A 106,412-nucleotide genomic window follows, 5' to 3' on the forward strand; every position below is an offset into this window, starting at 1 on the left:
AAAGGGCTTGCACAACATTGGCTTGCGGAAAGATATCGCGAACAATACCCCGCTTCTGATATTACGACTATTGCGCTAGGCGATAGTAATAATGATGTTGCCATGCTTGAAACGGCAGATATTGCCGTACAAATTCGATCACCTAAACATGGTTTTCCTGTTTTAGAACGACAGTCTAAAGCGATTCAAAGCGACGAATATGGCCCGAAAGGTTGGGCTGAAACATTAACGCATTTACTTCCTTTTATTCATCATCACGAGGTGCAACATGGCTGATTTTTATCAAAATGGTACGGTAACAACGTTACATAACTTAGGGCAACGTGATCAAGAAAGCCTAGAACAAGAGCTATTGGCGTTTTCAAAGAAAAGACCATTAGGGTTGATTTTACCGTCACTTTATTCTGAACTTGAAGGTAAAGCATTGCCTGAAATTATTGATAATATTGCACAAGTTCCTTATCTATCTGAAATTGTGATTGGTTTAGATCGCGCTGACGAAACGCAATATCGCTCTGCGTTGAAATTTTTTGGTGAGCTACCACAACATCATAAGGTGTTGTGGAATGATGGGCCAAGGCTTCGTGCCCTTGATGCCAAGCTTGAAGCTCTTGGCTTAGCGCCTAAAGAAATGGGTAAAGGGCGCAATGTCTGGTACTGCATGGGTTACGTATTGGCGTCGGGCAAGTCTGAATCTGTTGCTTTGCACGATTGTGATATTTTAACTTACGATCGTCAATTATTAGCTCGACTACTCTACCCTGTGGCCAATCCACTCTTTAATTATGAATTTTGTAAAGGTTTCTATGCGCGGGTAGCAGACGGCAAAGTTAACGGACGTGTTTCACGACTATTAGTGACTCCACTTCTTAAAGCATTAAAGAAAACTGTTGGTCATAACGAATATTTAGAATACATGGATAGCTTCTTATACCCACTAGCAGGTGAGTTTTCCTTTAGGCGCGATGTGTTAAACGACTTACGCATTCCAAGTGATTGGGGTTTAGAAATAGGGGTATTATCTGAAATGCACCGTAATTTTTCGTCTAACCGATTATGCCAAGTTGATATTGCGCAAACATACGACCATAAGCATCAAGATTTATCGTTAGATAATGCCAATGCCGGGTTATCTAAAATGTCAGTTGATATCAGTAAAGCGTTAATACGCAAACTGGCAACACAAGGTGAAACCTTTACTGCCGAAACTATTCGTACCCTTAAAGCAACGTATTACCGTATAGCATTAGATTATGTGGAAACTTATCGCAATGACGCAGTAATGAATGGCTTAACGCTAGATATTCACACAGAAGAAAAGGCGGTTGAAATGTTTGCGATGAATATTATGACCGCAGGACAAACGTTTTTAGAAAACCCAATGGATACACCGTTTATTCCTTCATGGAATCGTGTGGTTAGTGCAATGCCAGATGTGTTAGAGCAATTAAAAACCGCGGTTGAATTAGATAACGAAGAATTTTCTCAGGGGTCTATACATGGTAAATGCGCTTGATACGCTAACACAAAAGGTATGCCAGCAACTGGCGTTTATTTACCGCGATGTAGAAGGTGTTGATGATTACCAGGCGTTAGCGGATCAACTAATGGCTGAAATGCGTTTTCCAGCAGAGATGCATGCAGTGGAGCCTTATCAGAACTTATGGTCAGAGCAAGATGTGGTTATGATCACCTATGGCGATAGTATTATCGACACAGATGAAAAGCCACTGAAAACCTTGCAGGATTTTATTACTGACTATATTGGTAACACAATAAATGGTGTGCATATTTTACCGTTTTTTCCATTTAGTTCTGATGATGGTTTTTCGGTTATTGATTACTCGTCAGTCAATGAAGCACTTGGTGATTGGCAAGATATTTTAGCGATTGCAGCGAATAAACGTTTAATGTCTGATCTAGTGATTAATCATTGTTCAAGTAGAAGCTTATGGTTTGAAAATTTCATCAATGGTAAAGGAGTTGGCCATGATTTCTTTTTTACCGCGTCACCCGATGATGATTTATCTGCAGTCGTCAGACCAAGAACATCACCGCTGTTAAAAGAAGTTGAAACGGCAAACGGCAAACAATTTTCGTGGTGCACTTTTAGTCATGACCAAGTGGACTTTGATTTTAGAAATCCCGCGGTATTAAGGGTATTTGTCTCGATTATTCGCCAGTATCTTGATATGGGCGTTGAAATTTTTCGTTTAGATGCGGTGGCTTTTTTATGGAAAATTGTCGGTAGTAAATCTATTAATTTACCGCAAACCCATGAAGTTGTTAGGTTGTTACGCACTCTTATTGAACACGCAAAGCCCAACGCCATTGTGATCACCGAAACTAATATTCCTAATACACAAAATTTAACCTATTTTGGAAATGCTAATGAAGCCCATGCCATTTATAACTTTTCATTACCGCCTTTATTGTTAAATACGTTAATTACTGGCGATTGTTTATATTTAAAGCGATGGTTAATGAGTATGCCCCCCGCTCAAAATGGCACAACATATTTTAATTTTATAGCCTCGCATGATGGAATAGGTTTACGACCAGCTGAAGGTCTATTAACCGATCAAGAGCTAAATGTACTAATAAACACTATGAAACAGTTTGGCGGCAGAATATCTTGGCGAACCAGCGATGAAGGACAACAAAAGGCCTATGAAATAAATATTGCGCTTTATGATGCGCTGCAAGGCACTAGTGCAGGTCCAGATAAATGGGGAAATGCACGCTTTATCTGTGCACATGCCATTATGCTTGCCCTAGAAGGTATTCCAGGCATCTATATTCATAGTTTGTTAGCCACGAGAAATGATGAAGAACGGTTAGCGCATACTCATCACAATCGTTCGATTAATCGACATCGTTGGCAGTATGAACAGTTAAAGCAGCGTTTGAGTGATAAACAAAGCCATCACCAGCAAATATTTTCTGCGATGACAGAATTAATTCACGTACGTACACAGCAGCCGGCATTTCATCCCAATGCAGTACAATTTACGCTGCATCTTGGACTACAATTATTCGGTTTTTGGCGTCAAAGTGTTGATCGCAAACAGAGCATTTTTTGTATTAGTAATATCACCAGTGAACCACAGCCTTTAATGCTGAGTGAATTGAATTTGGTGATCACAGAGTCTTGGTTTGACTTGATCGCAAAGCAAGAAATACGTGATACGTTGGAACGTATTATATTGCAACCATATCAGACCGTATGGCTCAGCAACCAAGCGAATGTATAGCGCGTGTTAGTTTGACTAAATGTTACCGTTCATTGCTTAGTCTAGTGTTGTTATTGAAACAGACCATTGCTGATAAACACCATCACTGGTAATTGAGGCGATAGTATTTGGGTTGATCATTTCAATGGCTAATACTGACGAGCGAAAGCGCTGTTCATGTTTATATGCCTGCCATTGCGCAATTAACTCACCGTCTGATACTCGCCAAAGTTGAATCACCTGTTTAGGTGAAGCGGATAAGAGCCATTTGTTATGATTAATTATTTGACTATCATTGAATTCAATAAACTTAACATGGCTACCTAATTCTGCTTGCGGCTGTGTGTTACCGGTACGCCAAAAATAGCGATCTTTTATCGCATCTAAGGTAAAGGCAATTTTGCCTGTAGGTGATAACGCCACATGATTGACGCGCGATTGATGATGATAAGATTCAAGTAACTCTCCGGTTTGAATACTCCATAAATTAGCGCGTTTATCGCTTGAACCGGTCAATGCTTTCGTACCGTCATCAGAGGCAGCTACCGTATTAATATCGAGACGGTGCAGTTTAAAGGTGTTAATGACATCGCTATGCACAGACACAACACTTGCTTGCCCGCTACGAAAAGCAAAGATGAGTGTGTTTTCATTGTTGGTCATGGCAATGTCATTGATAATATTATCACCAGCTGACCAAACTCTTATAAGTCGACCTGTTGCGAGGTTATATAAATGCACATTAACGCGATTTGATGTATAAAAATATCGTTTAGTATGCGAGATGCCAACTAACTCAATTAATTTGGCATCAAGCCCTTGTAGGCAATAGTTTTGTTGATTCTTTATATTATCCCAAATACAAACTTGTTCATTATCACTGAGGATGCTTAACGTACCGTCACTGCTGATATCGGCAGCTTTTAAAACCGCCTCACTATAATGTTGTGTAACCATCGCTGCAGATGTGTAGACGGGCTGATCTGTACAAGCATTAAGCGTAAGACAAAACAATAAGATTAAAAATTTACGCATGACCAAGGACATTAAATCCAACGTCTAACTTGCTGGCAATAATCAAGGTAAGGCTGGCCAAATAGTTGCTCTAATGCTCGTTCTTCTGGCGTAATTTGAAACTGTTCTAAATATAAAACAAAAAGCACAACAAAGCCTATCAGTATTGGGTTAGCCGTATAAAAGCATAAAGCCATCAACCAACAACTGAATCCTAAGTACATCGGGTTACGTGTAACGCGATAAATACCAGAATCGACAAGTGTCGCACTTGATTGGGGTTTTGTTGGGTCAACAGTGGTGTTTGCTTTTTTGAAAGCGACAACTCCAGCCACGATAACAAAAAGTCCTGCGAACAAAAAGACGAGGGTCATAATGATGGTTAACTGAGAAGACAATATTATCGGTGTTGAAATATCTTTACTGAGCCACATAATTACGGCAAAAAAACACATAAGTAACAGGGGAGGAATTTTTAATTCGAGAAACTTCATGGAAGTAATAGCCTTAACGCTTTGTATTTTATGATTAACAGTCATAAGGCTAAGCATACTTAATTTTTAGTATAAAGTTTAGTAATTGTAAGGTTAAACTTTGTTTAGCGATATTGGCAGACCATAAGGCATAAAACATATGTTTTCAATCTTCAAGATGTCCAGCACGAACACCGAGTGGTGGTGCTCACTAAACTACTTGGTTTTGTTTTATTCATCGTTGCCTTTAATTTGTTGTATTCTGCGGTAATAGATTACTAATTAAAGTAAATAAATATTTTTACCTCGCTTTACAATGTAATTATTTAAGAGCTTCGCATCAACTAAGTCTGGTATGATTCGCCAAACGACCATGTAATAAAGAGCATCATTTCTTGGCAATTGAAGATTATAAGCATCCGCTAAAATAAACAGGGCTAACGCTAACTGCTTTTTGTTTATTATTGCTAGTTGATTATCGGCAATTGTTGATAACAGATAGGTTTGTAATATAGATTTTAGTGCGACGTAACCATATTGTTTTTTTGCAAGATCTTTTATCGCTGCAGTATAAAACGCTTTTTCGTTTATCGTCCGCTCGAATTGTGTGTCTGTAGAAAATTGAAGATCTAGAATCTTATACGCGGTTTTGATTAGTGTGCCAGTGATAGCGGCTAAGTTTTCGGCTTGTTCACTGCTAATGCTACTTTCGCGTTTGTCGATTGTTTTAATATCAACATCATTATTATGCCTTACTTTAGCAGGAATAATTGATAGTAGTTGGTTACGTAATTGAAAATATTGATGGAAAGTAGAACTATTACATTGGGGAGAAATTGTTTGTAGTTTTCGGTCAATTGCTATTTTTACTGGGTGTTTGTTGTCGATTGTTACCGCACCACGTAAATAATGCAGCAATGTAATAGACATAGGATTATTACATATTTCTTGCTCTGTAAACGCAGTTACGTGTGAGTTTGCAATTTCAAGTAAAGATGGACTTTGATGTATGGGGTACAGCTTTGCTATACGATAAACATTTGAATAATGATCTTTGTTGGATTCTACTATTAATTTAGGTATATGCGAATTGTTTGTATATTCAAAAGACGTAAATATATTATTTGCATAACAGGGAGTTGTTAATGCTACTAGATACAATGTTACTGATAATAGTTCTTTAATCATAAGCGTTCCCTGCTGTTATTTTTTGATTACTTTTTCACTATATATTGTTTGAAAAGTGATTTCTACGAAAAAAATAGTAGGTTTATTAAAAACGTTAACGTTGAGGGTATTTGTACGTGATTGAGACTATTGTTCGCTATTATTGAATGGTGGTTAGATTCTAAGGAAATATAGAGAATAGAGTATGTAGAAAAAGTGGAATGGCATATGGGAGTTGAACGCGCGGGAACTATAATAACGGAATCACCCTGTGATGACGTACCTACAGGCAAAGGAATATTGAGGAATAAGAGAAAAAAGTGGGGTGGCATATGGGAGTTGAACGCGCGGGAATTATAATAACGGAATCACTCTGTGATGACGTACCTACAGGCAAAGGAATATTGAGGAATGAGAGAAAAAGTGGGGTGGCATATGGGACTTGAACCCACGACAACTGGAATCACAATCCAGGGCTCTACCAACTGAGCTAATGCCACCACAGAACTTGATAACCACAAAGGATTTGCGTTTATCGAAGTGCGCGAATTCTATAGCACCTCGTAAACGCTGACAAGCCCAAATAAGAAAATATTCAAAAATTTGTTAGAATCTAAACAAAGTTGAGTAAAAAAAGTCACGATGATATGTCATTAGAAAAACTTGTCGAACAATTGAAGCAGCAAGAAAAAGGCTATCCGCCTGTCGAATCTTGGGATCCCGTATACTGTGGAGAAATGGATCTGATCATAAAAGCGAATGGTGATTGGTATTATGGTGGCACCATTTTTAAACGTATGTCGTTGGTGAAACTGTTAGCTTCAGTATTAAAAAAAGAAACCAATGAATACTTTCTGGTGACGCCAGTAGAAAAAATAAAGATCCAAGTTGAAAAACATCCATTAATCATAACCCAATGGCGATGGCTTGATGAACAACGTACCACAATGCAGTTAACCACAAATGTTGACGATGAATTTATTTTAGATGCTGAGCATCCGGTAAGTTTGGAAGCCGACGGTGGCTTATCTGTCATTGTAAGACGTAATCTAACTGCCGTCATCCATCGTAATGTTTACTACCAATGGGTTGAACTAGCTAAAGAAACTGAGGTTAACGGGAAAACAGCAATGACGTTTAATAGTACTGATCAATGCATTAACCTCGGTTTTATCACAGAATAAACTCTTTGTTATGCTTATGCTTTTACCTTTGAATTAGCGGTTAATTGCAAAACACGGGGCTTTTTTCTGCCATTAAGAACCCTGCCAATAATGGTTGAACGTACAAAAAGTTCATATAGGGTTAACGACAACACCACGGTTATTGTACAAATACCGAATAACTTGAACGACCAATGAGAATCAATTTCTGCAAAAGCAATTTGTAGCCAAATCACGATAGGTAAATGGATTAGATAAAGCCAATAAGAAGCGTCAGCAAGATAACGTATTACATGATTTAAACGGTTGAAGGAGCGAAAACATAATCCGATAAATAGTGATACTAGTGTCCACATCATTAACGCATAATTCAAAACAAATACAATTTTAAGCAAATGATAATGAGGGTGGCCTAGTTGCGACTGAAAACTTGTTAATATCACGGTTAACACTGTAGCCGACAAGCATATGATTATTTTGCTCCAGGTAATTTTTGCGAAATATTGTATTTGTTGCTTTTGACGATTCATTAACCAACCAAAACTAAAAAAGCCTGTATAAACAAAAAGCACAGGTAGATTGGGTATTAAACTTTTATCAGGTGTGTCCATTCCCCAGTGTGACATAAACCATAAGCAACTTCCGATTGGCAACACAACCAAAAATGGTGCAAAAGAGGATCGGCAAAGCCAAGTTACTAAGCAATCCATACTTGCTGATAATGTATGTTTCACCTTGTCATTTAACGACACCATACTGCAAACAAAAAGTGTAAGGGCGGGTATGAGTAACAGGTAATATAAGAACCATAAATGTGTTCCTACCAGAAAACCGCCTGGGAGATCTTTTAAACTAGCCAACCCCTGTGTTAATGCGTTAGCAATATCTGTATCACCACGCATGCTTTCTGCTCCCATAATCCAACCTGACACTAGCATTGGCCGTAAGATAAACCAGCCGATAAGCAATGGCAGACCTATTCTCATAATTCTTGTTGATATAAAAGTTCTTATTCCTTTTTTTTGTAATGTCATGTGGCTAAAAAAGCCGGCAATTAGAAAGAAAAGTTCCATGCGAAAAGAATGACTTATCATCACAAATATCGCGACGATATTGCTTGTAGAAATATCCATTACTGCCCACCCTATAAACATGGGCATAAATGAAAGGCTTGCATGAAACACAATACCGAGTAGTAAAGCTAATGCTCGCGCTGCGTCTAGGTAGTCGAGTCTATTCGACGTTTGTGATGAACTGGCCATCGTCGTTACCCTTTTCGTATGTTGTGGTGAGGTATTAATAAAAACTGACTTCGCGAATTTGATAATCGAAAGAAGATTTTTGCATGGCATAAGCGACAATACTTAAGCTATTAATTGTTTTAGTATTCAACGGAGTTTGTTCTGACCAAGCTCTTTTCATGGTGCTAAAAGGTAACTTCACTTCGTGAAATTTTTCATCAGCGATTAACATTACGGGTGCCGCATGATAATCAAAATTGGTAACTTCTGTACTATTTGCAGAGACCGATAAGTTACCTTTTCGGACTTTTATTAATAACGTTATACCTTCATATTGGCTCAAGTCTTTTGGCAAACCTTGCGCATCGAGTAATAATACTGAACTTGCCCAGCCAGGCTGGCCCCTAGGAGGTATGATTTCACCTGATTGATGCATACTGCCGTTAGAAATCGTTAAGGTTGTATTTGTTTTACCACCTGCGGTAGTGTCGTTAATAAATTGTCTAGGTAACCCTAGACTGTTATTGGTTTGATGACTGAAGTCATCGACAAGCTTTCCTAAAGTACTACTATTTGCTACGCCTGAATACAGCATCATTGTGCTAAACATAGATGAGGTAATTATCACGCCTAATATTTGAGTAAATTTTTTCATCATTTTTCCTATATATTGTAAAATTAACTGTGGAGGTCATGAGTAGTGTTCGCTTCATCACCTTCTTGTGGAATAAGTACCAAGTGTCGAGAAAAGGTGACAAAGAAATCGTATTTATTGTAGAAGCAGTAAAAAAATGATTTTTTTGTCACTTTTATTATTTCTAAGGCACTTACTTGGTATTAAAACGGGAAGTACAGATGATGAAACTGTTTAAAAAACGAATACCTATTATTAATGCCACTGACGCACACCTAGTGATGCATTCGTTAGGAGGAGATCGATACGCTTTTTGTGAGATTGTATCTCGTTATCAAAATTTACTTTGCTCTGTTGCATATTCAGCAATCGGTGATGTAAAGCAAAGTGAAGATCTTGCTCAAGAAGCCTTCATTGAAGCATGGAAGAAACTTGATACCCTTCGAGACCCTGAAAAGCTCAAATCGTGGTTGTGTGGTATTTTACGATTTAAAGTTAGCCATTTTCGTCGAAAAGAAGAAAATCAGCCGATCAAACATGCCAGCGAACTCGATGAATACAGTGATCAAACGAAAATAAATACTGAACTAGATAATTCCATGATAGACGAGCAAGAGCAGGCATTGCTTTGGAGAACGCTTAATACCATGGACGAAACTTATCGTGAACCATTGGTGTTATTTTATCGTGAACAACAATCCATTGAACGTGTTGCGCGTGAACTCGACTTATCTGAAAGCACCGTTAAGCAGCGACTTTCTAGAGGGCGCAAGTTGTTAAAAACTGCCATGAGTACTTTTGTTGAAGACGCACTCGAGAAAAGTAAACCAGGGGTTGCTTTTACTTCGACTATTTTTACGATTATTAGTGGGTTAGCACCACCAGCGAAAACTGCCGCTTTTAGTGCAAGTGCCTTTAAAACGGGAAGCTTTTTTAAGCTTTCTTCAGTATTAACTTTTTTAGCAGTTTTTTCAGGTTTTATTAGTTCATATTTTGGGGTTCGAGCAGGGCTTGATCAATCTCGAACTGTGAATGAACGTCGTTTAGTGATCAAATCTGTTGTGCTCTTTTTTACCGTTGCTTTTTTGTTTGTCGTGGCGATGTTAGGGCTAAAACATTATGTTTATGCAAATCAAGAAAGTGCTAAAATGATGGCTATCCTCGCACAGCTTGTGGTTCTTGCATTTGTTGCATGCTATTTGTATCTCGCTATAGCGATGGTTGTAGCACAGAAAACCCTACGTCAACATGAGCGGTTATTTCATCCTGAGGCTTTTCTACATGAAAGTGACCAAACATCATCGAAGCAGCGTGAATATATCAGTAAGTTATCACTATTTGGCATACCTTTGGTGCATATTCAATTTAGTATTCCAGAGCAAAATGATAAAGCGGCGTTTGGTTGGATAGCCGGTGGAAGTTATGCAAGAGGGTTATTATTTGCATGGGGAGGGGTTGCCATAGCGCCAATTAGCGTCGGTATTATTTCTGTTGGTGTTTTGAGCATAGGGGCTATTGGGGTGGGTTTGTTTAGCATGGGTACTGTAGCAATAGGATTCATTGCTTTTGGTGCATCTGCAATTGGATTCAAAGCCTATTCATCATTGTCTTCTTTAGGTTGGGAAAGCGCATTAAGTGGCGGTTTTTCAATTGCTAAAGAAGGTGCTATAGGGGCAATAGCCTTTGCTGAGCAGGCAAATACAGAATTTGCTGCAGATATTGTTAAACTGCAATTATTTGAAGAACATTTTCATTGGGCATTAGCGATATTAGCTTTTATGGTCATAGTACCTGCAATGTATTATGCTCAGCAGGTGAGAAAACGTATGAAAGCGACTAAACACGATTAACTATATGATCTATAATAAGGTGTTAACTCCCTAACTATACCAACTAAATGTAGCTTAGTGGCTATGTTCGTATCTGCTAAGTCATGGGGAAATATGTAATATACGAGTATTTAATAAACCTATGCTATTTTGTTAAGCGCAGTACTGAGAGCAAATTTTTATGGATAAAGTCGTTAATTCGGCGGTGAAAATCGCCTTTATTTACGCAATATTTGCAGGACTTTGGATATTGTTCTCAGATTTAGCCGTTGAAACCTTTATAGACAGCTCAAACCTACGCGCACTCGCGCAAACGTATAAAGGATTAGTTTTCGTTTTTATTACAGCAATGATGTTGCTTGTTTTGGTATATCGTAACAATCGTGCCCTTGAAAAAACCAATGATTTAGACAGCCTGACAGGGCTGCATAGCATCAATATGTTTATTCGTTCGTTGGATAAAGCGATTGGTTCACTTCATTCTCATGAAAAAATTATTCTTGGTTACCTAGATATCGATGACTTTAAAGCGTTAAATGAAACGATAGGTTTTGACCGCGCGGATATGTTCTTACGTGATTTGGCAAGCGATATTACCAAAGCGACCTTAGCGCGTTCAGTGACCTCTCGATTACATGCTGATCAATTTGCTAGTTTTGCGTTCATAAATACCAATGAAGCATTTGATATGGATGCTCATGTACTAAGTTTTCAACGGCTGTTTGCTAAACGCGCTAAGCAAAATGGTATTAATGTTACTTGTTGTATTGGCGTTGCACTTTATCCAACAGATGGTGAAAATGCGAAAGAATTAATGGTGTCAGCAACAGAAGCATTGGAAATAGCGAAAAAGCAACAAAATGCCATTCAATATCATGACAAAGCATTAACTGAAATCGCCATGCAACGACGCCAATTGGTATTAGATTTACGACAGGCGATTAAAGATGAGGCACTAACAGTTGTTTATCAACCTAAATATAACTTAAACACCTTAACCATTAGCGGTGTTGAAGTATTGGTTCGTTGGATTGATGAAAGACATGGTTTTGTTTCACCTGCTGACTTCATTCCGTTGGCAGAAGACAATCACCTCACTAATGCTATTTCAAAACTTGTTGTCGGAAAAGCAGCCAAAGAGTTAGCCGAAGCAGGTTTACTTAATGGAGTTTTGCAACACATCGCAGTTAACGTGTCTGCTACAGAGTTTAATAACCAAGACGAAATGCGTGTTTTAACGCAATTCATTAAAAGTCTTGAGCATTTCGCGCCATTTGTGCGCCTCGAAATAACTGAAACAGCAACATTAACCGATATGAAAAAGAGTGTTGATATTATCGCTGATTTACAACAACAAGGTATAACACTTTCAATTGATGATTTTGGTACAGGTTATACATCTTTAACCATGCTAAAAGATTTAACGGTGGATGAAATTAAAATCGATCGCAGCTTTATTTCTGAAATAGAACATGACGAACGTTCAAAAACGATCGTCAACGCTATTATCGTTATGGCAAAAAGCTTTGGGGTAAATATTGTTGCCGAAGGCATCGAAACAGATAATCAATTGAAATTATTACAAGATATGGGTTGCATAGAAGCACAAGGATTTCTATTGGCAAAACCAATGCCGATTAACGAATTAGTTACCCACTTACAAGAGAAGAGAAAGATACACTAGCGCAGTGTGGTGATGAATCCCCTCAATAATATTGTTAAGGGGATTGTGATTAGCGAGACACTTACCAAACACGTAATGGCAATTTTATTTCACTATCGTTAAACCACTTAAGGGTTAATGGTTTGCCAGCATCTTCAATAGTTTCTTTACCAACATCTTTACCTGAGCCCATGTTTACTTGGGCATTACGATTTTTATTCACATTGAGTACAAGAGCTAGTCGACTTCCTCGGTCGAATAATTTAGCTGTCATTCGGGCATTTACAATGGGGATGGTCGTTTTTTCATTAGGGGTTAATAAGTTGCGCTTACTCATATCGGCCGCATAACTCGCTCTACTTATATACGTTTGTAGGTGCATGCTCTTACCTGCACTATCGATAGCAAATAAACTGTAACCAATATCAACATCTTTCTTATTAACGGCGATTGAAAATGTGCCAGTAATTTGCCCTGACAACTCCATGGGTTGTTCAAATGGTTCGGTCATCAATACTATGCCATTATCGACCTCAAAAGTGTCTGACACAATTGGCCATGGAGAAACGTTATGCTCTGTTGTTCGATCGGCCATATCGACCGTTTGCTTTATATAGCTTAGGTTTCGTTCTTTGGCTGTTGTAAATGTAAAGTGGCCGTGTTCACTGGCTTTAGTGCTAAAATAAAAAGACTGAGCATCTTGATTCATCTTGTTTAATGAAGCTTTATGTACCCATTGATTGCTTCCCATCAATTGATAGTTAACTTTATCTTGTAGCAGTTTCGGTTTTGGTTTGTTCTTCAACAAATAGTCAAACCATTGAAACACGACTTCTTCAGTGTCTTTTTCTAATGCAACCTCATCTAGCTTATAGTTACTATGGTGTGACCTGACTTTATTTTGTGCGGTGTAATGATTATATGGACCAATCAGTAAGGTGTGGTCTGCATCTGGGTTATAAGTGTAATGACGTGTTAAATAATCAATGGCTGAGATCTGACCGCCATCGAAATAACCTGTAACGGTTAATACTGGAATATTAATGTCTTTATATTCTTGCTTTACAGGTATCATCGCTTGGTAATACTCATCAAAACTAGGATGCTCAATCCATTTTTGAAACCAGGGGTTGCTTTTACCATCTAAGCTATCAATAGCAGAAATTTCTTTACCACTTTTAAATAGGTTATTGACTAACGCTGTTCGTTTTTGCCAGTTGGCGTAAACACTCTCATCAACTGTTTTGTTATTGGTAACATAAAATGCCCATTCATAATTTGCCGTTAACATAATATTGTTTTCGTATGGCAACCCTGTAATTATACTTGCGGCAGTATAGGGGGCGATTGCTTTGAGCGCATTTGGCATATATTTTGTGGCTGCCCATTGTGTAAAGCCGTTATAGCTTCCGCCATACATGACAACATCTCCATTACTCCAAGGTTGTTTACTAATCCAATTGATAATTGCGGCAGCGTCTTTGCCATCGTTTTCAAAAGGGGTGATTTCATTATTACTTGAACGTTTTCCTCTTGAATTGGCGACGACGCCTATATAGCCATGTGCAGCAGCATGCATGGCTGTTTTGATATGGCTAGCTTCATCGGCATAAATGGTAAATTGCATTGCCGTTGGCATTTTTACTGGTCTATCTTTTGGCATTACAATGGTTGTTGCGATTTCGATGCCGTCGTCTGTTGTGATCAGTAATTCTGGTTGAATGTCGAATCGTTTCTTCTGTTCTGCATTAAGCAAGGGTTGAACGACAGGAATCACGTCTGTTAATACTTGGTATAGGTGCGTATTGGTTATTAAATTAACCGCTTGGCTAATTGAAAGCGATTTGTTTTGTTGTAGTTCTTTAAAAATATTGTGGGCATAATTTTGCGCATTATCGATTGACCACCCAAGTGCTAAACTAAGGTTGACTAATTTTTCATCATCTACCGTGTTAAGCTGATCTGCAAATGCCTTGTTGATTTCGCGAGTTAGATTTAATGATGCGTGATTTGAAGATGCTAAGACACTACTGCGTAATAGGTAGTGTGTATAGTTGATGCCATTTGGATGTGACTTGATTAGGTCAATCGCTTGTTTGTGGTGGCCAAGAATTGATAATAGTGCAATTTTGTTGAACATACCCTGTTCATCTACGGCGGTTTCTGGTATTAGCTTTGCTAATGAAAGTAATTGCTGATGAAAGGTATTATTTGTTAACAATTGAAAGGCGTCTTCGCGTGACTGTAACGACGCTTTATGAAGTAAGCTAGGTGTATGTAGCGTTGTTACATCTGCTGCCTTTACTTGCGTGTTGATGATCATGGAAAGCACAAGCGCATGCATTAAGAGCCAGTATATAGAGCTCTGTGTTGATTGAAATTTGGCTGAAATAGTAGACATCTCTTTTCCTTGTAAACGTAATATATGGTGTACTTGTTACTTCTGATTTTTAACAAGTGAATTTTTGAGAGTAAGTTAGTGGTTATGTACAAAAAAGTCGTGACGTGTAGCTGACTTTGCAGGATTTTTTGCTGACTTTTGATGACTTTTCGTGACCAAATTAGTGAATTGTGATAGTTTACAAATACTTAAAAAGGCGTAGATAAAAAGATGCGTTGGCAAATAGCACATTTCATTTTTTGTGATCAGCAACAGTCACTTACAGATAATAAGCATACGCAACAGTTAGAGCCTATGACGGTTGAATTGTTACGTTACTTTTGTCAGCACCCCGATGTGATTATTAGTAAAGATGAATTAATCACCAATGTGTGGCTTGGAAGAATCGTCAGTGATAATGCTGTCAGTAAGTTAATCACAAAACTTAGAAAAGCTTTTGTTGATGATGTGAGACGACCACAGTTCATCGCAACGTTTCCCAAAAAAGGGTACAAGTTTATTGCTTCGGTCAAACTGCTTGATGAACAAAACAAAGACTACGAAGCATGCACCGAACATCTACAACCCACCTCGAATGACACTGAACCGAGTGTTACTCCTGAGATAACGGCCTTCATCAAGCAATTAGCTCATGAACAAAATGAAACGACAGTTGCTACGATTGGTAACCACAGGGTTAAATCGACACGAAAGATAATTATTGGTATCTGTATGCTGATATTTATTATGGTGGCCTTTAGTTGGCAACAAACCAAGAATCAACAAATTACGACTTCTGCAAAAGCGTTAACAACAGATGCTGGCGATGAGTTTTTTGCTGAATATTCGCCAGACGGTACACGCGTAGCATATTTATCTAAAATTCGAGGTAATGTCTATTTAAGAATTAAACGAATTGCTGATGAAACCGTGATCACGATTGATGATCATGGAGGCATGGGGGTGGGTCCTGCAAGTTGGAATGATGAGGGTACAAAGCTAGCGTATTTAGTTGGAAATAGCAGCCAGTGTCAATATTTCATCCGAGAGATTGATGGCTTGACCTTAGGAAAATCAACGTTAATTCATAACTGTACAGCAGGCAGTTTCGGGAAAATTTTATTTACGCATGATGATAATCTTCTTGTTTATGCTGAAAATAATGGTGCTGGTACACCATATACTTTATTTTCAATTGATTTAAAAACGGGTAAACAAAAGCGCTTGGCACAACCAGATATTTATTTAGGCGGTAACTATCAATTTGATTTACACCCGTCAAAAAATACGTTATTGATTTCCTCACCAGACCAACAGCAGTGGGAAGGCTTTTATCAGTTAGATCTTGATACAGATAAACTAACCTTGCTTTTTAAGCTTAATGCTTATGTATGTTGTGCAATATGGAGTCATGATGGAGAGCACGTCGTTATGATGGGGGAACATCCTGCGAATGATCTTCTCCGTTATGATGTAAAGGGTAAAAAAGTGGCTGTTATCTATGCGGGTACAAGAGTTATTCGAGCACCTAAAAGACACAGTAACGGACGAGACTACCTGTTTTCTGCCGGTGATAGAAATACAGATTTAGCACGATTGTCACTGAATACTCAACGACAATCGGTGATTGCTAATAGCTCGGTAAATGAGCGCTTTGCTCGCGTTGCTAATACATCTGACACTATCGCCTATATTTCGTTAGCAACAGGCCATGAAGAAGTTTGGTTGACCTCATTGGATAATCAGTCTCGCTCAAAATTAACCCAGTTTGATGACGATAGGCATTATGTAGACTTAAGGTGGTCACCTAATGATGAATATTTAATGGCATTAACATTAAATGAGATCCATCTTATTTCTGTAAAAGATGGGCGCTATAAACGTCTTAAAATAACGCAAAATGAGATTAAAGGCGTGTCATTTAAAAGCGAGAATATCATTGCCTACAGTGTCAAGGTTGCTGAACGTTGGCAAGTGCATTTTTATAATTTACAGACTAATTCGGTATCTAAAGCCGAATCAAAATGGCAATTTGTTCACTTCCGTGCCAATGAGAAAGATACACTTTGGCTTGATCAACAACAACAATTGTTTGTTGGTAAAACGGAGCAACAACAGGTGACTCACCTCAAGCTTTCGTCGTATTTTTTGGATGGTCGTCAGTTCAATTTACGCAAACAAGGTGAACAATGGTATTGGTTTGATTATCAAATGCGAAAAATTTTATCCTTTACCGATGGGCAGAAAGAAAGTGACGCTAAACCGCTCGTTAGCTCGCGTGTAAGCGATTTTGACATTACGACCAGCCACTTGCTCTACGGACAAGTAAAACAAGAGAACCTAGATATTTATCAAACGTCTCCCGTGACTAAATAACACGTGAAAATCGTTGTTGATTTACGTGTTGTTTCATATAAGCATCAAAACTCATGGCAATGATACGAATAAGTAATCGCGCACGTTGATCAACAGTGATGTATTGGCTAGACATTGTTAGCAAACCGTCGTTGATAAAACAGGTGAGGGTTGCTAATTCATCAGCAAAATATTGATCAAAACAGATAGAAAATTGGTTTTCGATGGCTGCTTTGTCAATATGCATATTGCACATTAACGACTTTATCACTTGGCCACGAATTATATCGTCTTGTGTTAATGTTAACCCCTTAGTAATTGCTTGCCCTTGTACATCTATAGCACGGTAATATTGTTTCAACTCTTTTTCGTTTTGACTATAGCATTCACCAATAGCACTAATTGAAGAAACGCCTAGTCCGAGCAAATCACTGTTACCTTGAGTGGTGTAACCTTGGAAGTTACGGTGTAAGGTACCTTTACGTTGTGCTATGGCAAGTTCATCATCAGGCTTTGCAAAGTGATCCATACCAATAAACTCATAGCCATATTGACATAGTCGTTCAATAGCTAATTTCATCAAGGCAAATTTTTCTTGTGCGTTTGGTAGCCATTCATCACGTAATTTACGTTGTGCTGCGAAGCGGCTTGGCAGGTGGGCATAACTGAATAATGAAATGCGGTCTACGTTCATTTCGTAGACTTTATCGATAGTTTTACTGAACGTTTCTGTTGATTGATGTGGTAAACCATAAATTAAATCAACATTCACTGAGCGAAAGCCTAATTGTTTTGCTCTAGTAATAATACTGGCAATGAAGTCAGTTGATTGCGTGCGATTAATGGCTTCTTGTACTTTACCGTCAACGTCTTGTACGCCAATACTTAAACGATTAAAGCCCAATTCGTATAAATGATCTATCAAGTCAAGATCAATTTCACGGGGATCAATTTCAATGCTCATCTCAATGTCAGTTAAAAACGAAAATGCTTTTTTTAGATGATAAACAAGAAAACTCAATTGATTTTTAGTTAAAAAGCTTGGCGTACCACCTCCCAAATGAAGTTGTTTAACGTGATATTTTTTGAATAACGATGCCTTTGCTTTTAGTTCTTTGACTAAATAATCAAGATAGATATCTGCTTTATCACGTTGACGCGTCACGACTTTATTGCACCCACAGTAATAGCATAATGAGTGACAAAATGGGATGTGAACATAAAGCGATAACGAATTGTTTTTTGAATTTTCTATCGCGGAGGCTAAATCAATTGCTGTAAATTGATCATGAAACTCAAGCGCGGTTGGGTATGAAGTATAACGCGGTCCACTGGTGTTATATTTTCCCAGTAGTGTTGGATCAAAATACAGTTCAGTTTGCATTAGGTTAGCCTTTACGATGTATGATAGCCGAGTGTTCAATAAGAAATGAACACTCGTATTTTATCAACGTAGGAAATAAGACTTTTTGATCAAGCGCAAGCTTTAGCGATTAATTTGGCTAACTGTTATGCAGCGGTACTAATATGTTCGTTAAGGGTTGAAATACGCTCATTGGCGTACTGGTGTAAACGTTTAATATCTTGATGTATGTTTGGCTGTAATCGACTTTCTGCTTTCATTCTGACTAAGTCGAGTTTCATGCGTTCACGTTTTTCAAGCTTTTTGCGTTCTTCAAGAATTGGCATGTGCTTAATCGCATTGTACAATTCAAAAATGCTAGGAAACTCACTAGCAAGTTCGCTCGATGTTTTTAATGAATCGAGTAATACGCTTAATCGCCAACAACCTTCTGATAACTCACATTGTTCTTCTTTCATTGCACGAACAATGATCACAACACTATCGAGAATCTTTTTATCATGCTCACGCAACTTTTCTTGTTGCAGTTTTTGAGCACTTAGTTGTGCTTTTTTTTGCTGGTGTACTTGCTTTAATAACATGCCAGCATAAAAAGCAAGCGATGCTATTATCAGGCCGCCAATAACGAATAATTCGAGCCAATATTGTTCAAACATAGTATTCCTGTGTTATTGATAATCTGAAAAATCTTGTTTATCGAGCTTGTCCCATAAAGCGTCATCATCTTTTGGTGACTGATGGCTCGTTTCTTCTTCATCAGTTAAGCTAAGTTGCTCGCTGATCGCTTGATGTCTATCCATTAACTGATTGAAATAATCAATTTCTTGCTCAGTTAACGCGATGTCCTGTTCTTGTTTACCGAGTATAATCTGTAAAGCTTCGTCTTGTTCGATATTGCTTAACTCTTCGTTAAGTTCAGCGGTGTTATCAACACCAGCTACTTCGCGAATTGGTGCAATCCGAGGAGCCGATTCTGACTTAGATTTCGGCTTAGCCACTGAGGGTTCCTTTTCAGTTGTGCCTAACGTAATTGGTTTTTTACTGCCAATACGTGGGTCTTTATTATGCTGCGCTTGTTGCGGAGTATTTTTACTATCTCGAGCTTCTTGTTGTCGATTTCCGGGCTTTTTGCCTTTTTGTTTTTTCGGTTTTTTATCTTTTAGCTCTGCAAGTTGTTGTTTTTCTTGCTTAGACAACCTTACTGGCGCGGCTGAAGGTTTTCTAGATTTCTTTTTACGTGTCATAAGGCTTACGTTAACGATGAATAATATCCACTATTTTACTGTAGATTTACGCTAGAGGGTAATTATTCTGATGATAGAAAGAAAAAACGATGGCTATGCCATCGCTTTAGGAGAATTATTGTCATATAAACTCGACAAAATGCATGTTCCAATTTAGTGTGATCCGTTACTTTGGTAACAATCCCTGTATGTCTCTAACAGTGTTCCCGTTTATTATTACTAGCTTCCCTTGGTGTTTCTACTTATCGGTCGTCCTGACTCTTTCTTAGGCTTTCCTTATTATCCTCCTGGACTGAATTGTCATCAATCCTGATGAAGATTAAACCATCCTTATTTTCAATAAAGTAATACTACTAAGAGTATTTTTTAGCTTCCTAATTGCGTGTTCAGTTCCATTTTGTATTTGGCTACCAACCAGTAGCTTCAATTACTTTACCGAATTAAATCTGTTAAGCAAGTGTTAAATTGGTTAAAAATACATCATTTTAATGAAAATTCGTTAACTTAATGTTTTGCAAGAATATTAAAAATTGGAAAGCCATTAGCAAAAAATATTAATGGCAAATGTCTTACAAAGAAAGAAGGAACAAGCGTACAGAGATACAATAATGGTGTTGGTAAATAAAAAAAGCGAGTAATGTTCATTACTCGCTTTTCTTATCATATCAGTTGGTATGTAACCTAATCGTGTTCATGCAACCAAGCGGCATGGTTAGGCGCACGTTTAGTTTCAGCCCATTCATCAATCATCGCATGCGCCACGTCATTTAGTTGTTTATATTGTTCAGGTGTACCGATATCAGCAGCAAGTTCTAATCGGTGGCCACTTGGATCAAAAAAGTAAATCGATTTAAATACACCGTGGTGAACAGGGCCCAACACATCAACCCCTTTACTTTGTAAGCTTTCTTTTGCGGCGACTAAAGCATCAACATCGGCAACTTTAAGTGCTAAATGCTGCACCCAGGCCGGTGTATTTTCGTCTCTGCCCATATCATCATTGTTAGGCAATTCAAAAAATGCCAATACATTGCCCATACCGGCATCTAAAAATATATGCATATAGGGATCAGGGGCTTTGGTAGAAGGTACTTCATTTTCTGCAATGGCTAAGACTAGGTCCATATTAAGCTTTTCTTTGTACCATTCAACGGTTTCTTTAGCATCTTTACAGCGATACGCAACATGATGTACTTTTTCAATTTTGATCATAGCGACTTTCTCTTTTACTCGAATAGCATGATGATAAACTAAAAGTAACAAATGTTACTAATTGCGTTGATATAATGTCTTTATAAGGGTGTCTTTTTTTATTTACACCCTATGTCAATTAACGGTTTATTGCTCGCCATTGCTGACTTAATGCTTCATCTTTTACCGTTAAACATACCCCTGTATCAGGTGAGTCAATAAAGCGAATAGCGTTTGTTATTAATTGGTCGTCTCTGAAAAAATGACAGTCAACGCGTTGATTCGCGGGTAAGTAATTTGCTAGCTGTTGAATACTCTTGTCGGTGATTTTTAAATGATCAATAGCCACTAATACATCATTAACCGCGATACCTGCATTAGCTGCGGGCGAGTTTTCAATCACTTGAGTGATCTGCACACCAAGAGGAAGTGCTTTATAGTGTGCTCCTATATATGGCGCATAGTTATGGTCTTCAGTGGTGTCGACACTATTAAGCTTGGAAAACTTACTTTTTGTGAAACTAATACCAACGTTGGCTAATAACGGAGCTATATCTACCGGAGATTTTGCTGTTAACAATTGGGTGAACACTTCGCTGATATCTTCACCACAAAGAATATTGGTGATGTTGATAAAATCTTCTTGCTCAGTGCCAATGCCTGGTCGGCCGAAATGTATCCATAACTCACGCATTAGTTGATCGAGTGAATACCGCTGGTTAGATTTTTCTCTGATCGTTAAATCGAGCCACAAGGCGATAATTGCCCCCTTTGTGTAATAGCTGACAATATTATTAACAGCGTCAGGCCCTTGTTTATAAAACTTTGTCCAAGTATAAAAACTTGACTCTGTAACACTCTGTTTGAATTGACCATTGCCACGGTTGACGCGTGTAATCGCTTTGCTCAGTATTTTTAAGTAATCGTCAAAAGAGATAATACCGGCCCGATAAAGTGAAAAATCATCGTAATAAGAGGTAATACCTTCGTAAGCCCAAAGCTGATCGGTATAGCTTTCTTGATCTAATTGATAGGGTACAAAGGCTTTCGGTTTAATTCGGCAAACATTCCATGCGTGGAAATACTCATGGGAACATAAGGATAGAAAGGTTTTATAGTCATCACTGAGCTCGCCCTTTTGCTGAGGATTGGGTAAATCAAAACGACTTGCTTGCAAAATGGTTGAATTTTTATGTTCTAAACCGCCAAAGCCATTTTCTAACAAATGGGTGATAAACCAGTATTCTTTGAAAGGGGCTTCACCAAATAAATCGATATGATGCTGACAAAGTTTTGCAACATCGTCTGCCATACGTTCTGTGTCACCATAATGCTTGCTGGTAAATACCATATGGTGGGTAACACCTTCTACGTCAAACTCAACACTTTCAAATGCGCCAATTGCAACCGGGCAATCGATTAATTCGGCGTAATTATCAGCAATGTATTCACCAAAATGGTATTTTTCTGTGTTTTTAGCTCTTTGCATACCAGTGGCAACACGCCAATTGGGTTGGTTGGTGGGGGCTTCAATCATTAACTGACATTGCTCATCTTTTAAGTTTTCAACGGCAAGAAACGTTGAACTACCGTTAAAAAAGCCTCGTTGATTGTCTAAATAGGCTGTTCTGACCGATAAGTCGAATGCGAAGACTTGATAACTAATCGTTATGTTGCCGCCACAGCGAGCAAGTTGCCAACGCTGCTTATCAAGTGCTGTCAGTTCAATTGATTGGTTTTGTGCATTAGTAGCTGAAATTGCAATGATATTTTTAGCAAAGTCTCTGATCATGTAACTGCCAGGAAGCCATGCAGGCAATGACAAAAAGTAATCTTGATTTTGTTCAGCAGTAAAGGTTAGCGAAACATCGAATAAATGATGATTAACGTGGTTAGCGGCAATACGATATTTTATAGTCATGAGATAAATTGCAAAAAGGTTTTAGCACCGTTATACCTAAAACCTTTAAAAGATCAATAAAACCGCGATTAAATTAGAATAACGGTTTTATCTTTGTTCAAACAAACGCGTTGTTCAGCATGCATTTTTACTGCATGACTAAGAGCGGTAGCTTCTAAATCATGACCCGCATGTACCATTTGTTCTATGGTGTATGTATGGTTAATGGGCTTTACTTCTTGCACGATTATAGGGCCTTCGTCTAGATCAGCGGTAACATAATGCGCTGTTGCACCAATCACTTTTACGCCACGGGTATGCGCCTGATGATATGGCCGTGCACCTTTAAAACTGGGTAAAAAGGAATGATGAATATTAATCGCTTTGCCACGAAGTTTCGTACACATATCATCTGACAATATTTGCATATAGCGGGCTAAAATGAGTAAATCGCCGTGATATTGTTCGAAAATAGCCATCATTGCTGCTTCTTGTTCATGCTTTTTACCTGGCGTCATTGGCAGGTAGTGGTAATCAATACCGTGCCAATCAACCAATGATTTGCACTCTATATGGTTAGAAACAACCGCTACAATATTTACGGGTAATGCGCCTGCTTTCCATTTCGTCAGCAAAGACACTAAGCAGTGGTCATCTTTTGACACAGCAATGACAACGTTGGGTACATTGTTTTTTTCACGCAAGCGGTACTGTAAATTTAGTGGTGCAGCTAACTTTTCAATACCTTGAGCGAATTCTTCACTGCCAACCGTCATATGACGATCATCAAAGGCAATGCGTGAGAAAAAAGTTTCAGTATAAGGATCACTGTATTGAGACGTTTCAGTGATAAACGCGCCATGTTCAAATAAATTTTGTGCGACTTGCGCAAGTACGCCTGTCGTATCAGGACATTGCCAGGTCAGTATGTAATGGTTAGCGCTGCTCATATTACCTCCGTGCTGCATGAATAATTAGTGTGCCAGTTTTTGTTTAGCTTGTATCAGAACTTTTTGTTGTTTGACTAGAAATACTCGGCATAAGAAGCTATGAACCTTTATTCATTAAGTTAGGCTAAGGATGGATTATTTAGTTTACAGATAAGGTTTTATATTTATTTTTCAGTTAGATAGCTTTCTATAGATGAAATTTTTTACATTGGACATTTTATCAAGCAATGGTAAGGTACTATGGTTGCTTAATAATAATAACAAGAGAATTAATTGTGTTTCCTTTAAAATTTGCCCATAAAATTATTGCTGTCACGGTATTTTTATTAATTTTAGCGTTAGCAGTATCAACCTCGATCAATTACTTTTCACTTAAACAAGATACAGAAGATAACTTAAATCGAGCCATCGATGAGATAGGTCATTCAGTTTCTGGCAATATCGCCAATTGGCTTAACGGTCGTCTACAAATTATTGAGGCGATAGCCGAAAACGCAACGTCAGATGACGACACCGACACTATGTTAACTGCAGTACAACAAGCAGTTAAGGCTGGAGATTTAAAAAATACTTATATAGGTGTCGAGGAAACAGGGCAATTTATTCTTGATGATTTAACTATCGAACTCCCTGCTGGTTTTGACGCTCGTCAACGTCCATGGTATTTATTAGCAAAATCACAAAGTACGCCTTCATTTACTGAAACATATTTAGATGCCACGATAAACCAACAAGTGATTTCTGCGGTAGCGCCAATTTTTGAAAATGGCGCTTTTATTGGTGCTGCAGGTGGGGATATTTTTCTCAGCGATATTGCTGAAATACTTAATATGATCGACTTCTTAGATTTAGGTTATGCGTATTTAACTACCGCAGACGGCAAGATATTAAGCCACCCTAACAGCCAAATGATTAACAAATCAGTTAAAGATTTACTTAAATTACCTTCACTTCCAGCCTTTGATACTAAACTTAATGAATTTGGCGATAATATTGTCTCGTTCATCCCTATCGAAGGTGTAGCGTCTGTTAAATGGTATGTAGGTGTGGTGTTGGATCGTGAAAAGGCCTATAAGCCATTAATTTCATCACGTAATTCAGCCATTATTGTCGGTATTGCTAGTTTGATTATTTCAGTGTTGTTATTGCATTTCTTATTTAATCATTTAATGAAACCTATCTATCGTTTAAATGATGCAATCAAAGATATTTCGGAAGGTGATGGTGATTTAACACAGCGACTTTCTGTTGATAGCCAAGATGAAATTGGTCAACTATCAGCAAACTTTAATAATTTCATTGCAACTGTACATGAAACTATGCAACGAGTGCATAGCTCTGCTGGCAGTCTTGAGCAACATATTGAACAAGTTAGAAGCAGTGCACATTTCGGTATTGATATGGCGCAACAGCAACTTAGCAGAGGGACGAATGTATCGAGTGCGATGACAGAGTTGAACAGTTCTTCTGGAGAAATTTCTATTAATGCGGGTAATGCATCTGATCTAGCCTCAGCAATGCGCCAACAATCTCAACAAGGAATGGAAGCGCTCAATGAAAATATTCGTTCTATTGAGGCATTATCCAATACGATGGAAAGTTCTAGCGGTGATGTTGAAAAACTTCGTGCAGAAGCAAAAAATATTGCCAGTATTTTAGATGTGATTATGGGTGTAAGTTCACAAACAAATTTATTAGCACTGAATGCAGCAATAGAAGCAGCGCGTGCAGGAGAAGCAGGCCGAGGTTTTGCTGTCGTTGCCGATGAAGTACGTCAGTTAGCCCAGCGAACACAAGAGGCGGCGACTGAAATTGAAAATATGATAGAAACCTTACAGCAAGGCACTGTATCTGTAGTGAGTTCGATGGAGCAAAGCCAACAAAATAGTAGTTCCAGTGTCGAAAAAGCGAACATTGCAGATGAACGTATGCAAGCAATCGTTAATTCATTACAAAATGTTGATAATGAGAATCATGCTGTTGCCGAGGCAACCAAACAACAAAGTGATGTTATTAAGTCGATTGATGAGGACATTTTGCAGTTAATGGAATTAAATAAGCAAGGTGAAGAATATCTTCAACAGACTCATCAAGCATGTGATAGTTTGCAAGCTGAGTTTAGCAGTTTAAATGCACTTGTTGGTAAGTTTAAAGTTTAATAGATTGGCTGTTAACCCAAAACCAACCCTTTTAGTCTCTATTGTTTAAAGTGAGTGAACTTTGGATTTTTTGATTGCAGTTAATAGCCCTTTTGCTTTTCTATCTTCATCGCCTGTAGGGCACGATACGCATGGTTCATTTTATTGGTGATTTCTTCTTGTGGGCAAGGTTTTGCCATATAATCATTAAAGCCTGCATTTAAACACTTCTCTGCCGCACCACTTAGTGCATCAGCAGTCACAGCGATCAACCAAATAGGATGATTGTTTTGTTGATTAATCGCTTTAACTAATTCAAAGCCATCCATATTTGGCATATGACAATCAGAAATAATAATGTCGTAGGGTGATTTTTTATGCTTTTCGAGCGCTTGAACTCCATCGTAGGCGATGTCAGCTTCTATACCTAAACGAGAAAGTTGTGCGCAAAGTACCTTAACATTCACTAAATTATCTTCTGCAACGAGTACTTTGAAATCACTAAACCTATTATCTGTAGGTTCATTGACTACACGGCTATTCTTACGTCTGTCTTTGGTTTCACGTTTAAATTTTGCTTGTTTTAAATATAAGGTAAAATAAAACTCACTTCCTTCTCCAAGTGTAGACTGTACTGCTATTTCACCGTTCATAGAGTCGATAATTTCTTTGCAGATACTTAGCCCTAAACCAGTACCACCAAACTTTCGAGTGATATCAGTGTCTGCCTGAGTAAAAGGAGAAAATAACAAGCGCTGGTTTTGCTCAGAAATACCAATGCCTGTATCTTTAACTGAGATGCGTATCTGGTCATAAATGTCTGTTTCTTGAATGTCTTGACCGATTTGTTCAACGGTGACGGTGATGCAGCCTTTGTCAGTGAATTTTATCGCGTTACTGATCAAATTGTTTAGCACTTGATTTAATCGAGTTGGGTCAGTGAAGTAACTGTGAGTAATGTTTTCATCAATGTTAAGCTTCAAACGTAAATTTCTTTCAGTTTTAATATGATGGAAGCTTTTTAATAAGTTTTTTGTCAATAAATGTAGATTAACAGGTACTGATTCTAAGGTTAACTTACCAGCGTCCATTTTAGAAAAGTCAAGTACGTCGTTTAATAGTGCTAATAAATGCCGTGCTGAGCCTTCTAAGGTATCAAGTAACTCGCTTTGTTCTTTATTTAACGCAGTAAAAGATAGCGCTTCTGCCATACCCAGTACGCCATTCATTGGTGTACGTATTTCATGACTCATTCTCGCGAGAAAGTTAATTTTTGCTTGAGCAGAACGTTCTGCTTCAGCTCTTGCTGCTTCTGCAATGGCTAGTGCATGTTCAATTTTCTTTTGTGCAATTTTACGCACTTGTAGTTGTCGGAAATAGACCCAAAATATAATCAACGCGATTAATAAAATGGCAAAAAAAACATAACTTGCCTGACGGTAAGCATCAGCCACTTTACCTTGCACATCAGCCACGGGAAAAGCGGTTTGGCTCCACTTATTGTAAAGCGCATCTAATTCATCGGCAGATATTTCATTTAATGATTTGTTGATTAAAGAGATCAGCATATGGTTTTGCGGCGTAGTCGCAAATGCAATTTGGGCATCTGGGCGAAAATCTGACAACGGGATAGAGGTTAAATTAGCATGCCCATGTTGCTTTATGGTTGCAGCCGCCAATAGTGAGCGGCCGATGAATAAACTTGTTTCACCTTTGGCAACTGATGCAATAGCATCATCGATGGTTCTATAAGTGATAAATTTTGCTTTAGGAAAGTGTGCTTTAATGTCTTGCGATATGGCGAACATTTCAACCAAGGCAATGGTATGGTTATTTGCATCAGTCAGTTGAGTAAACTCTGAAATATCTGGGTTATAAATACCGCTATAGTGTGCATCAAGAAATGGCTGGCTGAAAATGTAGCGCTTTGATAATTCTTCATCAATCTCAAAAAAAGGAAATAATTGCGTTGTATTACTATTAACGCTTTTAAATACACCCAAATAATTTTCATACCTGACGGGCGTAAATACAATACCTAACTTCTTGGAAATCATATTAAGTAAATCTATTGAATAACCACGATCGGTAATATTGGCGTGATTACGCGTAATAATAAAAGGAGAAATCCCAGTTTTAGGCACCGGTATGTGTATGGTGTTATGGTTAATAATAAAGTGTTTTTCAGTTTCGCTCAGCGGTGTGACATAACTGCCCAACAATAATGAAAAGTTACTCTGTTCGGTTAATAGGTATTTTTCACTCCAGATGTCAGCTTGGGCAAGGCTTATTTGACGAATACTATCGTTGATAATATACATGAGTTCGCGGTCTGCTTTGCGGGTTGCGAAATGCAACGTCATCTCAGGTACTTCATTTTGATTCACATAAAACATTTCATTAATGTTGCGTTCTGCTAAGGCCTTCTCTAACAACCAAGGATGAATAGAGTAAAGTACATCAAATTTCTGATATTGCTTCACTAATGCATCAACGTTATCAAAATAGGTAATGTTAATATGCTCAGGTAAATAGTTAAGGGCAGCATGGCTAGGATCATGAATGGCAACTTGCGTGTTTTTCTTTAACTTTTTATATTGATTGCGAAACACGCGTTGTTTAAATTTCGCGTAGGGAATGCTGTATAAAAATTCTGATAACTTGGGTTCAAGGATATTAATCGCAATAATATCTATTGTGTTGTTGTTGAGTTGTTCAATTGCTTCTTTGCCAGAAAGCATGGAAAACTGAACCTGTTTTTGGTGATCTAAAGCCCATATTTGCCAGAACTCTTTGAGAAAAGATATCAACGCTTGCATGCGTTCTTGTGATGCTGAGTCAATACTTTTTTGGTCAGGTAATGCGATACGAATAGTATTTCGTTGTGATAATGGTTGTGCTTCTTGTACGTATGTAGCACCTACTTTTATTGGTAACATCATCGTTGTCAGTAATAATAATATTACGTTAAGGCGTAGCGTTGTGCACCAATGACATTTGTCCTTAAATTTGAACACATATATCCTTAAATTTTCACGAAATGATAAATACAATAGAGGCAGTACGTTAACCATATGGGATCAGCTAAATTCTAGCAAATATTATTTGTGGTAAAATGTTAAAGCAACGTTATAGCGGCACGTGTAATAACGACTGCGGTTAGACATTAGTCGTAATTTCACGGGTTTCCAGCGATTTTGTCATAAATGTTTTCACCAAACGGCTACAATACGCAATATATTCTATTTTTTGAGAGATGTTATGTTTATTAGTCGCGCATTAGCAATATTCTTCTTGGTATTTACCCTTTCAGCTTGTCAGCAAGAGCAACGTGACGAAAACCTTAGTTTACCGGTTGAAACGTTGAAAAATGTTCGATGGCAGCTTGAATCAGCACAAGGTTTTTCACTGCCAAATAAAACAGAACTTATACCGTTTATAGAGTTTATCGAAACAGGAAAGGTATCAGGTTTTACAGGTTGTAACCGTTTTCAAGGCGGCGTGAACATAGATGATTCAACGATACAATTTGCACCACTTGCTATGAGCAAGCGGTATTGCATGGAAACGGCTGAGATTGAGTCGTTATTTGTACAAGCGCTTGAACAAGTAGCCCAAGGTCATATTACCGAGAACACACTCACGTTTTATGATCAAAACGATAAGGCAGTATTAACGTTTGTTGGTCAGTCACGATAAAGTACGTAAAATTAACCTATTAATATCATTGGAATTAACTCATATTAAAAAGCCAGCAATCAATGCTGGCTTTGTGAAAACAGTGATTTAAGCTGGCAGCTAAATTCCGTATTGACTACGGTACGCTTTAATCGCGTTTAAGCTTTCTTCTTGCCCTGTTTGTTCTTCCAAGTATTGAATCAAATCACCTAAGGTTACAATTGAGATAACTTGAGTTGAAAAATCACGCTCAACTTCCTGAATGGCTGACAGGTCCCCGTTCCCCTTTTCTTGGCGATCTAAGGCAATTAATACACCTGATAATTCAGCGCCATGTGTTTTGATAATTTCCATCGATTCACGAATTGCAGTACCGGCGGTAATAACATCATCAACAAGCATAATTTTACCTTGAAGCGGTGAGCCCACTAAACTGCCACCTTCACCATGTGTTTTTGCTTCTTTTCGGTTAAAGCAATAGGGTACGTCTTGCCCGTGATGATCAGCCAACGCTACAGCAGTTGTTGTGGCAATGGGAATGCCTTTATATGCAGGACCAAATAATAAATCATATTCAATATTTGCATCTGCAAGTGCCGAGGCATAGAAACGGCCTAAACGGGCTAAATCTCCGCCAGTGTTAAACAGGCCTGCATTAAAAAAATAAGGGCTTGTTCGACCAGACTTTAAGGTAAATTCGCCAAAACGTAATACCTGTTTTTCTAAGGCAAACGCAATAAATTCACGTTGGTAATCTTTCATCAACGTTTCTCCTTAACTTAATGCCGCTTTTTGAGCATCAAATAGCTCACTTGTTGCGTGCTTAGCTAACGTCATCATTTGTTGCATTTCATCGAAAGAAAACGGTTCTTCTTCGGCTGTGCCCTGTACTTCGATTAACTTGCCGGTATCAGACATAACAACATTCATGTCTGTATCTGCAGCTGAATCTTCTGGGTAATCTAAATCTGCAACTGGCTCACCTTGATAAATACCCACTGATATAGCAGCAATCATGTGTTTTAAAGGGTTAGTGCTAATAATGTCTTTAGCGCGCATATAATTAAGCGCATCAACTAATGCAACGCAAGCACCTGTGATCGATGCTGTACGAGTACCGCCATCTGCTTGAATAACGTCACAATCAATAGTGATGGTGTTTTCGCCAAGTGCTTGCAAATCAACTGCTGCACGTAACGAACGAGCAATTAATCGAGAAATTTCTAATGTTCTACCGCTTTGCTTACCGCTAGCTGCTTCACGGCGCATACGTGTATGAGTTGAGCGCGGCAACATGCCATATTCAGCAGTTACCCAGCCTTTGCCTTGACCTTTAAGGAAACGAGGAACGCCTTCATCGACAGAAGCGGTACAAATTACTTTGGTATCGCCAAATTCAATAAGAATCGAGCCTTCAGCATGAGCGGTAAATTGGCGTGTAATCGTGACCGGTCGAATTTGGCCGGGAGTTCTTCCACTAGGACGCATAGATTATTTCCTGTTTGATCAAATGACGCGGCAATTATAAGTGTTAGTGACACATTTTGACACCGCAATTGGTGAGTAATTATAACAAATTTAGCAATAGGGTTACGTAATTGCGAAAGCAGGCTGAACACGCTAGCATCAAATAATGAAAGAAAGCTAAGCAAGCTTGGGTCTTAATGATTATTGATGATAGAAGATTTGAAAGAATATGCTAAAGATGTTGCAAGTAATACTGATCACCCTTGGCAGTAGTTTAGCCATCCATCCAGTGCTTGCGCAGGAAAAAATTAATCTACCTGCTTATAGCCAAGCGTATGATGAATCAAGAAACCCTTTTGATGATGCCCGCGCCGCTATTGTGTTAGCAAGTAAAACCCAACGTAACATCTTAATTGAGATTGGTGGAAACTGGTGTGTGTGGTGCCAGAAAATGGAGGTGTTCTTAACAAAAAATCCAGACGTTAATAACGCATTACACCAAGCATTTGTTCTATTAAAAATTAATGTTAGTGAACATAATGATAACCATGATTTTCTAAAGTCCCTTCCGCCAGTGGTTGGTTATCCGCATATTTTTGTGTCGACTAATACAGGGAAAGTAATGCTGTCAAAAGAAACCGGGGAGTTTATTGATGAAAATGGCGAACATTCGCGTAACGCTTGGCTCATGTTTATTGAAAAGTGGCAGATGAGCCAAAATTCAGAAAACTTAACAAGGATATCTGCAGAGTGAGTGAATCTTTTGAACAGCGCTATCAACAAACGCCATCTTGGCTGTCAAAGAAGCTTAATCGGCGTAAATTACTAAAATCAGCCGCTGGTGCAAGTGCCTTAGTATCTACTCTTAGTTTGTCAGCGGTGAGTGAAGACTTACTTCATAAGTATCAGCAAGATAAAAAACAGGGTGATTGGCAAACGTTAGATGCGGTACAAAAACACCTTTTACCGAGTTCGACTTCTGGGCCCAGCGCTAAAGAGATTAATGCATGTTTGTATTTATATTTATTAGTGTATGAACAGCCAACCGATAAAGAAGAAGTTGCTTTCATTTTTCAAGGGGTTCAATGGCTAAATGGCTATACGAACAAACGATATAATCAACTATTCATTGCGTTAACGGATGATGAAAAACAGCAGGTTCTGACAGGAATTAGTCGCTCAACAGCAGGGAAAAGCTGGTTGAATATGATGATTTTAAATATCTATGAAGCCATGCTTTCACCGCCTGTCTATGGTGGAAATCCGAAAGGTATTGGCTGGCAATGGTTAGCACATCAGATGGGCTTTCCCTTACCTGAAAAAGGAAAGCGATATTATGAGCTGCCTGCAAGAAGCACTGTTGCAAAAGCGGCTGAAATTCCGATTAAAAATGTTACCGAGAACATTGTTAAACGCCCACCTTATCAAAGGTCTGATAAAGCATGAAATATGATATTTGTATTGTTGGTAGTGGCGCTGGCGCATCACCTGTAGCTTATACGTTAGCAAAAGCTGGCGCTAAAGTGATTGTATTAGAAAAAGGCCCTTGGTTGACTGAGCAAGAATTTTATAAGGATGAACTAGCCGCCAATGTACGTGATAGCTACAACCCTGCGCTTACCGATGAACAACATGTGATTGAAGAAAGTCATGTTGAAGATGGTGAAACTCATTGGCATAAAGAAGCGACCAGTGAATCAGGTTGGACATTTTGGAATGGTAATGTGGTGGGCGGTTCTTCTAATTTTATGAGTGGGTACTTTCATCGCTTAAAGCCGGTTGATTTTGCTTTACACTCATCATTTGGTGACATAGCAGGTGCTAATATTGTTGATTGGCCGATTAGCTATCAAGAACTTGAGCCTTTTTACCGCCAAGTTGATCGTGAAATTGGTGTGTCAGGCAAGGTGGTTGAGCACCCACACTTAGAACCTCATGTAGAGGATTATCCATATCCACCATTAATCGATCATCCTGTCGCAAAATGGATTGATAAAGCCGCAGATTTACTGGGATACCATGCATTCCCCATTCCCCGTGCGATATTATCGCAACCAGCAATGGGAAGGCAAAGCTGTGAATATTCTGGTTACTGTAGCCGCTATGGTTGTTCTACTGGCGCTAAAGGGAGTGGTAGAGCTGCTTTACTTAATCATGCGGTCGCTACGGGTAATTTAACAATTGTGCCTAACGCAAAAGCGTTCTATTTAGCAAGTGATGACAAAAGCCAAGTGAGTGCTGTTCATTACTATGATGCCAAAGGCCATAAAAAACAAATCATTGCAAACACTTACGTGGTTGCTTGTCAGGCTATTGAAACCAGCCGACTGTTGCTAAGCTCAAAAAGTAAGTATTTTCCACATGGATTGGCAAACAATCATGGACAAGTAGGTAAAAATTTAATCTTCAGCGGGGGCGGCGGAGGTCGCGGCGACTTTTACTTTGATGACTTAACGCCGGAGCAAGCGAGAGAATTAAAAACCGAAGGCCCTTTCATTAACCGAGCATTACAAGATTGGTACCAGATAAATGACGCAAGCTTTGGTGGTATAAATCAAAACGGGAAAGCCAAAGGCGGCACACTCGACTTTCTGTTTTATCATAACCCGATTGCTCGTGCTTATGACACAGAATACGATGATGAAGGCGATCTGATATGGGGAGAACAGCTCAAAGAAAAGCTATACAATAAATTTACTTCACATAAAACCCTTCGCTTTGAAGCCTTTACGGATTGGCTACCAAATAATGACTGTTTTGTTGCTTTAGATGAAAATGTGACTGACCAATGGGGAGATCCTGTAGCGAAAGTACGTATAGGCGCCCACCCTCAAGATATTAAGGTAGCAGAATATTTGGTGCAAAAAGGCGCTAAATTACTTGAAAAACTTGGTGCTAAAAATATAACAACATCGATAAGTAGCGCGCCACCAACGAATTTAATGGCTGGGGGGTGCCGATTTGGTGATGACCCTAATACTTCTGTACTTGATAAGAACTGCCGCTCACATGAAGTGGCAAACCTTTATGTGACAGACGGATCGTTTATGCCTACAGGCGGCAGTGTACCCTATACTTATACGATATACGCGAATGCCTTTAGAGTTGCTGAACATATTAAGCAACAATGGTTGAAAGGAAAAGTGTCTTAATAACAGTCATAGGAATTGTCAAAAAATGTGATTTTTCGGGATTGTTTTCATGTTAAATGAGACGGACGTTGAGGGTTTTAGTGATAGCATTTGGTTTACCGTTTAAAAAGTTTAGGAAGTTTTCTTTTGAAAGCCATTCAAGCACTATTATTTATTACATTGTTTATTATCGTAAACAGTGTGCATGCTGAAAATGTTCAGCAAGAGTTCTCTATTAATGGGCATAAGTTCCAGATTCAATCTCTTAAAAGTGATTTTTCATTTTCGACCAGCGATGTTCGAATGGAAAATGGCATCTATTATGCGACTATCCATCAATCTTTAAAAAATAAGCATGGAAAAGCAATACCAACAAAATTTTCTGTGAAGTGGCAAACGCCGTCTCACGATATTGCTGGTGTTTGGAACCCTATCTTTAATAATGATCATATCATTCCAGCAGACTGGAGTAGCAAAGCGCTAGATTCAATGCTAACGCGAAATGCCCCTGTTTATACATTATTTGGTCACGATGATGTGAATCGTTACACAGTAGCTGTTAGTGATGCCGTAAATTTAGTGCACCTCTCAGCGAAAGTGCGAGAAGAAGACTCAATGATTTATCATGAGCTTGAATTTTTATCTGAAAAACATAAAGCGGTTAATACCTATTCTGTAAAAATTCGAATCGATATGCGCAACATTCCGTTTTACCAATCATTGAGCGATGTCGCTAGTTGGTGGGCAAACATGCCTGAGTTTAAGCCGACACATGTGCCAAATGATGCTACTGATCCTATGTACTCTACTTGGTATAGTTACCATCAAGTTATTGACCATGATGAACTGCTTGCAGAGGCAAAAATAGCAGCTTCATTAGGTTATAAAGCCATCATTGTTGATGATGGTTGGCAAACAAATGATAGTAACAGAGGGTATGCATACACAGGTGATTGGGAGCCAGAGCGCTTAAAAAACATTGAAAAATTTGTCGATGAAATTCATCAACTTGGCATGAAAGCATTACTTTGGTATTCCATTCCTTTTGTTGGTGAAAAAGCGAAAGTTGCAGATACATTTAAAGGGAAGTACCTAAGTCATAGCGAATCATTAGAAACATATGTATTAGATCCTCGTTATCCTGAAGTAAGAAAGTACCTAATTGATCACTACGTTAACGCGATTAAACATTGGAAATGGGATGGCTTAAAGTTAGATTTTATTGATCAATTTAAAACGAACAAAGATACCGTACTTGAAAAGCGAGATGGTCGCGACTTTGCCTCAGTATATGAAGCCGTAGACAAGCTAATGTCAGATTTGATCATAGAGCTGACAGCGATTAATCCTGATGTCATGGTAGAATTTAGACAAAGATACATCGGGCCTGCTATGCGTAAGTATGGCAATATGTTTCGTGCCACCGACATACCAAATGGTGCGGTAACGAACCGAAGAAGAATCGTTGATTTAAGATTACTCAGTGGAGATACTGCGGTGCACTCTGATATGCTCATGTGGCATTATGAAGAGCCGGTAGAAATTGCCGCGTTACAATTATTGAATATTTTCCACTCTGTACCACAGTTATCAGTAAGGCTGGCCGAATTACCAAAAAGCCACCTAAATATGGTTACGCATTACACGCAATACTGGTCTGAAAATAAAGATGTTTTACTAAATGGCTCGTTTAAGCCGAAAGGTATTTTTGCCAATTATCCGCTTATTTCAAGTGAGAAAGGGCAAAAGCAAATCATTGCACTTTATGATGATGTAGTCGCTAATATCAGCGAAAGCAATATCAATCAAACTGATATCCTTAATGCTAAGAAAAGCACTTCTGTCATTGTTAAGTTTGAGAATGATTGGCAGAAAGTACAACTAATTGTTAAAGACTGTGAAGGTAACGTTGTGAGTAAAACCAATAAACGCTTGCAATCGTCTTTACTTGACGTTGAGGTACCGGCATCAGGAATGTTGTCTATTGAAAAAATGTAAACACATTTCAGGACAAGACACACATTGTAATCAAAAAAAGCCGCATAATAATGCGGCTTTTTTTATTGCCCAATATAGCAGGCAAACATGAAATCTTTATCGGTGTCCTGATAAAAAACTAAGTATTCCTAATAAGTAGTATTTGATAAGAGTTTTGTTGAAGCAAACTTACGCAAGTTATAACGTCTGAGGGTTTGTTAATTTGCGTAAAGGTTGTTCGTTGTGAAACTCGAAATGTTAGATGTAAGTGTGTTTATTGCGTATGTCATTGGTTTACTAATAATAGCGTTATGGATATCAAAAGAAGAAAAACAAGAAGGTAAAAATACCGAAGATTATTTTCTGGCAGGTAAGGCACTTCCTTGGTGGGCAATCGGCGCATCGCTTATTGCTTCAAATATTTCTGCAGAGCAAATAATTGGTATGTCAGGGTCTGGCTATGCTATTGGTTTAGCTATCGCATCTTATGAATGGATGGCGGCAATTACTCTCATCATTGTTGGTAAGTATCTACTGCCCATTTTTTTGAAAAACAAAATTTTCACCATGCCTCAGTATTTAGAGCAACGCTTTGATGCAAACGTAAAAACGACGTTAGCATTATTTTGGTTAGCTGTTTATATCTTTGTTAATTTGACCGCGGTGTTATGGTTAGGCGGGTTAGCTATCGAAACAGTTGCTGGCGTTGATTGGATGTTTGGCATGATATTCTTAGCTGTTTTTTCAATTGCCTATTCACTTTATGGTGGACTAAAAGCCGTTGCGTATACCGATATTTTACAAGTTGTGTTGTTGGTCTTTGGTGGGTTGTTATTAAGTTATCTCGCGTTAAATGCTGTGGCTGACGGTCAAGGTATTATTGCTGGCTTTTCGATTCTCACTGAACAAATGCCAAGTCATTTCGATATGATCCTTAGTGAAAACAATGAACATTATATGAGTTTGCCTGGTATTTCTGTGTTGGTAGGTGGTTTATGGATAATGAATTTCAGCTACTGGGGATTTAATCAATATATCATTCAGCGAGCATTAGCGGCAAAAGATATTAATGAAGCTCAGAAAGGTATTGCTTTTGCTGCTTTCTTAAAACTATTAATGCCAATTATTGTCGTATTGCCTGGTATTGCAGCGGTAGTTTTATATCCACAGCTTACTTCACCTGATTTAGCTTACCCATCAATGATGGCGTTAATGCCTGTTGGGTTGAAAGGCTTAGTTTTTGCTGCTTTAGTGGCGGCTATTGTTTCCTCTCTTGCTTCAATGACAAATAGCATTTCAACTATTTTTACAATGGATATCTACGCAAAATTGGCGCCGAAAAAATCTCAACGACACTATGTACAAATAGGCAGAATGTCAGCGTTAATTTCACTTGCCATTGCGCTTGTGGTTGCGCAACCACTTTTAGGAGAGTTTGATCAAGCGTTTCAATATATTCAAGAATTTACCGGATTCTTTACCCCAGGTATTGTTGTCATTTTTATGATGGGGATGTTTTGGCGTAAAGCCAATTCTAAAGGAGCGCTGGCGGCTGCAACAGGTTCAGCTGCTTTTTCATTGCTATTTAAAGTGTTCTGGCCTGAGCTTCCTTTTATGGATCGTGTTGGTTTGGTTTTTGTTTTATGTTTGATTAGTTGTGTTGTTGTTTCTCTACTTACCACTGAAAAGCAGAAGAATACCTGCGTGAACATTCAAGAAGTGTCGTTCGATACTAAGACAACGTTTAATATTTCAGCGGTGATGATAATCGTTATTTTAATTATATTGTATGCAACTTGGTGGTAATATTCGTGCTATGTGGCATAAATATGATGATCAAAAGCATTAGTTGAAGGGGATATTATGTTGAATTGGATTAATAGGATTATTCCTAGAGAGTCTGGACCTCTGGAAGTTCAAGGTGAAGATGCAAAATTTGGCTTTCAAAAACATACGCCTCAAATAATGGAGCATAGTCATTGGCATGGTCATATTGAAATTAATTATCTTTTTGGTTGCTCGGCAAGCTATTTGATCAATGGTAATCATATAGAAGTTCCAGAAGGTAAAATGATTTTATTTTGGGCATCAATACCTCACCAGATGACTGATTATCAAGGAGACGGGTATATGGTGAATTTATATTTACCTTTACAAGCATTTCTTTCTTGGAAACTTCCCCATAGATTTATTGAGCTTTTACTTTATGGGGAGGTGTTAGTGTCTGAAAGTTTATATGAGAGTGATCGTTTAGTGACTGATATTTGGGAAAACGATTTAAATAAAGATGATCCGCAATTGACTGTGCAAGTGATTAGTGAAATAAGAAGTCGTATTAACCGTATGGCTATTGAAAATTTTACAACATTCGATCTTGTTGAAAGTCATTGTAAAAGTAAAAAATCAAGCATTGTCAGTGGTATTAGCCATGTTCAAACCATGCTGTCTTATATTGCAGAAAACTACGATGAAAAAATAACGATAGAACATGTTACTGGTGCAACCGGTTTACATAAAAATTATGCGATGAAATTATTTAACCGTGTGATGAAAATTAGTATTAAACAATATGTTAATCAATTACGTTTACAGCATGCACAGGCCTTACTTGTTGATACGGAGGAGCCTGTGGTTAACGTTGCTAACATTGCTGGATTTGGTTCTGTAAGCCGCTTTTATGATATTTTTCAAAAAGAATTACATATGTCACCACTTGAGTTTAGGTCATCTATCATTAAGACAAATTAACAGTATAAAGGTTACTTTTTGGGAGGGATTGCTGAATAAACAGAAAGCCATTTCTATTTCAGCGTGTTTTAATTTGAATCAATAGTGTGTACACAGGCACATATCTCCCATTAGTTAGCAAGGATGCCGACTAACTTTAAAAAGTAAAGAAGGTAATGCAAATGCATAACAAGGTTTTATCAGTTATTTTTCTTTTGGCATTTTCGAGTTTAACGGTTGCTAAAGAATACTCTGTAACATCTCCAGATAAAAAAATTCTCGTCAATATTGATACCAGTGGTAAGCACCTACGTTACTCTATTTCTATTGAAAAAAACCTTGTTATAAACAATGCACAAGCTGATATTTCGCTAAGTCATGCAGAAAGCTTGTCTTCAGCGTCGGTCGTTAGCGTTGACAAAAAATATGTTGATTCAACCATCACTCCGTACATTAAGCAAAAAACAGCCACTATCACTGAACATTATCATCAATTGGCGTTACATTTTGATAATGGTACTACGATAGAGTATCGCGTCTTTGATGAAGGCGTCGCCTATCGATTTAGCACAAATAAATCCGGTAAATTTAGCGTAGAAAATGAAGTTGTTAAAGTGAATTTTGTTGACGACCATTTAGTTCAATATCCATTAGAGAAGAGCTTTTATTCACATAATGAAAGAACATATCAGCCATTTAAGTTGAAAGAAATCAACAATAAGCAGATGGCTAGCTTGCCTTTATTGGTCGATACACAACAATATAAACTTGTTTTCACTGAGAGTGGGCTTAGGAATTATCCCGGGCTTTGGGTTAGAGGAACTAGCCAAACAGCATTAGAAGGAATACACCCTAAACGTGTGCTTTCGTCTGCATTGAAGCCTGGCTCTGATCGCAATGAAGTGATCAATAAACGTGCGAACGATATTGCAACAATGAATACTGATTCACCAACTACGTTTCCATGGCGAATTTTTGCGATAAGTAAAAATGATGCGGATCTATTAACGAATCAATTGACTTACCTTTTAGCTGATGAGCTGGAAATTGATGATCCTAGCTGGATAAAACCGGGAAAAGTAGCGTGGGATTGGTGGAATGCAAACAATGTATATGGTGTAGATTTTAAAGCTGGTATTACTACCGATACTTACAAGTATTACATCGATTTTGCATCAAAGTACGGCATCGAATACATAATTTTAGATGAAGGTTGGTATGAACTCGGTGATGCGTTAAAAATCGTAGATTCGATTGATCTGCAAGAAATTATTAAATATGGCCACGAAAAAGGCGTTGATGTTATTTTATGGGTGATCTGGGAAACAATCGAAGAAGATTTAGACCATATCCTCGCTACCTATCAACAATGGGGTGCTAAAGGCATCAAAGTAGACTTTATGCAACGCGATGATCAACATATGGTGAATTATTACTGGCGTGTCGCGGAAGTTGCTGCAAAACATCAATTATTGGTTAATTTTCACGGTTCATATAAACCAGCAGGCCTTCGAAGAGCCTACCCTAATGTTATTACTCGCGAAGGTGTTAGAGGATTAGAACATAATAAGTGGGCTGAATACATCACTGCTGAGCATAACTTAACCTTGCCATTTATTAGAATGGTGGCAGGGCCTATGGATTACACGCCGGGTGCAATGGTAAATACTCAACCAGAAAACTTCCATGTATCATTTAATAGGCCGATGAGTAAAACGACTCGTGTGCATCAAATGGCATTATACGTTGTGTTTGAAAGTCCTTTGCAAATGTTGGCAGATAGCCCTTCAAACTATCTTAAAGAACATGAATCAACCGCATTTATTAGCCAAGTACCAACCGTTTGGGATGAAACAGTTATATTATCAGCAAAAATTGCAGACCATATTGTGATGGCAAGGCGTTCTGGTGAGGAATGGTTTGTGGCTGCGTTGGGTAATAGTAAAGCAGCAAATCATACGATTGACTTAGACTTCTTAAGTGAAGGAGAGTATCAAATGGAATTTTTCCAAGATGGTGTAAATGCTGATAAGTATGCAAGCGATTATAAGAAAAAGTATCAATCAGTTAATCAACATAGCTCTCTTTCTGTTCACTTAGCCCCAAGTGGTGGTTGGGTAGCACGTATTTCGAAAAAAGAGAGTAAACACTAATAATGAAAGCAGTTAATAGTAAGGGTCAGTTATCCGCTTCATTTTTTGCAGTGGCGGTTTTGCTATTAACTGTTGTTTACGGTTTGATTTATCGACCTATCGTTCTTGAGCAACCAGCACTTGCTTTAGAAATTGTCTTTTTAATTGCTTCGGCAATTGTTGTCAGCCAAGCCTTGTTGATGGGGCATAGTTGGCCTCAACTTATTAATGCTATTCTGATTAAATTAAACCGAGCATTTCCCATTATTTTACTTTTGTTTGCTATTGGTATTCTCATTGGTAGTTGGATGATATCTGGCACTATCCCGATGTTGATTTATCTTGGCTTAGACATGGTTTCTGTGCAGCATATCTATTTAACAGCGTTTGTTGTTCCGATTATTTTTTCGCTTTGCACAGGTTCATCTTGGAGCACAATAGCAACGTTAGGTTTAGTATTAATAACGGTTGGACAAGTGGTTAATGCTGATTTGGCGATGTTAACTGGTGCCATCGTTGGTGGTGCATATTTCGGAGATAAATTATCGCCTTTATCTGACACCACAAACATAGCAGCGATTGCCGTTGAAATTGAAGTGCAACAGCATATAAAAGCCATGTTAACGACCACGGTGCCAGCAGCATTTTTATCTGCATGTTTATATTTTGTCTTAGGCTATGTATATCCAACAACGATCACGTCAGATCAAATGGAAACTTTAGTATCAACGAAATTCTATTTAACGTCATTATTTGATTTTAATGTTTGGTTGTTATTACCTCCGGTGCTTATTTTATGGGGTTCTATTAAACGTTGGCACTCATTACCAACACTGATACTTTCCTCCATTGTTGCCAGTATTTTAGCGTTGTTGTTTCAACAGGTCTCTGTTACTGATCTATTCAATACCTTACATAAAGGCTTTAACGTAGATATGCTCTCGTCTGCCTCTAGTGACAAAATGACATTAGTGTATGGATTACTAAATCGTGGTGGAATATACGCACTTATTGAACCGATAGTGATCACTATCTTAGTGTTTATTTATGTTGGCACTATCGATCAAATGAGAGTGATACCCACCATTGTAAGTTCGTTGCTTCATAAAGTGAATAATCAAAAGACCCTTATCACAAGCACCTTATTCGCGTCTGGATTGACCAATGCGTTAACCTCTAGCCAGTATGCAAATAGCTTTATTGTTGGAGAAGCATTCTCACTTAAATATAAAGAGATGGGAGTACCAGCACCGATTTTATCTCGTTCAATAGAAGACACGGGTACGATGATTGAAAGTCTAGTACCTTGGAGTACGACCGCGGTATTTATTTATGCCTCATTGGGAGTTTCTGTTGGAGAATACTGGAGCTGGCAGTTTTTATCGTTAATCAATATGGCAATAGCGATTATTTTTGCGCAGCTTGGTGTGCAATATCTTTGGAAAAGAACTAAGAGAAATGATTCATGACACCTAAACGACATTTTGAAACAGAGTTAGTTTTTGATGGAGATGACAATTGTGATAAATATGGTGCGGTTGTCCCTCCTATTTATCAAAATTCGTTGTTTACTTTTCAAACTTGGGAAGAAATTGAGCATGCTTTTACAGATAAAGCAAACAGTGTCATATACTCAAGAGGAAACAACCCAACCGTTACGTTTGTTGAAAAAAAGCTTGCTCAATTAGCGAGAGGCGAAAAAGCAAAGTTGTTTGGATCAGGCATGGCCGCGGTATCAGCAGGGATTTTACATTTTATGTCTCAAGGTGATCATATGATCACCATTAAGAATACATATGGTCCTACGTTAAGTTTCATTAATAGCTTTATGAAACCTAAAATGGGCACAGAAGTGAGTTATGTATCAGGGGATAATGTTGAAGAGTTTCGTCAAGCAATACAGCCTAATACAAAGCTAATTTACTTAGAGAGTCCTTCGTCTGTTGTGTTCTCATTGCAAGACATTGAAGCGATTGTCGATTTGGCTAAAGCACATAATATTGCAACAATAGTTGATAACTCTTGGGCAACACCTATCTACCAAAAACCGCTAACTTTCGGGGTAGATCTCGAGGTGCATTCATGTTCAAAATACTTAGGAGGGCATAGTGATATTGTGGCAGGCGTACTCATAGGCAGTACCGAAATTCTTGAACAAATACACCTAAAAGAATATGAGCTATTAGGCGGTAAGCTAGCGTCTGTAGAGGCCAATTTATTATTACGTAGTTTAAGAACGTTGAGTTTAAGAATGCAACGTCATAGTGATAGTGCAGGAAAAATTGCGCGTTATTTACAGCAACATCCGAAAATTAAAACGGTTTTTTACCCTGGTCTCGATGATTTTAAACAAGCAACATTAGCTCGTAAACAAATGACGGGTTTCTCAGGTTTATTGAGCTTTCAATTAGCAACAGAAAATATTGCTGAAATTAAGCGATTTTTTAATGCATTAGCTTTATTCCAACGAGGTGTTAGTTGGGGCGGACATGAAAGTTTAATTTATGCGCCAGCAATTAGTTGTTATAAAGAGCAACCTATTGAGCAACTTAAGTTAATGGGTATTTCGCTTGGAGATATGAGAATATCTGTGGGATTAGAAGACCCTCAAGACCTCATTGACGATTTATCGAATGCTTTATCATCTGTGCAGTAAGGCTTACTGCACATAAAACATGTGTTATTTATTGCGTAACACTCCATAATTAACCTCTACTATAGATGTTCGCACGCCTGCGAGAGTTCTTCATTTGTTAGCGTTGTGTCTAATTTTTTAACGTGTTGATACTCCCGTGCCAATAAAATTCTTTATTTTTTCATCAAGAACATACGAATGTGATTATTTAAGAATCATTAGTGTTTTTCTGATAAGCAAAAAAACAGCAAAGTTGCTATCAATAGTATACCTAGCGACGAACATGAAAGTCTTAATGTTTTATTCCTGATATTTTTTAGGAAATATACATCACAGATGTCGCTTTGATAATAACAAGATAATTAAGGGTAAATGATGAAAAATAAAGCGACATATTTAAGTGCTGTACTAGCGAGCAGTTTTGCTCTTTCCCCATTGTCTATCGCAATCGGTCAAGAGCTTTCAGAAGCTGAAAAATCAGAAGTGGAAGTAATTGAAGTAACGGGTATCAAACGAAGCATGTTTTCAGCAAATGATGCTAAGCGAAGTTCTGATAGTATTACTGATGGTATATCTGCGGAAGACTTAGGGGTTTTTCCTGATGGTAATGTTGCTGAATCACTTCAGCGTATTACCGGTGTTTCGATTGACCGTTCTGGCGGTGAAGGCCGATTTATTACTGTTAGGGGGCTTGGGCCAGAGTTCAATACAGTGCTTGCTAATGGTCGTATGTTAGCAACAGAAAATGCAGGTCGAGAGTTTAGCTTAGATGTACTATCAGCCGATTTAATCAATGGTGCTCAGGTATACAAAAGTTCAAATGCTGCATTAACGGAAGGGGCGATTGGTGGAACGGTAGACATCACAACGTGGCGTCCTTTCCAGATTGAAGGCACGAAAATGATCGGCTCAATCTCTGGTACCTATGACACAAATGCGGAAGAAAATGATGTAAAAGCGTCCACGCTTTATAGTACAACCTCTGATGATGATACTATGGGTTTCTTGTTTTCTTTAGCTTATAGCCAACGCACGGCTAGGTTAGATAGCGTTTTTTCTGATGGCTATAGGTTTATGGACTTTGATGCGAGTCAAACTGCAAATGGTCAAGCTGTTACTGGCGCAACAACACTTGCAGCGCAACGCTTTCAACTATTTAATCAAGATCGTGAGCGTTTAGGTGGTACTGCGGTATTTCAATGGAAACCAGCAGACGACCATGAAATTATCATTGATGGTTTGTTTTCATTATTTGATGTTGATGATACAAGTTACCAAGCTGCATTCCCTTTAGATGCTGGTGGTTCACTTGGCTTTAGCGATGTTGTTGTTGATAGCAATAATTTTGTGACTTCAGCGACAAAAGATGGTCGAGTTGATGTGATCAAAGGGGCCAACCCACGCGATACGCAAACGTTCCAATTCGGTTACAATCATAAATGGACCATAAACGAAAACCTCAGCATGGTAGCGGATATCGCTTACTCTGAAGCGGAAAGTAACGGCTATGGTAAAGACAGATTTTTTATCGCTAGAGCAGATACTGATGTAACCTTTAATATGGTTGGAGATTTCCCGCAAATTACGACTGGGCAAGATCTTACTGACCCAAGTATTTGGGAGTCGCATGTTGTTGCTAAACAAGGTAATGACACGAACGATAGCGTGCTAGAAACGAAAGTCGACTTTGATTATGTGATTGAAGATATGGGTATGCTTTATGCCGCTAAATTTGGCCTTTATTACTCGGATCGTGAAAAAGACATCAAGGCATCATTACGCGGACCTTGTGCAACTTGCTATAATGGCGGAAAAATAAATTATACAGACACTTCATTTTTCAGCACATTCAAACCAAGTAATTATATGAGTGAAGCGAGCGGTAACTTCACGAATGCCTGGATAGACTTTAATTTTGATGACTTCCCTGCTTACTTAACCAGTGAAGCCGCATTAGGCCAATTATCGGCAGCAGATAGAGCAAGTATTGAAGCACGTATTGCAGAAGGTGGTTTTGAACCACAAGCTAACCCTGGTGGTAGCGGTAGTGTGACGGAAGAAAGCTTAGCGGCGTATTTTCAACTATCATTAATGGGTGAACGCTGGGATGCACTAATAGGTGCTCGTTATATTGAAACGGATCAGGTTTCAACGGGGCAATTCCAAGAAATTATCGAATTAGTTGATATCGTTGACCCTGATGGTTTTGTAGAAAATAGAATTGTGACCTTAAGTGATCCTACATCAACCTCTTTTAACAACGATTATTCAGAACTACTACCAAGTGCGAGTATTCGAATAGAACTTGATGAAGAAGGCGACCTACTTCTACGTGGTGCATTTTCTGAATCAATAACTCGACCAACGATTAATAGTTTATCAACAAGTATCAGTTATTCTACCAATGTTGGTGCAGAGCGAGTGAGTGCGTCAAACCCGAACTTAACGCCTTTCAAATCTACTAACTATGACATGTCAATAGAATGGTATTTCAATGACGTTGGTTCGTTAACATTTGCTGCTTTTAATAAGCAATTAGATTCATTTCTTACCGTTTCAACTGAGCCTGTTACTATTTTAGGTGTTGAGTTCGGTGATACGAGGCCACGTAACGGTGGTGAAGGTGAGATCACTGGTTATGAAATTGCTTACCAGCAAGTGTTTGATACCCTGCCGGCACCATTTGATGGTTTAGGTATCCAAGCCAACTATACAAATATTGATAGTAGTGCAGACTATAGTGATTTAGGCAATAGTGAAGAGCTAACGCTTGAAGGGCTTTCAGAACATAACGCAAACTTAATTTTATTTTATGAAAAAGAACAAGTAAAAGTAAGATTTGCGTACAATTATCGTTCAGATTTTATCAATGAAGCGGTAAGTTGGATTGGCGGTCCTAAATCGACAGATGATTTTGGTCAATTAGATTTTAGAGCAAGCTACGATATTAATGATAACTTCCAGGTATTTGTTGAAGGCATTAATATTACAAATGAAACGTTAAGCCAATTCTATGACTTAGATAAAAAGTTATTATCTGGATATGAAGACTTTGGCTCACGTTATGCATTAGGTGTAAGAGCGCAGTTCTAAATACTATAACGCAAGAAGTTCAACATAGCCCCTTTATTGGGGCTATGTTGTTGTTAAGGTAATTACATGAAAAATTTAAATTTACTGTTAATCGCTATTTTTATCATCTTCACTTGTCGTGTTGATGCCGCAACAACAGACACGAAGTCATCAACGACGAAAAAGCCACCTAATATATTATGGATATATGTTGAAGATATTTCTCCACATTTGGGAACCTACGGTGAAAAGCTGGTTAAAACTCCTACGTTAGATCAATTAGCACAGAAAGGGAGTAAGTTCACGAATGCTATTGCCCCTGCGCCAGTTTGTTCAGCGATGCGTTCAGCCATGATGACTGGTCAAATGCATACCAATTTAGGGATTCAAAATCATCATAGCTCTAGAACACCAGAGTCAATGATTCAACTCCCCGAACACGTAAAGACTTTGCCTGAAATTATGAAAAAGAAGGGATACTTTACGTTTAATAGCGGCAAAGATGATTATAACTTTGAGTACGATAGGTTTGATTTATACAGTGGCGATTACAAAGTGCACCCTTTGTATGGTAAATCTGGAGTGCCTATTGATTGGAATGCGAGAAAAAATAAAGATCAGCCTTTTTTTGGACAAATCCAACTTAAGGGTGGAAAGCATATCTTCAATCGGAACATGAAAGATAAGGTGCTTTATCCAATCGACCGTGAAAAAGTTGAATTACCCCCATATTATCCTTCTGATCCCGTTGTTGTTAATGAATGGGCTCGTTATTTAGAGTCATTGCAGATAACGGATAGGGAAGTTGCGAGTATTTTAAAACGATTAAAAGACGATGGTGAGCTTGAAAACACTGTGGTGTTTTTCTTTGCTGATCATGGCATGCGTTTTTTAAGGCATAAGCAGTTTTTATACGAAGGTGGACTTAAAGTGCCTTTTATTGCCTACTGGCAAGGTCACGAAAATATTGTACAGAAAACAGTTCGTGACGAACAAATTAGCTTACTTGATATTAGTGCAACTACATTAGCGCTTGCTGGTATTGAAAAACCTGATTATTTCGAAGGAAACAACTTATTTGCCCAAGATTATCAAGCGCCAAAATATGTGATTTCTGCCAGAGATAGATGTGACTTTACGATTGATAGAATACGTTCGGTTCGCTCTGAAAAATACAAATATATTAAAAATTTCTATCCCGAAAGGTCTGGAATGCAGCCAAGTTATCGAGATTATTGGCAACTTACTAAGGTAACAAAAGAATTATATAAACAAGGAAAGTTGAACGAAGTTCAAGCGCAACATTTTCAGCCTCAAAGGCCAGTTGAAGAATTGTATAACCTTGAAAAAGACCCTCATGAAATTGTTAATTTGGCAACAGATCCCGCTTATCACTCAGTACTCTTAGAACATCGGAAGGTATTGGAAGACTGGATCAAAACCAGTGGTGATCAAGGACAATTTCCTGAAGACGAAGCCGCATTGAAGTTGATGCTAGGTATTTGGGGGGATTTAGCGATAAACCCTGAATATGATGAGTTACGAAAAAAATATCCTAATCTTTCAGGCTCACAATTTCCGCTTAAAAATGCGAAATTTAAACGTGTTAATGATAAAAATCATAGCGATAACTAAGTATAAACAGCTTAATTATCATCTAAAAAAAGGGTAAAGCTTGCTTTACCCTTTACACCACTTAATACTTGTTTCTCTTCTATTAATAAGGTTTAAAGCGTTGTGCGTCTAGGTAAATAACCACATGTTGTTATTTTCGACATCAAAATTGTTTTTCTGAGAGGATACATGCAAAAACACATGTTAATAACTGGAGCCTCCTCTGGTATAGGTAGGGCTCTTGCTATTCTGGCTGAGGAGCATCACGTTAATTTGAGTTTATGTGGCCGAAATAAAAACAAATTAACTCAAACCCTAAAGGAACTTAAACAGTCTTCCAATACGGTGGCAGATTCTTTTTGTATTACTGAAAACTCTAGTTTTAAACGCTTCTTAAGTAAAGCGAATGCAAAACATGGTGACGTTGATGTGTTGGTGAACTGTGCAGGACTTAATAATGTTCGTAAACAAGCCCAAGATCTCAATATAGAAGAAATAACATCGTTAATGGAAGTGAACTTCTATGCACCCATACAATGTATCAATTCGGTTCTTCCTCAAATGTTACCCCGTAAAAGCGGTACGGTAATAAACATATTATCAACGGTTTGCTTGTATTCTAACCCTGGAATTGCGGCGTATACAGCTAGTAAAGCTGCGCTTGATAGTTACACAAAAGTAATGCGTAAAGAACTTAAAGACCATGAAATAAAAATGTTATCGGTTTATCCTGGTGGAGTAGACACGCAGTTTCGTGATGAAAGTCGCTCAGATTATTTATCTGCTACTGAAGTTGCGAAGGCCATCTTCCATCAAATAAACACCGATGATAAAACACACATTCATGAATTGGTTATTCGTCCAAGCTGTGAAGAAAACTTTTAATCCTATTATTGTAAATACCTAAATATTCGATTCTTAAGGTAATAAGTTTTCTAAATATTGATAACTTTTATCATCGTTTAATTTTTTAGCTAAGAAAAGACCTAACTCGATTAATTGTGGATCATTTCCGTAATTGGGTAATTCTTGCATTAGTAAGTCAAGTGCTGTTTGGGTATTGTTTAAATTATCTAGCGCTAACCAATATGTATACGCAAATAACATAGTATTTGGGGATGAATTTTTTGCTTTTTCCAAAAATTCAATCGCCTTTGAATGTTTGAGCGCTCGAATTAATGAAAGCGCGTAGCTATATTGTAGTTGACCAGACTTTGGATTAGCCTTAATGCCTTTTTGAAGGACGCTATGTTCTTTATCCATTTCATTTAGAGTGCGGTAAATATCAGCTAACGCAATATATGATGATTCTAAGTATGGCTCTATTTTTATTGCTTGTTTAAGCGATGTTATTGACGGTTGTACTTGATTAAGTTGTAGCTGTATAAAGCTTTCATTTAACCAGCCTTCGCCTCTCCACTTTGTTATGTCATTAGCTGTCATTAGTTCACCTAGTGCCAGTTTAAATTCAGCACTTGCTGTGTCAGCTAAATAAAGAAGATGCTGAGCTGCTTGAACTCTTACAGCTTTAAATTCATCAGAAAGTAACTTTATATATGTTTTGTTTCTGTCTTTAGGTGTTAATAAATAACCAATTTGTGCAGTAGCAAATCGAATCAACGGTAATGGGCTTTTAACCCAAGGCGCTATGATTTCATCACTTAAACGTTCCGTGGAATTAGGCAATAATAAAATTGCACTAGCTCTATGAATTTCAGTCAATGTATTGTCGTTAATAATGGCTTTGTGCTGCTCTAAGGGCAATCTTTGCTGTGCTTGAAGTTCTATGTAACGCTTCTCATTTTCTGATAGTTGATTTTTTCGAGGGTAATGTGCCGTTATTTGTTTGAGCGACCATTCTGGCGATTTATCTTGGTGGCAAGTATTACAAGCATTAGGTGTTTTATATTTAATAGTAAGTTCTGGACGTGGTATTTTTAAGCTATGATCTCTTCTATCATCTACAGTCATATAGCGTGTGTTAGGCATGTGACAGTCTACACATAGGCTGCCATCGGAACCCGTTTTATGTATAAGGTGTGCTGGCTGTTGATATACTTGTGAACTATGACATTGCAAACATAATCCATTACCTTTGACTTTAATTTTCATTGTATGCGCGTCATGGCAGTCTAGGCAATTAACACCTGCTTGATACATTTTACTTTGAAGAAAAGACCCGTATATGTACACCTCATGTTTTATTTGTCCATCAGCATGATAAAATGGTGCTTGTAACAACGTAGGTGAAAATTGATCTAAAAAATGCTTATTTTTATCAAAGCCATCTGTTAAAGGAGTGCGCAGTGCGTGACAGGAAAAGCAATTATTCATAAAGCTGTTGTTACGTTTCTTGCCTTTCCATTTAGCCACACTTCTATTTGGCAATAACTGCCAATAGTTATTTGGAAGCTTTTGTTCCTTTTTAACTGTTGCTTTAGGAAGTCCATGGTTCTTAGATAGTTTGCCATGACATGATTGACAACCTACATTTACATTGTCATACGTGCTATTAAAGGTATTAAGTTTTTCATTATAATTTCGCTTTAACCCGTCAGAATGACAATCAGCGCACATACCATTCCAATTTTGTAAGGGTTGTTTCCAATGTAAACGATCGTTGGACTGGATTTCTTCATTTGGGTGGTTTGGAAACCAACGTTGGCCATTCAACTCTTTTGGTCTGCTGTCCCAAGAATATGGAAAGACTTGATAGCGGCCAGCGGTTGTTTCAATTAAATATTGCTGTAAAGGGTAGTGACCAAAGGTATACGCTACCTTATAAGTGTTTTTTTCGTTGTTATTCGAAAGACTTATGAAGTAATCATCATTTTTGGTGAAGAATTCAGCAGTTTGCGAAAAGTGCGATAACGTTACGTTGTTAAAGTCTCCTAATACGGTTTTGCTATTTGCGAGTGACATAGCTTTGTAGTGATCTGATTGTTGCCAATCACTATATTGTTCACTGTGGCAATCGATGCAGTTTTGTTCTTTGGCTTGAACAACATTAGTAAAGGAGGCGATAAAAAATAAACAAAAAAGAAAATTAGACAATATGTACTTCAAAATTAGAAAATGCGCTGAAAGCCTTTCCTAATATACTCTTGATGATTAATGCTTTTATCATACTAATGAAACCCGATCTTTTGAATTCAATTTTTATAATTTGTGCAATTATTTCCTCCATTAGTCGTTAATAATATTTCTAAACTAGAATGAGCTATTTTCTGATGATTTTATTTAGTGGATTAAACATAGCTGAATATCGTGATGTCAGGCATAATCCCTCTGTTCATTCTTATAAAACGAATTAATAGGAAAGATTATGATCCACAGTATGACAGCATTTTCCCGTGTAGAAGTTAAAAAACCTTGGGGTAATGCTATTTGGGAAATTCGCAGTGTTAATCAACGCTTTTTAGAAAATTATTTCCGTCTTCCAGAGCAATTTCGCAGTATAGAGCCTGTACTTCGTGAACGGTTTCGTAAGGCGCTAGCACGCGGAAAGGTTGAATGTAATTTACGGTTCAACCCTAATCCATCAGCAAAAGGTAAGCTATCACTTAATCAAGAGCTTGCTGTCCAACTTTTAGAACACGCAGGCTGGATTAACGAGCAAACGCTAAACAGCCAAGTAAATCCAGTAGAAATTATGCGTTGGCCTGGAGTGATGGAAACAGAAGAAGCTGAGCTTGATATCATTCAAACCGATATTTTAAAAGGCTTTGATCAAGCATTAAAAGACTTCATCGCCGCGCGAGCAAGCGAAGGCGAAAACATGAAACAACTTATAGAACAACGCTTAGACGGTATAACTGCAGAAGCTGAAAAAGTGAAAGCATTCATGCCAGAAGTTATTCAATGGCAACGCAACCGCATCATTGACAAATTTACTGAGGCTAAAATTGAACTTGAATCTACTCGCGTAGAACAAGAGTTAGTATTACTTGCACAAAAGATGGACGTGGACGAAGAAATTGATCGCTTATACAGCCATGTAAAAGAAACTAAAAATATACTTAAAAAAGGTGGTGCACAAGGCCGCCGTTTAGATTTTATGATGCAAGAGTTTAATCGTGAGGCAAACACATTAGGCTCAAAATCAATCAATGCTGATATCACCAATTCAGCCGTTGAACTTAAAGTGCTTATTGAGCAGATGCGTGAGCAGATCCAGAATATTGAGTGATGTTCTTATGTGTTTAGGGGTGTTAATAAAGCTATTGTAATTAAAGCCCCGCCGTTATTTTGGTTTTATTTTGTTTATAATTGTTCATCTTTGTTTATGAAAAGTGGTGACAAGAATGGTGACAAGTAATAGTATTGTAACCACCCGATATAGTTATTGTCACCACATATGAATGCACAACAAATAAAATCACTTGTTAAAAAAGCAGAGGTTGGGAGACACCAAGTCGATGACAATCTATATCTGCGGATTTCTACTAGCAAAAGCGCTTCATGGACTTTTCGCTATAAACTAAATGGTAAGAGGAAGGAGGCGACATTAGCGAAGTACGGTGATGAACCTCTTGGTCTCCCTTTAGTTAAAGCAAGGGCCTTGGCCGCTAACTGGAAAGCTCTCGTTAGAGATGGTATTGATCCTAAAATTCAAAAAAACAGGCAGGACTTTTCCGATATACGAACGGTTAACAATCTTGCAAATGATTGGTTAGAAGATTGCCGCCAGAGACTTAAATATCCAGAAATTCCCGAGCGAGTCTATCGTAAAGATATAGCTCCCCATGTTGGCGAACTTCCTATAAGCGAAGTCAATCCTTTGGATATTAAGCGTGTTTTAAAACATATAAATGATAGTGGTCGCCCAACCATTGCCAATGACGCTCTAATTTACTGTAAGCAGATGTTCAATCAAGGGATTAAATTGGGACTGTTAACAAATAATCCGGCATCAGCATTCGATAATAGAGATGCTGGTGGGAAGGAGAATTCACGAGATAGGTTTTTAACGGTTGATGAAATAGAAGAAGTCTTTAATACTTTTAGAGAGAATCAGAACTGTTTTGTTAGGCAAAATTATATCGCTTGCGTACTTCTGCTCTGCCTTGGCGTTCGAAAAGGAGAGTTATTAGCTGCACCTTGGTCTGAATTTAATTTAGATGAAAAAGTTTGGAAATTGCCCAAAGAAAGAAGCAAAAATGGCATTCCAATTGATTACCCCCTGCCCGACCTTTTAGTCCGATATTTTGAAGAACTCAAAGTACTATCCGTTGGCTCAGATTTTGTTTTCCCAAACCGACGAGCCAGTAAGAGGTTTCCTTACATATCCCCCGATACTTTAAATGCCGCACTAGCAAATTTATTTAAAAAAGGTCAACTTAAGGTAGATCATTTTACGTTGCATGACTTACGGAGAACCTGCCGTACAATGTTATCTAACATAGGTGTTCAGCCACATGTTGCTGAGAGATGTTTGAATCACAAATTACCAAAAATAATGGGTACATACGACAAGTACGATTACTTTGATGAAAGAAAGGAAGCACTCCAAAGGCTTACCGACAAGTTATCTCAGTTCTTTTAAAATTGGCCATTGTTCTTTCCTTTATTTTCTCATATCATTCCCAATAGTCTTATGGTGGGTAAACTATGTCTGACGAAATACTGACCTTGAAAGAGGTCGCTGAATATCTAAAATTGGCTGAAAAAACCGCATATCGTCTAGCTTTGGAAGGTAAATTGCCGGGCTTTAAAGTAGGGGGAAGCTGGCGTTTTCAGCGAGAAGATATCCTGAAATGGATTGAAGAGCAGAAAAACAAAGAAGCTTAAGCGTTAGCTTCAACGCTATGTTAGGGAAGTTGCATGACAAAAGAACAACAAATAGAAAATGCTTTAATCGCAAAGCTTCAAGACCTCAAATATAACTATCGCGAAGACATACGTGATAAAGCTAGTCTTGAGCAAAATTTCCGTGAAAAGTTCGAGGCTCTCAATTACGTTCGTCTTACTGATTCAGAATTTGCTCGCTTGCGTGATGAAATCGTTAATTCAGATGTATTTGCCGCAGCTAAAACACTGAGAGAACGTAATACTTTCCAGCGTGAAGACGGAACACCATTGCAATACACTTTGGTCAATATCAAAGACTGGTGCAAAAACGAATTCGAAGTAATTAACCAATTGCGCATCAATACCGAAAATAGTCATCACCGCTATGACGTTATCTTGCTGATAAACGGCGTCCCCGTGGTTCAGATTGAGTTGAAAACGCTTGGCCTAACACCACGCCGTGCCATGGAGCAAATTGTTGAATATAAGAATGACGTGGGTAATGGCTATGCCAATACGCTGCTCTGCTTTATGCAGCTCTTCATTGTCAGTAACCGTGACAACACGCTCTATTTTGCCAACAACCACAATCAGCACTTCAGCTTTAATGCTGATGAGCGTTTTTTGCCCATTTATCAGCTCGCCAAAGAAGACAATACCAAGATCACCCATCTTGACGATTTCGCAGATAACTTCTTAGCCAAATGCACCTTAGGTCAAATGATCAGCCGCTATATGGTTCTTGTCGCCAACGAGCAAAAGCTCATGATTATGCGCCCATACCAAATCTATGCGGTAAAGGCGATTGTCGATTGTATCCATCAAAATCGTGGCAACGGCTATATCTGGCACACCACAGGCAGTGGTAAAACTCTAACGTCGTTTAAGGCTTCCACTTTATTGAAAGACAACCCTGATATTGATAAATGCTTGTTTGTCGTAGACCGTAAAGACCTTGATCGTCAGACCCGTGAGGAATTTAATAAGTTTCAAGAGGGCTGTGTTGAAGAAAACACTAATACCGAAGCCTTGGTTCGACGCATGCTCTCGGACGACTATGCCGATAAAGTTATCGTTACAACTATTCAAAAGCTTGGCCTTGCACTTGATGAAAACAGCAAGCGCAATCAACAGCATAAACAAAACGGCAAGCAAACATACAAAGAACGCCTTGAGCCACTACGCGATCAAAGAATTGTATTTATTTTTGATGAATGCCATCGATCTCAGTTTGGCGATAATCATCAAGCCATTAAAGCCTTCTTTCCTAAAGCGCAGTTATTCGGCTTTACGGGTACGCCGATCTTTGAAGATAACGCTACCTATAAGAAAATTGATGGCACAATCGGTTCATACAAAACCACCGAAGATATTTTCCAAAAGCAGTTGCATGCTTATACCATAACTAACGCCATTGACGACCGTAATGTGCTGCGGTTCCATATCGACTATTTCGGTGAAAAGCCCAAAGACGATACGAGCGATAAAAAGAAAAAGCCAAAACCCAAGCTGCCATCGCCTGAAGCCGTTGTTGGCGAGATACTTAAAAAGCACGATTCCGCTACTAACCAAAGGCGATTTAACGCGGTATTGGCTACCGCCTCAATCAACAACGCTATTGAATACTATCAGTTATTCAAACAGGCGCAGACAGAAAAGCTAGCCGAAGGTGATAGCTATATACCTTTGAATATTGCCTGTGTATTCTCGCCGCCAGCAGAAGGCAATAAAGATGTACAGCAGTTGCAAGAAGATTTAGTAACTGAGAAAGAAGACAACAAAAAAGACCCAGAAGAAAAGAAAAAGGCACTTAAACAAATCATTGCCGATTACAACACGCAATACGGTACAAACCACACCATAAGTGAATTCGACTTGTATTATCAGGACGTGCAGCAACGCATTAAAGACCAGAGATACACCAACAAGGATTACCCCCATAAAGATAAAATCGATATTGTGATTGTGGTGGATATGTTGCTGACGGGTTTCGATTCCAAATACCTCAACACACTGTATGTCGATAAAAATCTGAAATATCACGGCTTGATACAAGCCTTTTCACGTACAAATCGCGTGCTCAACGATACAAAACCATACGGTAATGTCTTGGATTTTCGCTATCAAGAAGATGCCGTTAATACCGCGATTGCGCGTTTCTCAGGGCAGGACAAAGACCGAGCCAAAGAAATCTGGCTGGTTGACCCTGCACCACAGGTTATCGAAAATTTAGACAGTGCCGTGAATGACCTCGAAAAGTTCATGGATTCGCAAGGGCTATCCTGCACCCCTGAAAACGTCAACAACCTCAAAGGTGATGCGGCCAGAAGCGAATTTATCAACCGCTTCAAAGAGGTACAGCGCTTAAAAACCCAACTCGATCAATATACCGATTTGAATGAAGAGCAGGTAGCAAGCGTTAATACATTACTACCCGAAGAGCAGTTGCGTGGCTTCCGTGGAATGTATCTGGAAACAGCGCAACGCCTGAAAGCGCAACAAGCCAAAGGCAGTAACGACCCCGATGATCCGGTACAACAGCTAGAATTTGAACTGGTGCTGTTTGCTTCTGCCGTGATTGATTATGACTACATTATGGGCTTAATCGCTAAATCTACGGATGACGACAAACCCAGCAAGCACAAAATGAGTCGCCAACAACTAATCGACTTGATCAGCTCTAGCGCCAATTTGATGGATGAGCGCGACGATATCGTCGATTACATCAACAGTCTACCGACCGACCAAAGCTTGAATGAAAAAGCTATTCGCGAAGGATATCAAAAGTTCAAAGCCGACAAATCAGCAAAGGAACTAGCCGCCATAGCAGATAACCACAACATTGAGCATGATGCTCTGCAAGGTTTCGTTGATCGTATTTTGGATCGCATGATATTCGATGGCGAGCAGCTCAGCGAATTATTAGAACCGCTAGATTTAGGTTGGAAAGCACGTACACAGGCAGAGCTAGCATTGATGGAAGAGTTAGTGCCACTACTCAATAAACTTGCTCAAGGCCGTGAAATTTCGGGGTTAGCGGCGTATGAGTAATAAGATGAAAAAAGGATTAGTTCCGGAGCAGCGCTTTCCTGAGTTTGAGAATTCAGAAAGTTGGAACAATGAGCCTTTAGAGGATATATACGAGTTCAAAGTGACGAACTCCCTTTCGCGGGACAAGCTTAACTATGATGCGGGTACGGTAAAGAATATTCACTATGGTGATATACACACCAAGTTTTCTACATTGTTTGATATTGAAAAAGAGCTTGTTCCTTATATCAATGCTACCCAGCCTTTAGGGAAGATAAAAAAGGATTGCTATTGTATAGAAGGTGATATGGTTTTTGCCGATGCATCGGAAGATTTGGACGATGTTGGGAAGAGCATTGAAGTTGTAAATCTGAATAACGAAAAATTGATCGCAGGACTGCATACACTTCTAGCCAGACAAAAAGAAGCCAAACTGGTAATTGGTTTCGGTGGATATCTATTTAAATCCAATCGTTTACGAGAGCAGATTAAGAAAGAGGCGCAGGGTGCAAAGGTTCTTGGAATATCCGCTGGAAGAATGTCAAAGATAGAGGTGGCTTACCCATTAGATAAGAAAGAACAACAAAAAATAGCCGATTGTCTGTCTTCACTGGATGAGCTGATCGCTGCGCATACCCAAAAGCACCAAGAACTCCAATCCTATAAAAAGGGATTGCTACAAAACCTCTTCCCCGCCGAAGGTGAAACCGTTCCTACACTGCGCTTTCCGGAGTTTGAAAATGCGGGAGATTGGGTGGAAGCACCTTTGGAGAACGTTGCTAGATATGAAAATGGTAAAGCCCATGAGCAAGGTATTACTAAATCTGGTGATTTTATTGTTGTAAATTCAAAATTCATTTCTACGAATGGAGAGGTGAAGAAGTACACAAACGAAGCATTTTGTCTTGCAAAAAAAGGCGACATATTGATGGTGCTTAGTGATGTTCCAAATGGGAGAGCTATAGCTAAGTGTTTCTTTGTTGATGAAAATAATCGCTACACAGTGAATCAGCGAATTTGCAAGTTAAGCCCTAAAAAGGCAGTCGGTATCATGCTTTTCTATTCTCTAAACAGAAACCCGTATTTTCTGGCTTTTGATGATGGCGTTAAACAAACTAACTTAAGAAAAGGTGATGTTCTAAATTGTCCACTTCTGCTGCCAAAAGATATCGAGGAACAACAAAAGATAGCTGATTGCCTCTGTTCTGTAGATGATCTGATTCACTCACAGGCACAAAAAATTGAAGACCTAAAATCCCACAAAAAGGGCTTGATGCAACAACTCTTCCCGTCTGTAGATGAGGTAGGGATATGACAGGAATTCGCACCTACCAAAACTTAAGAGGGCTTGTTACTCGCTTGCGCGACGACTTGAATGACAAAGAGCTTGTTCTTCTCTATGCGTACAATCGCACAGGTAAGACTAGACTTTCGATGGATTTTAAAAATCGTGGAAAACGAAATAACGGTGGTAAACCAGATACTCTTTACTTTAATGCCTTTACCGAAGACTTATTTACTTGGGAAAACGACCTAGAAAATGATGCCGCAAGAGGGTTGCAAGTAAATCAGAATTCTAAGTTTTTTGATGGTTTTACTAATTTAGGTCTTGAGCCAACGATTGACGAATACCTTAGTCGATATGCTGATTTCGGATTTGATTTTGAATACAAAGAAGTTCAGCAGGGGAATGAAACTTTCACAAAACCTCACTTCGTAAAATTCAGCAAAGACGGGCAGGAAAATATTAAAATTTCCCGAGGTGAAGAAAGCCTTTTTATCTGGTGTATATTCATGGCTATCTGCGAGCGGGTGCTAGATGGTCAAGAATCTTATCAATGGGTAAAATACATCTATATTGATGATCCCGTTTCGTCGCTTGACGACAACAATGCAATCTCTGTTGCTTGTGATTTGGCTAAACTTCTTCGTCGAGCGACTAACCGTAAGAATGATGACGGTACGCTCAATCCGATGAAAATCGTGGTCTCTTCGCATCATTCACTCTTTTACAATGTCATGTGCAATGAGATAGGCAGAGCAAAAGATAATGAACCAAAAGTTAGGCACAAGCGGTATTTTCTTCATCGCCCAAATAGTGAGAATCGATACACGCTTCGCGCCACTGAAGACACGCCATATTTCCACCACGTTGCGACACTTGCAGAGCTACAAAGAGCCGCCAATCCAGATGGCGGAACGCTTTACACATTTCACTTTAATGCCCTGCGTAGCATTATGGAGAAGACGGCAGCCTTCTTCGGCCATGCCGATATTAGCTTCTGCCTAAAAGCCATAGATGACGATGAGAATAGCGCATTATTTAATCGTGCACTCAATCTTCTTAGTCATGGAAAATATGCTATTCACGAGCCAACTCCTATGGGCGAAGATAATCAGGATTTATTCCGGCAAATCCTAAGAGCGTTCATCACCAGTTTTCAATTTTATCTGCCGGAAATACTTAGCGATAATACAAGAAGGGCAACACCATGACCGAACAACAATTAAAAGACTTAGGTAAAACCCTATGGGATATCGCCGACAACCTGCGCGGCGCAATGAACGCAGACGATTTTCGCGATTATATGCTTTCCTTCCTGTTCTTACGCTATTTGTCCGACAACTATGAAGCCGCTGCGAAAAAAGAACTGGGTTCAGATTACCCAACGCTTAACGAAGATGATAAACGCGCTCCATTAAGCGTGTGGTATGAGAAAAATAAAGAAGATACTCCAGAATTTGAAAAGCAAATGCGCCGTAAAGTGCATTATGTGATTGAGCCAGTACATTTATGGAGCAGTATCGCAGAGCTTGCCAGAACTCAGCATGATGACTTGTTGCTTACGTTGCAACAAGGCTTTAAGTACATTGAAAATAAATCGTTTGAAAACAGCTTTCAGGGCTTGTTCTCAGAGATTAATCTGGATTCAGAAAAGCTGGGTAAAAACTACAGCCTTCGTAACGCCAAACTTTGCACCATCATTACCAAAATCGCAGAAGGTATTTCAGGATTTTCAACCGACAGCGACACCCTTGGTGATGCTTATGAATATTTGATTGGCCAATTTGCTGCTGGTTCAGGAAAAAAAGCTGGCGAGTTTTATACTCCACAACAAATCTCGACCATATTGTCAGAGATCGTAACACTGGATAGTCAGGAACCTGCAACAGGCAAGAAGAAAAAACTCAATAACGTATTGGATTTCGCTTGTGGCTCTGGCTCGCTTTTGTTGAATGTGCGAAATAAACTGAAAAAAGATGGTGGCAGTGTTGGCCGTATATACGGGCAGGAAACGAATATTACGACCTTCAACCTTGCCCGCATGAATATGCTTCTGCACGGAATGAAAGATTCGGAGTTTAATATTCACCATGGTGATTCATTGCTTAATGACTGGGATATGCTCAATGAAATGAATCCCGCTAAAAAGCTAAAATGTGATGCCGTTGTTGCTAACCCACCATTTAGTTATCGTTGGGAGCCAACAGAGGCACTAGGCGAAGACTTCCGCTTTAAGAGTCATGGTCTTGCACCTAAATCAGCGGCAGACTTTGCCTTTCTACTACATGGCTTTCATTTCTTAGGTGATGAAGGCACCATGGCAATTATCTTACCTCATGGCGTACTGTTCCGTAGCGGTGCAGAAGGCCGGATTCGTACAAAACTATTAAAAGATAACAATATTGATACGGTAATCGGTTTGCCTGCTAACCTGTTTTTCTCAACGGGTATTCCCGTTTGTATTCTTGTATTGAAAAAGTGCAAAAAGCCCGATGATGTATTGTTTATCAACGCCAGTGATGAAGAACATTTTGAAAAAGGAAAACGCCAAAACCGTCTGTTACCGGAACATATAGATAAGATTATTGATACTTATCAATTCCGCAAGGAAGAAGATCGTTACTCTCGCCGTGTATCAATGGAAGAGATCGAGAAGAATGATTTTAACCTGAATATTTCAAGGTATGTGAGTACCGCTAAGCCTGAGGAAAAGATTATTCTGGCAGATGTTAACAGCTCATTAGGTAAGATTGAAAAAAGCATAGTAAGAGCAACTAAGACACATAATAAGTATCTTGAGGAATTAGGACTGCCTATACTCCCAATAGGCGAATAACTTTAATTTGCACTCCATAACTTAAAGGCCGAAATTTTTAAAAAATTTTCGGCCTTTTCTTTGAAATCAAATTATTTATTAAACCCCGTTTCTATCGAAACGGATAGTTCTATATTGAGGGGTTAGTAGAAGTTTATTTCTTAACTTGATAAATATTTAAGAAAATTTAAAAGGAAAACAAGATTATTAAATCAAAAGAAATATAACAACCCATCTTCTGAAGAAGATAAAAATTATACTGAACGTTCTAATGTGGATTTTAGCCCGAAAAAACTCAAAAGTCAACACTTTTATCTTTTAAATCAACGTATTGCATATTTGAATTACGTGCTGATATTTGACTTAAGCTATTAATTTGTGGTACGTTTAAGAGGTAAAGCTAGTGACCGACTAGGCTTATGTTGAACATAAGCGTCGGCCTTGCTGGGCTTAAAATCCCTAAGAACACATTCATGACGGAAGAATGAAAATTTAAACTTTATCCGTGGTGAATAACATGCAAAAAAATAGCTATCAATTCCTGCATATGGAATCATATGCACTTAAGAAAAGAAAAAACTCTAAACGACCAACAGCTGAAGCTGTTGCACGAGAATGTCAACGAACTGAACATTCTTATCCTCACATTCAAAAGCCAGAAAAACCAGAATTACTTTATGGTATTAAGCCTCTCGAAGCTTTAGATCGTTTACATGGGCTGATTAAAAACTGTAAAGATCCACTTGGTCGAAAAATTCGATCAGACGCCCAAATTGTTTCATTTGGTATCGCATCGATCAAAGTCGAATCTACTCCTGAAAATTGGGAACTACCTGAGGTGAAAAAATGGCTGGAAGATACTGAAAATTTTCTTAGACAACGTTTTGGCGATTCGTTTGTATCACTTGTAAAACATTCTGATGAAAGATTCTGCCATGTGCACTTTTGCATTATGCCAAGGCTAAATGATGATGGTAAATTGGACTTAAACTCTTTTCACCCGGGTCTTGCAGCTCAAAGAGCAATAAAATCAAATTCAAAGTCTAAGAAAGACTTCGCTTACAAAGAAGCCATGCGTGAATTGCAGGATCAATATTTTGAGGATGTAGGTCTGAAAAACGGTCAACTCCGGCATGGGCCTCGTCGCAGGCGCTTGACTCGCCATGAATGGTATGCACAAAAGCGTTATGCAAACCTAATTAGCAACATTGTTAATGAACAATCAGAGCTTATCTATAAACTATCTGCAAAGCTTGAAAAAGCAAAACATATGCTGACAAACCTCATAACATCAAAGATTCCGTCCCTCAAGAAGCCCTCAAGCCATTCTGAGGAGTTTTCGTCATGATTGATACAAGTACTAACATAACGACGAAGTTAATTGGTTATGAGAAGCTGTACGCGTCATTTGAACCAACAAATAAAACTTCTCTGGCTTTCAGAGTACATAATTTAGTGGGACTCCTCATATCCGCTCATTTCTCGCAAGCTAGCGAATTGGGAGATCTTATTAACTTGGTTCATCAATTCGGAGGATTTTTAAGAGAGTTAAAAGCAGAATTTGATCTCATCTATAGTGATTTGGGCGCCCATAGTTATCCCGCGTTTGTTCAAAAGCTTGCTGGAGCCAAGTATGGCGGAGCATTTGGTGAATACCATAACTTGGTTATCGATACTCTAAAGCTACTTCTCTTCAGAATTGAGGCAGATGCCAATCCAGCGGAGCTAGAAGATGCGCTGGATCATTTTCTGAGAGCCAGCATTGAACGCTACAATCCGAAAAATAAGCCTATTGTGAGATTCGGGCAATCAGTAAAAACTTCGTCTGAAATAGGACTAGAGAAAAGGCTTTGCACACCAGCAGAAAAAGTACAGGAATATGTTCAACGTCAAATCGATATTGCTCTAGAAAACTAGCACTTTAGGGCAAGTAAAAGGCTGATCAATCGACCAGCCTTGCTTATGGATTTATCCGCACAGCGGGGTAAATCACACATTATTTTGTCACATGATTGCTAGACAAATTCTCTGTAACAAAATCAAATATTTGATCCTTTTTTACACGCAAAGAATCTCGGTCAATCGTGACTTTAAAACTACCATCACGGAATGCTTTTGTTCGTTCAAACTCTGATACAAACCAAACACCATTTTTCCTGCGGATTACGCATTGAGTATGCTGAGGCGTTCCTCTATAAAGCGGTGAAAAAGTCTCATAATCAGGCGTGACCATAGCAGAAATATTATTCCATTTTTGTTTAGCAACTAAGTTTTCAAGTATCGACTCAGCGATTTTAGTCGAGAGTTCGAGGTCTTCATACGAAAGCAATCGTTCACTACATCTTGATTGTAATCTGTTCAAAATATTGATAATAATTTCCCGGTTTTCAGATTCAACTTTGAACTCACTATTCATCAGATACCCCCATAAAGTATTTAGGTAACTTATCCATATCAGAATCACTGTCTGAACAATAAAGAATAGCCACGATTAGTATGTTTCCGACACATTCAAGTTCGGGCTTAAGCGTACCTTCAAGTACCTGTTGTTTAATGATTACAGAGTAAGCGTACTCAACCAGTTCCAATATATGATCGTCATGTAGATCATTGTCTAAACAGGTTTCCAGTGCCAATAAGCAGTGTGTACAGTCCAGAAAAAACCTTTCGTTCTCAAAAACATTAAACCTTGACGCAATTAATATTAAAATATTCTGCCCTCGAATTTTATAACTCATCTTATGCCGCCTCCTTTTGTAAGGAATCTAGCCAATTCGTGATTGACTCTCTTCTCCATCCCAATATTTTGCCGTTTAACTTTAGTGGCGCGGGAAAGCTTCCTTCACTTCTCAACTTCCAAAGAGCTGTTCTTGAAATGCCTAGTACATTAGGAAGCTCCTTTAGTGTTAATATGTATGAATTCGTAAACATAATTTATGTCTCTTCTAATTAATTTTTCCGCTCATTCGGAAAGTGAGAGCATCATATGTATTTCGAAAAAAGAGCATAATGGCGTAAAAAATTAGTTTTACGCACCAAGGAAAACTTATGGCATCACATAACCCATCAAGAATAATAAGAACGCAATTTTGGATTAGAGAAATAATGTCCGCGTTCAATTTCAATTCGTATTTAGATGTTGCAAAGTTACTCTCTATTCCACTCATTAATGAGAGCGAGGTTAGCGGGGAGTTTTGGGAGTTGGCTAGCAGAGTTACAGATGATAAAGAGCTAGCACTTGAGATACATAAGACACTTATTAGTGAAAGTCTCGATGTTCGAAACTGGGGTAAGTACTATAATGGTAAGCAAGCTCGGTCAAAAAAGAAAAAGCTAAATGATGCATTCGACAAATTAGTGCCTAAAGCGCGTAAAACTTTCAAACACGGGAAGTACAACATACTTTCCATAATTGAAGCTAGTTTTGTAGAGGAAGCTGTGGTTCTTTTTGCTACTGGATTAACTGAAATTCACCAAAACTTGAACATTGAAAGAGAGCTGCGACTAAAATATTCAAATAGATATGAATTGATTAGCCGAAAGCTAGAGCGTCACGGGTTTGACAAAGAGTTCTTATCAATGGTTGCTTACGATGATATCTATCGAGCAGCAATGATCTGCTTACGAGATGGTAGGTTTGAAGCCGCCTTTTATCTTCTTTATTTATCTATGCCTGTCTTGAGTTATTCATCAGAACTTGATGATGAAAGAATGCTTGATTTTCATATATTGGATCTTGCCGCTAAAGTTATTAAAGCCAATTATTTTTCAGGCGGTTTTGAAGACCTTGCTAATGAGCAAAATAATACAACAGATGTTTCAATACCTCGTGAAAACAACAAACCTAGCATATGTGTCCGTCCTGAAGATGAAGAGCAGTCTTTTTGTTTGAATTATATTGAAAAGCATTATGGAATAGATAAATCGCTTTGGAGTTCAAGTTATAGAATTTTCGAGTACTCTAAGGATTTTTGGAAGCCGGAATTAAGCGATAGAACTCAAGAGTATGACAGTGAGTTTACTAAACGTAGATATGATTCCCTCAATCAGTGGAGATAAAATGGTGACAATCATGGTGGCAAGAACCATTAATTGAGGCTTTTTTTATTGATAATTAATTGATCTTTAAGCTATTAAAATTTATATTAAATAAACAGATCCAGAATATAGAATAACCTTTCAAGTCACTTCCAATTATTTCATAACTGGCTAAAAGCATTAGTATTAGCCAGTTTATTACTTCTATTTACTTCTATTTATTTCTATTCATTTCATAAATTACCTAAAATTTCGGTCACCTAATTGGTTGTAACGGTCAAATAAACTTGGAGGCTTCTTTAGGCACTTTTTCTTAGTTTCATTTCATATTCTGCCGCTTGATTATTGCTAGTTTCTTCAATCGTCAGAATAAGTATATCGCTATAATAGCTTGTTCTATCTTACGGCTGGTTGCGAGCAGTTTTATTGTCAGATGAGAACATCAGAATTCTTAAGTTTATTAAAACATTCTAGCGTAGAAATTGTTTTTGAATAGATAGCCAAAAACACTTATTTGCGCAAAAACAATCGATATCATTACACTTCGATGCGCATAAATCTTGAGCTTGGTAACACTTTTTTGCACTTAAATGATCAAAACAAGCGATTAACAGCCTATAGGTTGTTATTGTTAAAAACAGCTTATATACTGTTTTTAGATAAAACAGCCTATACATTGTTTTGGTGGTTAGCGTGAATTACACAATTAATACTCTTGATCAAATTAAGCCTATTCTAGTCGGGTTTAGAAAGTCTAATCGGCTATCTCAAAAAGCGCTTGCTGAAAAACTTGGTATCAGCCAACAAAGTTATCAAACACTTGAAAGCGCACCACAAAAAGTCACGATAGAGCGTCTTTTTAAAGTGCTTTCTATTTTGGATATAAAGCTGCAATTTGTAGAAAAAAATAAACCGTTGAAGAATAACGTATCCAGTACCGAAAGCTCGCAGGATGAATGGTAATGGTAAAACGTAAAGTAAGTGCCTTAGCTATTTGGATGAACGCAGAGTTTGTTGGTACTTGGCGAATAAAATCAGGTGTTGATGAACTGCAATATGCAGATGAGTGGTTACAAAACCCGCGAGGTCGCCCCTTGTCTTTATCATTACCGTTTACTCCGGGAAACCAACCCATTAAAGGCGATGTCGTTTCATTTTACTTTGATAATTTGCTGCCAGATAGCAGAGATATACGTGAACGATTAGCAAGGCGCTTTAGTACAGCCAGCACCAAAGTCTTTGATTTACTTGTTGAGCTAGGTCGTGATTGTGTGGGGGCTATTCAATTGCTACCAGAAGGCGATAAGCCTCAGAATATTAAACAAATTCAGCATAAGCCGTTAAATGAACAGCAAGTTGCGGGAATACTTAATAAGGCGATTGATAGCTACCCGCTGGGTCGATTAGATGACGATGATGAATTGAGAATTTCACTTGCTGGAGCTCAAGAAAAAACAGCGCTACTTTGGCACAATAACCAATGGTGTGAACCTTTAGGAGAAACACCGACAACACACATATTTAAACTGCCAATGGGGCTGGTTGGCAATATGAAAGCTGACATGGAAGGCTCTGTTGAAAACGAATGGCTGTGCTCAAAGATAATGGCCGCGTTTGGTATTCCTATTGCGCATTGTGAAATGGGGTCTTTTGCGGGTAAAAAAGCACTTATTGTTGAGCGTTTTGATCGTAAGTTATCAAGTGATGGTTCATGGATTATTCGTTTGCCACAAGAAGATTTTTGTCAAGCAACAGGTTTATCATCATTACTTAAATATCAAAGCGATGGTGGTTTAAGTATAGAAGATTGTATGAAGCTACTTGCCAGTAGCGAGAACGCAGCTGTTGATAAACAACACTTTTTTAAAGCGCAAATTGTATTTTACTTACTTGCAGCAACCGATGGTCACACAAAAAACTTTAGCATTACTCATTTGCCAGACAATAAATACAAACTCACACCTTTATATGATGTGCTTTCTATTCACCCGCTAATTGGTAATAAGACAAATCAAATAGCGAAACAGAAAGTAAAAATGGCAATGGCTATTCGTGGTAGCAAAAATTACTATCAATTACAGAAAATACAATATCGTCATTTCATTCAACAAGGCAAGGAAGTTGGCTTTAATGAAGTAGAAGTTGTTGAACTTATTGACTCAGTGCTTAGTGTGTTTGATATTGTTATTGAAAAGGTCAGCAAAAACCTTCCTAAAGACTTTCCAACAGATATATCGGATAAGATTTTTGCAGGAATGAAAGCGCAAGCAAACCAGCTAAACGTGGATACTTAAACCAAGGGGTGGCATAAAGCTAAACCACTCTGCCCAAACAAGCTTAAAAATTGAAAGTAATGTCTTTTATTTTTCTACGACATGAACAGAATTAAAATATTGCGTAGATTATTTAGAGGTAACTGTTACGGTTACACAACCGTCATTACGTTTTTTGGAAAGGGATAGGCGATCTGGTTTATCCTTCCTTGTTAATAGCCTTCTATAGCACTTTCTTATCAATTGAATCGACATATATCGTTGATGTTAACTTACTATAATCAGCTGGTTTATGTATTGATCAGGTAACTTACACGGTTATCAGGCATTAAAAAAGCCACTCAGAGAGTGGCTTTAAAATTTCTTACTTTTGGTGTTAAGTAATTATGCTTTGCGCTTACGTGAAGCAGCGAAACCTAACATACCTAAGCCTAATAAAGCGATTGACGCTGGCTCTGGAATTGAGTTACCAGTTAATTCAAAACCACCTTTAAGAAGACCGTTAGGGCCACCAGGTTGGAATGAAGAAGAAAGTACCATGTCAGTACCGTTCAATTCACCGTTAGTATCAAAGTTACCAGCAGCTAAACCACCAGTTACGTTTAATAATGCAGAACCTGTACCTGTATCACTACCAGTACCTAAGTCAGTACCTAAACCTGTTAAGTTACCGTCAGCTACTAAAGATAACCATAAGTTACCTTCAGAAGAAGATGCTGATGTAGCTGCATAGTTAGGGTTGTGGTCAACAAAAATGTTGATAGCTAAATCTTTAAATTCAAACGCACTAATATTACCACTAACTGGTGTGAAACTTACTAACTCCATAGAGAAAGTAAACGTTAATTCACAACCTGGGCAGAATGCTGCTGCATTGTTAACGTCGCTATTCATTTGGTCAAAAATACCAAAACCGTTTACAATATCGCCTGGTTGAGCTGCAACGTTTTCAAATAGGTTACCGCTGCTGAAAAAGTCTTCTGCAGCTGGGAAAGCATTCACTGAATCCGGATCCCAAACTACACCACCAACGTTGATATCTGAAGCTTGTGCTGAAAGTGATAAACCTAAAGCTGCTAAGCCAATTGCTAGTCCTTTTTTAATGTTCATAGTGTATCTCCTGTTATAAATCTTAAATTTTGTAATCATTGATTTGACTGAACAGTATAATGCCAATCTTGTGCCAACTTGATTAAATATTTTTAAATTGCTGTTTTTGTTGGTTTAATTTGTTTTTCTTTTAAAAGCCTATTTGTTGAAAAACATCGATTGTAAAAATTTTCGACACTATTTATGTGTCTTTCTTCTTAGCTTTTTCATCTACTTTTTTAAATAGCTCGTTAGAGTTATTAATGAACTCATCAACATTGCTGCTATTGGTAAATAAAAAGCTTGGTGTTAGTAGCGTAGAGTTAAACTCTGGTTTTATACTAAAATCAGGCTTCTTGCTGACTTGTATTAAAAAGCTCCCACCCACTAATAGAATAGTTAAGCCACTGGCAATAGCCATTCGACGTTTGTTACTAACATGGAAACCAATGTAAATATTTAACCAAAATAAGCAAAAAGCAATCACAATAGGTGTAAAAGAGGCCAACAGTACTAAAAATGAACCACTGGCAGTATTAAAGTTGATTACTGTTTCTAGGAAGTCTGTTACCCATGACAAGTTATAAAAAACAAAGCAAATGCCGAGTTGTGTCCAAATACGAGCATCGTGCTTGGTTAATAATGACACTATTGCTACGCCAACTGGCCAAACAGCAAACATTAACGTGAGACCCGCGGCTGATACTAACAGCTGAGTAAACTTTACTTCTGTTGGGTTATTGAGGAAAAATAGCCAGCCGGTTATTAATGCAAAAACCATTACATTGGTGATTAATATTAGCGGAGACTTGGTTAAATTAATTAAATTTTCAAAAGAGCTCAGGGTAATACTTTCTTCTACGGGGTGAAAAGGAAATAAAATACGGATCTGACTTTTACCAACGCGAATAATATCGCCGGAATGAACAATATGGCCATCAGCTGTTTTTTTTCCCTCACCAAGAAAGCTACCATTTATGCTGTCTAAATCTTGTATTCGCCAATTTTCACCATCAAAAGCAATCGTTAAGTGTTCGGCGCATACGTGAGGGTCAGATATTAGTACATCGTTATGGTACCCTCGTCCTATGGCAACTTTGTTTTGGCCGAATTTCTGTCGGTTAATGACTTTATGTCCTCGGCTGATTTCTTCAATAATTATTTCCATGTAACCGACTCCATAAACTGTTTAGTAAATTTCTGAGCGCTTGCCTGAGAAACACCAGCTAGAGTAAAGTGGCTGATAAGTGCTTGTTGGTGGTGGTCTACAGAAATGGCAAGGTACAGTACATCATATAAATTGGTAAACTTTTTATAGGCACGGGTACAAAAAATAGCTTTATTGTTTATTTGTTGGTTTGATGGCATCACAATATCGTGTTGGCATTCAAACTCTGTAATGTCGTCTTTTCCTGCTTTATTACCAGGCATCACACGTGCTATTTGACGCTGAAAGAGCTGATAAAATTTGATATCACTAAGCTTTCTTGCATGTAGATAACGAAACTCCATTTCAAGAGAGCCAGTATAAAAATTATTCGCAATAAATACATTTTCTTCTAACGAACAATTTGCCACCGCCATTGACATAAGCGCGTCTTTTTTATCAGCGTTTGACTCACCCCAGCAACGAATAAAAGGTACATCAATTGTCGGTACAAGGCCTTCACCAAGGTTTTTTAATTGCCATTGGCTGTTTAATAACGTGGTAATTAACTTTTCTTGATAACTGTTCAGCTGTGTTTGCATTTGCTGTGCAACAGCGTTTGGGGCTTGTTGGTTGTGTTTATTAAGCAAAACTTGCAGTTTATCGTGTGGTACTAAAAAACCAATTTGGTTACCTGATGTTGCTACATTGATACCGACAACTTTAGTGGCTTTATTAACAACGGGGCCGCCACTCATACCTGAATTGACTGAGCCGGTAAAATGAATGCGATCGCTAAAAGATTCTTTTTTTAATCCATTATAAGTGCCCGGTACTACAATCATGCCAAGATCATGCGGGTTGCCCAGCGAGAAAATTTCTTCGCCTTTTTCGGGGGGCGCATCAGATATGTCGAAAAACGGCATAGGGTTGTCTACTTCACGTTTTACAATGGCAAGATCGTTAACAACATCAATATTTTTTAAGGTTAACTCTGCTTTATTACCCTTATTATCTAAGTACTCAATACGATACTTTTTAGGGTGACGAGCGTAACTGGAAATCACATGATAATTGGTGGCAATTAAACCATCAGCGCTAATTTGGAACCCTGAGCCAATAGAAGATTTTTCACCACTTGCTTTGTCAATGATCCTAATTTGGTATAAAGAAGGCGCGAGTTGTTTAAAAATTGTTTCGGCTTGCTCGGTGGCGCATACAACACTACTAATGCCAAAAAGTAGTATGCTTAACAAAGCTTTCATTCAAAATCCTATGGTGAATGCTCAAAAATAGTTCATTCATTGTATTGTGCCACCATGAATTCATTTGTCATCAATTATCCCTGCAATATTTTATGAGGTGGTGCTCGCAGTTGTAACATTATGTTCAAATTGCAGTCACCACATAAAAGCTCAATGGGAATTATTGGCAATGATTAATCCCTACATATTGCCAGCTATTTAGGCCTTGTTGAATTTGCTGCGTTATTTCTATCGGTGTTTTTTGATGGTTGAAAAGATCTTTAAATCCTTGAGTAACTAAGGTTCGATAACTCGGTTCATTGCTATTAAGTGTATAAGCATTGAATAAACTGACTGAATAAGCATCAACCACTTTGTTAGATAACGTAGCAAGTGTAGGGTTGTTGATTGAAACAGATTCACCAAATGCAGGCAGTTCTTGTACGTGTTCAGCGAATAATTCAGCAAATGCTTTGGTTGCGGTAAAGTTTAATACCTTCATTGCTGCTTGGTATTTCGTTGAATTAGCATTGACTTGATAGGTGCCATCACCTAAGGCATAAACTTTATTGCCTGCACCAGGAATTTGCCAAAAATAAAATTGAAAATCATTATCTAGCTTAAAAAAATCAGATTTTGAACTGGTTCGCCAACCGCCATCTATGGTCATGGCCGAATTACCTAAGCCCATAGAATTTGCAATGCCTACATAGCTTTCTGACGCTACGTTATCGTTTATAAAGCCTTTATCCATCCATTGCTTGAGGCGTATAAATACCTGTTGATATTCTGGATCGGTAAAGCATGCTTGCCCAGAAACTAAATTTTCTGCGACGTTCTCGGAAACCAAGCCTGATAATAATACTTCTGCAAGTAACTGACTTAAATACCAATTTACATTGCCAGCTAGTTGTATTGGTGTTACTCCTGCTTGTTTTAATGTGGAAAATACTTGTTCCATTGCCGATAACGTTTTTGGTTGCTGGTGTATACCGTGTTTATTGACGAGTTTTCTATTGACCATAACTGATTGTAACTGCAAGGCAAAAGGTACACCGTAAAGTTTATTATCTGCTGCCAGTGCGGCGATCAACGCACCTTGGTTCATTTGCGTTAGCGTGCCTTGATAGGGCTTAACAAAATTGTGTTTAACAAGCTTTTGTAGGGAATTAGCACCAGGTGCCCATTGAAACACATCAGGAGTATTATTTTGAAGACTTAATAACATATGTGGTTCATAAGACGCTGATCTTAAGAGTTTAACGTTTACCGTTACACCAGGTATGACATTATGTTGGCTAATATGTTGCCATAGTGATACTTCTTGTCTGCGCCAGGTATATAAGTTGATTTCTGTAGCAGCCCAAGTAGAGGTAATACAGGTTATTAATGCAATACAAACTAGCATTAATTTGGTGATCATATTCTTCATGTGAGTACCTAAATTAAACACGAAATTTACCGATTAAGTTATCAAGTTCTTGAGCAGCGTGAGTCAGTTTGTTAATTGCTGCTTTGTTACGATTTGAACACGTTACCGTTCCTTCAGCCATATCAGAAATATTAACGATATTACGATTAATTTCTTCTGCGGTTACACTTTGCTCTTCTGAAGCTGTGGCTATCTGCATATTCAATGCTTTAGTGTTAGTGATAATAGACACTATGTTGTCGATAGATTGATAAACTTGTTCAGATTTCGTAACTGCTGCTTGCGTTTGGTGTTGCGACGCAGCCATAACCGATACTGCTTGGCGTGACCCTGTCAACATGGTTTCAATATTATGTTTTATTTCTTCTGTAGAATCTTGAGTGCGTTTGGCAAGAGTACGTACTTCGTCTGCAACAACTGCAAAACCTCTGCCTTGTTCTCCTGCACGAGCAGCTTCAATGGCGGCATTTAAAGCAAGTAAATTGGTTTGCGCGGCTATACTTTCTATCACATGAAGAATTTCTTCAATTTGGCTAACATCTTGATCTAAGGCTTGGATTACTTGTGTAGCGTTTTCAATTTCTTTTTCAAGAGACGCATTAATAGCGCTGTTTTCTTGAACGTGAGCTTTACTCTGTTGTGCTGAATGAGCTGCACTTTCCATTTCAGAAAAGGTCACCTGAGCATTCTGAGCAACTTCTTTTATGGTCATTGCCATTTCATTCATGGCTGTAACGACTAGTTCTGTTTGAGCTTGCTGGTCTGATATATTCTCTTGCAGTTCGATGGTACTCGTATTGGTTTCGCTGACTGAGCCAGTTACGGTGATGGATTGTGCCTGAATCGCGTCAATCATATCTTTTAATGCGTTATTTAAGGTTTTAGCTGACTGCTTTAATTGACCAAATTCGTCTTGTGATGTGATGGAAATTTCTTGCGTTAAATCACCAGTAGCCATTTTCGCTAATATGTTGTTAACGTCATTCAAAGGCTTACGAATACCTTTAATAGCCATTAAGGCAATTACCACCGCCAAAAAAACGGCTACACTACAAAAAATAATGATAAATAACTGATTTTCTTCAACGGTATCTGCCGCGTCTGTTGCAACAATATTTGAATACTCTTTTGCAAATAAACTAATATCATTCATGGTAGTTATAGATGTTAATAGCTGTGATTGGTTTCCCTTCAAATTATTATCAAGTGTTTGCTTTGCAGATAAATAAGTATTCGCTTTTTCAACAAGGCCGCGCTCGCTTTCAACAATATAGGCAAGATCTGCCGCCAATACACTAAATTGCTTAAAGGCTTGCTTTTTAATCGGCGTTGATTGTAGTGCTACAATATCAAAACCTAAGGTCACATAATGTGTTAACCAGCTCGCAAACTCTTGGCTGAGCTGCGTTGCGTGATCATAATTTTGTGTCGTTGCAAGTAACTTGGCCGTTGCCGCGCCATGTTGTATTGAGCTTGTAACTTCTGCGAGTAGGTATTGTTCTTCCGCGTTTAATGTTAACTGCGCCAACGATGATGTATGAGCGGTAATTTGCTGTTCGATAGAATCAATATCACTGAGACTAGAGACTACATCAGCGTAGTTTTCTAATACTGTTTCAGATAGCGTCATGGTTAATTCAATATTATCAAAGGTTTGATCAAGCTTTTCTTTTAATGCTTTGAGTTGAGCAACTTGTTTACTTGCGTTTTTAATTAATAATAATTTATTCAATAATGCGGTTATTTTATTCGTCAGTGCTAGCTTTTCTGCTTGATATAATTCTCTGTATTGCTGATGAATGTGCGGTTCATCGGCATTGTAATGCTGGTACATCAACAGGTTTAATGTTGAAAGGTGCTGGTTTAGTCGATTACTAAGCTCTGTAATAGGGGCGGCTTGCTGATTAATGTTATGTAAATTACTGTTGATGGTCGCTATGCTTGTAAAACCTTGATAACCAACAATAAGTAAGAATGTGATGATGATGGCATAACCAGCAGTTATTTTATTGACTGCTGAAATATTTATTTGCATTTTTACCTCATATTTATACAAACTATGTACTAAACTAAACACTGTAAATTGCTGAACAGTAAGTCGTAAAATCAAGTGCTTATCGCTATTAATACTATAAAAAATCACTGAGTTAACACAGTATAAGTGAATAAATATGAGCAGAGAAATAATAAAAAAGTCTATGGTTGAACAATACTTATTACGTAAACCATACGTATCCGTAGATTATCCTTTTGGTGAAGATGTCAAAGTCTTCAAAGTGAAAAACAAAATGTTTGCACTTTTATCGTTAGGTACTGGAAATGAAAAAGATACTCACGGAAAAATGAAAGGGCATTATTGTGTCAATTTAAAGTGTGATCCTGAAGAAGCGATAATGTTACGGGATATATTCCCTAGTGTGATCCCTGGTTATCATATGCATAAAGCGCAATGGAATACGGTTATTTTAGATGGCTCAATTCCTGAAGGTGAAATTGAGCGCATGATCGATAACTCGTTTAATTTAGTGGTTAGTAAAATGACCAAGAAAGATCAAAAATCAATTTTAGTCCATTTATAATATACGGAACATAACTGTCGGTGCTAGCCTCTTAAGGTTTTCATATCAGCAAGTAGTTCATCTAACTTTTTAAATTGATGACCATAAACGATATTGAGATCTAAGCGATATAATGCATCCGAGTACTTAATTATCACTAGAAATAGTATTGTTAAAATGACGATTAGATAATAAGGAACTCCCAGTAGCACGATATCTGTTGGAAATAATTTAAGGATAAACGCTATGACTTGCCCTCCCGCTTTGCTGACAAGTGCTTGAGTCACCATCCCGATAAATAATAAAGGATAAAAGAAGCGATAATATACCGCATAGGTACTAATTGAGCTTTTCAACCAGTGATCAAAGTTAACTAAATAATCATAACTTGACTGTCCTTTTGATAACGCAGTACTTTTGGTTAACTCTTTTTTCGCAATAATGACTAAAGGTATCAGCAAACAACAAATATACAGACCTAAAAAAGGTGCGCCAATGAGCGACATCATAATCATCATGATGATACAGCCTATGATTAACGCTTTGATGTTGAGCGCAAACATGCTTTGTAATTTATCAACGATATTTTGTGATTTCCGATTGTAAAGGGCGTTCACTTTAGGTACAGAAAGGTTAGGTTCATTGATAAACCCTTCTTTCCACATTGATTCAATTGATTTATTCATCTTTTACTCCTTGTGGTTTTATATGCCTGAGTAACCTTTCTTTTATACGCTTGACCCTGACACCAATATTATTTGTATTTGTACCGGTAATTTCGGCAATTTCCGCATAGGTTTTTTCTTCCAAATAAAGCAAAATCAGCGCTCTATCTATTTCTGATAAGTGCTTTATTGCATTGTATAGTTGGTTTATATCGTCACTGATAAACGCTTTGCTATCGTCAATAACTTCGTCGGGTAACGCATCTGACGATATGTCTGTTATACCTGACTTACTCTTTTTCAAATGTGTTAGGCAGACATTTAATGAAATGCGGTATATCCACGTTGACCATTTTGATTGCTGATTAAAATTATCTTTACTGCGCCATATCTGCAGGCAAACTTCTTGGTAATAATCTTCAAAGTCTTCTTGGCAATTAGTGTATGCCCGACAAATTTTGATAATGATCCCTGAATAAGGAAGTATCGATATTTGATAAAAATCACTGCCCATTGAAAAATAAGTTCCTATACACGCTTTGCTTTGTTAGTGGTTTTACATTGAGCTTTATTACACCCAGAATAATTTTATTTAGAAAAATAACTAAACACTGGATTAACAGGCGCTCGTGGTTAGCAATACAATTACTGTAACTTAAGGGTGGCTTTTAATTGAAATTATTCACGTAAATTTAAGTGCCTTAGTAGAAAGTCAACAATTTACGCGTTTGTGGAATGACAATGGCTCTTTATTGATAAGGTGTTTGATACTAAGCCTTTTTGCATGCAAATGAAAGGTTATATCGGCTACACACTATAGTGGAAAATCATCAGCTTACTTAGCAAAAACACCTGTGTCGCGCTAATTTTCTTACACGACCAAGAAAGAGTAGAAATCTTTCTTGGTCAATATTTCACTGGGTTTTAATTCTTTGAATGGCTTTAGTTCCACTGTTGATGATGTCTTTACATAATAAAATGTCTTTTACTTGATATGAACAGCCTTCATAAAAGCCGATGTCTTTTGAAAATTCTTTTGGATTTTTAAAGGTGCCGAATAAAATATCAAAAATAGGCAGGTCTGAATAATTGTACCTATGAATACCTTGTTGATGATGTACGGAGTGACTCTCCGGCCTTTGAATGATATAGCCAAGCCATTGTGGCGTTTTAATATTCGTATGTTGGAAAATGGCTAAAAACATCGTGATGTATAAAAACCAAGATATTGCTTCAGGTGCTAAGCCAACAAATAAGCTTAAGGTTAAACTGCCAATAAAAGTAAAACCTACCATATCTAACGGGCTAAAATAGAACGCGCCAAAGGTGTCTAAACGTTCTGCACTATGATGCATTTGATGAAATGTTCTCCATAAGGCGTTATTGCGATGCATTGCCCTGTGCCAAAGATAAATCATCAATTCAAATACTAAAAGCGCTATTAAGGTACTAATATACGGATTAAGCTCTTGAAGGTTCATCAGTTGATATGGCAACAAGTGCTTATCCCAAATTAAAGGTAAGTATGTTGATAGATAAAAATAGACAATAAAAACAAGCATCGCTTTTGGTATCCAACCTTTTACCTTTTTTTGTTTTTGTCCTGGGTATAATGTTTCGAGAGCTACCAGCCCTAGGTATATAGAAATGAGCGTGAGTGAGAGCGGGTCGAGCAGTATTTCGAGTGGTGTTGGCATAATATATTTCCCTTTTAGTTAAGCTGATGTTTATTATTAATACAGCAGAAAATAAAACATGATGGTTAGCTAACGATTAGGTAATAAATTGATAACAATTTCTAATACCCACTAAAAAGCGTTAATCGAAAAACGGAGATTGAAAGTGATATATCGATTAAGGGATATCGAAATAGATTTGGCGCAATTTGAGTTACGTGTCGACCAAAAAATAGTACAAGTAGAACCGAAGGTATTCGATTTAATTGTCTATTTGATACAGCATCGACAAAGATTAGTCACAAGAGAAGAACTATTTCAGACGGTTTGGAGTGGCAGAGAAGTTTCAGATACCACGTTAAGTAATCACATAAAATCAGCAAGAAAAGTGCTGGGAGATAATGGAAATTTACAACAAATTATTAAAACTGTTCGCTCAAGAGGCTACCAGTTTATTGCTGACGTTGAGGAATGTGCTAAAGCTGAAGTTCACACCGCGAGCACTACGTTAACTAATGACTCTACAACCAGTGTAAGTGAAATTGCCGGCGTTAATCGTGCGCGCAAACTTCCTTTAAGTTTGAGCAAGTTAATAATATTACTGACTGCTATTATCTGTGCTCTTTGGTTTTATAATGCAACAAAAACAGCTAAGGAATTACCACCTTATTTACTGGTTGTCCCATTTTCTGTTTCGAGTTTACATAACGCGAACTTAGCACCGTTTGCGGATCAAATCACCCGAGAATTAATACAGTCGCTACGTAAAATATCGGGGATTAAAATCATTCCACCGCCTTCATCTTTTATGTTTAAAGACAACAAGCAGCGCTCTCACATTAGAGAAAAGTTGCCTGAGGTAAATTTTGTTTTAGATGGTGTAATAAGTGAAGGCCGAAATGGCAATATCAGGGTGACGGTTGAACTAGAAAACTTGCAGAATGACAAACTATTATGGGACGGAGACTTTGATATTCAACTGCAAAGTACTAATCGCTTTAATTTTCAAAGTAAGATTGCGTCATCCGTATCAAAATCACTTAAGGTGATAATACTAGACAAAGAAAGACAGGTACTTAAACAAATACCCACATCGAATGTACAGGCATACGAATTATATGTTCAAGGGCAACATCAATTCTCATTAATGACACATGAGTCTGTATTAGCGTCTATCGATCTTTTTTCTCAGGCGATCGCCAAAGACAATACCTTTGAAGCCGCGTATATCGCTAAAGCTAATGCTTATCGCGTTATCATGATTTTATTTGACCAGCCTAAAAAAGTGTTACCGAAAGTAATTTCTTCGGCCATTGATGTACTAGAAATAAACCCTGAATCAGCAAAAATTATGTCATTACTTGGCATTGCTTATGTGCATGCTTGGCAGTGGGAAGATGCATGGAAAATGCTAACCAAAGCACATGATAAAGACCCAACCCTTGCATTAACAGAGCTAGGTTTTGCATTATATTATGCCGCAATAGGCGATGCTAAACAGGTTAAACAGGCATTACTTAATGCGGAACGTTTAGATCCTCTCAACTTAGAAATTGCTGACTGGGGACTGTGGGCTTTATTGATGGTAAATGAAGTGGATGCAGCGATCGTGTGGGGGAAAGATAAAGTCAAACTTCATCATCCTTTACCGTATCCGGTTGTTAATTTATCAGTTGCAGAGTATGTAGCAGGTAATTTTGAAAGAAGTGTTCAGCTGGCTGAGCAAGGAGTTAAATTAAGCCAACGAGAAGTATTTCCATTAATTATTTTAGCGCAATCGTATGCCGCTGCGGGAAATCGCGAAAAGGCATTAGCACTCATAAAAGAGGCTGAATCAGCCCAGCAATATATGTGCCCTTATGAAACAGCCGTAGTACATGTATTACTTGGAGAGGTAAATAAAGCATTTACTTTATTCGAGGAAGCCGTTAACTTCCAATCTAACTGTTTGATTTTTACACGCAATGACCCTAGGTTAGCGTCATTAAAAAATGATGAAAGATACAACCAGTTGTTGACAGTTTTAGCGCTGGACGATGCTTCGATAAGTCGTTTAAAAACAGCTAGGTAATACATATTAGCTAATGTGGTTTTTGAAATTAGTATACCTATGGTCTCAAGGTTTAAAACGTGACTTTTTGAACAAAGGATAGTCGCTGCTTGGTAATAGGGTGATTAAAACGTAATGCCTCTGCGTGCAAATGTAGCCTGTTAGCTGAAGTGCCATAAAGACCATCACCTGTAATTGGTGTATTGAGTCCGTCTGGATGAGCACAATGTACACGTAGTTGATGTGTACGACCTGTTATCGGGTATAATTGTACGATTGTTTTACCTTCAATATGTTCTAGCACTTGCCATGTTGTTTTGGCAACTTTTCCGTGTTCGTGACAAACCTTTTGACGAGGACGATCATTAATATCGAGAATTAGTGGTAAATCAATATTGCCTGATTCCTCCGTGATAATACCGTCAACTAAAGCGATGTAACGCTTTTCAATAGTTTTCTCGATAAATTGCTGTTGTATCGATTTATGGGCACGCTCAGTTAGAGCAAGTACTAACAAACCAGAAGTTGCCATATCTAATCGGTGAACAATTAGCTTGCCGGTTGCCTGTGGAAATTGTGCTTTAATTCTTGTTTCAACCGAGTCTTGAATGTTTTTACCAGGTACAGACAATAGTCCAGCAGGCTTGTTAACAACCACTAGGTGTTGATCGTGATAAACAATGTCTAACGCTAACTTTTCGGCAGGGTTGGATAGCAGTGGATTGGTATCTACTGCCAAGCCTTGCAGCATAAAAGGCAATATTGGCCCACACTTTCCTTGGCAGGCAGGATAAAAATGACTGTGTTTGCGGATTTCGGCAGGATGAGATTTTCCCCACCAAAATTCGGTGAAACAAATAGGTATTAATTGGTGCTGAAAGGCGTATTGAAGTAATTTAGGGGCTGCACAGTCACCGGTACCTGCAGGTGGCTTTGCGTGGTCGTTTTCTGCAAAAAGCTCGAGAATGCCTTTTTTTTCGCCTTTAATATTTAATAATAGGTATTGTTGAAATAGTTGTCTTTGTAACTTATTCGATAATTTTTTCCGGCGTTTTTTTAGTGTCGATATTATGGCTAGTTTTTCTGTTACTTGTTCACTTAGTGTTGTGATCTTTTGTTGCCAATATGTTTTTAACGTTTGTAGCGCTTTTTTATTTTCTACACTTTCTCGTGCAAGTGAAATGCTAACGTGTTTAGCTTCTTTAAATTGTACGGGAGTATGTTGTTCTGACCACGGTGATAACTGTTCGGCGATACTTTCTCGTGTTAATTTTCGTTGTTTTTTTGCTTCAACCATTTTTTGCTGTTCTGCCCTGATAGCATTTTCAGCTTGTTGTTTTAATGTAGTTAGTTGCTGCGTTAAATTCGTTAACTTTGAACAGGTCGTTAACGTATCAATTTCATTATTTAAATTATTGATAATAGTTTGATGTTTTACAAAATCACTGTCTTGTGAAAAGCCGTTAAAAATATTAGGAACAAAGTGTTGTTTATACAATTCTTCCTTAGGATGCTCTGCTATGCTTGCGCCAGAATAAGCACATAAGTAACCAAGTTCGCCAGAGTGGTTTTTAACCACTAAAACACCATACATTTTTCCTTCTGATTGCTCAGGAGGGGCCGCATGTAAGCTTAGCCATTGCTGTAATTCAGTTGCGGCTTGTTTTGCCCAAGGGTCTGGCTGATAACAAAAAGGGTAAGTAAACGTTGTAGGCAATGATGTTAACTCTGGCTTATCAGCAAAGGGGATTACTAAATTAGGACGGTTCATTGAGATTATAACCTGCAACTGCTATTGGTTTGGTGAATGTTAGCAAAAAAGAATTTTACGTAAAAAGCATGTGAAACGCTATGAGTTAATAATAACAGTCTGTACAAAGCAATGATTGAGTTGTGTGATAATAGAGGCTTTCAATAGTAAAAAAGCTCCTAAAAAGGAGCTTTATCGTGCGAGTAAATTACTGCGATTAAAATTGGTAATGAATGGCAGCTGAAACGCTTCTGCCTGGTTCAGTAACATTGTTTAAGGTGTTACCGCTTGCATGTCCTGCACCATTTAAATAACGTACGTATTCTTTATCGAATAAGTTTGAAATAGCTACGTTGATACGTAAATCATCGGTCAGCGCATAGTGGCCAAGAATATCGATAGTCGCGTGACCGGCAATTTCAGCATTCCCACTGTTCACTTTTGTCATACGCTTTGCCCAATTAACAATAATGTCAGAAGAAAAGTCTCCATACTGCATATTTAGGCCTGCACTCCCTGATAGCGGACTGATACTGGTTAAGTAATCACCTGTTTCGTCGTCTTTACCATCTTGGTAAGCAGCATTGGCAAACACTGATAAATGATGGTTAATATCATAGTGAACTGAAGCTTCAATACCTTTAATGGTTACAGCATCAATATTTTGATATTGATACACTAATACTGACGATTCTTGCCCTGTATATGGATTGAGAACACTTTCAATATCAATTAATTCTGTCGCTAAAAAGTCGTCGTATTTACTGTGAAATATAGCCCCGCTAAAGGTGATATCGTTAACTGAACCACGTAAACCAAGTTCGTATGTATCACTTTTTTCAGGGGATAAATCATTACTTGGTACGACTTTATATCCATAGATAGAATTATCATGATTAATATAAGCAAGATCATATGCAGGTACTTTAAAGCCCTGACCATACTGTGCAAAAACTGCGATATCGTCGCTAATTTTATACAATGCACCAAGGTTTAAAGATACATGATCTTCATCATAAGATTTGTATTCAACACCTTCATCATTTATCGCGTTGCTGGTATCCATTTCATAGGTATCAAAACGTGCACCAGGTGTTATTGTTAACTGGTTATTTAATAACGATATTTCATCATTAATAAATAGGCCTGCGCGTTTTACTTCCGTCGTAGGAAACTTTTCACTTTCTTGCGGGTATCCTGGTTTCGCTACACCTTCCACTTCGTACAGTTTTACTTCTGTACGTAATGACTCTGAATGTTCTATATCAAGGCCATAACCCAAGGTATGGGTATCGTTCAGTGCTAAGCTCGCATTAGACAAAAAACCTTTGGTTTTCTGCTTATATAATGAGGTATTCCACATATCGCGTAGCTCAACCACCGGGAAACCAAAATTGGCATTGATATCTAACTGGCCATATTCAATATCTTCTTGTTCAGAGTTGTTAGTATAGATAGCGATGTTGAGCAAATCATAAAATGCGGTAGGCGTTTCACTATAATAACGAAGCTTGAATGCTTGTGTGTCTTGTTTGCTAGTGTTTTTTTCGGCAACTACATTGTAGCCATCTAGGGTACGAAAGTATTCAAGAAGCCCGAGAGCGTGATTGCCAATAACGTCTTGTTGCCAGATATCTGCTGAAAATGACAAAAAGTCAGTTTGGTTTAAATTTAGTTTTGCTTTGTATAGATAACTTGTTGATTCAATATCAAGGTCAGGTTTTGTGCCATCGAAATTTTGTACTTCTTGACCATCGCGAGCACTGGCATTTAATAAATGCTCAACTTCGCCGGTTTTAAATGCAAGAGTACCGCCTACGTTAGTTTGTTTACCCAGTTCATTGTAACCAAGCTTTACTTTACCGGCGATAACATCACCTTTTTCTAAATAGTCAGAAGCATCTTTAGTGGTAAACACTACAATACCCCCTAAAGCATCAGAACCATAAAGCGATGATGCTGCACCTTTGGCAACTTCTACTTGTTTGAGGGTGTCGGTATCAATAAAACCACGACCAACTATATCGTTTAATCCGTTGGCGCCGTAGCCTTCATTCATGCGCATGCCATCTTTTATCATTAACACACGGTCACCACCCATACCACGTACAATAACATTCTGAGCGCTACCTGCAGAACCACTTACTTGCACACTTGGGTCATATTGGAAGAGTTGGCTAAAGTCAGTGACCACTTGTTTTTCAATATCTTCTGAAGTAACAACCGAAATACTACCCGCAACGTCTTTAAGGGCCTTTTCAGTTTTGGAACCACTGATCACGATAACTTCTAAATCGTTGGTTAAATCTGAATCTGGTGTTTCAAAGGCAAAGGCTGGCGTTGAAGAAACTGCCATAAAAACAGCAGCTGATAATAATGTTCGTTTATACGGTTGTTGATGCAAGTACATTGCAATAGATCCTATTACTTAAAAATATGTGTTCAGTGATGTAAATACCGTACCCGCATACTTGCTTAAGGTTAGCGAGAACGGGGGGATGTTCTCTTGCAATTTAAAACAAGTAACCTCTACGGGTCGGTATTTTCTTGGGCTTTCTAATCAATCGTTTTTTACTGTATAGGATCAAAACACTAAAGTAAACACAAATGAGAATAATTATTATTTGATTGTGGTTTTGGGGTTATGTACAATGTTTGGATTAATCTACGGGGGATAAAATTTAGTGAACATCCAATTATTAGAAATCACCATGGCGGAAGTGTCAGAATTACTGATGACGCCAGTTATTATTGTTATTTGCTTGTTAGTAGTATATGCCATTTATGCATTAGGGAAATTTGCGTCTCAGTGGTTACAACGCAGGCAACATAAAGTGAATTATGTAAAACAAATACACAGTAATAATGGTTCAATGACCACCCTTCCTGGTTTTCCTGTTCATAATTACTTTATTAAAAACCCGCTTGCGAGTGACGACGAACTAGAAGTCGTTGCATTAAAGCAATTAGAAACCTTACGTATCGTCACCAGAATCGCGCCCATGTTAGGGCTTATTGCGACAATGATCCCTATGGGACCTGCGTTACAAGCGTTAGCAGATGGGAATATTCAGGGCATTAGTGAAAACCTAATTATCGCTTTCGCAGCAGTTATTTGGGGATTAGTTATCTCCACGTTAACCTTTTGGCCTGCTTCTGTGAAAAAACGTTGGTGTGCTGATGAGCTTATCAATGTTCGTAAACTGAGGTAAGTATCATGCGCTTTTTAGATGACGATGAAGAATTAAACCCAATTGTTAGTGCGGTAAATCTCGTTGATGTATTTTTAGTGATTATTGCTGCGTTATTAATTGCATTAGCGCAAAACCCATTAAGTGTCTTTTCTTCTGATGATGTAACGGTGATTAAAAATGCTGGGAAACCAAACATGGAAATGATCGTGAAAAAAGGCAAAGAAATTAAACAATATAAATCTACCGGTGATATTGGCTCAGGTGAAGGTATGCGAGCTGGTGTTGCTTATAAAATGGCAGATGGCAGCTTCGTGTATGTGCCAGAAGGCGACGAAAAAAATAATAAGACAAAGAGTGATCAAGAATGAAAAAAATAATCTTAGTAGTGTTGCTCACTTTATTTATTGCCACGCCGTTATTTGCCAGTGATAAACCTCAAGTGTTGTTGATGATGTCTTCACATGCATCAAAACCAAAAGGTGACTTATTGCAGTCACTAGCAAAAGATCAACCTTTTGAATTGGTCAATTACTCAACGAAAGGTAAATCAGAACAAGAAATTAAAGCAGATTGGCAAAAGGCAGCTTTAATTATGCTAGATGGTATCAATCCCGCATTATCAAAATTTATGTTTGCTAAATATCATGCTTATCTTATGGAGTTTCCAAACGTTCCGGTTATTTCATTAGGGGATTTAACTAATTCGAAAACCAATCAGGGACTTACTGAAAAACAGCAGCAAAGCATTGGTAGTTATTACAATAATGCTGGTCGAGATAATTATCGAAATTTGATGTTGTATTTGTCTGGTTCATTGTTAGCGTTATCATCTGTTGAAGCAGAAGCACCACAGCGTGTACCTAATGTTGGTTTATACCATTATGCCCTAACGCCGCAAGTTACCAATGATGAAGCGGCATTTTATCAATTCTTAGCACCAACGGATCAACAACCGGTTATTGCCATTGGTATGCATAGAAGTGTTGTTGATTATGAACAGCAACAAATCGTAGATGCATTAATTAAAGGACTAGAAGCTAAAGGCGCAAAAGCATTTGGTTACTTTTTTGAAGGAAATGATGAGGCATTAAACTATACGGACTTGCTGCTTAACGATAACGGTGAGCCGCGTGTTAACTTACTGATCAATTACCGGTCATTACATTATGTTGAAAAGCGCCGAGCGGAGTTTGAAAAAGTAGGTGTACCGGTATTGCATGCACTAAACTACACAGAAGGTGATGAAAGCGCATTTTCTGAAGACCATGCGGGAATTTCACCATCATTAACACCTTTCTTTTTGGTGATGCCAGAAGATACTGGTAGTACAGACCCAACTATTATCGCGGCAAACGATAAAGGCGCAAAAGTTGCAATTGATTATCAATTAAATGCGCTGGTTGAGCGAGCTTATAATCATGCAAATCTAGCAATTACTAACAATAATGAGAAAAAAGTCGCTACCTTTATTTGGAACTATCCTCCCGGTGAGAAAAACATTGGTGCAGCCTTTTTAGATGTTCCATCGTCGATCGCCAATATTGCCAAAGCGATGAAGCAAAGTGGTTATCAAGTGACCCCCAAAGATAGTGCTTATTTAATTGAATCGGCAGGTAAACTGTTACGTCCGTATTATCGTGGTGAAGATGCAGAAACACTTGTTGCACAAGATTTAGCCGAATATATGCCATTATCAACGTATTTATCGTGGTTTAATAATCTGCCTGAAAAAGTCACTGCTCCGATTGTTGAACGGTGGGGGAAACCTGAAGATAGCGGAATGTTACGTAATACCACGATTAATGGCGAACAATCAAAGGCGTTTGTTATTCCCCGAATGAATTTAGGGAATATGATTGTGTTGCCGCAAGGTGTTAGAGGTGAAAATGCTCAAGAACATGCATCTCTATATCACAGTACAAAAACACCCATTAACCATAGTTATCTAGCCATATACTTATTTGCACGTGAAACCTTTGGTGCTGATGCGTTTATTCATTTAGGTACGCATGGCTCGCAAGAGTGGTTAACAGGTAAAGAGCGCGGCCTTTCAGTGTATGACGCGCCGAATCTTGCCATTGGAAACTTACCTGTTTTTTATCCTTATATCATCGACAATGTTGGTGAGGCGATGCAAGCAAAACGACGTGGTCGTGCAACCATGATAAGCCATTTAACCCCTGGATTTGCCAAAGCAGGGTTATACGCAGAAGTGGCAGAATTAAGTGAAAAAATAGCTAATTATATGATGCTTGAAGAAGGTCAGACAAAAGCGAATACGCAAGCTGAAATTATTAGTGTTGCTGAAAAATTGAATATGTTGAAAGACCTGTCGATTGAAAAAAGCGAGTTTGAACAACACTTTGCAAACCTGTTACCTAAAGTACAAGATCATTTAACCACCTTAGCGCAAATGAGCCAGCCTTTAGGCGTTCACATTTTTGGTGAATTACCGAAAGAAGCACACTTATATACCACAATATTGCAGATGTTGGGTGATGACTTTACTCAACGTGCTGGCGAATATGAAGCGGATAATAATTTAACCATTGCTGAACAGTTTGATCATCGAAAAGTGAGAAACTTAGCAGCACTAGAAGGTTATCAGTTACTTGATGCTTATTTTAAATCGCCAGATACATTGGCAGGTTTAGACTCTCAGCTATTAAAAGACTTAACAACCGCACAACAATATTGGGATAACTTTCAGGGGATAGCAGAGACAGAAAACTTACTCTTAGCGCTTGAAGGACATTATATCCCTGTAACCTATGGTAATGACCCTATCCGTAACCCTGATGCTGCACCGACTGGGCGAAATATTATTGGCTTTAATCCTGCGAAAGTACCGTCGAAAGAAGCGTATGATGCTGGTGTAACCTTAATGAATCAAACGATTGATGCCTACGTAGAAAAACACGGTCGCTTTCCCGAAAAGTTGGCATTCTCTCTTTGGTCATTAGAAACCATGCGTCACCAAGGCGCACTTGAAGCTCAAGTATTGCATGCGCTAGGGATTAAACCTAAATGGAATCGTCAAGGCAACGTTGTTGGCACTGAAGTGATCCCAATGAGTGAATTAAAACGCCCGCGTATAGACGTGGTTATTTCAGCGACGGGCTTATATCGAGACGCGTTTCCTAATGTCATGCTTTGGTTAGCGAAAGCGATTGATAAAATTGCAAAAATGAAAGAAGACAACAACTTTGTCTATCGTCATGCAAACGCATTGAAAACAGAGTTGTTAGCACAAGGTAAATCAGAAGAAGATGCTGACTACTTATCATCAATTCGTATATTTTCGAATGAAACTGGCAACTATGGTACTGGCTTAGCTGGCAGTGCATTAGCTTCTGATACTTGGGAAACGGATGATAAATTAGCTGATTTGTATTTAGACCGCATGGGTTATGCTTTTGGTAAAGATGAAAAGCGTTGGTCAGAAAATGTTGGTGATGTATTTGGTGATGGTGAAGGTTTATATAACAAGGTGCTTTCAGGTACCGATGGGGTGATTTTTTCACGTTCCACTAATTTATACGCCTTAATGACAAATGACGATCCGTTCCAGTATTTTGGTGGTATCGGGCTTGCAGTACGCCACCTTGATGGTGAAACACCGGAAATGTTTGTTTCAAATTTACGTAAAAAAGATCAACTGAAAAGCCAAACACTTGATGAATTTGTTAACCAAGAAATGCGTAGTCGATATTTTCATCCTCGTTGGATAAAAGCCATGCAAGACTCAGGTTATGCTGGCGCCACTGCCATTCTCGATCGTATGAATAATATGTGGGGCTGGGAAGTAATGACGCCAGAAGCGATTAGAGATGATCAATGGCAAGAGTTTTTTGAGGTATATGTTGAAGATAAATATCAGATGGACATGCGCGAATTCTTTGAACAAGCCAACCCGGAAAGTTTGGCACAAATGATAGAGCGTATGCTTGAAGCAGTACGAAAAGGCTATTGGCAAGCCGACCAAGAAACGATTAAGAAAATGGTGGAAACTTACACTGAATTAGCCAGTGAATTTGATGTTGCAACAAACAATGAAAAATTCAACGAATATATGGATTCTACCGCTGCTGGTTTTGGCTTAACACCGCTTTCTCAAGCGTTGGCTGAGGCCCTAGCTAAACCTGACGTAGCCGCCGCTTCACAAGCGCAACAAGTTAGTGGCCAAAAGTTAGAGGAACAAGCGAAAACAGAACAAGTAGAAAAAGATCACACTGCACTTTATGTTCTATTGTTAATTTTCTTAGCCGGCTTTGCCCATAATTACATTTGGTCAGCTAAAAAAATAACGATTGAAATATCAAATAAATCGCTCGCAAAAGCGGCTTAGTGTCATTAATTAAAACGATAAAGGGAGCATGAATTGCTCCCTTTTTTACTTTCGTTAATACCTACTTTAAGTAAATAGTTATGGTTAAAAGGGGATGCCTGAAATATCTGCTTTTGTTTAATTTTCTTTGAGTGATTCTGTACCTGACCCTTTTAATCTTCAATTTAGTGAGCGAGTGCTTACCTAAATGTCAAAATTAGCTATACTGAAAAAGAACGTTGTATTTTGCTATGTTCGGTTTTAGGCAGTAAATAGTGACACAAAATAATAAACCACTTTCATCTATCGCCCAACAAGTAATGTTGTTATCAGAAGTGTTAAACAATGTTGGGGCCTGTATTTTCGCCAAGGATCTTAACGGCAAATATCTTTACGCCAATGACATGGTGCTAGAGCTCTTTGACACGACATTAGAAAATGTTGTTGGTAAAGATGATAGCCACTTTTTTGATTTAAATATTTCGCATCAACTGACGAAAAACGATAATAAAGTACTTCTTGAAGGTGTCATGGTAGAACAAGAAGAAACGAATTATGTGAAGTCCAGTGGTGAATGTCGTATTTACCATTCGGTGAAAAAACCGCTGTATGATGAAGAACGAAATATCATTGGTTTATGCGGTATTTCAACCGACATTACAGAGCAAAAACGATTAGAAGGTATCGTTAAAAAGCAAAAAGATTTACTCAATATAGTGCTCGATAACGTTGATGCGCATATTTACATGAAAGACAACCAACGTACTTTTAAATATGTCAACAGTCGCGTAGCTGCATTATTTGGCCTGCCAGCTGAAGAGGTTGTTGGTAAAAAAGAAACCGACATTTTACCTGAAGAAGTGGCCGAGCATTTTTATCAATCTGACAAAAAACTGTTTGAAACTGGTGAGCGTCAAACCATTGATGAAACCGTGATTGATGATGACGGTAATGAACATCATTATCTGAGTGTTAAAGTGCCATACTATGCTGAAGGTGAAGTACCGGTTTTAATCGGTTTTTCTACAGAAGTCACTGAACTTTATAAATTAAAAGAGCAGTTTAGAAAACAAGCGAATACTGACTCTTTAACCAATCTATTTAATCGGCGTTATTTTGTTGAACATGCAGAGCGTGAATTTAAACGTGCGCAACGTAACGGTAAACCACTCACTGTGATTTCCATTGATATTGACCACTTTAAAGATATTAATGATCAGTATGGCCATCAAGCAGGCGATGAAGTATTAATAACAGTTAGTAAGCATTTACTCCCCAATTTACGTAGTGAAGATGTACTTGCTCGAATTGGTGGCGAAGAGTTTGCTATCGTTTTACCTGATACTAACTTGGCTCAGGCAAAGCATATTGCTGAAAGAATTCGTCAACAACAAGATAGCATAAGGCTTACGGGTCACTGGCAAGGCGAGTTAAATGTTCAAGTGAGTGTCGGAGTTGCCATTATGCTTAATGATGATAGCACTTTTGATATGTTATTTTCACGAGCCGATAAAGCGTTATACATGGCAAAAAACAATGGACGGAATCAAGTCTATTGTTTTAGCTAAAGTACGATCAAAAGGCATGATTGCTTACGCACGAGAATAAGTATTTCAATAATACATCGTCATTGTTTATATGACAGATTTGCTGTGGTTTATCCATTTAACTACCGCCAATAAGCTGTTGTCTTTTCCTTAGTCATTAACACTTACATTTCGTTTTTGTCTTCAAGTTGTCATATTTCTGTTACCCAACATTAACGGGTTAGTCATATTCAATCCATCTTAGTGTCATTTTTCATCTCTAGTATCTGAAAATTAATGTCGTTGAGCATTAGGTTCTGTTGATTTTTAGCGTTTAGTTCGAACAGTTTTACTCTCAAAAGATCAGCAGCCCCTAGTCAGTTATTTAAACAATTACCCTAATCCGAGGAAGGAAATATGAACACTAGATGGGTTTCACTATCAGTTATTCCGTCTTTATTTTTGAGCTCAGTAGCATTATCTGATGTTATTCCGAGTATTCAAAAAGAAAGCAACTGGTACACGCATGCACAGTCAAAACTTTCAGATAAGCAACAGATTGTCTCTCGTACAAAAGCGAAAAATGTTATTTTATTTGTCGGTGATGGCATGGGTATTTCTACCCTTACTGCTGCGCGAATTCTTCAAGGTCAAATGGCAGGAAACTCAGGTGAAGAAGGTTACTTGAGTTTCGAAACGTTTCCATATTCTGCCCAAGTTAAAACTTATAATACGGATGCACAAACACCTGATTCTGCAGGAACGATGACAGCGATGATGTCCGGTGTTAAGACCGATGCAGGGGTACTTGGTGTAAATGAAAATATTGAACGTGGTGATTGCGCAAGTGTAGAAGGTAACACATTAATTACAGCGGTAGAAACTGCGGAAATTAAAGGGTTATCAACAGGTATTGTGTCAACTGCCCGTATCACACATGCAACGCCAGCTGCAGCTTATGCAAAGTCTGCCGATCGTAATTGGGAAGATGTTTCTGATATGCCTGATACAGCTATTGAACAAGGTTGTGAAGATATAGCATCTCAGCTAATTAACTTTGAGAATAATCTTGAACAAAGATTTCCAGGAATTGATGTTGATGGTATTGATGTAGCGATGGGGGGCGGTCGTCGTCATTTTTTACCAAAAGACGCAAGTTACAATAGTACTGATGCAAGAAGTACAGTTGAAGGCGATCGTACAGATAATCGTGATTTAACCGCCGAATGGCAAGCGATGTACCCAAATGGCACATTGGTCATGGATAAATCAGGTTTCGATGCTGTTGATGCCACATCTACTGAACGTCTATTTGGTTTGTTTAATGAATCACATATGAATTATGAAGCAGACCGAGAAAATGATATCGCGGGCGAGCCTAGTTTGAGCGAAATGACAGAAAAAGCCATTGGAGTGTTAAATAATAATAATAATGGTTTTTTACTTGTTGTAGAGTCTGGCCGAATAGATCATGGTCACCATGCAGGCAGTGCTTATAACGCGTTAACCGATACCATTGAATTTGCCAATGCCGTTCAAAAAGCAATTGACTCTACCAACCCAGAAGAAACCTTAATTCTTGTAACTGCAGATCATAGCCATGTATTTACCATTGCGGGATACCCAAAAAGAGGTAACCCCATTCTAGGTAAAGTAGTCAATGTGGGAGCAACAGAGCCAGCATTAGCTGCAGACGGTATGCCATACACCACATTAGGTTATACCAATGGGCTTGGGTTTCGTAATTTACAGATGGAAACAGATGCAGACCAAAGTTATAACGAATCTGCCATTGCCGGCCGACAAGACTTAACCGTTGTTGATACCACAACTCCTGGTTTCCACCAAGAAACAGCTGTACCTATGGGATCAGAAACACACGCTGGGGAAGATATCTCGCTTCATGCACATGGGCCGGGTGCATATCTAGCACAAGGGGTCATTGAGCAAAGTGTTGTATTTCACATCATTAATAAATCACTTGGCTTGATTGGCAATTAGGAGAAAATAAAATGAAAACGTTAAAATATATATCTTTATCTATTGCTGTAGCGCTTGTTGGTTGTGACGGGGATGATGGAAAAGACGGTACAAATGGTGCTGACGGCGTATCAGGTAAAAATGGTTTAAATAGTTTAATACAACAAACCTATGTACCGGTTGGTCATGAAACATGTCGTAACTCAGGTGTAAGAATTGATTCAGGCGTTGACGTAAATGAAAATGGTTTATTGGATGACAATGAAGTCGATGGAAGTGAATATGTATGCTCACCAACGGTTACCAATGTAGTGGGAGGTAGTGTTGATACTACGACTAATAATCCATGGTTTAGTGCCGGCGAAGAAAAGCTAACACAGGCGGTAGCCAATAACGCGGCTATTACCAATGAAGCAGGTAAAGCGAAAAATATCATTCTTTTCGTCGGTGACGGTATGGGCATTTCTACGGTCACGGCAGCACGTATATTAGCCGGACAGAAAATGGGTAAATTGGGGGAAGAACATCAGTTAAGCTTTGATAAGTTCCCTTTTTCAGGCTTTGCAAAAACATATAACGTTGATGCGCAAACACCTGATTCAGCAGGCACAATGACAGCGATGATGTCAGGCGTTAAAACAGATGTTGGTGTTATAGGCGTTGCTGAGGGGGTAAGCAGAGGAAGTTGTGATTCAGTTTCGGGAAATGAACTTGTCACAGCACTTGAGCTAGCTGAAATTGCTGGCAAATCTACAGGAGTTATTTCAACTGCTAGAATTACGCATGCTACACCTGCTGCAACGTATGCAAAATCTGCAGATCGCAATTGGGAAGATATTTCTGATATACCTGCAGATGAAACGGCTAACGGTTGTGAAGATATTGCATCACAATTGGTAAATTTCGAAGCTAATTTAGAGGCAAGGTTTACCGGTTTAAATGTAGATGGAATGGAAGTTATGTTAGGTGGTGGGCGCCGTCATTTCTTACCTAAAGATGCTGCTTTTAACAGTGTTGATGCAACAAGTGCCATTGAAGGAGACCGAACTGATGGCCGCGATCTTACTGCTGAGTGGCAGGCAAGTTATCCAACAGGCCATTATGTTATCGATCGCAATAGCTTCAATGCATTGAATGCTGAAACAACAGAAAGAGTTTTTGGTTTGTTTAATGAATCACACATGCATTATGAAGCCGATAGGGGTAACGACCTTGCCGGAGAACCAAGCTTAACTGAGATGACCGAAAAAGCGATTGATATTTTAGATAACAATCAACAGGGTTATTTTTTAATGGTGGAATCTGGCCGTATTGATCATGGTCACCATGCTGGTAATGCATACAATGCATTAGAAGATACCATTGAGTTTGCTAAAGCGGTGCAATCGGCTGTTGATGCCACTGATCCAGAGGAAACGTTAATTATTGTGACTGCTGATCATAGTCATGTGTTTACCATGGCTGGCTACCCAAAACGCGGTAACCCAATCTTAGGTAAAGTCATTGCTGTGGGTAGTGAGGAACCTACTCTTGCCGCTGATGGTATGCCGTATACAACGTTAGGCTATACCAATGGTCTTGGCTTCAAAAATCTCGGTATGGAAACCGACGCTGATGCTGGTTATGCACATCCATATGTTAATACACGTCAAAACCTGACAGAAATTGACACAACCTCACCTGGCTTCCATCAAGAAGCGTTAGTACCTATGGGGTCAGAAACTCATGCCGGAGAAGATGTTGGTGTTTATGCAAAAGGTCCTGGCGCACACCTCATTACTGGAACTAATGAACAAAGCATGATTTATCATGTTATTAATCATGCCTCAAACCTAGTTAATCAAGCAGAAGCGGCTTTAGATTAGTCATGTAAATAGGCTGTCATAAAACGTTGGTATAAGTGTCATTTAGATATTTGTACCAACTTTTTTTATGAGAGATACCATGAAAATAGCGTTATTTGCTTTAGTATTCACTTTTACGTGTCATACGGTTTTTGCATCGAGTATATGCAATGAAAATCCAGCTCAGCTTATTGCTAACTACCAAGTAAATCATCAAAGCGTAGACGGCACCATTACCCATGATACATTAACTTTGGCACGATTAAATAATCAGGTAGGCCAATATTATCATGCAAAAAACTATGGCGACTTGTGGAGTAGACCTTCTGAGCAACATTTATTACTGACACGATATTTTCCTGATTATCAAAAAGCGATTGAATACCAAACGGATGAAATAAAAGTACGCTCTTATACAGTAACTTGGCAGCAACAGTGGCAATTATTAACAGATCAATTTGTTGCGAATATGGAACGCATAGACATGCAAACTAAAGGATGTAATCGCGTTGAAGTATTAACCGCAAAAGTTAACAAATTTGAATACACTTTACATTGGTTGCCAGCACTGCGTTTAGTTGAAAAATTAGTCATCAAAAAGAAAGGAAGTTTACATACAAGCTGGCAATTATCGAATATCAATCATGAACTTGAAGATGTGCAGAATTATGTCAATAAGATTCTGACCTTTCAAACGATTGATTATGCAGACATAGGCGATAATGAAGCGGACCCCTTTCTTGCGAAAATGATCCATCAAGGTTTTAAAGAAGGAACCGTTATAGGGCATTCTCATTAGAAATAGGTGTTATTCTCGTTCCATTTTATGTGATGAATTAAACCTAAATATATCTAAAGTTTATATAAAAGGCATTTTCTTATAAAAAATAAAAATAAATGTAAATGATATTGATTCTTATTTTGTTGAGTGTTTTAATTGCGCCAATTTAATTTTACCGTTTATATAAGGGTTTCAATACGTGATTCATTTAGCCTTAAAACCAGCATGTGTTGCATTAGCAATTTCAGCTGCTATTTCAACCAATGCTTTCGCAAACGAAAAGCAAGATATGGAGCATTTAACTATTTTCGGTAATGAGCACCGTGTCAATGATACACCAGGAAGTGCTCATGTTTTATCAGAGAAAGAGTTAGAAAAATTCGATTATAGCGACATTATGCGTACACTGACTTCGGTACCTGGTGTTTATGTGTTAGAAGAGGATGGTTATGGCCTTCGTCCAAACATAGGCATGCGCGGTACTGGGCAAAACAGAAGTGAAAAAGTGACCATTATGGAAGATGGTGTTTTATCTGCACCTGCACCTTATGCTTCTCCTGCGGCTTATTATTTTCCTACAGCAGGTAGAATGCAATCTATCGAAGTATTAAAAGGTACATCAAGCGCTATGTATGGCCCACGTACCACAGGTGGTGTAATTAACCTTTTATCTCGTCAGATCCCAAAAGAAGATGTAGCCGGTAAAATTGATTTAAGTTTAGGTCAAGATGGCTATGGGAAAGTACACGGTTTTGTTGGTGGAACAGGTAAAAATATTGCGTCTGTATTCGAAGTGTTTCGATATCAAGCCGATGGCTTTAAAGATATTAATCATACGAACAAAGGAACAGGTTTCGTAAAGAATGATGTAATGACTAAAGTACTACTTCGCTCTGATGCAAATACTGAATTTTATCAAGAGTTAGAGGTAAAATTAAAATATGCTGATGAAGATTCAGATGAAACCTATATAGGTTTAACATCGGCAGATTATAATGCAGATCCGTATCAACGTTATTCAGCTTCTCAGTTAGATAATATGGCTACAGAGCATAAGCAACTGCAAGTTAATCACTTGATCCAACTTTCTCCACGTTTTGTTTTAGGTACCTCTGCATACCATAACGACTTTAACCGTAACTGGTATAAAACAAGTAAAGTTAATGGTAAAAGCCTTGGAAGTGGCGGTGTAGAGATTGCCGCTCAGTTTGATAAAAACGTTATTGCAAGCGATGAAATTTCAGTGGATGTAAAAGCAAATAACCGTGAATATTTGTCACAAGGTATCCAAACAGTGCTTGATGCAGACTTTAATGCTCATCAGGTTAAGTTTGGATTACGGTATCATGAAGATGAAATGGATCGTTATCAATGGGTTGATAAATATAGTTTAGATACGGCCTATGATATGACCTTAACTAGCGCGGGTGTACCTGGTACAGACTCGAACCGCATCGACAGCGCTGAAGCCCTGGCAATTTTTGTGCATGATGAGTACACCGTAGGTGACTTTATTATCAATGCCGGTTTACGATATGAAGACATGACCATTGAGCGTCATGATTGGGGAAAATCTGACGTAGCACGCACAGCTACACCAGCACATAAGAAAAATGACGTTGATGTTTGGTTGCCTTCTTTGGCGTTAACGTATCGAATTAACAACGAACTTCTACTATTAGGTGGCGTCCAAAAAGGCTTCGCGCCACCAGCACCTGGCAATACCGATAGCGAAAATGAAGAAAGTATGAATTATGAGTTCGGTATCCGTTACCAAGACAATGCATTTAATGGTGAAGCTATTGCGTTCGTTTCGGATTATAAAAACATGCATGGAAACTGTACAGCAAGCCAAAACTGTGATGATGATAACATTGGTAATCAATACAATGCTGGCGAAGTTGCAGTTTCAGGTGTTGAAGTAAAAGCAGGGTATGAACTATCGACGTCTTCATTAACGATACCTTTTGACCTTACATATACCTTAACGAAAACCGAATTTGAGAATAGTTTTGCTTCTGATTTCTGGGGTAACGTAACAAAAGGTGATGATCTTCCATACTTACCCGAGCAGCAATTACAATTAACGGCTGGTATTGTAGGCGATAAATGGCGTACAGATTTACTTATTCGCTACTTAGCTGAAATGCGTACAAGTGCAGGTCAAGGAAATATTGCTACAGACGATAAAATTGCTAGTAGAACCGTAGTTGATTTATCTGCAAGTTATGAGTTAGATAAGAGTCAAAAAGTGAAGCTTAGCGTTGATAACTTACTCGATAAAGATTATATGGTGTCGCGTACACATGGTTCTATAATGGTGGGTAAGCCTCGTACTTTATCGGTGAGCTACCAATATAGTTTCTAAGTTGTTTTATAAATACGCTACAAAAGGCTTGATATTTCGTATCAAGCTTTTTACAAAAGCAAATAAAAATAATTCTCATTTGTATTGACTGTGAGGCGAACCATTGTTAGTATACAAACAACTTGATGTTAACCCTTAAGTGTTTTTACTCACATAGCCAGAGTAAAGCTATTAACAGCAAGTGTTTACATTAAAGTCAAAGCAAGTATTTGCCCTTACTTATTTGTTCTGAGTCTTTAATGGTTGATGTACCTGCATGGGTACTTCTTTCCGGGAGTACGTGCGTAGAATTGCTCTTACTGCGTAAACGTATTGTTAGCCCCGCTCGTTAGAGTGGGGCTTTTTTTATATGTTGTTCACGATATTGTAAACGTTAAGTACCGCAAACAAGTTCTTTTACTGTTACTTGGCTGAGCGATAGTGCAGAGTTGTGCGGAATCGTTTGGTGACCAGCTAATAAATAAATAACCTTCTTTCCTGCTTCTGCAAGTTCTAATGCATGCTGTGCATTTATTAACACATCAGCATTAATTTGTTGCGGGTACTTATCTGCGTCTCTTCTAATATATTCAATAAAAGCAGGGTTTACCTGTTCGTCATAAATTACTGCATCAGCAAACTGCATTTCTCGGTGGGCTGATAACGTTAAATTATCAGGGTTACCTAATAATGTATGAATGAACACAATTTCACCGCTAGGCAAAGAAACTTCCTGCTTTAGCTGTTGAATAAGTTGGAGTTCAGCTTGTTCGATATTGCCATCGAGTACTAGCTGTCCGATAGATCCTCGTAATATCTCTTCCCAGAATGCACGGCGATTTCTTACGCCCTTGATACGCGCTTTAACGTGATCTCGAAATTTATAACTAAAGTTAGCAAGTTTGCCGTAACCATCAGGTAACGTTTTTTCAATTTGTTCACGCAACATGCGTAAAAGAATGGGGGCTGAACCTGAGCTGGATAAGGCAATAAGCATCGGATCTCTATCAATAATACTTGGTGTGATCCAGCTACACAAAGCCGGTTGATCAACGACATTGACGAGAATATCTAGCTGATGAGCGTTCGCCGCAACTTGTTGATTAACGGCCTCGTCGTCAGTTGCAGCAATAATTAAATTAAACTGCTGTAAGTTATTCGCTTGATATTGATGAGGTAGGTGTTCAAGTGATTCATTATCAATTAAACGTTCAACAGTCTCATTGCACTTTTCGCTCATAACAGTAATGGTGCAATTAGCTTTTAACAGTAATTCTATTTTTCTAGCAGCAACATCACCACCGCCTACAATTAATGCATTAATGCGATTAGCGGTTAGAAATATTGGAAAGTAATTCATGAACACCCTGCTTTTAGAATAGCTATCATTTAAATAGTGTTGTCTTTTTAGATTTATGCATGAACGTTGTCTACCAACATCCGGTACCCACAATACCTTAAAAAAAGAATTAATAGAGCAATTTAGCGACTGTCAATTAAGTACAATTAATTAGACTAACTAATTATTGTCATGTTAATAACTAAATTCAATGAGTTTTTATGCTATTCAATGATAAAATATCAGCAGTGTGAATTTTACTGAGAATTATAATGCCCTGGATACAACTCCGATTAAGTGCTAACGAAGATACGGCCGAGAAATATAGCGATTGGTTAATGGCGTGCGGTGCTCAAGCTGTTACTTTTATTGATGCCAAAGATACGCCTATATATGAACCTCTTCCGGGCGATGAAGTACTTTATTGGGCAAATACGGTAGTAATGGGTCTTTATGATGCTACCCATGACATGGATGCTGCAATTCGTTATTTGCAACGCATTCACCCTGACCGAGAAAAAATGAAATTCAAGCTCGAGCAACTCGAAGATAAAGACTGGGAAAGAGAGTGGATGGATAATTTCCATCCGATGAAATTTGGCGAGAAACTATGGATATGTCCAAGCTGGCGTGAGGTCCCTGAACCAGATGCTGTCAATGTTATGTTAGACCCTGGCTTAGCCTTTGGTACGGGCACACATCCAACAACCGCCTTATGTTTAACGTGGTTAGATAGCCTTGATTTAACGGGAAAAACCGTTGTTGATTTCGGCTGTGGTTCAGGCATTTTATCATTAGCGGCATTAAAATTAGGTGCAAAGCAAGTGATCGGAATCGATATAGACCCACAAGCACTACAGGCAAGTAAAGAAAATGCAAAAAGAAATGGTGTAGAAAGTCGACTATCATTGTACCTTCCTCAAGACCAACCGTCATTAAAGGCTGATATTGTCGTTGCTAATATTTTAGCAGGCCCTTTGCGTGAACTTGCACCAACCATTACTGGATTTTTAGCAAACGATGCCAAACTTGCTTTATCAGGTGTTTTAGAAGCGCAAGCAGAGTCACTTCAAGAAATTTATAGCCAATGGTGTGAAATGGATCCCGTTGCAGTGCAAGAAGAATGGGTAAGACTATCGGGAACTGGCCGCTAACATTTTGTAATAGTTGAGTTAAAATTTATACAGAATCGTTATACATTTTAAATCTAAATCATCTGCAATATTGTTTTGTCAAAAGTCAATATAAAAAGATTGAAAAAAACTCACATTTGTTCAATTTATATGCTTTTCAATCTTGCTAAAAACGCGTAAACTTAGCGCCCTTTTGAAAGGTAGCTCAAAAAAACAGCAACGTGAATATTGGTTCTTATCGATTAAATAGTCAAACTATGCTTGCGCCTATGGCCGGTATTACAGACCAACCAATGCGTCAGATTTGCTGTCGAATGGGGGCTGGGTTGGCCGTATCAGAAATGGTGTCTGCAAACCCAAAAGTCTGGAATACTGAAAAGTCTAAAAGACGTTTGATTCACTCTGCTGAATCAGGTATTCGTTCTGTTCAAATTGCAGGTTCTGAACCTGACGAGCTAGCTTTTGCTGCGAAAGTCAATGTTGATAATGGTGCACAAATCATTGATATCAACATGGGGTGTCCAGCGAAGAAAGTGAATAAAAAATTGGCGGGTTCAGCTTTGCTGAAAGAGCCTGTATTAGTCGAACAGATTGTAAAATCAGTGGTTAATGCGGTTTCTGTACCCGTCACGTTAAAAATTCGTACCGGATGGTGTGAAAATAGTAAAAATGCTGTCGAAATTGCGCAAATCGCTGAGCACAATGGTATTCAATCTTTAGTCGTTCATGGCCGTACACGCAATGACTTTTATAAAGGTGATGCTGAATACGACACCATTAAAGCTGTTAAAAAGTCAGTGAGTATTCCTGTAGTCGCTAATGGAGACATTACTGACGCAGAAAAAGCAGCGCAAGTGCTCACTTATACCGGTGCTGACGCCATTATGATTGGCCGAGGAGCTCAAGGTCGACCGTGGATTTTTAGAGAAGTAAATCACTTTCTTGAAACAGGTCAACATTTAGCGCCACCATTAATAGCAGAAATACGCTCAATCGTGATTGAGCATGTAAAGGATTTACACACGTTTTACGGTGAGTTTATGGGCGTTAGATTTGCTCGCAAGCACACCTCTTGGTATACACAACTGTTACACCAAGGAAAAGAGTTTCGTTCTATATTTAATGCATTAGAAAGTTGTGAAGAACAACTCGATGCGTTGAATAAGTATTTTGATCATTTAAATTAACTTAAGAGTCTGAACTATATGTTTGAACAAAATATTTCATCTCCGTTTGTTACAGGTAATGTACAAACACAAGCTGAAGCTTCTCCATTACGTACACAAGCTAAAATTGCTATCAGCAACTACTTATCTCAATTAAACGGCAATGACGTTGACGATATGTACGAATTGGTACTGTCAGAAATTGAAGCACCTATGCTGGAGGAAGTGATGAAGTATACACGCGGTAATCAAACACGTGCTGCTAATTTACTAGGCATAAACCGTGGTACTTTACGTAAGAAGTTGAAAAAGTACGGTATGAACTAAGTACACGCAGGTTAGCCTGCAATAAAAAAGCACCCTAGGGTGCTTTTTTACTTATAGCTAATGAACAATGTTTACGTAAACGAAAACTTTCATTGGTAAAAACAAGATGGATGAATCGCCAAGGACATATGTCAAAGGCCAGACAAAACAATATTTACATTAAGGTAACAGAAACAACAATGGATACCCCACGCCCAATTAAACGTGCACTATTAAGTGTGTCTGATAAAATCGGTATTGTCGATTTTGCCCGTAGTTTAGCGCAAAAAGGTGTTGATATTCTTTCAACTGGCGGCACTGCGAAATTGTTAGCAGATAATGGCATTAAGGTGACAGAAGTGTCTGATCACACTGGCCACCCAGAAATAATGGATGGCCGAGTAAAAACGCTTCATCCAAAAATTCATGGTGGTATTTTGGCACGTCGTGGCACTGATGAAACGGTTATGGCTGACAACAATATTGCTGCAATTGATATGGTTGTGGTTAATTTGTACCCATTTGCAAATACTGTTGCTAAAGAGAATTGTTCACTAGAAGATGCAATTGAAAATATTGATATTGGCGGGCCAACAATGGTGCGTGCAGCGGCAAAAAATCATAAAGATGTGACGATTATCGTTAACGCTCATGATTATGACCGTGTATTAGCTGAATTAGACGCAAACAACGGCTCGTTAACCTATAACACGCGCTTTGATCTAGCCATTGCTGCATATGAACATACTGCTTCTTACGACGGCATGATCGCTAATTATTTCGGCCAAATGTTATCAGCACATGGCACAGAAAGTAACGAAGTGAATTTTGAAGAAACCAACAAGTTTCCACGAACCTTCAACAGTCAATTTATTAAAAAGCAAGATCTTCGCTACGGTGAAAACTCTCATCAAGATGCCGCTTTTTATGTTGAAGCAAACCCTGAAGAAGCGTCGGTATCAACCGCAACACAACTTCAAGGAAAAGCACTGTCGTACAACAACATTGCAGACACTGATGCAGCACTAGAATGTGTTAAAGAATTTGAAGAACCAGCTTGCGTTATTGTTAAGCATGCAAACCCTTGTGGGGTGGCTATTGGCGATAATATTTTAACCGCATATGACTTAGCGTTTAAAACTGATCCAACTTCTGCATTCGGTGGCATTATTGCTTTTAACCGTGAACTAGATGCAGATACTGCGGAAGCTATCGTTTCTCGTCAGTTTGTAGAAGTTATTATCGCGCCTTCTATTTCAGAAGCTGCAGCACAAATCGTTGCCGCAAAACCTAATGTACGTTTATTAGAATGTGGTCAGTGGAATGTACAAACAAGTGGCCTAGATTATAAACGTGTCAATGGCGGTTTATTACTGCAAGATCGTGATCAAGGTCGTGTAAATGACGAAGATCTTAAAGTAGTGACAAAGCGTCAACCCACAGAAGATGAGATGCGTGATCTTAAATTTTGTTGGAAAGTTGCCAAATTTGTTAAATCAAATGCCATTGTTTATGTTAAAAATAGTATGACAATTGGTGTTGGTGCGGGACAAATGAGCCGCGTATACTCTGCTAAGGTCGCTGGTATTAAAGCTGCAGATGAAAACTTAGAAGTAAAAGGGTCTGTAATGGCTTCTGATGCATTCTTTCCTTTCCGTGACGGTTTAGATGCCGCTGCAGAAGCAGGCATTACTGCGGTAATTCAGCCAGGTGGCTCGATGCGTGACGAAGAGGTTATTGCTGCAGCCGATGAACACGGTATTGCAATGGTATTTACTGGTATGCGTCACTTCCGTCATTAAGATTGGAGCGTGTGAGCTTTACTCTGTTTTAAGTTTAAAAAAGCGTTGAAAACTTGTTTTCGCGCTTTTTTTAAATTTTTTTATCGGTTTTGAATATTGTTTTCGCATATTTTGTTCTTATATTTTGATATAACTACAATAGGTCATTCAGAGGAAGAAAAAATATGAAAGCATTAAGAAATAAATTAATCAGTGCTGTTATAGGTTCAGCAACGCTTTTTGGTGGAGCAGCGGCAATCGCAGAAGAAACATCTGCCGAGTTAATGTTGATGAAAGCGAAAGAGGCTTCAGCACTTGAACGTGCGGTAATGGGTAAACATCGCAGCGATAAAAATAAAGCTCGAGACATTTACCGTAATCCACTTGAAACATTAAAATTCTTTGGTTTTAAACCCGATATGACAGTGGTGGAGATTGCCCCAGGTGGTGGTTGGTATACAGAGATATTAGCACCAGCACTAAAAGAAAAAGGTACACTTTACGGTGCTCATTACCCAGATACAGGCGGTGATGATTATTATAGTAAATCTCGTCGTAGTTTAGAAAAAAAATTATCAGGTAATGAAGTTTTTAGCAAAGTAAAGCTGACTAATTTCACTCCTAAACAGCCAAGTGAATTAGCCCCTGCTGGAACGGCTGATTTAGTGTTAACTTTTCGAAACCTGCATAACTGGGGCGAAGAAGGTGTTGAGCAAATATTCAAAGACGCGTTTACCGCGTTAAAATCAGGCGGCGTGTTAGGGGTGGTAGAACATAGAATGCCAGATACACAGTCATGGCCTGAAGATAAGCGCAGCGGATATTTTCCTGAACAGTTGACAGTTAAATTAGCAAAAGATGCGGGTTTTCAGTTAGCTGAGAAAAGTGAAATAAACGCGAACGCGAAAGATACCGCCGATCACCCTAAAGGTGTTTGGACATTACCGCCATCACTACGATTAGGTGATAAAGACAAAGAGAAATATTTAGCAATTGGTGAAAGTGATCGAATGACACTTAAATTTGTAAAACCTTAATTGCAAGCTTTTAGTAATCAGAAAGAGTGACTTGTCGCTCTTTCTTTTTAACCATTTTAGGAAATTATCAATGAATGTATTAGTTATTGGCAGTGGCGGACGCGAGCATGCGTTAGCTTGGAAAGCCGCTCAAGCAAATCAAGTTGAAAAGGTATTTGTTGCACCGGGTAACGCGGGTACTGCAATCGAACCCAAATTAGAAAATATCGATATCTCGGTGAGCAATATCGATGCCTTAGTTAATTTTGCTAAAACCAATAACGTCAGTTTAACCATTGTAGGCCCAGAGCAACCATTGGTTGATGGGATTGTTGATGTCTTTCAGCAAGAAGGGTTAGCTATTTTTGGCCCGAGTGCAAAAGCAGCTCAACTAGAAGGTTCGAAAGCCTTTACAAAAGATTTTCTTGCTCGTCATAATATCCCTACAGGGAGCTACGCTAACTTTACCGAAATCGAACCGGCATTAGCGTACGTACGTGAACAGGGTGCTCCTATTGTTGTTAAGGCTGACGGCCTAGCAGCAGGTAAAGGTGTGATTGTTGCGATGACACTTGAAGAAGCAGAAGACGCGATTAAAGATATGCTCGCTGGCAATGCGTTCGGTGATGCTGGCCATCGTGTGGTTATTGAAGAATTTTTAGAAGGCGAAGAAGCAAGCTTTATTGTGATGGTTGATGGTAAAAATATTTTACCTTTTGCTACAAGCCAAGACCATAAACGCGCGTACGATGGCGATAAAGGACCTAATACCGGTGGTATGGGCGCATATTCACCTGCACCCGTTGTAACACCAGAAATACATAAACGTACCATGGAAGAAGTGATTATACCGACAGTTGAAGGTATGGCGAAAGAAGATGCCCCTTATACTGGTTTTTTGTATGCAGGATTAATGATCGCAGCAGATGGAACACCAAAAGTGATTGAATATAACTGTCGTTTTGGTGATCCTGAAACTCAACCTATAATGATGCGTTTACAATCAAACCTTGTCGATTTATGTTTAGCTGCTTGTGAGGGTAAGCTTAACATTCAAAACATTAGTTTTGACCCTCGTGCAGCAGTAGGTGTTGTGCTTGCAGCAGCGGGTTATCCGGCAAGTTACCCGAAAGGTGACGTTATCTCTGGTTTAGATACAAACAGAGCAGAAGATCGTAAAACTTTTCATGCAGGCACAGCATTGAAAGATGGCCATGTTGTTACTGCTGGTGGCAGAGTGTTATGTGCTACTGCGCTTGGAGAAAATGTAACGTCTGCACAAAAAGCTGCGTATGAACTACTACACCAAATTACTTGGCAAGGTGTAGAGTTTAGAACTGATATTGCCCATCGCGCGATTGCACGAGAAAGGTGAAGTTAATAAAAAAGGAGCGCTTAGCTCCTTTTTTTAGCGGTTATTTTTATGGCTCAGTTAAGTCGGCTCAGTTTTCCAAATTAAGCTTATCCAGTGTGTTTTGATTTATACCACTACTTAGCGCAACGTTCATCGCATCTTTTTTTGTCATACCTGATGACAGAGCAGCATTTAATACATCTTCCAAATGCTTTTGTTCTTTTAAAGTGAAGGTATTAGTCGCAGGTTGTTCAGCCGTTGAGGTTGACAAATTAAATGCTGCTTTCATAAAGCTTGAGATATTACCGGGTAATTCACGAATGGCACTGAGTAAAATCGAAAATAATTTTTCTGGGTGTGCTTCCATGGTTTTATCGACGATCCTATCAGATAATAATGGTTCTGTTTTTAGCGTTACACGTAAAATTTTATCAAAGTTGTCTGGCTGCACCTTAGCAGCGGTAACCATTAATTCATGGGTATATGCTGGTTCTAGGGTGATAGCTTGTGCGAGTAATTGTTCAGTTGATGCAACATTAGACGCCATCATAGCCTCTAATACACTACAAGATAAAACAGGCTCAGCTTCCATTGCTCCTTTCATAATACCTTTATAATCACGGGGATATAACTTAATCGCAGTTGTTACGACTAAATCCACTTTCTCTGGATATCTTGTTAATAGCGACTGAACACTGTTTTCAATTGATATTTGTTGCTTCACTTGTTGTTTAAGTAGACTGCCAATTAAACGTTCCTGTTTTTCTTTTGCAAAATCCTTCGCATCAGCAATCGTACATAAACAACAAAGTAGTAATACGATTACTTTATTCATTGTTTGTACTCACTAGAAACGTAACGTTTCTTTTTATTATTATTAACGTTTTAACTATTTAAAATGCGTCTCACAGGATTCAAATACTGGGAAACTAACTAGTTATGACATAGTTTAGTTCACATATACAGCATTAAGTTCAATATTTGTTCGAACAAACAAAATAATGCAAAAAGTACTTGATCCATTTCATAAGATCTCTACAATGCGCTCCACTTCTCGGGGACAAGCCAAGAAGCGGTTTTGAACAGGTTTTTTACTTCATTGAGG

Annotated in this window: 80 protein-coding genes and 1 tRNA gene (1 of these 81 cut by a window edge); 49 read left to right on the plus strand and 32 right to left on the minus strand. The window is 38.4% G+C overall.

All coding sequences use genetic code 11. The features are described from left to right. The 3 genes in view from Q4489_RS03535 to Q4489_RS03545 are tightly spaced (each overlapping or abutting the next) and all read left to right on the plus strand, a layout consistent with a single transcriptional unit that may run on beyond the window. Positions 1-276, plus strand: partial view of a mannosyl-3-phosphoglycerate phosphatase gene (locus tag Q4489_RS03535; RefSeq protein WP_303477176.1) — the 3' end only. It extends 570 nt beyond the left edge of the window; only the last 276 of its 846 coding nucleotides appear in the window; its start codon lies off the left edge, out of view; its stop codon occupies positions 274-276. After that, a complete protein-coding gene (locus Q4489_RS03540; protein WP_303477179.1) occupies positions 269-1,516 on the plus strand; it encodes a glycosyl transferase in 1,248 nt (415 codons plus the stop codon). The genes Q4489_RS03535 and Q4489_RS03540 overlap by 8 nt, the downstream gene beginning before the upstream one ends. Further along, positions 1,500-3,254 (plus strand): sugar phosphorylase, encoded by a 1,755-nt coding sequence (locus Q4489_RS03545; protein ID WP_303477182.1) that lies wholly within the window; start codon positions 1,500-1,502, stop codon positions 3,252-3,254. The genes Q4489_RS03540 and Q4489_RS03545 overlap by 17 nt, the downstream gene beginning before the upstream one ends. Before the next feature lie 36 nt (positions 3,255-3,290). Here Q4489_RS03545 and Q4489_RS03550 read toward each other — a convergent pair whose 3' ends face one another. The 4 genes from Q4489_RS03550 to Q4489_RS03565 all read right to left on the minus strand — a co-directional run bounded on the left by Q4489_RS03550 (position 3,291) and on the right by Q4489_RS03565 (position 6,387). Further along, a complete protein-coding gene (locus Q4489_RS03550) occupies positions 3,291-4,268 on the minus strand; it encodes a WD40 repeat domain-containing protein (protein ID WP_303477183.1) in 978 nt (325 codons plus the stop codon). An 11-nt stretch (positions 4,269-4,279) separates the two neighbouring features. Then, positions 4,280-4,741, minus strand: coding sequence for an isoprenylcysteine carboxylmethyltransferase family protein (locus Q4489_RS03555; protein WP_303477185.1), 462 nt, complete (start codon positions 4,739-4,741; stop codon positions 4,280-4,282). Positions 4,742-5,002: 261 nt separating this feature from the next. After that, positions 5,003-5,908, minus strand: coding sequence for a hypothetical protein (locus Q4489_RS03560; RefSeq protein WP_303477187.1), 906 nt, complete (start codon positions 5,906-5,908; stop codon positions 5,003-5,005). A gap of 403 nt (positions 5,909-6,311) precedes the next feature. Next, positions 6,312-6,387: transfer RNA gene (locus tag Q4489_RS03565), tRNA-His, on the minus strand. Between the two features lie 147 nt (positions 6,388-6,534). On the opposite strand from Q4489_RS03565, the gene Q4489_RS03570 reads away from it, so the two are divergent. Beyond that, positions 6,535-7,071 carry a DUF1285 domain-containing protein gene (locus Q4489_RS03570; RefSeq protein ID WP_303477189.1) on the plus strand — a complete coding sequence of 179 codons (537 nt, stop codon included), beginning with the start codon at positions 6,535-6,537 and terminating at the stop codon, positions 7,069-7,071. 14 nt (positions 7,072-7,085) lie between these two features. On the opposite strand, the gene Q4489_RS03575 is transcribed toward Q4489_RS03570, so the two are convergent. Next, positions 7,086-8,312 carry an acyltransferase family protein gene (locus tag Q4489_RS03575; RefSeq protein WP_303477192.1) on the minus strand — a complete coding sequence of 409 codons (1,227 nt, stop codon included), beginning with the start codon at positions 8,310-8,312 and terminating at the stop codon, positions 7,086-7,088. Between the two features lie 34 nt (positions 8,313-8,346). Beyond that, positions 8,347-8,949 (minus strand): CIA30 family protein, encoded by a 603-nt coding sequence (locus Q4489_RS03580; protein ID WP_303477195.1) that lies wholly within the window; start codon positions 8,947-8,949, stop codon positions 8,347-8,349. A gap of 197 nt (positions 8,950-9,146) precedes the next feature. Between Q4489_RS03580 and Q4489_RS03585 the strand changes: the two genes are divergently transcribed. Both Q4489_RS03585 and Q4489_RS03590 read left to right on the plus strand, forming a co-directional pair. Continuing rightward, positions 9,147-10,775 carry a sigma-70 family RNA polymerase sigma factor gene (locus Q4489_RS03585; RefSeq protein WP_303477197.1) on the plus strand — a complete coding sequence of 543 codons (1,629 nt, stop codon included), beginning with the start codon at positions 9,147-9,149 and terminating at the stop codon, positions 10,773-10,775. Positions 10,776-10,935: 160 nt separating this feature from the next. Further along, a complete protein-coding gene (locus Q4489_RS03590; protein WP_303477200.1) occupies positions 10,936-12,438 on the plus strand; it encodes a bifunctional diguanylate cyclase/phosphodiesterase in 1,503 nt (500 codons plus the stop codon). 61 nt (positions 12,439-12,499) lie between these two features. Here Q4489_RS03590 and Q4489_RS03595 read toward each other — a convergent pair whose 3' ends face one another. Next, on the minus strand, positions 12,500-14,818 hold the full coding sequence (locus Q4489_RS03595; protein WP_303477202.1) for a CocE/NonD family hydrolase: 2,319 nt from the start codon (positions 14,816-14,818) through the stop codon (positions 12,500-12,502). A 210-nt stretch (positions 14,819-15,028) separates the two neighbouring features. On the opposite strand from Q4489_RS03595, the gene Q4489_RS03600 reads away from it, so the two are divergent. Beyond that, positions 15,029-17,173 carry a winged helix-turn-helix domain-containing protein gene (locus Q4489_RS03600; protein ID WP_303477204.1) on the plus strand — a complete coding sequence of 715 codons (2,145 nt, stop codon included), beginning with the start codon at positions 15,029-15,031 and terminating at the stop codon, positions 17,171-17,173. On the opposite strand, the gene hemN is transcribed toward Q4489_RS03600, so the two are convergent. The 6 genes from hemN to purU form a co-directional block, all read right to left on the minus strand. Further along, on the minus strand, positions 17,166-18,536 hold the full coding sequence (hemN, locus tag Q4489_RS03605) for an oxygen-independent coproporphyrinogen III oxidase (RefSeq protein WP_303477206.1): 1,371 nt from the start codon (positions 18,534-18,536) through the stop codon (positions 17,166-17,168). The genes Q4489_RS03600 and hemN overlap by 8 nt on opposite strands. Positions 18,537-18,661: 125 nt before the next feature. Continuing rightward, a complete protein-coding gene (locus Q4489_RS03610; protein WP_303477207.1) occupies positions 18,662-19,171 on the minus strand; it encodes a DUF2489 domain-containing protein in 510 nt (169 codons plus the stop codon). Positions 19,172-19,183: 12 nt separating this feature from the next. Then, positions 19,184-19,759, minus strand: coding sequence for a Der GTPase-activating protein YihI (yihI, locus tag Q4489_RS03615; protein WP_303477209.1), 576 nt, complete (start codon positions 19,757-19,759; stop codon positions 19,184-19,186). 681 nt (positions 19,760-20,440) lie between these two features. Continuing rightward, complete coding sequence (locus Q4489_RS03620) at positions 20,441-20,971, minus strand: VOC family protein (RefSeq protein ID WP_303477211.1); 531 nt, start codon at positions 20,969-20,971, stop codon at positions 20,441-20,443. A gap of 118 nt (positions 20,972-21,089) precedes the next feature. Next, positions 21,090-22,871 (minus strand): M61 family metallopeptidase, encoded by a 1,782-nt coding sequence (locus tag Q4489_RS03625; protein WP_303477213.1) that lies wholly within the window; start codon positions 22,869-22,871, stop codon positions 21,090-21,092. Positions 22,872-22,939: 68 nt separating this feature from the next. Then, the gene (purU, locus tag Q4489_RS03630; protein WP_303477215.1) at positions 22,940-23,800 is read right to left on the minus strand and encodes a formyltetrahydrofolate deformylase; all 861 of its coding nucleotides are present in this window, start codon (positions 23,798-23,800) and stop codon (positions 22,940-22,942) included. Positions 23,801-24,075: 275 nt separating this feature from the next. Here purU and Q4489_RS03635 point away from each other — a divergent pair, with 275 nt between their 5' ends. Further along, positions 24,076-25,959 (plus strand): methyl-accepting chemotaxis protein, encoded by a 1,884-nt coding sequence (locus tag Q4489_RS03635; RefSeq protein ID WP_303477218.1) that lies wholly within the window; start codon positions 24,076-24,078, stop codon positions 25,957-25,959. Positions 25,960-26,039: 80 nt separating this feature from the next. Here the strand turns inward: Q4489_RS03635 and Q4489_RS03640 are convergent, their stop codons facing one another. Then, positions 26,040-28,955 (minus strand): transporter substrate-binding domain-containing protein, encoded by a 2,916-nt coding sequence (locus tag Q4489_RS03640; RefSeq protein ID WP_303477220.1) that lies wholly within the window; start codon positions 28,953-28,955, stop codon positions 26,040-26,042. Between the two features lie 244 nt (positions 28,956-29,199). On the opposite strand from Q4489_RS03640, the gene Q4489_RS03645 reads away from it, so the two are divergent. Then, positions 29,200-29,637, plus strand: coding sequence for an META domain-containing protein (locus Q4489_RS03645; protein WP_303477223.1), 438 nt, complete (start codon positions 29,200-29,202; stop codon positions 29,635-29,637). A gap of 99 nt (positions 29,638-29,736) precedes the next feature. Here the strand turns inward: Q4489_RS03645 and pyrE are convergent, their stop codons facing one another. Together pyrE and rph are read right to left on the minus strand one after the other, a co-directional pair. Beyond that, positions 29,737-30,378, minus strand: coding sequence for an orotate phosphoribosyltransferase (pyrE, locus tag Q4489_RS03650; RefSeq protein ID WP_303477226.1), 642 nt, complete (start codon positions 30,376-30,378; stop codon positions 29,737-29,739). A gap of 12 nt (positions 30,379-30,390) precedes the next feature. Then, a complete protein-coding gene (gene rph / locus Q4489_RS03655; protein ID WP_303477229.1) occupies positions 30,391-31,104 on the minus strand; it encodes a ribonuclease PH in 714 nt (237 codons plus the stop codon). A gap of 217 nt (positions 31,105-31,321) precedes the next feature. Here rph and Q4489_RS03660 point away from each other — a divergent pair, with 217 nt between their 5' ends. From Q4489_RS03660 to Q4489_RS03715, 12 genes are all read left to right on the plus strand, one after another. Next, the gene (locus Q4489_RS03660) at positions 31,322-31,837 is read left to right on the plus strand and encodes a thioredoxin family protein (RefSeq protein WP_303477232.1); all 516 of its coding nucleotides are present in this window, start codon (positions 31,322-31,324) and stop codon (positions 31,835-31,837) included. Beyond that, positions 31,834-32,529: a gluconate 2-dehydrogenase subunit 3 family protein gene (locus Q4489_RS03665; RefSeq protein WP_303477235.1), complete on the plus strand. Its 696-nt coding sequence runs from the start codon at positions 31,834-31,836 to the stop codon at positions 32,527-32,529. Before Q4489_RS03660 ends, Q4489_RS03665 begins: the two co-directional genes overlap by 4 nt. After that, a complete protein-coding gene (locus Q4489_RS03670; RefSeq protein WP_303477238.1) occupies positions 32,526-34,235 on the plus strand; it encodes a GMC family oxidoreductase in 1,710 nt (569 codons plus the stop codon). The genes Q4489_RS03665 and Q4489_RS03670 overlap by 4 nt, the downstream gene beginning before the upstream one ends. A gap of 126 nt (positions 34,236-34,361) precedes the next feature. Next, complete coding sequence (locus Q4489_RS03675; RefSeq protein ID WP_303477240.1) at positions 34,362-36,212, plus strand: glycoside hydrolase family 36 protein; 1,851 nt, start codon at positions 34,362-34,364, stop codon at positions 36,210-36,212. A gap of 222 nt (positions 36,213-36,434) precedes the next feature. Further along, a complete protein-coding gene (locus Q4489_RS03680; RefSeq protein WP_303477243.1) occupies positions 36,435-37,997 on the plus strand; it encodes a sodium/sugar symporter in 1,563 nt (520 codons plus the stop codon). A 57-nt stretch (positions 37,998-38,054) separates the two neighbouring features. After that, entirely contained in the window at positions 38,055-38,939 is an 885-nt protein-coding gene (locus tag Q4489_RS03685) for a helix-turn-helix domain-containing protein (protein WP_303477245.1), read from the plus strand. Between the two features lie 161 nt (positions 38,940-39,100). Further along, entirely contained in the window at positions 39,101-41,071 is a 1,971-nt protein-coding gene (locus Q4489_RS03690) for a glycoside hydrolase family 97 protein (RefSeq protein WP_303477249.1), read from the plus strand. A 2-nt stretch (positions 41,072-41,073) separates the two neighbouring features. Then, positions 41,074-42,519, plus strand: a complete 1,446-nt coding sequence (locus tag Q4489_RS03695) for a Na+/H+ antiporter NhaC family protein (protein WP_303477251.1) — start codon at positions 41,074-41,076, stop codon at positions 42,517-42,519. Next, positions 42,516-43,706 carry a PLP-dependent aspartate aminotransferase family protein gene (locus tag Q4489_RS03700; protein WP_303477253.1) on the plus strand — a complete coding sequence of 397 codons (1,191 nt, stop codon included), beginning with the start codon at positions 42,516-42,518 and terminating at the stop codon, positions 43,704-43,706. Before Q4489_RS03695 ends, Q4489_RS03700 begins: the two co-directional genes overlap by 4 nt. Positions 43,707-44,057: 351 nt before the next feature. After that, complete coding sequence (locus tag Q4489_RS03705; protein WP_303477256.1) at positions 44,058-46,778, plus strand: TonB-dependent receptor; 2,721 nt, start codon at positions 44,058-44,060, stop codon at positions 46,776-46,778. Between the two features lie 66 nt (positions 46,779-46,844). Then, entirely contained in the window at positions 46,845-48,392 is a 1,548-nt protein-coding gene (locus Q4489_RS03710) for a sulfatase (protein ID WP_303477259.1), read from the plus strand. A 168-nt stretch (positions 48,393-48,560) separates the two neighbouring features. Beyond that, the gene (locus Q4489_RS03715; RefSeq protein WP_303477260.1) at positions 48,561-49,256 is read left to right on the plus strand and encodes an SDR family oxidoreductase; all 696 of its coding nucleotides are present in this window, start codon (positions 48,561-48,563) and stop codon (positions 49,254-49,256) included. Between the two features lie 33 nt (positions 49,257-49,289). On the opposite strand, the gene Q4489_RS03720 is transcribed toward Q4489_RS03715, so the two are convergent. Next, positions 49,290-51,425, minus strand: a complete 2,136-nt coding sequence (locus Q4489_RS03720; RefSeq protein WP_303477262.1) for an ammonia-forming cytochrome c nitrite reductase subunit c552 — start codon at positions 51,423-51,425, stop codon at positions 49,290-49,292. 271 nt (positions 51,426-51,696) lie between these two features. On the opposite strand from Q4489_RS03720, the gene Q4489_RS03725 reads away from it, so the two are divergent. The 9 genes from Q4489_RS03725 (at position 51,697) to Q4489_RS03765 (ending at position 63,208) form a co-directional block, all read left to right on the plus strand. Beyond that, a complete protein-coding gene (locus Q4489_RS03725; RefSeq protein WP_303477264.1) occupies positions 51,697-52,560 on the plus strand; it encodes a YicC/YloC family endoribonuclease in 864 nt (287 codons plus the stop codon). 168 nt (positions 52,561-52,728) lie between these two features. Beyond that, positions 52,729-53,916 carry a site-specific integrase gene (locus Q4489_RS03730; protein ID WP_303477267.1) on the plus strand — a complete coding sequence of 396 codons (1,188 nt, stop codon included), beginning with the start codon at positions 52,729-52,731 and terminating at the stop codon, positions 53,914-53,916. Positions 53,917-53,981: 65 nt separating this feature from the next. Further along, positions 53,982-54,161, plus strand: coding sequence for a helix-turn-helix domain-containing protein (locus Q4489_RS03735; RefSeq protein WP_303477269.1), 180 nt, complete (start codon positions 53,982-53,984; stop codon positions 54,159-54,161). Between the two features lie 33 nt (positions 54,162-54,194). Continuing rightward, positions 54,195-57,212: a type I restriction endonuclease subunit R gene (locus Q4489_RS03740; protein ID WP_303477272.1), complete on the plus strand. Its 3,018-nt coding sequence runs from the start codon at positions 54,195-54,197 to the stop codon at positions 57,210-57,212. 4 nt (positions 57,213-57,216) lie between these two features. After that, positions 57,217-58,506: a restriction endonuclease subunit S gene (locus Q4489_RS03745; protein ID WP_303477275.1), complete on the plus strand. Its 1,290-nt coding sequence runs from the start codon at positions 57,217-57,219 to the stop codon at positions 58,504-58,506. Further along, complete coding sequence (locus Q4489_RS03750) at positions 58,503-59,687, plus strand: AAA family ATPase (RefSeq protein ID WP_303477278.1); 1,185 nt, start codon at positions 58,503-58,505, stop codon at positions 59,685-59,687. The genes Q4489_RS03745 and Q4489_RS03750 overlap by 4 nt, the downstream gene beginning before the upstream one ends. After that, a complete protein-coding gene (locus Q4489_RS03755) occupies positions 59,684-61,312 on the plus strand; it encodes a type I restriction-modification system subunit M (protein ID WP_303477281.1) in 1,629 nt (542 codons plus the stop codon). The genes Q4489_RS03750 and Q4489_RS03755 overlap by 4 nt, the downstream gene beginning before the upstream one ends. A 496-nt stretch (positions 61,313-61,808) precedes the next feature. Continuing rightward, positions 61,809-62,639: a plasmid recombination protein gene (locus Q4489_RS03760; protein ID WP_303477283.1), complete on the plus strand. Its 831-nt coding sequence runs from the start codon at positions 61,809-61,811 to the stop codon at positions 62,637-62,639. Beyond that, positions 62,636-63,208: a hypothetical protein gene (locus tag Q4489_RS03765; protein WP_303477286.1), complete on the plus strand. Its 573-nt coding sequence runs from the start codon at positions 62,636-62,638 to the stop codon at positions 63,206-63,208. The genes Q4489_RS03760 and Q4489_RS03765 overlap by 4 nt, the downstream gene beginning before the upstream one ends. Before the next feature lie 79 nt (positions 63,209-63,287). Here the strand turns inward: Q4489_RS03765 and Q4489_RS03770 are convergent, their stop codons facing one another. The 3 genes from Q4489_RS03770 to Q4489_RS18275 are packed head-to-tail and all read right to left on the minus strand — an operon-like array spanning position 63,288 to position 64,222. Continuing rightward, positions 63,288-63,707: a hypothetical protein gene (locus Q4489_RS03770; protein WP_303477288.1), complete on the minus strand. Its 420-nt coding sequence runs from the start codon at positions 63,705-63,707 to the stop codon at positions 63,288-63,290. Next, positions 63,700-64,029, minus strand: a complete 330-nt coding sequence (locus Q4489_RS03775) for a hypothetical protein (RefSeq protein WP_303477290.1) — start codon at positions 64,027-64,029, stop codon at positions 63,700-63,702. Before Q4489_RS03775 ends, Q4489_RS03770 begins: the two co-directional genes overlap by 8 nt. Before the next feature lies 1 nt (position 64,030). Next, on the minus strand, positions 64,031-64,222 hold the full coding sequence (locus Q4489_RS18275) for a helix-turn-helix transcriptional regulator (protein ID WP_368389582.1): 192 nt from the start codon (positions 64,220-64,222) through the stop codon (positions 64,031-64,033). Between the two features lie 117 nt (positions 64,223-64,339). Between Q4489_RS18275 and Q4489_RS03780 the strand changes: the two genes are divergently transcribed. The 3 genes from Q4489_RS03780 to Q4489_RS03790 all read left to right on the plus strand — a co-directional run bounded on the left by Q4489_RS03780 (position 64,340) and on the right by Q4489_RS03790 (position 67,623). Next, complete coding sequence (locus Q4489_RS03780; RefSeq protein WP_303477292.1) at positions 64,340-65,350, plus strand: hypothetical protein; 1,011 nt, start codon at positions 64,340-64,342, stop codon at positions 65,348-65,350. A 672-nt stretch (positions 65,351-66,022) separates the two neighbouring features. After that, complete coding sequence (locus Q4489_RS03785) at positions 66,023-66,292, plus strand: helix-turn-helix transcriptional regulator (protein WP_303477294.1); 270 nt, start codon at positions 66,023-66,025, stop codon at positions 66,290-66,292. Beyond that, complete coding sequence (locus tag Q4489_RS03790; protein WP_303477296.1) at positions 66,292-67,623, plus strand: type II toxin-antitoxin system HipA family toxin; 1,332 nt, start codon at positions 66,292-66,294, stop codon at positions 67,621-67,623. The genes Q4489_RS03785 and Q4489_RS03790 overlap by 1 nt, the downstream gene beginning before the upstream one ends. A 363-nt stretch (positions 67,624-67,986) precedes the next feature. Here the strand turns inward: Q4489_RS03790 and Q4489_RS03795 are convergent, their stop codons facing one another. From Q4489_RS03795 to Q4489_RS03815, 5 genes are all read right to left on the minus strand, one after another. After that, the gene (locus tag Q4489_RS03795; RefSeq protein ID WP_303477298.1) at positions 67,987-68,712 is read right to left on the minus strand and encodes a PEP-CTERM sorting domain-containing protein; all 726 of its coding nucleotides are present in this window, start codon (positions 68,710-68,712) and stop codon (positions 67,987-67,989) included. A 181-nt stretch (positions 68,713-68,893) separates the two neighbouring features. Next, on the minus strand, positions 68,894-69,859 hold the full coding sequence (locus Q4489_RS03800) for an FHA domain-containing protein (RefSeq protein ID WP_303477300.1): 966 nt from the start codon (positions 69,857-69,859) through the stop codon (positions 68,894-68,896). Then, positions 69,850-71,103 (minus strand): trypsin-like peptidase domain-containing protein, encoded by a 1,254-nt coding sequence (locus Q4489_RS03805; RefSeq protein ID WP_303477302.1) that lies wholly within the window; start codon positions 71,101-71,103, stop codon positions 69,850-69,852. The genes Q4489_RS03800 and Q4489_RS03805 overlap by 10 nt, the downstream gene beginning before the upstream one ends. Before the next feature lie 160 nt (positions 71,104-71,263). Beyond that, positions 71,264-72,514, minus strand: coding sequence for an ABC transporter substrate-binding protein (locus tag Q4489_RS03810; RefSeq protein WP_303477305.1), 1,251 nt, complete (start codon positions 72,512-72,514; stop codon positions 71,264-71,266). A gap of 13 nt (positions 72,515-72,527) precedes the next feature. Next, positions 72,528-74,549 carry a methyl-accepting chemotaxis protein gene (locus Q4489_RS03815; RefSeq protein ID WP_303477308.1) on the minus strand — a complete coding sequence of 674 codons (2,022 nt, stop codon included), beginning with the start codon at positions 74,547-74,549 and terminating at the stop codon, positions 72,528-72,530. 136 nt (positions 74,550-74,685) lie between these two features. Between Q4489_RS03815 and Q4489_RS03820 the strand changes: the two genes are divergently transcribed. Further along, entirely contained in the window at positions 74,686-75,093 is a 408-nt protein-coding gene (locus tag Q4489_RS03820; protein ID WP_303477311.1) for an MmcQ/YjbR family DNA-binding protein, read from the plus strand. Between the two features lie 23 nt (positions 75,094-75,116). Here Q4489_RS03820 and Q4489_RS03825 read toward each other — a convergent pair whose 3' ends face one another. The 3 genes from Q4489_RS03825 to Q4489_RS03835 form a co-directional block, all read right to left on the minus strand. Beyond that, positions 75,117-75,758, minus strand: a complete 642-nt coding sequence (locus Q4489_RS03825) for a hypothetical protein (RefSeq protein ID WP_303477313.1) — start codon at positions 75,756-75,758, stop codon at positions 75,117-75,119. Beyond that, a complete protein-coding gene (locus tag Q4489_RS03830; RefSeq protein ID WP_303477315.1) occupies positions 75,751-76,251 on the minus strand; it encodes an RNA polymerase sigma factor in 501 nt (166 codons plus the stop codon). The genes Q4489_RS03825 and Q4489_RS03830 overlap by 8 nt, the downstream gene beginning before the upstream one ends. Positions 76,252-76,651: 400 nt before the next feature. Beyond that, positions 76,652-77,434: a sterol desaturase family protein gene (locus Q4489_RS03835; RefSeq protein ID WP_303477317.1), complete on the minus strand. Its 783-nt coding sequence runs from the start codon at positions 77,432-77,434 to the stop codon at positions 76,652-76,654. 145 nt (positions 77,435-77,579) lie between these two features. On the opposite strand from Q4489_RS03835, the gene Q4489_RS03840 reads away from it, so the two are divergent. Further along, positions 77,580-79,484, plus strand: coding sequence for a winged helix-turn-helix domain-containing protein (locus Q4489_RS03840; protein ID WP_303477319.1), 1,905 nt, complete (start codon positions 77,580-77,582; stop codon positions 79,482-79,484). 52 nt (positions 79,485-79,536) lie between these two features. Here the strand turns inward: Q4489_RS03840 and Q4489_RS03845 are convergent, their stop codons facing one another. Then, on the minus strand, positions 79,537-81,234 hold the full coding sequence (locus tag Q4489_RS03845; protein ID WP_303477321.1) for an RluA family pseudouridine synthase: 1,698 nt from the start codon (positions 81,232-81,234) through the stop codon (positions 79,537-79,539). 196 nt (positions 81,235-81,430) lie between these two features. Then, a complete protein-coding gene (locus Q4489_RS03850) occupies positions 81,431-83,623 on the minus strand; it encodes a TonB-dependent hemoglobin/transferrin/lactoferrin family receptor (RefSeq protein ID WP_303477323.1) in 2,193 nt (730 codons plus the stop codon). A gap of 274 nt (positions 83,624-83,897) precedes the next feature. On the opposite strand from Q4489_RS03850, the gene Q4489_RS03855 reads away from it, so the two are divergent. From Q4489_RS03855 to Q4489_RS03890, 8 genes are all read left to right on the plus strand, one after another. Next, complete coding sequence (locus tag Q4489_RS03855; RefSeq protein WP_303477325.1) at positions 83,898-84,425, plus strand: MotA/TolQ/ExbB proton channel family protein; 528 nt, start codon at positions 83,898-83,900, stop codon at positions 84,423-84,425. Positions 84,426-84,430: 5 nt separating this feature from the next. Next, entirely contained in the window at positions 84,431-84,775 is a 345-nt protein-coding gene (locus Q4489_RS03860) for a DUF2149 domain-containing protein (RefSeq protein ID WP_303477327.1), read from the plus strand. After that, complete coding sequence (gene cobN, locus Q4489_RS03865) at positions 84,772-88,755, plus strand: cobaltochelatase subunit CobN (protein WP_303477330.1); 3,984 nt, start codon at positions 84,772-84,774, stop codon at positions 88,753-88,755. Before Q4489_RS03860 ends, cobN begins: the two co-directional genes overlap by 4 nt. A 254-nt stretch (positions 88,756-89,009) precedes the next feature. Continuing rightward, positions 89,010-90,302 carry a sensor domain-containing diguanylate cyclase gene (locus tag Q4489_RS03870; protein WP_303477333.1) on the plus strand — a complete coding sequence of 431 codons (1,293 nt, stop codon included), beginning with the start codon at positions 89,010-89,012 and terminating at the stop codon, positions 90,300-90,302. Between the two features lie 375 nt (positions 90,303-90,677). Further along, entirely contained in the window at positions 90,678-92,261 is a 1,584-nt protein-coding gene (locus Q4489_RS03875; RefSeq protein WP_303477335.1) for an alkaline phosphatase, read from the plus strand. A gap of 11 nt (positions 92,262-92,272) precedes the next feature. After that, positions 92,273-94,105 carry an alkaline phosphatase gene (locus Q4489_RS03880; RefSeq protein ID WP_303477337.1) on the plus strand — a complete coding sequence of 611 codons (1,833 nt, stop codon included), beginning with the start codon at positions 92,273-92,275 and terminating at the stop codon, positions 94,103-94,105. A gap of 79 nt (positions 94,106-94,184) precedes the next feature. Continuing rightward, complete coding sequence (locus tag Q4489_RS03885) at positions 94,185-94,883, plus strand: hypothetical protein (protein ID WP_303477339.1); 699 nt, start codon at positions 94,185-94,187, stop codon at positions 94,881-94,883. 181 nt (positions 94,884-95,064) lie between these two features. Further along, positions 95,065-97,233 (plus strand): TonB-dependent receptor, encoded by a 2,169-nt coding sequence (locus Q4489_RS03890; RefSeq protein ID WP_303477341.1) that lies wholly within the window; start codon positions 95,065-95,067, stop codon positions 97,231-97,233. Between the two features lie 373 nt (positions 97,234-97,606). On the opposite strand, the gene Q4489_RS03895 is transcribed toward Q4489_RS03890, so the two are convergent. Continuing rightward, positions 97,607-98,572 (minus strand): siroheme synthase, encoded by a 966-nt coding sequence (locus Q4489_RS03895; protein ID WP_303477343.1) that lies wholly within the window; start codon positions 98,570-98,572, stop codon positions 97,607-97,609. A gap of 251 nt (positions 98,573-98,823) precedes the next feature. Between Q4489_RS03895 and prmA the strand changes: the two genes are divergently transcribed. The 6 genes from prmA (at position 98,824) to purD (ending at position 105,328) form a co-directional block, all read left to right on the plus strand. Beyond that, a complete protein-coding gene (gene prmA / locus Q4489_RS03900; RefSeq protein WP_303477345.1) occupies positions 98,824-99,705 on the plus strand; it encodes a 50S ribosomal protein L11 methyltransferase in 882 nt (293 codons plus the stop codon). A 200-nt stretch (positions 99,706-99,905) separates the two neighbouring features. Continuing rightward, positions 99,906-100,871: a tRNA dihydrouridine synthase DusB gene (gene dusB, locus Q4489_RS03905; protein ID WP_303477348.1), complete on the plus strand. Its 966-nt coding sequence runs from the start codon at positions 99,906-99,908 to the stop codon at positions 100,869-100,871. An 18-nt stretch (positions 100,872-100,889) separates the two neighbouring features. Then, positions 100,890-101,177 carry a DNA-binding transcriptional regulator Fis gene (gene fis / locus Q4489_RS03910; RefSeq protein ID WP_074497022.1) on the plus strand — a complete coding sequence of 96 codons (288 nt, stop codon included), beginning with the start codon at positions 100,890-100,892 and terminating at the stop codon, positions 101,175-101,177. A gap of 179 nt (positions 101,178-101,356) precedes the next feature. Further along, positions 101,357-102,958, plus strand: coding sequence for a bifunctional phosphoribosylaminoimidazolecarboxamide formyltransferase/IMP cyclohydrolase (gene purH / locus Q4489_RS03915; protein WP_303477352.1), 1,602 nt, complete (start codon positions 101,357-101,359; stop codon positions 102,956-102,958). 164 nt (positions 102,959-103,122) lie between these two features. Continuing rightward, positions 103,123-103,974, plus strand: coding sequence for a class I SAM-dependent methyltransferase (locus tag Q4489_RS03920; protein WP_368389583.1), 852 nt, complete (start codon positions 103,123-103,125; stop codon positions 103,972-103,974). 70 nt (positions 103,975-104,044) lie between these two features. Further along, positions 104,045-105,328 carry a phosphoribosylamine--glycine ligase gene (gene purD, locus Q4489_RS03925; protein ID WP_303477355.1) on the plus strand — a complete coding sequence of 428 codons (1,284 nt, stop codon included), beginning with the start codon at positions 104,045-104,047 and terminating at the stop codon, positions 105,326-105,328. Between the two features lie 67 nt (positions 105,329-105,395). On the opposite strand, the gene Q4489_RS03930 is transcribed toward purD, so the two are convergent. Next, entirely contained in the window at positions 105,396-106,142 is a 747-nt protein-coding gene (locus Q4489_RS03930) for a hypothetical protein (protein WP_303477358.1), read from the minus strand. Positions 106,143-106,412 lie beyond the last annotated feature (270 nt).

Source organism: Thalassotalea sp. 1_MG-2023, assembly GCF_030546745.1.
GTDB lineage: Bacteria > Pseudomonadota > Gammaproteobacteria > Enterobacterales > Alteromonadaceae > Thalassotalea_C.

Coding starts and splice junctions, on each gene's coding strand:
- Q4489_RS03540 (WP_303477179.1), top strand. CDS start 269: ATGGCTGATTTTTATCAAAATGGTACGGTAACAACGTTACATAACTTA.
- Q4489_RS03545 (WP_303477182.1), top strand. CDS start 1,500: ATGGTAAATGCGCTTGATACGCTAACACAAAAGGTATGCCAGCAACTG.
- Q4489_RS03550 (WP_303477183.1), bottom strand. CDS start 4,268: ATGCGTAAATTTTTAATCTTATTGTTTTGTCTTACGCTTAATGCTTGT.
- Q4489_RS03555 (WP_303477185.1), bottom strand. CDS start 4,741: ATGAAGTTTCTCGAATTAAAAATTCCTCCCCTGTTACTTATGTGTTTT.
- Q4489_RS03560 (WP_303477187.1), bottom strand. CDS start 5,908: ATGATTAAAGAACTATTATCAGTAACATTGTATCTAGTAGCATTAACA.
- Q4489_RS03570 (WP_303477189.1), top strand. CDS start 6,535: ATGTCATTAGAAAAACTTGTCGAACAATTGAAGCAGCAAGAAAAAGGC.
- Q4489_RS03575 (WP_303477192.1), bottom strand. CDS start 8,312: ATGGCCAGTTCATCACAAACGTCGAATAGACTCGACTACCTAGACGCA.
- Q4489_RS03580 (WP_303477195.1), bottom strand. CDS start 8,949: ATGATGAAAAAATTTACTCAAATATTAGGCGTGATAATTACCTCATCT.
- Q4489_RS03585 (WP_303477197.1), top strand. CDS start 9,147: ATGATGAAACTGTTTAAAAAACGAATACCTATTATTAATGCCACTGAC.
- Q4489_RS03590 (WP_303477200.1), top strand. CDS start 10,936: ATGGATAAAGTCGTTAATTCGGCGGTGAAAATCGCCTTTATTTACGCA.
- Q4489_RS03595 (WP_303477202.1), bottom strand. CDS start 14,818: ATGTCTACTATTTCAGCCAAATTTCAATCAACACAGAGCTCTATATAC.
- Q4489_RS03600 (WP_303477204.1), top strand. CDS start 15,029: ATGCGTTGGCAAATAGCACATTTCATTTTTTGTGATCAGCAACAGTCA.
- hemN (WP_303477206.1), bottom strand. CDS start 18,536: ATGCAAACTGAACTGTATTTTGATCCAACACTACTGGGAAAATATAAC.
- Q4489_RS03610 (WP_303477207.1), bottom strand. CDS start 19,171: ATGTTTGAACAATATTGGCTCGAATTATTCGTTATTGGCGGCCTGATA.
- yihI (WP_303477209.1), bottom strand. CDS start 19,759: ATGACACGTAAAAAGAAATCTAGAAAACCTTCAGCCGCGCCAGTAAGG.
- Q4489_RS03620 (WP_303477211.1), bottom strand. CDS start 20,971: ATGATCAAAATTGAAAAAGTACATCATGTTGCGTATCGCTGTAAAGAT.
- Q4489_RS03625 (WP_303477213.1), bottom strand. CDS start 22,871: ATGACTATAAAATATCGTATTGCCGCTAACCACGTTAATCATCATTTA.
- purU (WP_303477215.1), bottom strand. CDS start 23,800: ATGAGCAGCGCTAACCATTACATACTGACCTGGCAATGTCCTGATACG.
- Q4489_RS03645 (WP_303477223.1), top strand. CDS start 29,200: ATGTTTATTAGTCGCGCATTAGCAATATTCTTCTTGGTATTTACCCTT.
- pyrE (WP_303477226.1), bottom strand. CDS start 30,378: ATGAAAGATTACCAACGTGAATTTATTGCGTTTGCCTTAGAAAAACAG.
- rph (WP_303477229.1), bottom strand. CDS start 31,104: ATGCGTCCTAGTGGAAGAACTCCCGGCCAAATTCGACCGGTCACGATT.
- Q4489_RS03660 (WP_303477232.1), top strand. CDS start 31,322: ATGTTGCAAGTAATACTGATCACCCTTGGCAGTAGTTTAGCCATCCAT.
- Q4489_RS03670 (WP_303477238.1), top strand. CDS start 32,526: ATGAAATATGATATTTGTATTGTTGGTAGTGGCGCTGGCGCATCACCT.
- Q4489_RS03685 (WP_303477245.1), top strand. CDS start 38,055: ATGTTGAATTGGATTAATAGGATTATTCCTAGAGAGTCTGGACCTCTG.
- Q4489_RS03690 (WP_303477249.1), top strand. CDS start 39,101: ATGCATAACAAGGTTTTATCAGTTATTTTTCTTTTGGCATTTTCGAGT.
- Q4489_RS03695 (WP_303477251.1), top strand. CDS start 41,074: ATGAAAGCAGTTAATAGTAAGGGTCAGTTATCCGCTTCATTTTTTGCA.
- Q4489_RS03700 (WP_303477253.1), top strand. CDS start 42,516: ATGACACCTAAACGACATTTTGAAACAGAGTTAGTTTTTGATGGAGAT.
- Q4489_RS03705 (WP_303477256.1), top strand. CDS start 44,058: ATGATGAAAAATAAAGCGACATATTTAAGTGCTGTACTAGCGAGCAGT.
- Q4489_RS03710 (WP_303477259.1), top strand. CDS start 46,845: ATGAAAAATTTAAATTTACTGTTAATCGCTATTTTTATCATCTTCACT.
- Q4489_RS03715 (WP_303477260.1), top strand. CDS start 48,561: ATGCAAAAACACATGTTAATAACTGGAGCCTCCTCTGGTATAGGTAGG.
- Q4489_RS03725 (WP_303477264.1), top strand. CDS start 51,697: ATGATCCACAGTATGACAGCATTTTCCCGTGTAGAAGTTAAAAAACCT.
- Q4489_RS03730 (WP_303477267.1), top strand. CDS start 52,729: ATGAATGCACAACAAATAAAATCACTTGTTAAAAAAGCAGAGGTTGGG.
- Q4489_RS03735 (WP_303477269.1), top strand. CDS start 53,982: ATGTCTGACGAAATACTGACCTTGAAAGAGGTCGCTGAATATCTAAAA.
- Q4489_RS03740 (WP_303477272.1), top strand. CDS start 54,195: ATGACAAAAGAACAACAAATAGAAAATGCTTTAATCGCAAAGCTTCAA.
- Q4489_RS03745 (WP_303477275.1), top strand. CDS start 57,217: ATGAAAAAAGGATTAGTTCCGGAGCAGCGCTTTCCTGAGTTTGAGAAT.
- Q4489_RS03750 (WP_303477278.1), top strand. CDS start 58,503: ATGACAGGAATTCGCACCTACCAAAACTTAAGAGGGCTTGTTACTCGC.
- Q4489_RS03755 (WP_303477281.1), top strand. CDS start 59,684: ATGACCGAACAACAATTAAAAGACTTAGGTAAAACCCTATGGGATATC.
- Q4489_RS03760 (WP_303477283.1), top strand. CDS start 61,809: ATGCAAAAAAATAGCTATCAATTCCTGCATATGGAATCATATGCACTT.
- Q4489_RS03765 (WP_303477286.1), top strand. CDS start 62,636: ATGATTGATACAAGTACTAACATAACGACGAAGTTAATTGGTTATGAG.
- Q4489_RS03770 (WP_303477288.1), bottom strand. CDS start 63,707: ATGAATAGTGAGTTCAAAGTTGAATCTGAAAACCGGGAAATTATTATC.
- Q4489_RS03775 (WP_303477290.1), bottom strand. CDS start 64,029: ATGAGTTATAAAATTCGAGGGCAGAATATTTTAATATTAATTGCGTCA.
- Q4489_RS18275 (WP_368389582.1), bottom strand. CDS start 64,222: ATGTTTACGAATTCATACATATTAACACTAAAGGAGCTTCCTAATGTA.
- Q4489_RS03780 (WP_303477292.1), top strand. CDS start 64,340: ATGGCATCACATAACCCATCAAGAATAATAAGAACGCAATTTTGGATT.
- Q4489_RS03790 (WP_303477296.1), top strand. CDS start 66,292: ATGGTAAAACGTAAAGTAAGTGCCTTAGCTATTTGGATGAACGCAGAG.
- Q4489_RS03795 (WP_303477298.1), bottom strand. CDS start 68,712: ATGAACATTAAAAAAGGACTAGCAATTGGCTTAGCAGCTTTAGGTTTA.
- Q4489_RS03800 (WP_303477300.1), bottom strand. CDS start 69,859: ATGGAAATAATTATTGAAGAAATCAGCCGAGGACATAAAGTCATTAAC.
- Q4489_RS03805 (WP_303477302.1), bottom strand. CDS start 71,103: ATGAAAGCTTTGTTAAGCATACTACTTTTTGGCATTAGTAGTGTTGTA.
- Q4489_RS03810 (WP_303477305.1), bottom strand. CDS start 72,514: ATGAAGAATATGATCACCAAATTAATGCTAGTTTGTATTGCATTAATA.
- Q4489_RS03815 (WP_303477308.1), bottom strand. CDS start 74,549: ATGCAAATAAATATTTCAGCAGTCAATAAAATAACTGCTGGTTATGCC.
- Q4489_RS03820 (WP_303477311.1), top strand. CDS start 74,686: ATGAGCAGAGAAATAATAAAAAAGTCTATGGTTGAACAATACTTATTA.
- Q4489_RS03825 (WP_303477313.1), bottom strand. CDS start 75,758: ATGAATAAATCAATTGAATCAATGTGGAAAGAAGGGTTTATCAATGAA.
- Q4489_RS03830 (WP_303477315.1), bottom strand. CDS start 76,251: ATGGGCAGTGATTTTTATCAAATATCGATACTTCCTTATTCAGGGATC.
- Q4489_RS03835 (WP_303477317.1), bottom strand. CDS start 77,434: ATGCCAACACCACTCGAAATACTGCTCGACCCGCTCTCACTCACGCTC.
- Q4489_RS03845 (WP_303477321.1), bottom strand. CDS start 81,234: ATGAACCGTCCTAATTTAGTAATCCCCTTTGCTGATAAGCCAGAGTTA.
- Q4489_RS03850 (WP_303477323.1), bottom strand. CDS start 83,623: ATGTACTTGCATCAACAACCGTATAAACGAACATTATTATCAGCTGCT.
- Q4489_RS03860 (WP_303477327.1), top strand. CDS start 84,431: ATGCGCTTTTTAGATGACGATGAAGAATTAAACCCAATTGTTAGTGCG.
- cobN (WP_303477330.1), top strand. CDS start 84,772: ATGAAAAAAATAATCTTAGTAGTGTTGCTCACTTTATTTATTGCCACG.
- Q4489_RS03875 (WP_303477335.1), top strand. CDS start 90,678: ATGAACACTAGATGGGTTTCACTATCAGTTATTCCGTCTTTATTTTTG.
- Q4489_RS03880 (WP_303477337.1), top strand. CDS start 92,273: ATGAAAACGTTAAAATATATATCTTTATCTATTGCTGTAGCGCTTGTT.
- Q4489_RS03885 (WP_303477339.1), top strand. CDS start 94,185: ATGAAAATAGCGTTATTTGCTTTAGTATTCACTTTTACGTGTCATACG.
- Q4489_RS03895 (WP_303477343.1), bottom strand. CDS start 98,572: ATGAATTACTTTCCAATATTTCTAACCGCTAATCGCATTAATGCATTA.
- prmA (WP_303477345.1), top strand. CDS start 98,824: ATGCCCTGGATACAACTCCGATTAAGTGCTAACGAAGATACGGCCGAG.
- fis (WP_074497022.1), top strand. CDS start 100,890: ATGTTTGAACAAAATATTTCATCTCCGTTTGTTACAGGTAATGTACAA.
- purH (WP_303477352.1), top strand. CDS start 101,357: ATGGATACCCCACGCCCAATTAAACGTGCACTATTAAGTGTGTCTGAT.
- Q4489_RS03920 (WP_368389583.1), top strand. CDS start 103,123: ATGAAAGCATTAAGAAATAAATTAATCAGTGCTGTTATAGGTTCAGCA.
- purD (WP_303477355.1), top strand. CDS start 104,045: ATGAATGTATTAGTTATTGGCAGTGGCGGACGCGAGCATGCGTTAGCT.
- Q4489_RS03930 (WP_303477358.1), bottom strand. CDS start 106,142: ATGAATAAAGTAATCGTATTACTACTTTGTTGTTTATGTACGATTGCT.